At 45.2% G+C, this 89,159-nt stretch carries 77 protein-coding genes (1 of these 77 only partly in view); 41 read left to right on the forward strand and 36 right to left on the reverse strand.

Annotation, left to right across the window (positions count from 1 at the left end; translation table 11 throughout):
• Nucleotides 1–141: the beginning of a hypothetical protein gene (locus RJ41_RS05255; RefSeq protein ID WP_039217882.1), read on the reverse strand. Its footprint begins 504 nt before the window's first position; only the first 141 of its 645 coding nucleotides appear in the window; its start codon is at nucleotides 139–141; its stop codon lies beyond the left edge, outside the window.
• A gap of 106 nt (nucleotides 142–247) precedes the next feature.
• Between RJ41_RS05255 and RJ41_RS19035 the strand changes: the two genes are divergently transcribed.
• A complete protein-coding gene (locus tag RJ41_RS19035) occupies nucleotides 248–388 on the forward strand; it encodes a hypothetical protein (protein WP_156964758.1) in 141 nt (46 codons plus the stop codon).
• A 149-nt stretch (nucleotides 389–537) separates the two neighbouring features.
• Here RJ41_RS19035 and cspE read toward each other — a convergent pair whose 3' ends face one another.
• From cspE to prlC, 6 genes are all read right to left on the reverse strand, one after another.
• Nucleotides 538–747, reverse strand: coding sequence for a transcription antiterminator/RNA stability regulator CspE (gene cspE / locus RJ41_RS05260; protein ID WP_012519905.1), 210 nt, complete (start codon nucleotides 745–747; stop codon nucleotides 538–540).
• Nucleotides 748–1,040: 293 nt separating this feature from the next.
• On the reverse strand, nucleotides 1,041–2,669 hold the full coding sequence (gene ubiB / locus RJ41_RS05265) for a ubiquinone biosynthesis regulatory protein kinase UbiB (protein ID WP_039217892.1): 1,629 nt from the start codon (nucleotides 2,667–2,669) through the stop codon (nucleotides 1,041–1,043).
• Nucleotides 2,670–2,692: 23 nt separating this feature from the next.
• Nucleotides 2,693–3,328 (reverse strand): ubiquinone biosynthesis accessory factor UbiJ, encoded by a 636-nt coding sequence (locus tag RJ41_RS05270; protein ID WP_039217894.1) that lies wholly within the window; start codon nucleotides 3,326–3,328, stop codon nucleotides 2,693–2,695.
• On the reverse strand, nucleotides 3,328–4,125 hold the full coding sequence (ubiE, locus tag RJ41_RS05275; RefSeq protein ID WP_052235400.1) for a bifunctional demethylmenaquinone methyltransferase/2-methoxy-6-polyprenyl-1,4-benzoquinol methylase UbiE: 798 nt from the start codon (nucleotides 4,123–4,125) through the stop codon (nucleotides 3,328–3,330). Before ubiE ends, RJ41_RS05270 begins: the two co-directional genes overlap by 1 nt.
• A 172-nt stretch (nucleotides 4,126–4,297) precedes the next feature.
• Nucleotides 4,298–4,999, reverse strand: coding sequence for a DNA-3-methyladenine glycosylase I (locus RJ41_RS05280; protein WP_039217897.1), 702 nt, complete (start codon nucleotides 4,997–4,999; stop codon nucleotides 4,298–4,300).
• 6 nt (nucleotides 5,000–5,005) lie between these two features.
• Nucleotides 5,006–7,042, reverse strand: coding sequence for an oligopeptidase A (gene prlC / locus RJ41_RS05285; protein ID WP_039218060.1), 2,037 nt, complete (start codon nucleotides 7,040–7,042; stop codon nucleotides 5,006–5,008).
• Nucleotides 7,043–7,353: 311 nt separating this feature from the next.
• Between prlC and RJ41_RS05290 the strand changes: the two genes are divergently transcribed.
• The 5 genes from RJ41_RS05290 to gorA all read left to right on the forward strand — a co-directional run bounded on the left by RJ41_RS05290 (nucleotide 7,354) and on the right by gorA (nucleotide 13,417).
• On the forward strand, nucleotides 7,354–7,914 hold the full coding sequence (locus tag RJ41_RS05290) for a response regulator (protein ID WP_039217899.1): 561 nt from the start codon (nucleotides 7,354–7,356) through the stop codon (nucleotides 7,912–7,914).
• Between the two features lie 22 nt (nucleotides 7,915–7,936).
• Entirely contained in the window at nucleotides 7,937–8,761 is an 825-nt protein-coding gene (locus tag RJ41_RS05295) for a phosphate/phosphite/phosphonate ABC transporter substrate-binding protein (protein WP_039217902.1), read from the forward strand.
• A gap of 11 nt (nucleotides 8,762–8,772) precedes the next feature.
• Nucleotides 8,773–10,452, forward strand: coding sequence for a sensor histidine kinase (locus RJ41_RS05300; protein ID WP_039218062.1), 1,680 nt, complete (start codon nucleotides 8,773–8,775; stop codon nucleotides 10,450–10,452).
• A 66-nt stretch (nucleotides 10,453–10,518) separates the two neighbouring features.
• Nucleotides 10,519–11,823, forward strand: a complete 1,305-nt coding sequence (gene nosR, locus RJ41_RS05305; RefSeq protein ID WP_039217904.1) for a response regulator c-di-GMP phosphodiesterase, NosR family — start codon at nucleotides 10,519–10,521, stop codon at nucleotides 11,821–11,823.
• 244 nt (nucleotides 11,824–12,067) lie between these two features.
• Nucleotides 12,068–13,417: a glutathione-disulfide reductase gene (gene gorA, locus RJ41_RS05310; protein WP_039217907.1), complete on the forward strand. Its 1,350-nt coding sequence runs from the start codon at nucleotides 12,068–12,070 to the stop codon at nucleotides 13,415–13,417.
• Between the two features lie 76 nt (nucleotides 13,418–13,493).
• On the opposite strand, the gene RJ41_RS05315 is transcribed toward gorA, so the two are convergent.
• The 3 genes from RJ41_RS05315 to RJ41_RS05325 all read right to left on the reverse strand — a co-directional run bounded on the left by RJ41_RS05315 (nucleotide 13,494) and on the right by RJ41_RS05325 (nucleotide 19,223).
• Nucleotides 13,494–15,725 carry a molybdopterin oxidoreductase family protein gene (locus RJ41_RS05315; RefSeq protein ID WP_039217909.1) on the reverse strand — a complete coding sequence of 744 codons (2,232 nt, stop codon included), beginning with the start codon at nucleotides 15,723–15,725 and terminating at the stop codon, nucleotides 13,494–13,496.
• Nucleotides 15,726–15,855: 130 nt separating this feature from the next.
• Entirely contained in the window at nucleotides 15,856–17,973 is a 2,118-nt protein-coding gene (locus tag RJ41_RS05320) for a TonB-dependent receptor (RefSeq protein WP_039217910.1), read from the reverse strand.
• 179 nt (nucleotides 17,974–18,152) lie between these two features.
• Nucleotides 18,153–19,223, reverse strand: a complete 1,071-nt coding sequence (locus RJ41_RS05325; protein ID WP_039218065.1) for a PepSY-associated TM helix domain-containing protein — start codon at nucleotides 19,221–19,223, stop codon at nucleotides 18,153–18,155.
• Nucleotides 19,224–19,453: 230 nt separating this feature from the next.
• Between RJ41_RS05325 and RJ41_RS05330 the strand changes: the two genes are divergently transcribed.
• Nucleotides 19,454–22,789, forward strand: a complete 3,336-nt coding sequence (locus RJ41_RS05330) for an amidohydrolase family protein (protein ID WP_039217914.1) — start codon at nucleotides 19,454–19,456, stop codon at nucleotides 22,787–22,789.
• Between the two features lie 75 nt (nucleotides 22,790–22,864).
• Here the strand turns inward: RJ41_RS05330 and RJ41_RS05335 are convergent, their stop codons facing one another.
• The gene (locus RJ41_RS05335) at nucleotides 22,865–24,409 is read right to left on the reverse strand and encodes a hydroxymethylglutaryl-CoA reductase (RefSeq protein ID WP_039217916.1); all 1,545 of its coding nucleotides are present in this window, start codon (nucleotides 24,407–24,409) and stop codon (nucleotides 22,865–22,867) included.
• A gap of 434 nt (nucleotides 24,410–24,843) precedes the next feature.
• On the opposite strand from RJ41_RS05335, the gene RJ41_RS05340 reads away from it, so the two are divergent.
• The 6 genes from RJ41_RS05340 to RJ41_RS05370 all read left to right on the forward strand — a co-directional run bounded on the left by RJ41_RS05340 (nucleotide 24,844) and on the right by RJ41_RS05370 (nucleotide 30,989).
• A complete protein-coding gene (locus tag RJ41_RS05340; RefSeq protein ID WP_039217920.1) occupies nucleotides 24,844–26,097 on the forward strand; it encodes an HlyD family secretion protein in 1,254 nt (417 codons plus the stop codon).
• Between the two features lie 2 nt (nucleotides 26,098–26,099).
• On the forward strand, nucleotides 26,100–28,367 hold the full coding sequence (locus RJ41_RS05345) for a peptidase domain-containing ABC transporter (protein ID WP_039217923.1): 2,268 nt from the start codon (nucleotides 26,100–26,102) through the stop codon (nucleotides 28,365–28,367).
• On the forward strand, nucleotides 28,364–28,675 hold the full coding sequence (locus RJ41_RS05350; protein ID WP_039217926.1) for a helix-turn-helix domain-containing protein: 312 nt from the start codon (nucleotides 28,364–28,366) through the stop codon (nucleotides 28,673–28,675). The genes RJ41_RS05345 and RJ41_RS05350 overlap by 4 nt, the downstream gene beginning before the upstream one ends.
• A 47-nt stretch (nucleotides 28,676–28,722) precedes the next feature.
• On the forward strand, nucleotides 28,723–28,929 hold the full coding sequence (locus tag RJ41_RS05355) for a hypothetical protein (RefSeq protein WP_039217928.1): 207 nt from the start codon (nucleotides 28,723–28,725) through the stop codon (nucleotides 28,927–28,929).
• Between the two features lie 133 nt (nucleotides 28,930–29,062).
• Nucleotides 29,063–30,064: an ATP-grasp domain-containing protein gene (locus tag RJ41_RS05360; RefSeq protein ID WP_039217930.1), complete on the forward strand. Its 1,002-nt coding sequence runs from the start codon at nucleotides 29,063–29,065 to the stop codon at nucleotides 30,062–30,064.
• Nucleotides 30,065–30,545: 481 nt separating this feature from the next.
• Nucleotides 30,546–30,989, forward strand: coding sequence for a helix-turn-helix domain-containing protein (locus RJ41_RS05370; protein ID WP_039217933.1), 444 nt, complete (start codon nucleotides 30,546–30,548; stop codon nucleotides 30,987–30,989).
• Nucleotides 30,990–31,111: 122 nt separating this feature from the next.
• Here RJ41_RS05370 and hslU read toward each other — a convergent pair whose 3' ends face one another.
• The 5 genes from hslU to priA form a co-directional block, all read right to left on the reverse strand.
• Nucleotides 31,112–32,440 (reverse strand): HslU--HslV peptidase ATPase subunit, encoded by a 1,329-nt coding sequence (hslU, locus tag RJ41_RS05375; RefSeq protein ID WP_039217936.1) that lies wholly within the window; start codon nucleotides 32,438–32,440, stop codon nucleotides 31,112–31,114.
• An 82-nt stretch (nucleotides 32,441–32,522) separates the two neighbouring features.
• Nucleotides 32,523–33,047 carry an ATP-dependent protease subunit HslV gene (gene hslV, locus RJ41_RS05380; RefSeq protein WP_014950969.1) on the reverse strand — a complete coding sequence of 175 codons (525 nt, stop codon included), beginning with the start codon at nucleotides 33,045–33,047 and terminating at the stop codon, nucleotides 32,523–32,525.
• Between the two features lie 361 nt (nucleotides 33,048–33,408).
• Entirely contained in the window at nucleotides 33,409–34,149 is a 741-nt protein-coding gene (locus RJ41_RS05385; RefSeq protein ID WP_039217940.1) for a hypothetical protein, read from the reverse strand.
• Between the two features lie 85 nt (nucleotides 34,150–34,234).
• On the reverse strand, nucleotides 34,235–34,813 hold the full coding sequence (locus RJ41_RS05390) for an SPOR domain-containing protein (protein WP_039217942.1): 579 nt from the start codon (nucleotides 34,811–34,813) through the stop codon (nucleotides 34,235–34,237).
• Nucleotides 34,814–34,945: 132 nt separating this feature from the next.
• Nucleotides 34,946–37,135 carry a primosomal protein N' gene (priA, locus tag RJ41_RS05395; protein ID WP_039217945.1) on the reverse strand — a complete coding sequence of 730 codons (2,190 nt, stop codon included), beginning with the start codon at nucleotides 37,133–37,135 and terminating at the stop codon, nucleotides 34,946–34,948.
• A gap of 467 nt (nucleotides 37,136–37,602) precedes the next feature.
• On the opposite strand from priA, the gene rpmE reads away from it, so the two are divergent.
• On the forward strand, nucleotides 37,603–37,815 hold the full coding sequence (rpmE, locus tag RJ41_RS05400; RefSeq protein WP_014950975.1) for a 50S ribosomal protein L31: 213 nt from the start codon (nucleotides 37,603–37,605) through the stop codon (nucleotides 37,813–37,815).
• A 205-nt stretch (nucleotides 37,816–38,020) separates the two neighbouring features.
• Here rpmE and RJ41_RS05405 read toward each other — a convergent pair whose 3' ends face one another.
• Complete coding sequence (locus RJ41_RS05405; protein WP_039218068.1) at nucleotides 38,021–38,338, reverse strand: hypothetical protein; 318 nt, start codon at nucleotides 38,336–38,338, stop codon at nucleotides 38,021–38,023.
• A gap of 679 nt (nucleotides 38,339–39,017) precedes the next feature.
• Between RJ41_RS05405 and RJ41_RS05410 the strand changes: the two genes are divergently transcribed.
• A complete protein-coding gene (locus RJ41_RS05410; RefSeq protein ID WP_039217948.1) occupies nucleotides 39,018–40,253 on the forward strand; it encodes a malic enzyme-like NAD(P)-binding protein in 1,236 nt (411 codons plus the stop codon).
• 163 nt (nucleotides 40,254–40,416) lie between these two features.
• On the opposite strand, the gene metJ is transcribed toward RJ41_RS05410, so the two are convergent.
• Entirely contained in the window at nucleotides 40,417–40,749 is a 333-nt protein-coding gene (gene metJ, locus RJ41_RS05415; protein ID WP_014950979.1) for a met regulon transcriptional regulator MetJ, read from the reverse strand.
• A gap of 160 nt (nucleotides 40,750–40,909) precedes the next feature.
• Here metJ and metF point away from each other — a divergent pair, with 160 nt between their 5' ends.
• Both metF and RJ41_RS05425 read left to right on the forward strand, forming a co-directional pair.
• Complete coding sequence (gene metF / locus RJ41_RS05420; RefSeq protein ID WP_014950980.1) at nucleotides 40,910–41,797, forward strand: methylenetetrahydrofolate reductase; 888 nt, start codon at nucleotides 40,910–40,912, stop codon at nucleotides 41,795–41,797.
• A gap of 225 nt (nucleotides 41,798–42,022) precedes the next feature.
• Nucleotides 42,023–42,907 (forward strand): virulence factor BrkB family protein, encoded by an 885-nt coding sequence (locus RJ41_RS05425; protein WP_039217950.1) that lies wholly within the window; start codon nucleotides 42,023–42,025, stop codon nucleotides 42,905–42,907.
• Nucleotides 42,908–42,975: 68 nt separating this feature from the next.
• On the opposite strand, the gene RJ41_RS05430 is transcribed toward RJ41_RS05425, so the two are convergent.
• Both RJ41_RS05430 and RJ41_RS05435 read right to left on the reverse strand, forming a co-directional pair.
• Nucleotides 42,976–43,614, reverse strand: coding sequence for a DUF2959 domain-containing protein (locus RJ41_RS05430; protein WP_039217953.1), 639 nt, complete (start codon nucleotides 43,612–43,614; stop codon nucleotides 42,976–42,978).
• Complete coding sequence (locus RJ41_RS05435) at nucleotides 43,611–43,853, reverse strand: hypothetical protein (protein WP_039217956.1); 243 nt, start codon at nucleotides 43,851–43,853, stop codon at nucleotides 43,611–43,613. The genes RJ41_RS05430 and RJ41_RS05435 overlap by 4 nt, the downstream gene beginning before the upstream one ends.
• 188 nt (nucleotides 43,854–44,041) lie before the next feature.
• On the opposite strand from RJ41_RS05435, the gene pip reads away from it, so the two are divergent.
• The 3 genes from pip to RJ41_RS05450 all read left to right on the forward strand — a co-directional run bounded on the left by pip (nucleotide 44,042) and on the right by RJ41_RS05450 (nucleotide 46,484).
• Nucleotides 44,042–45,019 (forward strand): prolyl aminopeptidase, encoded by a 978-nt coding sequence (gene pip / locus RJ41_RS05440; RefSeq protein ID WP_039217959.1) that lies wholly within the window; start codon nucleotides 44,042–44,044, stop codon nucleotides 45,017–45,019.
• The gene (gene dtd, locus RJ41_RS05445) at nucleotides 45,016–45,453 is read left to right on the forward strand and encodes a D-aminoacyl-tRNA deacylase (RefSeq protein ID WP_039217962.1); all 438 of its coding nucleotides are present in this window, start codon (nucleotides 45,016–45,018) and stop codon (nucleotides 45,451–45,453) included. The genes pip and dtd overlap by 4 nt, the downstream gene beginning before the upstream one ends.
• A 116-nt stretch (nucleotides 45,454–45,569) precedes the next feature.
• Nucleotides 45,570–46,484: a bifunctional GNAT family N-acetyltransferase/hotdog fold thioesterase gene (locus RJ41_RS05450; RefSeq protein ID WP_039217964.1), complete on the forward strand. Its 915-nt coding sequence runs from the start codon at nucleotides 45,570–45,572 to the stop codon at nucleotides 46,482–46,484.
• Nucleotides 46,485–46,682: 198 nt separating this feature from the next.
• On the opposite strand, the gene rpoH is transcribed toward RJ41_RS05450, so the two are convergent.
• Complete coding sequence (gene rpoH / locus RJ41_RS05455) at nucleotides 46,683–47,537, reverse strand: RNA polymerase sigma factor RpoH (RefSeq protein WP_014950987.1); 855 nt, start codon at nucleotides 47,535–47,537, stop codon at nucleotides 46,683–46,685.
• A 627-nt stretch (nucleotides 47,538–48,164) separates the two neighbouring features.
• On the opposite strand from rpoH, the gene RJ41_RS05460 reads away from it, so the two are divergent.
• Together RJ41_RS05460 and RJ41_RS05465 are read left to right on the forward strand one after the other, a co-directional pair.
• On the forward strand, nucleotides 48,165–49,391 hold the full coding sequence (locus RJ41_RS05460) for an EAL and HDOD domain-containing protein (protein WP_039217970.1): 1,227 nt from the start codon (nucleotides 48,165–48,167) through the stop codon (nucleotides 49,389–49,391).
• Between the two features lie 154 nt (nucleotides 49,392–49,545).
• Entirely contained in the window at nucleotides 49,546–50,781 is a 1,236-nt protein-coding gene (locus RJ41_RS05465; protein WP_039217971.1) for an EAL and HDOD domain-containing protein, read from the forward strand.
• Nucleotides 50,782–50,820: 39 nt separating this feature from the next.
• Here RJ41_RS05465 and ftsX read toward each other — a convergent pair whose 3' ends face one another.
• Genes ftsX through ftsY form a run of 3 tightly spaced genes read right to left on the reverse strand, consistent with a single transcriptional unit; the run spans nucleotide 50,821 to nucleotide 54,217 of the window.
• Complete coding sequence (gene ftsX, locus RJ41_RS05470) at nucleotides 50,821–51,801, reverse strand: permease-like cell division protein FtsX (RefSeq protein ID WP_039217973.1); 981 nt, start codon at nucleotides 51,799–51,801, stop codon at nucleotides 50,821–50,823.
• On the reverse strand, nucleotides 51,798–52,511 hold the full coding sequence (gene ftsE, locus RJ41_RS05475) for a cell division ATP-binding protein FtsE (protein WP_039217976.1): 714 nt from the start codon (nucleotides 52,509–52,511) through the stop codon (nucleotides 51,798–51,800). The genes ftsX and ftsE overlap by 4 nt, the downstream gene beginning before the upstream one ends.
• Before the next feature lie 26 nt (nucleotides 52,512–52,537).
• Nucleotides 52,538–54,217, reverse strand: a complete 1,680-nt coding sequence (gene ftsY / locus RJ41_RS05480) for a signal recognition particle-docking protein FtsY (RefSeq protein WP_039217979.1) — start codon at nucleotides 54,215–54,217, stop codon at nucleotides 52,538–52,540.
• Between the two features lie 66 nt (nucleotides 54,218–54,283).
• On the opposite strand from ftsY, the gene rsmD reads away from it, so the two are divergent.
• Nucleotides 54,284–54,955: a 16S rRNA (guanine(966)-N(2))-methyltransferase RsmD gene (rsmD, locus tag RJ41_RS05485; RefSeq protein WP_084081762.1), complete on the forward strand. Its 672-nt coding sequence runs from the start codon at nucleotides 54,284–54,286 to the stop codon at nucleotides 54,953–54,955.
• Nucleotides 54,956–55,111: 156 nt separating this feature from the next.
• Here rsmD and RJ41_RS05490 read toward each other — a convergent pair whose 3' ends face one another.
• Nucleotides 55,112–55,693, reverse strand: coding sequence for a YjaG family protein (locus tag RJ41_RS05490; RefSeq protein WP_039217981.1), 582 nt, complete (start codon nucleotides 55,691–55,693; stop codon nucleotides 55,112–55,114).
• The gene (locus RJ41_RS05495; RefSeq protein WP_039217984.1) at nucleotides 55,694–56,296 is read right to left on the reverse strand and encodes a YhgN family NAAT transporter; all 603 of its coding nucleotides are present in this window, start codon (nucleotides 56,294–56,296) and stop codon (nucleotides 55,694–55,696) included. It lies immediately after the preceding gene.
• A 558-nt stretch (nucleotides 56,297–56,854) separates the two neighbouring features.
• Here RJ41_RS05495 and RJ41_RS05500 point away from each other — a divergent pair.
• Nucleotides 56,855–57,037, forward strand: a complete 183-nt coding sequence (locus RJ41_RS05500) for a hypothetical protein (RefSeq protein ID WP_014950994.1) — start codon at nucleotides 56,855–56,857, stop codon at nucleotides 57,035–57,037.
• A 198-nt stretch (nucleotides 57,038–57,235) separates the two neighbouring features.
• Here the strand turns inward: RJ41_RS05500 and pepB are convergent, their stop codons facing one another.
• Entirely contained in the window at nucleotides 57,236–58,519 is a 1,284-nt protein-coding gene (gene pepB, locus RJ41_RS05505) for an aminopeptidase PepB (RefSeq protein WP_039217987.1), read from the reverse strand.
• 224 nt (nucleotides 58,520–58,743) lie between these two features.
• Between pepB and sfsA the strand changes: the two genes are divergently transcribed.
• From sfsA to panC, 7 genes are all read left to right on the forward strand, one after another.
• Nucleotides 58,744–59,460, forward strand: a complete 717-nt coding sequence (gene sfsA / locus RJ41_RS05510; RefSeq protein WP_039217989.1) for a DNA/RNA nuclease SfsA — start codon at nucleotides 58,744–58,746, stop codon at nucleotides 59,458–59,460.
• Between the two features lie 240 nt (nucleotides 59,461–59,700).
• Nucleotides 59,701–60,150: an RNA polymerase-binding protein DksA gene (gene dksA / locus RJ41_RS05515; protein ID WP_014950997.1), complete on the forward strand. Its 450-nt coding sequence runs from the start codon at nucleotides 59,701–59,703 to the stop codon at nucleotides 60,148–60,150.
• 73 nt (nucleotides 60,151–60,223) lie between these two features.
• Nucleotides 60,224–61,147, forward strand: coding sequence for a tRNA glutamyl-Q(34) synthetase GluQRS (gene gluQRS / locus RJ41_RS05520; protein WP_039217993.1), 924 nt, complete (start codon nucleotides 60,224–60,226; stop codon nucleotides 61,145–61,147).
• Nucleotides 61,148–61,245: 98 nt separating this feature from the next.
• On the forward strand, nucleotides 61,246–62,565 hold the full coding sequence (gene pcnB / locus RJ41_RS05525) for a polynucleotide adenylyltransferase PcnB (protein ID WP_039217995.1): 1,320 nt from the start codon (nucleotides 61,246–61,248) through the stop codon (nucleotides 62,563–62,565).
• A complete protein-coding gene (gene folK, locus RJ41_RS05530; RefSeq protein WP_014951000.1) occupies nucleotides 62,558–63,055 on the forward strand; it encodes a 2-amino-4-hydroxy-6-hydroxymethyldihydropteridine diphosphokinase in 498 nt (165 codons plus the stop codon). Before pcnB ends, folK begins: the two co-directional genes overlap by 8 nt.
• A gap of 57 nt (nucleotides 63,056–63,112) precedes the next feature.
• Entirely contained in the window at nucleotides 63,113–63,907 is a 795-nt protein-coding gene (gene panB, locus RJ41_RS05535) for a 3-methyl-2-oxobutanoate hydroxymethyltransferase (protein WP_014977593.1), read from the forward strand.
• Nucleotides 63,908–63,918: 11 nt separating this feature from the next.
• Nucleotides 63,919–64,770: a pantoate--beta-alanine ligase gene (gene panC, locus RJ41_RS05540; RefSeq protein ID WP_039218000.1), complete on the forward strand. Its 852-nt coding sequence runs from the start codon at nucleotides 63,919–63,921 to the stop codon at nucleotides 64,768–64,770.
• A 115-nt stretch (nucleotides 64,771–64,885) separates the two neighbouring features.
• Here the strand turns inward: panC and panP are convergent, their stop codons facing one another.
• The gene (gene panP / locus RJ41_RS05545) at nucleotides 64,886–66,520 is read right to left on the reverse strand and encodes a pyridoxal-dependent aspartate 1-decarboxylase PanP (protein ID WP_039218004.1); all 1,635 of its coding nucleotides are present in this window, start codon (nucleotides 66,518–66,520) and stop codon (nucleotides 64,886–64,888) included.
• Between the two features lie 563 nt (nucleotides 66,521–67,083).
• Here panP and RJ41_RS05550 point away from each other — a divergent pair.
• On the forward strand, nucleotides 67,084–67,815 hold the full coding sequence (locus RJ41_RS05550; protein WP_039218006.1) for an EAL domain-containing protein: 732 nt from the start codon (nucleotides 67,084–67,086) through the stop codon (nucleotides 67,813–67,815).
• A 94-nt stretch (nucleotides 67,816–67,909) separates the two neighbouring features.
• Here the strand turns inward: RJ41_RS05550 and trmB are convergent, their stop codons facing one another.
• From trmB to RJ41_RS05565, 3 genes are read right to left on the reverse strand one after another with little or no spacing between them, the layout of a single operon-like run.
• The gene (trmB, locus tag RJ41_RS05555) at nucleotides 67,910–68,578 is read right to left on the reverse strand and encodes a tRNA (guanine(46)-N(7))-methyltransferase TrmB (protein ID WP_039218008.1); all 669 of its coding nucleotides are present in this window, start codon (nucleotides 68,576–68,578) and stop codon (nucleotides 67,910–67,912) included.
• Nucleotides 68,578–69,393 (reverse strand): ABC transporter permease, encoded by an 816-nt coding sequence (locus tag RJ41_RS05560; protein ID WP_205622702.1) that lies wholly within the window; start codon nucleotides 69,391–69,393, stop codon nucleotides 68,578–68,580. Before RJ41_RS05560 ends, trmB begins: the two co-directional genes overlap by 1 nt.
• Nucleotides 69,394–69,419: 26 nt before the next feature.
• The gene (locus RJ41_RS05565; protein WP_039218010.1) at nucleotides 69,420–70,352 is read right to left on the reverse strand and encodes an ABC transporter ATP-binding protein; all 933 of its coding nucleotides are present in this window, start codon (nucleotides 70,350–70,352) and stop codon (nucleotides 69,420–69,422) included.
• Between the two features lie 741 nt (nucleotides 70,353–71,093).
• On the opposite strand from RJ41_RS05565, the gene pdsR reads away from it, so the two are divergent.
• The 6 genes from pdsR to RJ41_RS05595 all read left to right on the forward strand — a co-directional run bounded on the left by pdsR (nucleotide 71,094) and on the right by RJ41_RS05595 (nucleotide 79,248).
• Nucleotides 71,094–71,783 carry a proteobacterial dedicated sortase system response regulator gene (gene pdsR / locus RJ41_RS05570; protein WP_014951008.1) on the forward strand — a complete coding sequence of 230 codons (690 nt, stop codon included), beginning with the start codon at nucleotides 71,094–71,096 and terminating at the stop codon, nucleotides 71,781–71,783.
• Nucleotides 71,784–71,844: 61 nt separating this feature from the next.
• The gene (gene pdsS, locus RJ41_RS05575; RefSeq protein ID WP_039218012.1) at nucleotides 71,845–74,031 is read left to right on the forward strand and encodes a proteobacterial dedicated sortase system histidine kinase; all 2,187 of its coding nucleotides are present in this window, start codon (nucleotides 71,845–71,847) and stop codon (nucleotides 74,029–74,031) included.
• 123 nt (nucleotides 74,032–74,154) lie between these two features.
• Nucleotides 74,155–76,461 (forward strand): TonB-dependent receptor, encoded by a 2,307-nt coding sequence (locus RJ41_RS05580; protein ID WP_039218015.1) that lies wholly within the window; start codon nucleotides 74,155–74,157, stop codon nucleotides 76,459–76,461.
• 71 nt (nucleotides 76,462–76,532) lie between these two features.
• The gene (locus RJ41_RS05585; RefSeq protein ID WP_039218018.1) at nucleotides 76,533–77,213 is read left to right on the forward strand and encodes a Fe2+-dependent dioxygenase; all 681 of its coding nucleotides are present in this window, start codon (nucleotides 76,533–76,535) and stop codon (nucleotides 77,211–77,213) included.
• 167 nt (nucleotides 77,214–77,380) lie between these two features.
• The gene (locus RJ41_RS05590; RefSeq protein ID WP_052235401.1) at nucleotides 77,381–78,037 is read left to right on the forward strand and encodes a methylamine utilization protein; all 657 of its coding nucleotides are present in this window, start codon (nucleotides 77,381–77,383) and stop codon (nucleotides 78,035–78,037) included.
• On the forward strand, nucleotides 78,037–79,248 hold the full coding sequence (locus RJ41_RS05595) for a hypothetical protein (RefSeq protein ID WP_039218020.1): 1,212 nt from the start codon (nucleotides 78,037–78,039) through the stop codon (nucleotides 79,246–79,248). The genes RJ41_RS05590 and RJ41_RS05595 overlap by 1 nt, the downstream gene beginning before the upstream one ends.
• A 135-nt stretch (nucleotides 79,249–79,383) precedes the next feature.
• Here the strand turns inward: RJ41_RS05595 and RJ41_RS05600 are convergent, their stop codons facing one another.
• From RJ41_RS05600 to RJ41_RS05615, 4 genes are all read right to left on the reverse strand, one after another.
• Nucleotides 79,384–80,568: an energy transducer TonB gene (locus RJ41_RS05600; protein WP_084081764.1), complete on the reverse strand. Its 1,185-nt coding sequence runs from the start codon at nucleotides 80,566–80,568 to the stop codon at nucleotides 79,384–79,386.
• 45 nt (nucleotides 80,569–80,613) lie between these two features.
• Nucleotides 80,614–81,696 carry a CNNM domain-containing protein gene (locus RJ41_RS05605; RefSeq protein WP_039218022.1) on the reverse strand — a complete coding sequence of 361 codons (1,083 nt, stop codon included), beginning with the start codon at nucleotides 81,694–81,696 and terminating at the stop codon, nucleotides 80,614–80,616.
• 147 nt (nucleotides 81,697–81,843) lie between these two features.
• Complete coding sequence (locus RJ41_RS05610) at nucleotides 81,844–83,010, reverse strand: SO_0444 family Cu/Zn efflux transporter (RefSeq protein ID WP_039218024.1); 1,167 nt, start codon at nucleotides 83,008–83,010, stop codon at nucleotides 81,844–81,846.
• 268 nt (nucleotides 83,011–83,278) lie between these two features.
• Nucleotides 83,279–84,955 carry a carbon starvation CstA family protein gene (locus RJ41_RS05615; RefSeq protein ID WP_039218032.1) on the reverse strand — a complete coding sequence of 559 codons (1,677 nt, stop codon included), beginning with the start codon at nucleotides 84,953–84,955 and terminating at the stop codon, nucleotides 83,279–83,281.
• A 313-nt stretch (nucleotides 84,956–85,268) separates the two neighbouring features.
• Between RJ41_RS05615 and RJ41_RS05620 the strand changes: the two genes are divergently transcribed.
• Nucleotides 85,269–85,787 (forward strand): membrane protein, encoded by a 519-nt coding sequence (locus tag RJ41_RS05620; protein WP_039218034.1) that lies wholly within the window; start codon nucleotides 85,269–85,271, stop codon nucleotides 85,785–85,787.
• A 117-nt stretch (nucleotides 85,788–85,904) separates the two neighbouring features.
• On the opposite strand, the gene RJ41_RS05625 is transcribed toward RJ41_RS05620, so the two are convergent.
• A complete protein-coding gene (locus tag RJ41_RS05625; protein ID WP_039218036.1) occupies nucleotides 85,905–86,924 on the reverse strand; it encodes an alpha/beta hydrolase in 1,020 nt (339 codons plus the stop codon).
• Nucleotides 86,925–87,246: 322 nt separating this feature from the next.
• On the opposite strand from RJ41_RS05625, the gene RJ41_RS05630 reads away from it, so the two are divergent.
• Both RJ41_RS05630 and RJ41_RS05635 read left to right on the forward strand, forming a co-directional pair.
• Nucleotides 87,247–88,134: a TraB/GumN family protein gene (locus RJ41_RS05630; RefSeq protein ID WP_039218038.1), complete on the forward strand. Its 888-nt coding sequence runs from the start codon at nucleotides 87,247–87,249 to the stop codon at nucleotides 88,132–88,134.
• Nucleotides 88,135–88,303: 169 nt separating this feature from the next.
• Complete coding sequence (locus tag RJ41_RS05635) at nucleotides 88,304–88,774, forward strand: prepilin-type N-terminal cleavage/methylation domain-containing protein (protein WP_039218040.1); 471 nt, start codon at nucleotides 88,304–88,306, stop codon at nucleotides 88,772–88,774.
• Nucleotides 88,775–89,159 lie beyond the last annotated feature (385 nt).

Below are 89,159 nucleotides of genomic sequence, written 5' to 3' on the forward strand. Positions count from 1 at the left end.
ACGGATTTCGGTATTAAGTACCATTGCTAAAACACTCTGATCATCGACTTGTCCATTTGCCTGAGCAGCATAAGCAAGGTTTGAACTTAGAATAAGTAGCGCGGTGGCCAATGAATATCGAATAGTTGATGTCATGCGCATTAAGCACTCCCTGTAGACGTATTTATCGCCGCGATTACGAACACTTTGAATCTCGCTTAGTGGGTAATTAACTGTGCGGACTGGTATTACCCAAATGGGCGTTGTAATGAGTAAAGCATTAAACGCTATGACTACGCAATACCGTGGCGTACGGATATTAGGAATATGCTGCGAGCTTCAAATTTATTGGGGTGAACGAGTGCTTATGTGGTGTAGCCGAGAGAGCATGGCGATAGCGACGCGGTAGACTAGCTATTGATGAAAGCGTTATTCGTTAAAAATGATATATACCAAAAGCGGTATGGACTAAAAGCTTTGTCGCGCGTTTAGCGCGAGTGTGGAAATGCAGACAATAGAAAGAAAAACGGCGGTCAAATGACCGCCGTTTTTGAATTCTTAGATAGCTTGCACGTTAGCAGCTTGAAGACCTTTTTGACCTTCTTCAACTTCAAATTCTACTCGCTGACCTTCTGGAAGCGTTTTGTAACCGTCAGAGATGATCGCACGGAAATGAACGAATACGTCCTTACCGCCGTTATCCTGAGTTAGAAAACCGTAACCTTTATCAGCGTTGAACCACTTAACTGTGCCTGTAACTTTAGACATGTCGTATAGACCTCAAATATCGTATTAAATTGCGCATAAGCGCGTGTAACTAAGTTCTTTAGAGTCTTTAAATTGGCGGAGTATTGGGTCTTACTTACGAATGGACAAACAACTTACAACAAATTACCGGGTAACTCGAGTGGTTTAACATATAGCAAATAATACAAAATCGCGTCTATTTAAAGACTTTGGCTTAGAGCCACAACCACTATAACACTCTTCGGGACGATTACTATACAAATTAATTGATAAACTACGGATTTCATAAATAATTCACCGCAGCGTAACAAAAATCAAAGCCCTTTTCGCCACGCCAAATACCAGCAAACTGCGCCAATTACGCCTGTACTTGCAGGGAAATACCAAGATAATTCGTACATTGGCAGTATTGCTGTCATTAACACAAAGGTGGCACCCACTACGCTTAAATGAGTGGTCTGAGTTGTTTTCTTTTGCTCTTGAAGCAGAGCCAAATGGGCCCTTTGTTGTTGTAGAGGCAAGCGCTTCATTTGCTGTAAACTGTCGTACAGCAGGTCTGGCATTTCAGGCAGTTTTTCAGACCAGAAAGGTAAATTGTCTTTTACCTTCCCCATCATGGCGGTAAAGCCAATCTGCTCTTTCATCCAGTTTTCAAGAAACGGCTTGGCGGTTTTCCATAAATCAAGCTGAGGATACAACTGACGGCCTAAGCCTTCGATATACAGCAATGTTTTTTGCAGTAGCACAAGCTGTGGCTGAACCACCATATTGAAACGTCGTGCTGTATTAAAAAGCTGTAGCAGCACGTTACCAAAGGAAATTTCTGCAAGTGGCTTTTGAAATATCGGTTCACATACCGTGCGAATGGCCATCTCAAATTCATCGATGTTGGTGTCTTGCGGCACCCAACCTGAGTCAGCGTGAAGCTGGGCGACTTTGCGATAGTCGCGGTTGAAGAAGGCAATAAAGTTCTCAGCCAGATAGCGTTTATCTTCACGATTGAGCGTACCCACAATGCCAAAATCGATGGCGATATATTTGGGGTTTTCAGGGTGTTCGGTAGAAACAAAGATATTGCCCGGGTGCATGTCTGCATGGAAAAAACTGTCGCGAAATACCTGAGTGAAGAAAACTTCCACACCGCGCTCGGCCAATTTTTTCATATTGGTATTTTGGGTAAGTAATGCGTCTATATTTGAGATTGGCAGACCGTAAATACGCTCCATAACCAACACATTACTGCGGCAATAGTCACTGTAAATTTTAGGTACATACAGCGCGTCAGAACCTTCAAAGTTACGCCCTAACTGAATGCCATTCGCAGATTCACGTAGTAAATCAAGCTCATCAACAATGGTCTTGCGATATTCAACAACCACTTCCACAGGACGCAGACGTTTGCCATCGGGAAGCCAGCGTTGAAGCACGTTAGCCAAGCTAAATAAAAGCTCCATGTCTGCCACGATGGTATCGCGAATATCTGGGCGCAACACCTTTACCACAACGTCTTCATTGTTATGCTTTAGCTTTGCCGCGTGAACTTGGGCGATAGAGGCAGACGCTAGCGGCGCTTTTTCAAATTCACTGAATAATTCGCTTAAATCAGAAAGCCCCAACGCTTGCTTGATAATGTCTTGTGCAACGTCTGATGAAAACGGCGGAACTTTGTCTTGTAAACGGGCAAGTTCGTTAGCAATGGCAGGGGGAAGCAAGTCTCGGCGGGTAGAGAGCATTTGGCCGAATTTAATAAAAACAGGCCCAAGGTTTTGTAGTGCAAGGGTAATACGCTCGCCGGCTGACTTGCCCTTGTGCTTGTTTCGCACCCAAAAAATGGTATGACGCATAGCCCGCGCATACCAGGGTAACCACTTTGCTGGAATAAGTTCGTCTAAGCCGTGTTCCAACAATACCTTGTTAATTCGGTATAACCTAACAATACGCATTTATGAGCCTGTTTCTCTCAATCTTACTTAAATTTTTCTTCTAGGCGGCGCAATCGCGCATCGGCACTTTCTGCTCGATCGCGAAGCGCATTAACTTCGTCACTAAAATGCATAACCGCCAGCTTGTGTGCAGCAAGCTGCTTTTCTTCTACTACGGCGTTTCCGAATACTTTCGCCATGGACGCTAGTGCTGACATCGACTTCTCATGCACAGTTTTCACCGTTTTCAAGGTCTGATGGGCAATAACATCGTTAGTCTTTTGTGCCAGTAACTCTTCAATGTCGATGTCGAGCTGCTGAAACAAGGCACTGACTTGCTGAGCAACATTTAGCTCCCCTTCCAAAAACAATGCTTTTTGTTGAATGAGGCGGGTAAGTTGACTGGTTTCTTTTAGCTCTGGCAAAGTCTGTAGCGATGTTTTAATACAACAGTCTTTCGGCCCAAGGGATGCAACGACATCGTCAAATGAACCTTGTTCGCTAAGTACGTCGACACGGTCGGAAAAAGACAGTGTAATACCGTAAGGAAGCGGCGAGACAAATGCAGTAAGCCTGGCGCCATTAAGCGCCTTTAGCCTTGCTTCGCTGTCTTCATCTAAAGACAGCAACTTATTTATAACCGATTCAACTGTTGCAGTAATCAGCGCAGAGGTAGGCATTAAAACTTGTAACCTCTATGCAGCGCAACAATACCGCCAGTTAGATTCTGGTAATCACATTGTTCAAAACCCGCTTGCTCAAACATGCCTTTTAATGTTTCTTGATCAGGGTGCATGCGAATACTTTCAGCAAGGTATTGGTAGCTTTCTGCATCGTTTGCCACCAGCTGCCCCATTTTCGGCAAAATGTGGAACGAATACATATCGTAAAGCTTACTTAGCTGCTCTGAGGTAGGTTTTGAAAACTCTAAAACAAGCAAGCGACCGCCCGGCTTAAGTACGCGATAAATAGAATTAAGCGCGTTTTGCTTTTCCGTTACGTTTCTAAGGCCAAATGCCATGGTCACCACATCGAAATGGTTGTCTGGGAACGGCAAGGCTTCTGCGTCCGCCTGTACATAGTCAATATTGCTAACCAACCCACGGTCGCGAAGCTTATCACGGCCTACTTTCAACATAGACAAGTTGATATCGGCAAGGGTTACGCGCCCTGTTGGGCCTACCAAGCGAGAGAACTTAGCGGTTAAATCGCCAGTACCACCGGCAATATCCAAGACTTTGTTGCCCGCGCGCACACCGCTGCAGTCAATTGTGAAACGCTTCCATAAACGATGCACTCCCATCGACATAAGGTCGTTCATTACGTCGTACTTTGCTGCAACAGAGTCGAAAACATTAGCAACCAAAGAGGCTTTTTGCCCTTTATCCACCTGTTTGAAACCAAAGTGCGTTGTATGCTCAGTAGCATTGTCGATTGCAGAGTCTGCTTGCGTAGCGGGAGTTTGATTGTCGCTCATGACAGTCCTGTAATTTGAATATTTTTATTAATGCCGAAGTGTATAGGATTGTGTGCTCAAGCAAAAGCTTTATGCCTAACTGTCTCCTGATGTAAATCAAGCCTTTGACCTTCACAAAAGCGGAGCCTGCAAGGCACAAGCTCCCTTGTTTAGAAGACTAGAGCAGCTCGCTCTACACTACCTGATTGTTTGTGCCCCAACTATAGGCAACAATGGCACTGATCTCTTGCAAAGAACGGCCGCTTTCCTCATGCCATTGCGCAAATGCGGCATTGGCCGCCGACAGCGACTTTTTCGAGGTTAAGCCACCGTCAATAATTTCATTCTTTCGCAAGTAATCTTCCACGTCACGAGAGAATAAAAACGTGTCTATGCCCAGTGCACGAAGCATGTAGGGGCCGGTGTTGCCACCTAATCGCGCACCGCGTTTTTTCAAAAACGCCCAAAGCTCAGTGATATTGTCTTTTTCAAAGCCTGCTACGAACTTACCAAAGCTGCCGTGCTCCAGGGCTACGTCTTTGATCATCATGGCATTGTCACGCACTGTCATCACTTTTTTATAGTTGCGAACAATGCGCTTATCTGACGCTTTTTGCTCTAGCATTTCATCGGGCATCAACAACACTTTATCAATGTCGAACCCGAAAAATACGGTTTCAAAGTCGGGCCACTTTTGCTCAATAACTCGCCACACGAAGCCTGACTGGAACACTTTTTTGGTCATCGCCGCTAAAAAACGGTCGTCAGGAATGGCTTCAATTTGCGCTTTAGAAAGTGGTGCTTGGAGCATAGCTTCAAGCACCCTTTCACCGCCTTTGCGCTCGCACGCTCGGCGGTAGATAGATTGAAAAGACTCTAGCTTAGACTCTTTCATGTGTGCCTAGCCTTTAATACCGCTGTGACGAAGCAAAGCGTCAACTTGCGGCTCGCGCCCCCTAAAAGCAACAAACAAGTCCATAGGAGGCTTACTGCCGCCCATTTCTAAAATGTTTTCTAAGAACGCTTTGCCCGTGTCACGGTTAAAAATGCCATCCTCTTCAAACTTGCTGTACGCGTCGGCAGAAAGCACCTCGGCCCACTTATAGCTGTAATAGCCCGCTGCGTATCCACCAGCAAATATGTGACCAAAGCCGTTTTGGAAACGGTTAAACGATGGAGGAATGACCACGGCCACCTCTTCACGTACTTTATCCAATGTGCCCTGTACGTCTACCTCACTGCCCTTTTCGCTATGCAGTAAGAAGTCGAAAAGACTGAATTCAAGCTGGCGTACCATCTGCATCGCTGACTGGTAATCCCGTGCAGCAAGCATACGCTCTAATAAATCAGCAGGAAGCGGTTCGCCAGTTTCATAGTGACCAGAGATAAAGTTAAGCGCGTCTTCTTCCCAGCACCAGTTTTCTAAAAATTGGCTTGGCAATTCAACCGCATCCCACGGTACACCGTTAATACCCGACACACCCGCTACGCGCATTTTAGTAAGCATGTGGTGAATACCATGGCCAAACTCATGGAACATGGTTACCACTTCATCGTGGGTAAATAGCGCTGGCTTATCCCCTACAGGTGCGTTGAAGTTACAGGTAAGGTACGCAACGGGTAGCTGTAATTCGCCATTCATTTTTTCACGACGTACGCGACATTCATCCATCCACGCGCCGCCACGCTTTTTAGCTCGTGCGTATAAGTCTAGGTAAAAGCTGCCGCGCATCACATCGGCATCGTCAGTAATGGTGAAGTACCGTACGTCCTTATGCCATGTGTCGATGCCTGGCTGCTCGATAATCTTTAAGCCATACAGGCGGTGCACCACCTCAAACAGGCCAGACAGTACTTTATCTTCTGGGAAATAAGGGCGCAGCATTTCATCAGAAATCGTGTACTTTTCCTGTTTCAGTTTCTCGCTGTAATACGGTAAATCCCATGCCGCTAGCTCGCTAACACCATGCTTGTCTTTCGCGTATGCTCGTACTTCTTCGAGTTCTTTTTCTGCCTGAGGCTTAGACTTAGCCGCTAAATCACGCAAGAACCCGATGACCTGATCGGTAGAGTCTGCCATTTTGGTTGCTAATGAACGCTCTGCATAGCTTGAAAAGCCTAGCAATTCAGCCAGTTCAGTACGCAGCGTTAAAGTCTCTTTGATTATATCGGTGTTATCCCACTTACCCGCATTAGGGCCTTGATCAGACGCTTTTGTGGCATAGGCGCGATACATTTCTTCGCGAAGTTCGCGATTATCCGCGTAAAGCATTACAGGTAAATAAGACGGAATGTCTAACGTAAACAACCAGCCTTGTAAGTCTTTTTGGTGCGCAGCTTGCGCCGCAGCTTCAAGGGCTGACTCTGGCATACCGGCAAGTTCAGCTTCATCGGTAATGTGTTTTGTCCAGCCCATAGTGGCGTCCATCACATTATTAGAAAAGGTTGACGATAGCTCGCTTAGCTTTGCCTGAATCTCTGCAAAACGCTTCTTTTTCTCTGCGGGAAGCGCTACACCTGACAATGTGAAATCGCGAACGGCGTTTTCAATCACTTTCTGCTGCTCTTCGCTTAAGGTCGCAAATTCGTCAGACGCTTTGAGGGAAGCATAAGCATTGTAAAGGCCTTCGTGCTGGCCTACCCAAGTTCCATATTCCGATAATAGTGGCAAACACGCATCGTGGGCTTCACGCAATTCATCGCTGCTCACCACGCTATTCATATGAGACACCGGCGAGAACATTTTGCTTAAACGGTCGTCCACCTCTTCAAGGCGAAGCACTAGATTCTGGTAAGAGTAATCTTTCGACGCCACGACCTCTTCTATTTCGTTTTTACATGCCGCAATGGCCTTTTCAATTGCAGGCTTAATAGAGGCTGGTTCAATAGCAGAAAAAATTGGTAGTCCATCTACCATTTCTATTGCAGGGGTTGTCATAATCTTTTTCACTCTTAACGCTTTGATAGAATAATGATGGGGCTTCGCTGACTAAAAACAAGTTATTGTTTACGCATCTGTTGACCTGTTTTGAAGTTACTTCTAGTTTAAGGCTATGGATCACGAAACTGCACCATAGATCGTTAAACTGAGCGCTCTTTTCCATGTAGGGGTAGTCGTCAGATTTGCCTAATCTCACATCACGGCGGCTCCAGGCATGTCGCAAATGTCGCATCTAATCCTTTTGTCTACTTTGTCTCCTAGTCGTATTACAGCTATAATTCTGATTAATAAATCTACAAGGTATTGATATGAAAACCTTAACATCAGGCGAAATAGCCTCGTACTGCGACGTAAACCTTCGCACTGTAATTCGATGGATTGAAAGCGGAAAGCTTAAGGGCTTCAAGCTTCCGGGACGTGGTAACAATCGTATTCTTGTTGAGGACTTTATTGAGTTCCTTGAACGCCATGATATGCCTATTCCTGATGCGCTCAGAGGGATTGCCTCACCATCCATCCTGATCGTAGACGACGAGATGCCGGTGGCCAAGTCGATACAGCGTGTGGCAAGACGCGCAGGCTTCGATTCGTACATAGCGACTGGGGGATTCCAAGCGGGAATCATGTTAAGCCAGTACGAGCCTAAAGTTATGACGCTGGACCTTAGTATGCCTGGCATGGATGGCTATAGTGTTATCGAATTCACCCGAGAACAAAGCAAATACAAAGATTTGAAAATTATCGTCATATCAGCCTTAGATGACATAAGTCTTGAGCGTGCGCTGGAAATCGGTGCTGATGCGACGCTTCAAAAGCCTTTCTCAAATCATGATCTTACCAATGTGCTAGAGCAATTCATGTCACTGTAGTTTGAATAAGAAGGAAATGACTATGTCTTGGCCAGCAACGTGCATTTTAATCGCTCTATGGTTTACTTTAGTCCCGCTTTCAGCTGAGGGAAAAGCGCTAACGTTTGGCGTTGTTCCTCAGCAATCTGCCAAGAAAATGACCGAAAAGTGGCAACCATTTATTGATTATGTGAGTAATTACACTGGTCTTAACGTTGAATTTAGAACGGCCAAAGACATTCCTACTTTCGAAGCTAACCTAACTGCCGGACTTTATGACTTGGCCTACATGAACCCTTATCATTTTGTGGTTTTTAACGACTCTGTGGGTTATCGCGCACTTGCTCATCAGGCAGACAAAAAAATACGTGGGCTGATTGTGGTCCACAAAGACAGTCCAATTCAAACGCTTTCAGATTTAAACGGGTCTGAAATTGCTTTTCCTGCGCCCGCCGCGTTTGCAGCGACTATTATCACTAGCGCTCACTTACGCAAAAATAACATCGTATTCATTCCTCGTTACGTGAAATCTCACGACTCGGTTTACTTATCAGTGCAGCGTAATTTTTTTAAAGCAGGTGGCGGAATTTTTCGCACGTTTAATATCTCTCCAGAAGCAATAAAAAATGACCTTCGTGTGCTGTGGCAAAGTGAGGGCTATACGCCCCACCCCATCGCGACGCACCCAAAAATGGCAGAAGACGATAGACAAGCTATTCTTAATGCATTGATTGCATTATCTAATGACAGCAGTAAGTCCTCAATTTTAAGTGACATTGGATTGGGCGGATTTATTGCCTCTAGAGACAGCGATTGGGACGACGTAAGAAACCTAGGAATTGCGTCACTTTCAAGACCGCACCTATGAGAAATGAACATATGAAGCTGTCGTTACGGTTTAAAACGATTACCGGAATTGCAAGTATCGCTGCACTTTTGCTGCTGGTGCTCCTTGTGACTGTGTTTCAATTGTTAAACGATCTTGTTGACAGCAACATCAAAAAATCTGCAGACACCACGGTTGCACTTTTTGTATCTACAACAAAGAATGCTTTTTTAAGCTATGACTTAGCTTCACTTGATGCCGATGTATCCGAAATATTAACCAACCCTAATATTTCATACGTGAGAGTAAAAGATAAAACAAACAATATATTCGTAGAGAAAGGTAGTGAAGCCGCGCTTAGTCGTCCCTTTGAAGCTGACTTGTCGGTGTCAGAAGCTGACGATGGTGTATATGACACCCGTGCTCCAATTATGGTAAACAATACCTTATACGGCTATGTTGAAATTGGCCTAAACATAGCCTCAGTTACTGAATCGGTCTCTAGGGTTAGAAGCTGGACGGTAACCCTCGCTCTGATGGAGTTCGTTCTAGTTGGTTTGTGTTCGTATTTACTCGGCTCCTTTTTAATGTCTCAGCTTCAGCAGCTTTTGCAGGGTGCTAAGCACTTAGGTGAGGCGGTAAGAAACAATAACTATAAAGAAGTTTTTGTTCCTGTTAGGGGGAAAGATGAATTAAGCGAGCTCGCTGAGGCATTTAATCAACTCGTTGAGCGGCTAAAGGAAGAGTACGAACAGCGCCAGCGTGCACAAGATGACCTTAAAGAGCTAAACACACTTCTCGAAGAAAAAGTGCAAGACCGGACAGCCTTACTTAACCAGAAAAACTATCAGCTAGAAGAAACGAACAAAGATTTAAAAGAGACCCAAGTACAACTTCTTCAGGCTGAAAAAATGGCATCAGTAGGGCAACTCGCAGCTGGTGTTGCCCACGAAATTAATAACCCTGTAGGTTTTGTTAGCAGCAACATTTCAACACTCAGTGAATACGTTGCGACTTATCAAATGATTTTTTCGCAGATTCAGGTTGTTTTAGACGAGAAGGATGAGCAAAAACGCGCGCTTGCTCTCAATAAACTAGAAAAAATGCTGGGCAATCAAGATATGGCTTTTATCAATGAAGATATTTCTGACTTGCTCGGTGACTCTCGCGAAGGCTTGCAGCGCGTTGCTGAGATAGTGAAAGGGCTTAAATTGTTTTCTCGCGTTGATAGCGATCAAATGCAAAAACACAACATTAATGATTGTGTGCGAACCACATTGGCCATGGTTAATAACCAACTAAAATACATATGTACAGTAGAAACGCATTTAGGAAGGATCCCTGACGTAGATATGAACGTTGGTAAAATATCTCAAGTGATAACTAACCTTCTCATTAACGCTGGTCAAGCTATTGAAGCTACTGGCAAAAACGGAAAAATTATTATCACAACGTGCACTGTTGGCGAGTTTGTTGAGTTACGAGTAGAAGATTCCGGCTGCGGAATACCGCCAAGCCACCTTGATAAGCTGTTTAATCCTTTTTTCACTACAAAACCGGAAGGACAAGGAACGGGTTTAGGACTTTCAATTTCATTTGGTATTGCGCAAGAACACGGTGGAACGCTATCTGCTTCTAGCACCGAAGGAGAAGGCAGTACATTTACGCTAGCGCTTCCAACCAACCCAGTTTCCAAAGACTCACAAAATAACGGTGAGACTAATAATGCATGAAGTTATAGTGTCAAATAATGCAATAGCATGTGATATTAGTTACGTCGCGTATAAGGATAATTTTTTATGACAGAGCCTACTGAACAAGCTTCAACCTATACCGTGCTATTTGTCGACGACGAACCTAATATTCTTCGTGCAATTAAACGCGCGCTCTTCACTATGGATATTACGCTACTGCTTGCTGACAGCGGTGCTAAAGCACTCGAACTGATGAGTAATCACGAGGTCCACGTTGTAATCTCAGACATGAAAATGCCTCAAATGTCAGGCGCTGAGCTTCTTGAGCAAGTTGCTATTAATTACCCCGATACATTTAGAGTTGTACTTACAGGATATGCCGATATCGAATCAACCATTAAAGCCGTTAACCAAGGTAAAATTCATCGATATCTTCAAAAGCCGTGGGATAACCAAGAATTAATATCTGTGGTTGAGGAAGGGCTAGAGCGGGTTAAATTGAAGGCCGAAAATACGCGTCTTCAAAAACTTACTCGCCTTCAAAACAGAAAGCTTAGAGACGTAAACGCTTCGCTGGAACAAGTGGTTCAAAAGCGCACGCGCCAGATAAAAGCAGCGCTAAATAAAATCGAAAAACACAACCTTGCAATGGAGCAGGTGCTGTTCAACGTGATAAGCATTAATCCAAACATCAACGGTAAGTTTGCTATTGAGGTGAGTGAGTTAGCGTCGAAACTTGCGCGTATTGCTCGTTTAGAGAAAGACGAAATAAAACAAGTGCGCTATGCCGGCCTTATTTGTGAGCTAGGCCTGCTAGGGCTTAAAACCGAAGATTTCAAAGCGCCATTTTCAAAGCTTAAATATCAACAGCAACAAAATTACTTGTCGCAAACCAAACAGGCGGCACTGATCCTCGCGCCGGCGCACGAGCTGCATCAAGTTTCAGATATCATCGAGTTTCAATTCGAGCACTACAATGGCTCTGGTTTGTATAACAAAGTTGCCAAAGAAATTCCCGCAGGCGCGCGTATTTTAGCGATTGCCCGAGATTATTGGCGCTTGGTAACCGGCAGAATGAGTGGTGTGGAAATGAGCCCTCGCGATGCCAAATTAGAAATGAAAAAGCACCGAAATACCCGCTATGACGGCGAGTTTTTGGACCTTTTACTCGAAGCTGAAGATGTGACAACGTCTAAACTGCTCTCGACATCATTGAAAGCCACGCAGCTTAAGGCGGGCATGGTCCTCGCCCAAAATTTGTATAACGATAGTCACATCCTTATCCTTCCCGAGGGACATGTGTTTAGTGATGCCACCATTCAAAAACTCGTGCACTTTGAAGAAGAGCGTGGAAAAGCGTTTAGTATTCAAATAGAACCAGAAGAGCTTTCTGCTACTATAAGTAAATAAGCTTTAAAGGTTTCGTGTTGAAAACAGGACGGGCGGTGCATGAATATGCCTCGCTTTACCTTAGCCTTTTTATTAGGCTGCACTGTCCCCATTGATAAACTAAATGAAATTCCCTAAAGCAAATCTCGGTCTTTTAATCACTCTTTATAACAAGACCGATAGAGAATGATTTGCTGTGCGAACCTACCGAAGGCATCTATGCTTATCGTTTATGTTCGCCTAACCGACAAAGAAGGCTTTTTGAATGACACATTTTGATTATATATGTATTGGCGGTGGCAGCGGTGGTATCGCATCTGCAAACCGTGCAGCTAAACATGGAAAGAAGGCCGCCATTATTGAAGCGAAAGATATTGGCGGTACTTGCGTGAACGTTGGCTGCGTGCCTAAAAAAGCCATGTGGTACGGAGCCCAAATTGCTGAAGCTATCCACCGCTACGCACCTGAATACGGGTTCGATTTGTCGGTAAATCACTTTAGCTGGGACAGCCTGATTGCCAGCCGCCAGGCTTATATTGAGCGTATTCATGCCTCTTACGACCGCGTGCTTACTGCAAACGACGTTACCTTAATTCGCGGATTTGCAAAGTTTATTGATAACAACACGGTAGAAGTCAACGGCGAAAAGTACACGGCTGACCATATTACGATTGCTGTAGGCGGCCGCCCAATCATCCCAGATATTGAAGGTGCTGAGTACGGTATTGATTCTGATGGTTTCTTTGCCCTAAAAGAGCAGCCTAAGCGCGCTGTCGTCGTTGGCGCAGGCTACATTGGCGTTGAACTGGCTGGCGTTCTTCACGCCCTTGGCACAGAATCGCATCTGGTAGTTCGCAAACACGCGCCGCTTAGAAATTTCGACCCGCTTATTCACGAAACTTTGGTTGATATGATCCACGCTGAAGGCTGCAAACTGCACGACCACGCGAGCGTTGAGAAAGTAGAAAAAGCTGACGACGGTGAGCTATCAGTACACTTAACCAATGGCGAAGTGCTAAAAACTGACTGCCTGATTTGGGCGATTGGCCGTAAACCCTCTACCGACAAAATTGATATTGAAAATACCGACGTTGAGTTAAGTGATGACGGTACAGTTAAAGTAGATAAGTATCAAAATACCACAGCCAAAAACGTGTACGCAGTTGGTGATATTACCGGTGAAGCAGAGCTTACTCCGGTAGCAGTTAAGGCTGGTCGTTTGCTTAGCGAACGTTTATTTAACGGCCAAAAAGACGCTCACATGGATTACTCGATGATTCCAACCGTAGTGTTTAGTCACCCACCCATTGGCACTATTGGCTTAACCGAGCCAGAAGCTGTCGAAGAATATGGCGAGGACAACATCAAGGTTTACACTTCGAGCTTTGCGTCTATGTACACCGCGGTAACCCGCCACCGTCAAATGACCAAGATGAAGCTGGTATGCGCGGGTAAAGACGAAAAAGTGGTAGGCCTTCACGGTATTGGGCACGGCATGGACGAAATTCTGCAAGGCTTCGCCGTTGCCATAAAAATGGGTGCGACCAAAGCTGACTTTGATGCGTGTGTAGCTATTCACCCTACCAGTGCAGAAGAGTTTGTTACTATGACCTAAGAATAGGTGCTTAATTGAGTACTTTCTCACAAAAACCGGCATTTACTAGCAAGTAAATGCCGGTTTTTTTGCGTGCTTAACTTACTTTTTCTAGCTCCACGGGCACGCCATTTAGCACCGCATTTCCCGATAATTCGTCTACCTGTAAATCGTCAGTAAGAATATTGGTGTTTACCCCAGGGTTCTGACTTGCCACAGACAGCTTTATGCCTTTTTTGTTGTGCCCCCATCCATGGGGAATAGATACCACGCCGGGCATAATTGCATCTGTGATTTCAGCCTCTATGGTTAGCCGGCCAACCCGCGATTTCACACTTACCTCATCGCCATCTGCAATGCCGTATTTTGCCCCGTCATCAGGGTGAAGCTGCAACGTACAGCGGTTATTACCTTTCACCATACGAGTGCTGTTATGCAGCCACGAGTTATTGGTTTTAATATGCCGGCGCCCTATCAAAACGACGGACTGATTTTGCGGCGTAGCATGTTTCGCTTTTCCAAAGAAATGCGTGTTAACCCTGTCTAAATCAGCCATGAAGTAATCAAAGTCTAAGTGGATCTTCTTATCTTCATGGAACAAAGCATGAGGCAAGGAAGGCTGTAGCGGCCCTAAATCAATTCCGTGCGGGTGTGCTTTAAGCATTTCAAGCGACAACCCTTCTAAGGGAATGTCGGGTGAAGTTTGATTTAAGTTAGGCTGAGCGTCTCTGCTTTCGTTTGCCCCTCGACCATACAGCCCAGCTTGTAATAAATCGTCAACCACACCTTTAGGCTGCTTATCCCAAAGTGCCGCATAGTGTGCGGTACCTTTGCCGTTTAGCGCGTCGAGTCTTTCAGCCAAAGATAGATAAATTTGCCAATCGGTAAGCTGATCTTCATCAATGTCTACCACCGCTTCAGAGTACTTAGCAAAATTTCGCACGGCAAAGTTGTGAAAAACAATATCGTAGTGGTCGCGCTCTAGCGCGGTTACCGGAGGAAGGATCACATCAGCATGACGGGAGGTTTCGGTAATGTAAAAGTCTACCGCAACCATAAAGTCGAGTTCATCAAATGCCTTATCAAGCTGCTCTGCATTTGGCGTAGTGACCACGGGATTACCTGCACCAATTACCATGGCTTTTATTTGCCCTTCTCCGGGGGTTAAGATTTCCTCTGCTAAACACGCTACCGGGTATTCACCCGCAAACGCCGGAAGTCCCCGTACGCGAGAGGTAAATCCGCCCATACTGCCCTTGCCTGATACAGGTAGTACGTCAGCGGCTGGCTGAGTGAACATCATGCCACCTCGCTTATCTAAGTTTCCGGTAAGCATGTTAAACAGCATGATGAGATACTGGGTGAGCGTACCAAACGCTTGTACGCTAGCCCCCATCCTTCCATAACAAACTGCAGACTCAGCATTGCAGAAGTCCAAAACAAGCTGAGTGATTTGTGAAGCCGAAATACCGGTAAACTCGCTCACCTTTTGTGGTGAATAATCGCGAACGTATTTTTCAACCGCTTTTATATCCTCGGCATAAGGTAAAATTTCATCCGCCTTGTGTAGCTGCTTTTCAAACAATACATGCAACATAGCCAGCAGTAATAGCGCGTCACTGCCTGGACGAATAAAGTGATGTTCACAGCTGATATCGGCAGTTTCGCTGCGTTTAGGGTCGATAACGACGACCTTCCCTCCACGTTTTTGAATGCTCTTTAAACGCTTTTTCACGTTTGGCACGGTCATAATGCTGCCATTAGAGGCCAGCGGATTACCGCCGATGATCATAAAGTGCTGCGTGTGATCAATATCAGGAATAGGAATTTGGGAAATATGACCAAACAGTCGTCGACTAACAATGTGATGTGGCAACTGGTCAACGGAGGTAGCGGAATAGCGGTTGTGCGACTTGAGGGCACGATAGAAATACGGCCCGAATAATATTGAGCCCATATTGTGCGCATTGGGATTACCTAAATACACACCAACCGCATTGTTACCGTGTGCCCGCTGGATGTGGTGTAACTTGCTTGCGACCAAATCAAAGGCTTCATCCCACCCTATCTCTTCCCATGCGCTGTCTTCCGATGCACTCGCCTCGCGGTCAAGTCTTACCCTTTTTACAGGGCGCTTCAAGCGGTCAGGATCATCGTACAAGTCTTTTAACGCACTCGCTTTCGGGCAAATATGGCCTTGGCTAAAGGGGTTATCTTTATCCCCTTTTATTGACAGTATCTGACGGCCTTTCGTCGCCACCTCAATACCACACATTGCTTCACAAAGCGTACAGGTAGAATAATGCAATTGTTGTTCAGCGTTGCTCACGGTAGTTCCTACACAATTCACTGTTAATGACTTGTTACGAAATTAGCGATTATTGCTGTAATAGACAAGCATCACTGAAAGTGATGGGAAGAAAAAGACACCTCGCCCGTATTAGGCGAGGTGGTATTGGTTAGAAAGAGTAAGTCACACCAAGGGTTGCTGTGGTGCCTAATCCTTTAATATTGTAGCCACCGTAGGTGTATGACTGAGCGCGCGCAGGATAGTAATCGCTGTTAAACAGGTTTTCTACGCCCATAAACGCGTTCCAGTTTTCAGCGAACTGGTACTGTCCACTTAGGTTAACAATATTATAGCTTGATATAGGTCCTTGATCGCCCACATAGTCGCCGTCAGCATTCGGCGAGAAGCGTTTACGATCACCCACATAAAGATAGCTAACTGTTAGCGATAAAGTGTCTGATGGCTTCCAATTTACGTTTGCTGTTGCTTTGGGTGGACTAATTTGGCGAGAGCCAAGGTACACATCAGCTTCGGTATTTTTCCCTTCAACGTAACTATATGTGGCTACCACGTTGAGCGTTTCTGAAATTCGATAGTCTACTAAGCCTTCATAACCCCAAATTTCCTGCGGTGCGCGAACAGGCTCATACACACCTGTCACCTCGTTGAACCTATTGGTCGTACCGAGTTCAGATGTACTTCTGTAAGCCGCAACTTCAAGGCGTACCTGGTCGAAAAGAGAGGTGAAGCCCACTTCGTAGTTATCGATGATAGAAGCTTCCGTTTGGATAAGACCAATATCATCTACCGTTGCAGCGCGCAGTAGGCGGCCAATGTCAGCGATGTCTGAACCTTGCGAGTAATTGAAGAACGGGCTAAAGCTGTCGCTCCAGTTGTACTTTATCGCGATGTTATAAGTAGTTGCGTCGTAATCTATAGTGTCACCCTTAACCTGAAGAGGAACAGAACATTGGGTTTCTGAGCGACACAGCTTCAGTGTTTCGTAGTCATCAACCGATAAGTCGATGCTTTCCCTTCTCACACCAGCCTTTACGATAACGTCGTCGCTAATTACCCATTTCGTTTGTAAAAAGCCAGCTAAGCTGTCCATTTCCATTTCAGGTACCCATACGCGCCCATCAACCAGCGGCTGTGAGGTAGTGTCTTTTAGCGCGTCGATACCATAGATAAACGTGGCTTCTACGCCATCGAAATCAATGGCAGTATTAAACGTTGCGCGAGCGCCGCGCTTTTCAGAGCGAATAATAGACTGGCCGCCGTCGTAGCCTTCATCGGGGTTAGCTAAGTTAGGTGAAAAGAAAAATACGTTCTCAATATCCTGTGTGTACACATCAAGCGTCATTTCGCTGTTTGCAAAGATATTGCTGTCTGTGTATTTCAGAGTGATGTTCTCATTACCGTCAGGTCCCTGAGGTTTACCGCGTTTTTGCAGAGCCTCAGGTACGTGAATAGCGTAGGTTTTAACACCTTCGTTGATGTCTCCGGGAACATCCGCCAAGTCAGTTTTTTGTTGAGAGCTGAAGTAGTTGTAGCTGAACTGAAGACGTTTTTCTTGGTCGAAGTCGTAACCTAATTTGGTAAAGTAATTCTGTGTTTCAGCATCTGACAAACCGTACTGCAAACCTAGAATATCGCCTTCAGCATCGCGCTGAACGCCGTTTTCCTCGTAGCTGGCGGTTACAAGGTAATCAAAATTCTCCACCTTGCCGTTAATCGCAGCTGAAATACGCGCACCGGCTGACTCTTCAAGTTTCACTGCGCTGAAACGTGAGGACAAACTCACTTGCCCCTCATGCGTGTCTTGCGCCGTTGCTTGTTTGGTAATGTAATTGATAATTCCGCCCGACGCCCCGTTACCATAAACAGACGTGGCGCCCTTAATTACCTCAATTCTAGCAAGCGCGCTAGGGTCAATCGTTTTCACACCTAACGAGCCATTTCTAAGCGGCGTGGACTGAGGCACACCGTCAATCATCACAAGCGGAGCTCGTCCGCGCAACGACTGGCCAGTATTGCTCGAACTACCTGTATCTGGAGCTAAGCCCGGCACCATCTGCGCTAACAAGCTCTGTAACTCGGGGTTTACCTTCAGGTGATCTTCAATCTGCTCTCTTGAAATAACGGTGATTGACGCTGGTACTTCATCAATACTTTCAATAACACGGCTTCCAGAAACGATAATACGTTCCATATCCTTTGGGGCATCATTAGCAAAAGAAGGCGCACTAACGGCTAAGGCAATGAGCGTAAGCGATGGTCTAAACATGAAAACTCTTTTAAGAAAATAGGTTACGAAAGGCGCGTTATACTAAAGGTGTAGATGCACAATGTAAAGCCAATGAAAATCATTCTCATTATCTTGGGTGATTTTAATAATAATAAGCGTTAGATAATGAAATCTAGATGAGATGAATTTGAAGCCCGTCGCTCAGCCATAAAAGCGCGTCATTTGTAATGGCGTTTATACCAAAAATAAAACCCTGTAATTGTAAAAAACGCTGGAAGTAATGCGATAAATAACCAGATGAATTCGAGCAATGGGCCTGCGAAATCGCCTATGTGAAATTTGTATTTGAAGTTCCAAACCTGCGTCGCTATGTTCGCTTTTGATGCATCGTAATAACCCGTTATTTCTCCATTTTGAGGGTTTGTCCAAACCCAGCTGTAGGCGTGAGACTCGCCGGGGTTTTGCATTCTGAAACCTATGTGTTCGCCTGAATTTTGTGGAAAGTAAATGCGAAATAGTGACGCATTGGGAAAAACTTCCATGGCATTTTGGTAGGCGTCATCAATCGCCACTGGTGTGATATTCGTGTCGTAAGTTAACGGCTCTGGAACTGGCCTAGTCTCGACCTCTGAAAAAGTAACAGCTTCCACCACCTGCTGCGTAGCGCCTTTCCAATTAAACGCCATACCGCTAAACGCGATAAGTATGAGCGGTATAGCTAAATAAACGCCCAGCACTGTATGAAGTTGATACATGAGAATTCGAAACTTAGCGCGGCGTTTAATCGCAAGGCGTTTTATTCTATTTTTTGGCTTGACCCAAAGGTAAAAACCCACAATTACTTCAAGAAGTAGAACTAAGGCACTAACAGACACCCAATTTCGAAGTGGCCTTTCGTTATCACCATCTTGATACAACAGCCATCGATGGATAGCCATGGTGAACCCATAAAACGTGCTGTAATAATCGTATATATGAAGTATTTCGGCAGAGTTGGGGTTTACGCTTACGTATTCGCCGTTGTTGAGCTTCGCTTGCCAAGCAAGTTCAGGGTTTGACTCGGGCATTAAGAGCTCAATTTTCTTACCCGTCTGGCTTTCTAACGAGTTCACAATACTGGAAAGCGGTAGCGGCGAGCCTTGAGGCTTTATGGTCCACTTTTCTGGCTGAACCAAGGTTTGGATATCTTTTGCATAAATGAGCAGCGCACCGGTGATACTAAGGCAAATAATAAATAACCCACACGCCAGCGCTAAAATAAGATGCAGTCGTCGTACCCAAAGTTTCAAAACAGCGCTCACATATTGCGAAATAAATGCGAATAGTAACGATTATCGAGAATAGTTCAATGAAAGTTAAACGCTAAAATCAGACTTACAATCGCATTAGGTAAATGAATCTCTCCCACTTTGAAGTAAGATTAACCTTAGCTTTACAATTCAAGAGTGCGTCATTTCAGGCTAACTCATGTACTCTGATGTAGACAGAAAATAAATAACAAGCACTTGGAAACACAATTATGATAAAGACAAAGAAAAGTTTACTGGCCATCACGCTAGTAAGTGCTTTGGGCTTAGGTGTAGTACCTACCACATTCGCCCAGAACGACAGTGAAGAAAAAACAGAATCTGACATTGAAAAGTGGGACGTGAATAACCCACCTTACGCCCTCAATGAAGTTACAATTAAAACCAGTGAAACGACGTGGTCTAGCTTAGATATTGCTCCAAACGGCGAGTTCATGGTTTTTGATATGCTGGGTGACTTGTACAAAGTTAGCATGAGTGGCGGCGATGCGACGCCGCTTACGCAAGACTTCGCATGGAATATTCACCCTTCAATTTCTCCAGACGGCAAGCAAATCGCATTCATCTCTGATAAAGATGGATTAAGCAACGTATGGGTTATGGACATTGACGGCAGTAATCTAAGTCAGGTAACCAAAGAGAAAAGCAATCTTATCCACTCTCCTAAGTGGAGCCCAGACGGCGAATACCTAGTGGTTACCAAGGGCATTATGTCTAGCCGTAGTATTCCGGCTGGCGAGATTTGGATGTACCACAAATCAGGTGGTGACGGCCTACAAATTAAAGCCCGCAACAGCGGAAAGCGCGACCAACAAAACATTGCCGACCCTGTATTCTCTCATGACGGCAAGTACATTTACTTTACCGAAAATACCGTTCCGGGTGCCCGCTTTGAATATAACCGCGACCCGTTAGAAGGCATTTTTGCTATCACTCGCTACGACCGCGAAACCGGCGAAGAGAGCCGCTATATTAGCGGTACGGGCGGCGCTGTAGTCCCTACACCTTCACCTGACGGTAAATACATCGCTTTTGTGCGTCGTGTTAAAGATAGAACCGCGCTTTTCATTAAAGACATTAAGACAGGCGTAGAAACACCACTGACGTTGGAACTAGAGCGAGACATGCAAGAAGGCTTTGGCTCGGAAGGTTACTTTGCCTACTTCGACTGGATGCCGGACAGCAGCAAAATCGTATATTGGACAGGTGGTAAATTCCACACCATAGACGTGAAAGATAAAACCACCAGCACAATGAACGTAACCGTTGAAGGCACGGTGAAATTCGCAGATGCGCTTCGCTTTGACGTTGATGTCGCACCTGATGAATTTGACGTTCGTATGATTCGCTGGTCTCAAATGTCGCCCGACGGTAAAACCGTTCTCTTCCAAGCGCTAGGTAAACTTTATGTGCGCGATGTGAAGTCAGGCAAAATTAAACGATTAACTAAACAAAACGATCACGACGAATACTATCCGCGTTTTTCTAACGATGGAAAGTCGATTGTTTATACGACTTGGAATGACCAAGACCTAGGTACCGTTCGCGTGGTTTCTGCTCGCGGTGGTAAAGGAAAAGTTATTACCCAGCAGCCAGGTCACTACATTGAGCCGTCGTTCTCTGCCGATGGCGAGAAAGTGGTTTTCCGCAAATTTACCGGCGGCTACTTACTAGACCCCAAATACTCGGTTGAGCCAGGTATTTACGTAGCGGACCTTGAAGAAGACACGGTAGAAAAAGTCTCTGAAGGCGGCTATAACGCGCATTTCGCAGGTAACGATGACCGGGTGTACTTCACCGAATCAGCGGGCGGCGAAGCTTACTACGAAACCCAGCTTTCAAGCGTTAACCTTAAAGGTAACGACAAGCGAACTCACCTTTACGGTGCAGATAAGGTAAGTGAGTACAAACTTTCACATGATAAGAAATGGGTTGCGTTTGTTTACCAGTTCAAAACGTATGTGGCGCCGTTTGTCGAAAATGGCAAGCGCATTACCATAGGCCCGAACATGACCTCACTGCCGGTAACGCAGCTTTCAAGCCGCGCGGGTGAATATTTAACGTGGTCGCCTGACAATAAAACCCTAAGCTGGTTTAACGGCCCTACGCTATTTAGCCGTTCACTTGATGAAGCCTTTGCCTTTGTTGATGGCGCTGCGGAAACCTTACCTGAGCCAGTAGCTGAAGGTATGGATTTGTCGTTCACCACTAAAGCTGATAAGCCATCTGGTTACAAAGCTTTGGTTGGCGGTAAAGTGGTAACCATGCGCGATGCCGACAACACCCAAGAGGTGATTGAAGATGGCGTTGTGCTGATTAAAGACAACCGCATTGAAGCAGTGGGTAAACGTGGTGATGTGACCATTCCTGATGATGCAATGCAAATAGACACAACGGGAAAAACCATTATCCCAGGGCTTGTTGATGCACACGCTCACGGCTCGCAGGGCCGCAATGAGATTATTCCTCAGCAAAACTGGAGTCAGTACTCGAATGTGTCATTCGGTGTTACGACCATTCATGACCCTTCAAACGACACGACAGAAATTTTTGCTGCGGCAGAATTACAGCGTAAAGGCGATATTGTTGCGCCGCGTATCTACTCCACCGGCACTATTTTATACGGTGCAGAAGGACTAGGTTATAAAGCGATTATCAACAATTATGAAGATGCCTATTTCCACGTAGAGCGCTTGAAAGAAGCCGGTGCTATTTCCGTGAAAAGCTACAACCAGCCCCGTCGTGACCAGCGTCAGCAAGTGCTGTGGGCAGCAAAAAATCAAGAGATGATGGTAGTGCCTGAAGGAGGCGGTAAGCTTCAGCAGAACCTGACTATGTTGGTAGATGGCCATACGGGTCTTGAGCACAGCATTCCTGTGGAAAAAGGCTACAGTGATGTTACTCAACTATGGAAAGCCACAGAGTTTGGCTATACGCCGACCTTTGTGGTGTCGTACGGCGGCATGATGGGTGAAGAGTACTGGTACGACAAAACCGAAGTGTGGAAGAACCCGCGTCTTCTTCGCTACACCCCGTCGACTATTCTAGATAGCCGTGCGATCCGCAGACCTACTGCGCCAGAAAACCAGTACAACCACCAAAACGTAGCAAGCTACGCCAAAGAGCTTCGAGATAATGGGGTCAGTGTACATATTGGCGCTCACGGCCAGCGTGAAGGCTTAGCGGCGCACTGGGAACTGTGGATCATGGAACAAGGTGGCTTCACGCCTTGGGAAGCGCTACGCGGCGGTACTATTGATGGCGCGAAACACCTAGGTATGGGCAAAGATCTTGGCAGTATCGAAAAAGGCAAACTTGCTGACCTAGTGGTGATTGATGGCGACGTATTAAGCGACATTAGAAAGAGTGAATTCGTAGAATACACTGTACTAAATGGACGCGTATATGAGTCGGCCACCATGAACGAAGTGGGCAGTAAGAAAAAACGCAAGCCGTTCTTCTTCGAACAAGACAATGCCACCTTTATGCCGCAACAAACGGCAGATGAAGTGGAAGCAAAAGCGCACCACTATCATTGGGAACATTAGTAAATTAACCGCTAAACAAAAGGGCTTCACATTATGTGAAGCCCTTTTTACTTTGTGCCAATAATTCTAGTCGTTCTAACGGTTTCGCCCGTACTGTTCGTGCGATGACACCCAGTCTGACGAACTTATCGCTGAGGCTAGCGATATCTCACCAGCCAGCACTACTGACGCCACGATTTCTGCAAATTTATACACGCAATCTCGACCATAACAGTCTAATAACTCTAAGCACTCTCGCTGTGTACCAATGCCAGTACCGCCGCCATAGGTAGCCACAATAAGCGATGGTATGGTGATAGACACGTATAAGTCGCCGTCGTCAGTTAGTTCCGAATACATCATGGCCGCCGACGATTCAGATACGTTTGCAACATCTTGTCCTGTGGCGATAAACATGGCAGTGATACCATTTGGCGAATGCAGACCCGTGTTATTCACACCAGACAAGAAAGAGCCTACACCAGCCACACGGCCGTGGTAGTCAATTTGTTTAGGGTCAACGCGCATTACTTCTAACAAATGCTCTCGTTTAATGGTGGCTTCAGCTGTCACTCGTTTACCACGGGTACGCATAATGTTTATCTGAGAGGCTTTCTTGTCGGTGGCAAAGTTAGATTCTAGATAGAAGTTCACTATCCCCTCGTAGTGATCGAGTATCCACCCGCATGCCGCAAACGTAGCGCGGCCCACCATGTTCTGGCCTGCGGCATCGCCGGTCTTAAAGTTAAAACGCAAAAACGCAAATTTGTTCGATAAGAAATGGTCGATATACGTCAGCTTAGCAATACTTGAGGTCGCTTCTGCTTCTTCTTTAATCTTCTCAAAGTTTGCTTTAATCCACTTAACGAAATCTCTGGCACCCCGTGCATTTTCAAAAATAAATACAGGGGCTCGCTGCATAGCATCGTCGACGACCGTTGCCGTTACGCCACCGCTCATATTAAGCAGCTTCATGCCTCGGTTATACGATGCCACCAGCGTACCTTCGGTTGTCGCTAACGGCACGACAAACTCCCCTTGTGCATGCTCTCCGTTTATCTTCAACGGCCCTGCAATACCGATAGGAACCTGCGCCACGCCAATAAAATGCTCAATATTCCCCTTAAGTGCTTGCGGATCGATTGAGTACTTACCTACGTGATCAATTTTCTTTCCGGTGGCGCTTTCGAAATATTCTTGGCGTGTTTTTATAATACTTTCGCCGTAGTCATCCATGTCGTCACGAGGAATAAAAGCGCTGCGTTGTCCTGGCGCAGTAATATTGTCTTCCACTTCGAATTTGAGTTTTCCAAATGGTGACGCAGAGAAGCAAATACCCAGTTTTCTTTTTTCAGGGCAAGGCGCTTCGTCGATATCCAAATGCACAGTAATGGTTTGACGTAAACCGAAGGGTTCCCCATCTGACTTGTTTAGTGCTTCTACAGAAATGCAGGAGTCGGCAGAGAGTTGAAGTGAAATCTTATGTTCTGGAATTTTTTCGCCATCTAGCGATATCCACTTTACTTCTTTAATGGTTGCGTCTTTCAATCTGTTTTTCAGAGAAAAAGATAAGCCTTTATCTGTCTTTGTAAGACTTGCGCGAGTATAGAGTTGCTTTAAAAGTATGCTAGGCACAAACATGAGGCTTCCTTCTGTGTGTTCTTACTGTGTTATTTTCATATTCCTTTGTTTTTTATAGCACATTCTTTATACAGTTCTATGACTTCTTTATATTTCCTTGCTAAATAATCGCGTCATTTTCACCTTCAATTTTGAGCCAACCGCTTTCAAAAATGCGCCAACCCCAATGAAATTGTGTGCTACAGAAATATAGACCTTAGCAGTAATCCATCAAGTTCCCAACCTGCCTACAGTGAACACCGTCACCGCAGTTATGTTGACCACAAGGTATCTGGTAGTAACAAAAAGGAGGCGTCAGGGACTGTGATGCCAAGGAGAAAAAGCCTAAACGGAAGCGGCAGCCAGGTACTTTTTATGTGATGTAGCACATTGAAAAGTGAAGTGGTTTTAACCCCATGATCTGAGTGCTGAGGGCAAGATAGAAAGGAATACGGATGAGAACAGGGCTGTTTAGAAAAGAAGTCATTAATGAACAATTAAATACTGCGGAAGGAAGCTTTTTAATGACGCCTAAACCGATCTACTCGGTGATTTCAGGCCTTCTTATTGCTTGGGTTGTGGCCGTTGCAGTGTATTTGAACACAGAAAGTTATGCGCGTAAGGCATCAGTCAGTGGATGGCTAGAGCCTAACCACGGTGTATTTAAACTTTACGCCAACGCAAGACGTGGAAAAGTACTTAATGTCTTAGTAAGCGAGGGGCAGCTAGTAAAACAAGGCGCCCCCCTTATAACGATAAGTTACAGCAACAGGGACGGTCTAGGGAATAAGGTTAGCACGCAGTTACTTGCAGAGCTTGAGGCGAAGCAGCGTCGGACATTACAAAGTATTCAGCGGCTTCGAGCATTGCATGTAGCCCAGCAACATGGCTTAGAAGAGCAACGCCTTCAAGCCCAGCAAGCCCTTGCGGCGCTAGATGCCATTGTTGAAATATCACAATCCCAATGGCTTTTAGCTACCAAGCAATGGGAGAAAGCTCAAAGCTTATTTGAGCAGGGTCATATTAGCCAAGCCGATTTTGAAAACCATACGCTACAACGTTTAACAACAGAGCAACAGCTTACGTTAGCCAAAAAGGATCTGAGAAGCGAACAAGCTAATATTGCAGCAATTAATCACGAAATTTCTACTTTGCCGCAACAGCAAGCCAATGAACTGGCGAATATAGAGAATGCATACAGCGACCTTAATCATCAAATTGTGAGTTATAAAAGCGACGCTGAAGAGACCGTGTATGCACCTCACACCGGTGTTGTGTCCGGCCTTCAAGTTAAAACAGGGTACACCGTTGATAGTTCTCGTCCGCTTCTAACACTGCTTCCCGAGAATGGCGACATACAAGCGCGTATAGCTGTTCCCGTTAGCTCGGCAGGATTTATTCGGGAAGGACAAGCTTTGCATATCCGATACGACGCATTTCCCTATCAAAAATTTGGCATCCAGTCTGGTGAAATCGTGAATATTTCCCCGTCGCTCGTTTTGCCCGGCGAGCTTAAAGATGTACCTATTTCAATTAACGAGCCAACCTACCTTGTTACTGCAAGCCTCAGCGCAAACGAAATATTGGCTTACGGAAATACTATTTCGTTAAAGGCTGGAATGACATTTTCTGCAGATGTTGATTTAAGTCAACGTAGCCTTTTGGAGTGGCTAATGGAACCGCTATACAGCATTACAGGGAAGCTTTAAAAATGTTGAGCATAACTCCCCCTCTTTCTACCCACATTTTCCATACAACAAAGCGGGTACCGGTTATATTGCAAAGTGAAGCTGCTGAATGTGGGCTGGCATGTGTAGCTATGATTGCACAGTATTATGGTGACAAGCGAGACCTCAACACCTTACGCCAAACCATGTCCGTTTCGCTACGCGGTACAACGTTGAAAGATGTAATGGGAATTGCCAGCGACTTGGGGTTTCAAACCCGCGCAATTAAAATAGAAATGGAGCACCTTAAGCAGCTTTCCTGCCCTGCCATATTACACTGGAATATGAATCACTTTGTGGTGCTGACCAAAGTAAAAGGGAAAACCCTTACTATTCATGATCCCGCTCTTGGGCGGCGAGAACTTCAGTTTGAAGAAGCATCAAAGCACATAACCGGTATTGCATTAGAAGTTTCACCTAGCGACACCTTCATTCCTAAGAGGTCAGCACCGCGCCTTGGTCTTGCTCAATTTTTCTCTCGTACAATTGGGTTTAAACGAAATTTACTTACTCTTTTCGCACTGTCAATTGTGTTGCAACTTTTCGCGCTTGCAGCGCCTTATTATATGCAAACAGTGGTAGACGACGTACTAATTTACAACAACGATGCCTTGCTAAAAGCGCTTGCTGTTGGTTTTGCCTTACTACTTGTTATGGAAACTTTTACTAGCGGAGTTAGAAAGTTAGTTATTTTATCGGTGTCCTCTCGTCTTCAACTTCAGATGTCAGCGTCAGTATTTAAGCACCTTCTTTCTCTTTCCTTAGATTACTTCGATAAGCGTCATATTGGTGATGTGGTATCCCGTTTCGGGTCGTTGGCAAGTATTCGCGAGTTTTTAACCACGGGCGTAGTTTCTGCAGTACTGGACGGAGTTATGGCCATGCTCACCTTGGCGGTAATGATTTTATATTCCTTTAAACTTACCCTTGTTGTGGTTGCGATCATGCTTATCTACCTTGCCTTTCGACTTGGCCTTTTACCGTTTATCAAAAGGCTAACTACTGAACGCATTGCCCTTGCCGCGTCTGAGCAAAGCCACTTTATGGAAAGCGTGCGCGCCATTTTGCCCATTCGCGTGTACGGACAAGAAGTACAGCGTCACGGTCAATGGCAAAACAAGCTTGTCGCTACTCTGAATAAAGACATCACACTGGGCAAAATTAATATAGGTAGTACGCTGACTAACCAATTCTTATTTGGCGCAGAAAACCTAGTGGTAGTCTACGTTGGTGCAAACTTAGTGATGGAAGGCGCACTCTCCATAGGTATGCTGCTCGCATTTATGGCATACAAGGCACGGTTTGTAAGTGCACTAGATGGGGTAATTAACAGGTTGATTGAGCTGAATATGCTAGGCGTCCACTTCAACCGTTTAAGCGATATTTTGCTTACGCCCGCACAGCAAAAGCCACGCTTGCAAAATAGCAGTGATAGCCCATTCAATGGGCAAGGTGCTCTCTGCGCTAATGTAGACCAGCCTACCTCTTTTACGTCCAACCCGCTTTCGCCTAACTTTTTAGCGCCTGATGCTAAAAGCACGGCGTCGTGCCAGCCTGCTGAACCACAATCAATAGCACTAAAAGCTACCGCGCTCAGCTATCGCTATAGTGAAACCAATGCTTGGGTGTTTAAAAACCTAACGCTGTGTGTAAATGCTGGCGAGATAGTAGCAATCATAGGTGGCAGTGGTTGTGGGAAAAGCACACTAATTAAATGCCTGATGGGACTTTATCCAATCTCAGAGGGCGTCATTGAGCACACAAGTAGTGTTAAACCCGTCATCGCATCAGTACTTCAGGAAGACGCCTGTTTAAGCGGCACCATCGCCCAAAACATCTGTTGTTTTGAAGAAGTACCAGACCTTAAGAAAATGGTTTACGTCGCACAGCTTGCCTGTATTCATCAAGACATCATGCACATGCCTATGCAATATCACTCTTTGGTAGGTGATATGGGCAGCAGTTTAAGTGGCGGTCAAAAACAACGTTTACTTCTGGCAAGAGCTCTCTACCAAGAGCCAGATATTTTGTTTTTAGACGAAGCAAGCAGCCACCTAGATATGGAGAACGAGGCCAAAATTAACCATCACCTCAAAGCGTTGAACATGACTCGAATTATTGTGGCGCATCGCCCTCAATCTATTGCTATGGCAGACAAAATTTATCGTTTGGCAGACGGCATACTACACACAAGCTCTCCCACTGAAGTAACAGGAAGCGCAACATCAGGTAAACACGGAGAAACACAATGAAAAACCATGAAATAAGAGAACCCGCAGTATTGATAACAGCAGCTGAACGTATGCAAATAGATGCAAGTGGACTGACAGCTAGCGATAGCGTCATTCCCATGGATTGCTTATCAAAACGTGAGCTACAGGTCGTACACAAAATAATGGAGGGCCGCTCTAACAAGGTGATCGCCTCTGAACTGTTTATTAGTGAGCGAACGGTGAAATTTCATTGCGCCAATATCTACAAAAAACTCAATATCAGTAGCCGCTCAGCACTTATCGCCTGCTGCTTTAGAACCCTTTACCGGGAAGTGGTTTCGCTATAAGCGCTTCCACTTCATCACTCAACACGCCACTACAAGGAGCGTACTTTATGAAACACCTTCAACTAAGTCACAACCAACCAACAACTAATGAACCCGTTGCTTTAGCCGAAGCTCAGCTGTTTGAGGTATCCGGAGGCCTTCGCGTTCGCTTAAGCGATACCGTGCCGGTAGTCGGCCCAACACCTAAAGAGCCGGTTTATATCACCATGGCTATTGGTGAGGGCGGCGGAAAGCTACCAGACATTTTGTCCTAGTTTTAAAGATTTAGCGTCAACATATAGATGGACACTAATTCTGTCATATCCATATGTTGCGCTTTTAACATCCAGATACTCTTATGCCAGTGAGCACAGATAATTACACATAACCCGCTAGCAAGGAATGCGAATGCACGTTGCACTTTTAGGAAGTGAGCAAGATCCACAAATTCAACACGTAGCAACAGCGCTCAGTCAAACAGCTACCCCTTTTTATATCGCTAATACGCAACAGTTCGGTTCAGCCTGGAGTATTAGCTATGACCCTGATTTTGATGACGGGTTAATTCATTTCAATTCGCCTTCACTTTGCGATCAACCTAGAGTTACGTTCTCTAATACCCAGGCCGCCTATTGGCATGAGTACCTACCTGGCATACCGCTGAAAGTCCCAAGTGATAATAGTAAAAACGATGCTAGTGCAGATGCTCAAACACAAGGTGATAGACCTCATAATCGTGAATCTAATTTGCTAGAAGCCGCAGGGTGGATTGAGCAAGAGCGAGCAAGTACGCTACTTTGCTGGTTCAGCTATAGCGACATTAAATGGGTCAACTCTATCGACGCTGTTCGAAGCCACCAGTGTAAACCTTATCAATCGCGTATAGCTGGCAAACTAGGAGCACATATCCCCTACACTTTTGTTGGTAATGCATCGGAAGTCGCTTCTCAGTTTTGCAACAACATGCGCGAAGTTATTTATAAGCCGGTACGCGGCGGGAGAACTGCACAATTTGTGAATAAACAACCTAATATGCGCCTGCTACTAAATACACTTTTAAGTGAGCGCCCTGTGACCTTCCAAAAATACATTGCTGGCGAAAATGTACGTAGCTATGTGCTTGGCGATGATGTGCTAAGCGTACAAATTGACTCAAGCGAACTAGATTATAGAAACGATGACAATGCCGGTGTGTCTGTGACTATTATCCCAAACGAGGTCCAGCGTCTGGCTATTAAAATATGCCAAGCGTTGGGCATGCACTGGTGTGCAATCGACTGGCGTAAGAGTGCGAAAGGAAAGTACTTTTTTCTAGAGGCAAATCCCAGCCCTTATTTCCTAAAAGTAGAGAACGACACCGGCCTGGATATCACAGAAAAGCTGGTGGCGCTGATGGTGAAGACTTCGTAGTAACAAGCAGGACTTTTAGAGGCTAATTGGGTTTCCACAACGAATTTGCGATTGTTTAGAAGCCTTTACGCAATCATTGACAACACCCCAACAACCTATCAATATGATAGGATGAATTTCAGAAGGCATTCATGGCTAATCACACTCCCCAAGGAACTAATGAATTCCCTCTTACAGAGGAAACTGCCAGAAAAATAATGAATGACCTCTCGGAAATTATACTCACCGGATTCGGTGGACTAAACATGTTAAACAGCGCATGCATGAGCGAGGAATCACTACAGGTCAGGTGATCACTTTATTAAAAAGTAAGCACTCAGTATTTAGAGAGGGGCCATATCTTGATATTTCTGGAGACTGGAAATTTAATCTGAAAGGTTAAGCAGCGGGAAAAGTCATTGAACTAACCATAGCACTGAGGAATCATCATGATAGTCCAACATCAGTTCTTGTCACTGTTTGGATAGTTTGAGAGGTTTATATGTACCATTACACTGAAAGTGGGTTGTCAAATGTGTTTCTGAAAAATGGTGTTACTGTTGAGATTGTCGACGGCGAAGAATATACAAGCATTGACGATATGAACGGTCTTCATAGCGCGATAGCACAGACAATTGTTAACACCAACAAGCCTCTTGCTCATGATGAGTTTAAATTCTTACGTATTGAACTAAATATTTCTCAGAAAATACTCGCGACTCGTTTTGGTGTCGATGAACAGACCATTGCACGTTACGAGAAGGGCCAAACGAAAATTCCAAGGACAACAGATGCAGCTTTACGGGCGCTGTACATGGAAAGCCAAGAAAAAAATAATCCTGTTAGTTACTTTCTCGATCTACTTGCCGATACTCAGGCTGAAGAAGCTGCAAGTATAATTCGTCTTGAAGAAATTGAAGATCACTGGGAAAAAGTGGCAGACTAACCCTTACTTCTTTCCAATAAAAAAGCCGACATCACTCATGAAGTCGGCTTTTTAATCTCTATTTGTGTAGAAGCGAAGACTCTCAACTCAGCTAAAGTAAGATGCCTCAACTTAGCGTCAAGTTAAAGAATGAAACGCGATAGGTCTTCGTTGTCCACCAAAGTCTCTAAGTGACTGTTAACGTAGTCTGCATCAATCACGAACGACTCACCGCTCTTTTCAGAGGCGTCAAACGAGATATCTTCCATTAGGCGTTCAAGAACCGTGTGCAAACGGCGGGCACCAATGTTTTCAGTGCGCTCATTCACCTGCCATGCCGCTTCAGCAATGCGCTGAATACCAGAATCATCGAACTTGATATCCACGCCTTCTGTCTTCATTAGTGCGATGTACTGGTGCGTTAATGACGCATTCGGCTCGGTAAGAATGCGTTTGAAGTCACCGACTTTAAGGGCAGACAGCTCAACGCGAATTGGAAGACGACCCTGAAGCTCTGGAATAAGGTCCGACGGCTTGCTCATTTGGAATGCGCCCGAAGCGATAAACAAGATATGGTCGGTTTTAACCATGCCGTGTTTTGTCGATACCGTTGAACCTTCTACAAGTGGAAGCAAGTCACGCTGAACACCTTCGCGAGATACATCAGCCGACGAGTTACCCTCGCGCTTACAAATTTTGTCAATTTCATCGATGAACACGATACCGTGCTGCTCAACCGACTCAATCGCCTTTTCCTTCAAATCTTCTTGATTCACAAGGCGCGCCGCCTCTTCTTCAATAAGCATTTTGAAGGCATCTTTAATTTTCAGCTTTTTCTTTTTCTTTTGCGAACCAGACAAGTTTTGGAACATGCCTTGAAGCTGGTTGGTCATTTCTTCCATACCTGGAGGCGCCATAATTTCCACGCCAACCTGCGGAAGTGCAACATCAATTTCAATTTCTTTGTCGTCTAAGTCACCCTGACGAAGCTTTTTACGAAACGCTTGGCGCGTACCGCGATCTTCAACGTTTTCCTTATTACCCCATGCATCTTCTGGTGGAGGAAGCAAAACGTCTAAAATGCGTTCTTCCGCTGCTTCTTCTGCGCGGAATTTCACCTTTTTCATTTCATTTTCTTTCGTCATCTTCACCGCAATGTCTGCAAGATCACGAATGATGGTTTCAACTTCTTTACCTACATAGCCCACTTCGGTGAATTTAGTCGCTTCAACTTTAATGAATGGCGCGTTAGCAAGTTTTGCTAAACGGCGGGCGATTTCTGTTTTACCCACACCCGTAGGGCCAATCATCAAGATATTTTTTGGCGTAACTTCTTGGCGCAGCTCAGGTTCAAGCTGCATACGACGCCAGCGATTTCGAAGTGCAATAGATACAGCGCGCTTGGCATCTTGTTGACCGATAATATGACGGTCCAACTCGTGAACAATTTCTCTTGGTGTCATTTCAGACATGAATAAACCCTTTTCTAACAGCGCTTGCTGTACTCAAATTCATACGAGCGACAGCAAGCCGATAACAGCTTTTAGCTATTACTTAGTAATCTAGTACATCAACCGTTTGGCTATGGTTAGTGAATACGCAAATATCACCCGCTATGGTCAACGCTTTTTCAGCGATTTCTTTTGCGCTTAGCTCTGTATTTTCAAGCAGTGCAGTAGCTGCGGCTTGCGCGTAGTTACCACCAGAGCCAATCGCGATAAGATCTTGCTCTGGCTGCACCACATCACCGTTACCGGTAATAATAAACGATGCGGTTTCGTCGGCTACGGCAAGCAATGCCTCTAGTTTGCGAAGCGCCCTGTCAGTCCGCCAGTCTTTGGCAAGCTCTACCGCCGCTTTAGTCAGATGGCCTTGGTGCGCTTCAAGCTTTGCTTCAAAGCGTTCAAACAGCGTAAATGCGTCGGCCGTACCACCAGCAAAGCCCGCTAAAATCTTGTCGTGGTATAAACGGCGCACTTTGCGCGCATTACCTTTCATTACGGTATTGCCCAGTGATACCTGCCCGTCACCGGCCATTACCACTTGATTCCCACGTCGTACAGATACAATCGTTGTCACGTTAATTCCCCGTTTAGCTGGGCGCTGCTGCGTTTTTCGTCTAGCAAAGGCAGCAGCGTTCAAATTCAATATCAAATAAGTGGGGGAAGGCTTTTTAATTTCAAGGGTAAGACAAAAGAATGTGCGCTCAGAGCTGCTTACTATATGAGCTTAGCGCATACGGCGCTTATTGAATACCCCATTTATCGAGTGCATACTCTCGCCAATGAAGCCCTATGGCCAGTTGAAATAATGCCTAATTGATAGAGCACAGATAAAGTAGCAAGCCTACATTTATGAAGGTTTATTGAGTAGTTAACCTTTTTTTGCTTGGGCTAATCGCATTTGAAGTGATTAATACGCAAGCATTTAAGATGGAAATTTAGCGAAATCTATACCCTTCAATGTCAAAACCAAAACTACTTTCGTAGCCCTTAACATACACCCATCCTTTATTCGGTAGGCGTTTGTGCTCGCTTTGATTTAAGCATAAGCGCCCATCAGACAGGGAGCCGTTCTCTTTTAGCAAAAGTGGATGTCGACAGTGCTTAGAGCCGCTTCCTTTTTCATAAGCAAATTTTCTTTCTATCTTTTGTTTATCGGAGGCTAAATGAAGCGTGTAAGGCAATGCCGTATCAACAAAACTAAAGCTTAAGAAAAAGGCTAATAGCGGCATACCAAATAACGTCATTTTTCCACGTAAATCTTTAGTCACAAACTGCGCGTGCCGCTTATCGATAAAAATGGCAAGGTAATAAAAGGCGCTATAGGCAAAAGTGAGAAGTACGATGGCCCAATTCGAATTGTCTAGCCATCCATTGATCACGATAAAATCGGTAAAAGCACTTACGAACATTGCGCCGATAAGTACTAAAAAGGTAATGTTCGATATGCGTGTGACCAAGTGTAGTTCAGACCATTTAGGTCGAGCAACATGTTCATCATGATGGGCGCCGTCCGCATCATTCTCAGGTGGCAGCGTTGCTCGTTTCGAAGCGAGCTCATTCTTTGCTGCCTGGTAGCGCTCCGGAAAGGCCTGCTTATCAATGTTTTCCAGAACGTCCTCGAGCTCTTCTATGCTATAAGCGGCATAATTTGGTTGTTCGGTGATGGCAATACTCATTGATACTTCCTTGTAAACGCATCCTTTCTCTACGCGTTATTTCAGCGCCCTATGCAACGTATTAAGTGTTACTTACAATTAACTGCTACAAGTTCCAGTACCAAATTTGGCATGTGGCAATGTTCACTTTACGCAGACTGTGCTTTGCTTTTTCTGCATCACGCTTAGACTCGTAAGGGCCTAAAATAACGCGAAACCAGTCGCCGTTGCTGCCGGTGCTGTGTCTTATAAGCGCCTCTAAACCTTGGAATGCAATTTTGGCTTTCATCTCTTCAGCCTGCGCGCGGGTTCTAAAAGAGGCGCACTGCATTAAATAGCGTTTGTCAGACTTTTCTTGCTCTTTGACCTCAACTTCCACTTCGTATCCTGGCAGGGTTTTGATGTACTCCCACTCTTCCTCAGGCAGTTCAGGTAAAGATTCTTCTGTAGGTGCAACAGGTCGTGAAGCTTGGGTATCTACGTCATCTTCTACATTGTCTTTTATCGACCACAAAAACACACCAAAGCCAATCACCAATGCAAAGATACCAATTAGGCGTACGATAGGAAGCTTGCCTGAAACTGGGGCGTTAGATTTCGCGTTTGCTGTTGGCTTTCTACCTTTACCAGCAGGCTTCTTTTGTTGAGGGGAGCGTCCACGAGAGACATAATCGCGTTGGGCCATAGGCGGCAATATTCCTACTTGTTATCGTTGTTTGTATGCGTAAGAAAACGTCATATACCAAATCTTTGTAAAGAAGCAGCTTTTCTGCATCTTCGATCCTGCCAAAATTTTAACGTATTGCTACCCAACAAGCTAACTGAAATCGGTAGGATCAATATCTATTGACCACCTTACCTTCATTGCCTGCGGCAACGCCTGTAAAAATGGCAGTGCCAAACGTAGCGCATTGTGAAGCGGTGCGCGCTTTTCATGACTACATACCAGCATAAACCGGAACCGGCCTTGCCGCTTTTCGATCAAACAAGGAAACGGGCCATTTAACTCAATGGCATGCTGCTGGAGAAAGACTTGCTTACTATCTTGTAAAAAGCGATAGGCCAAACTGCTGTCAGTCGCTTCAGCACGAATAACAAATTGACTAACAAAAGGGGGCAACCCTGCCGCTTTTCGCTCCATTAAAGCGTGTCTGGCGAAATGCCCATAGCCATTGTGCACTAAATCCTGAAGCAAAGGGTGATGGGGGTTGTGTGTTTGAAGCCACATTTCACCGGGTTTACTTGCGCGCCCTGCTCTTCCAGCAAGCTGTGTCACAAGCTGAGCGAGCTTTTCTGGTGCTCTAAAATCCGCACTAAAAAGAGCACCATCACAATCTAGCACTGCAACTAGGGTTACATGAGGGAAATGGTGTCCTTTTGATAGTATCTGGGTACCTACCAGAAGCTGGTACTCTTGGCGGTTTATTGCATCAAGCGTCTGGTGCAATTTATCTTTGCCCCGCACGGTGTCACTGTCTATTCGTACCTGTTTAACACCGGGAAATAAGCTTGCAAGCCCTTGCTCAACTTGCTCGGTCCCTGTGCCCGCCGTCACTAATTCATTGTGATGGCACGCTTCGCAGTTTGATGCCATTGAGCGCATACCGCCGCAGTGATGACACTGTAGTCGGTTCCGCGCTTTATGCACCGTATACGGACGGTCACAGCGCTTACACATTACGGTCTCACCACAGTGATGGCAGAGCAGCGCTGGCGCATAGCCTCTGCGATTCACAAACACCAATACCTGATTTCCAGCATTGATGTGCTGGCGCATTATCGTCAGCAAACCTTGCGAAATACCGTAGTGAATGGGTTGGTCGCGCGCATCTAAAACATGCTGATGCGTGCTTTTCGCCCCTCCGGCTCGCTTGGTAAGCTGCAAATGGGCATAGCGACCGCTTAACGCATTGTTAAGAGTCTCTAGCGCGGGCGTGGCGCTGCTTAATAAAAGAGGAATATTGTGCTGCTTAGCACGCATAGCTGCCAGGTCACGAGCGTGATAGCGGAGCCCATCTTGCTGCTTAAAAGACTCATCGTGCTCTTCATCCACAATCAGCATACCGGGGTTGTGCAGCGGAGTGAAAATAGCTGAACGGGTACCTATGATTATCCCGAGTTCACCGGCTTTTGCTCGCTGCCACACCTGTAGCCGTTCTTTATCAGAAAGCTGAGAATGTAAAACGCCCACTGCAATACCAAAGCGCTTTTCAAAGCGTGACACGGTTTGCGGCGTAAGCCCGATTTCTGGCACAAGGATAAGCACTTGCTTCCCTTCACGCAGTAAAGGTTCGATGGCTTGAAGATATACTTCCGTTTTACCGCTACCGGTAACCCCTTCAAGTAAACTTACCGCAAAGTTGCCTTGCTGACGGTTAAGCGCGGCAATAGCAACCAACTGTTCTGTGTCTGGAACCGGCTTTTCAGACACCGATAACGAGGCAAGCCAACTGCCTGACTTAAATTCAGGCACGACTTCTTCAATGCTTGCCAATGACTTTTCGACAAGCGCTTTGACCGCAGGTGCGCCATACTGCTTGCGCGCTTGGGACGCTAATAAGGCACCACCGGCCATTGCAGTAAAACAAGCTTGTTGTTTAGGCGCCCGCGATAACGTGTCTGCATCCCTTTGCCTACCTTCTTCGGTAAGCATTAGCATGTCTTGGGGTATTGGCGCTGCTGACTCGCCTTTGCGCAATAAAACAGGCAGCATGGCGTGTAGCACTTCACCCGGCGCATGATGATAGTACTGCCACAGCCATTGGGCCATTTTCAGTAGCACTTCATCTATAACAGGGCTATCGTCCAGTACCGACTCAATGGCTTTTAGCTTGTTGGAGTTTTCAATGTCGCTTTCAGGTCTGTGTAGGGTTTCAACGACTACGCCCACAAGTTTGCGCGGACCAAAAGGTACAACTACCCTCACACCTGCACTGAGTGCGTTATTGTGGGTATATGTGAAAAGTTGGCGCAGTGGCACTGGCACGGCAACTTGGATAAAGGCCATTGCGAACGTTCTACCTTATTTGACGATGGTTACAGCGCGTAATGCGCTTACTAAGCTTCTTATGTTGAAACTAATTATACTGAGGCTACTTGCAGACCTATAGGTTACGGCAGTTTGCGCTGCTAACAGCTAGCAACACATTTTGCTATTAGCGCATGATTTTGCTACTAGCGCAGTTGGCCTAGCCTTGAAAGACAAATATTTAAACATACTTTACAGGTAAGCATAAAAAGAATGTTTTTAGTTTGGCCTTTTTATACAGCTACCTTTTTATACGGCTACCTTGTCTAGCTCTCTTGTTTAGCATTTGGCCAAAAACCGCTTGATCAAGGCTTTGCCATCCTTTATTATGCGCCGCTCTTTTGCGATAGGCTGTTCTTTGAACGACTTATCATTTGAATTAAGTAACGTATGGTGTGCGACTTCGGGTTGTATAGCGATACGGCCTTATTATGTGAGGTAACCCAATGAAACAAGATATCCACCCAAAATACGAAGAAATCACAGCAACTTGCTCATGTGGTAACGTAATGAACATCCGTTCTACGCTTGGTAAAGACATCAACCTAGACGTATGTTCTTCATGTCACCCATTCTACACTGGTAAGCAACGTAACGTTGACACCGGTGGTCGTGTTGATCGCTTCAAGAAGCGTTTCGGTGCATTGGGCAAAAAGTAAGCCTGATATCGAGTTCGAAAAAAGCGCCTTCGTGGCGCTTTTTTATTGCTAAAAATTCACGCTTCACACAAACGAGATGTACCAAACAGCACTTTACTGCCGATATTCTACATAAAGCCTGTGCCTAGCCAATGTATCTAACTCTTTAACTCACCTTTCTGTATAACTTTTTAGCTAGCCTTGCAGCATTCGGCGTAACCTGAACTCAGTGAAGGTTTTTAATAGTAGATAAATGGCTATCCCAATTGCCGCCACTCACTTTCTTACATTGTTCTTCGCTATCAAAATAAATTCCAACAGGTGCTGACTTAATTGACGCCAAAGCAATATTCACTTGGCTTATGAAGTCTATATCCCAACCATTAGTTAACGCCCGCTGCTTTTCCGATTCTGTGTTAAATACGGCAATCACCTGCGGCGCTTTCCAATGCCCTAAATGAGTTAACCAAACAAACCCATTGTTGTCAGACTTTACGGTTTCACACACTTCGGTTAGCACGGTTATTAGTTTTCTTTCTGTCATATCCTCGCCTTCAGTGCGAATTTTTAGTGGGCTTTCATAGGATTTTATCAGAAATATTGGATGGAGAATGAACGAGGTACCTCCCTGCGTTCTATCTTCCTGAATTGGGTTTATGTCCAGCGCATTTATAAGAACGTAGCTCCTTTTGATACCTTTGTTTTCATCTACCACACAATAGACCTACAGAATGTTATAAGAAGGCAAAATAAATAGCATGAATGGCAATTATAGCCCCATTTTACTGGTCTAATTAGTATGCCTAACCTACATTGGTATATGAGAATTCTGATCAGATATGTACACAGTGATTGGCTGTGTTAGAGTTGCTATCGGCACTTTGATAGTGAGCATTAATCCTGTGAATAATGCGTTACTTTCAAGACTTATGGCGCTTTTTGGTACATAAACCTGAGGCCTTTATCCATTAAGGTATGTGAACAAAATCAGTAAAGGTTAACGCCTAGTCTGCTTTTTCACATGCCACCTTAGGGCCTATTGATGATTGCTGTACAACAAAGATCAACAAGTCCTAGTGCTAACAACTATTTATTATCACTTTTGTCATTACTTGGTTGTAACGCGCTTACGTTTATCTACCTATAACTATAACGACAATAAAATAGCTACAGAGCGTGAACGAAAACACCGATGAACCCTACATCTAAGGATACCTTTTTACATGTCAGATTTTAGACAACGCGCACTCGATTATCACGCCAAACCCACACCTGGAAAAATCCGCGTAGAGTTATCTAAGCCAGCCGATAGCGTCGATGACCTTGCTCTTGCCTATAGCCCAGGCGTTGCCGAACCGGTCAGAGAAATAGCCGAAGATGCAGATAACGCCTATAAGTACACGGGTAAAGGAAATCTAGTTGCCGTTATCAGTAACGGAACCGCGATTTTAGGATTGGGTAACCTAGGTCCACTGGCATCGAAACCTGTTATGGAAGGAAAAGCCCTTCTGTTTAAACGCTTTGCTGGCCTGGATGCTATTGACATTGAAGTGAAGCATCGTACAACAGAAGAGTTCATTAATACGGTAGCGAATATCGCCGACACATTTGGCGGCATTAACCTAGAAGATATTAAAGCGCCTGAATGCTTTGAGATTGAACAAGAGCTAATTAAGCGCTGTAAAATTCCTGTATTTCATGATGACCAGCACGGTACCGCAATTGTAACTGCAGCGGGTATGCTTAACGCTTTGGAGATTCAGGGCAAAAATATAGAGAACGCTAAAATCGTGTGTATGGGTGCCGGCGCAGCAGCGGTGGCTTGTATGGAACTGCTTATTAAGTGTGGTGCCCAGCGTGAGCGTATTTATATGCTAGATAGAAAAGGCGTTATCCATACTCGTCGCGAAGACTTAACTGAGCACAAAAAGCTATTTGCTAACAATACTGACAAGCGTACGCTTGAAGACGTAATGGAAGGTGCGGATATTTTTGTTGGTGTGTCTGGACCGGATGTTTTACCTCCAGAAACACTGGCCTTGATGGCTGAAAACCCAATTGTATTTGCATGTTCTAACCCAGACCCTGAGATAAAGCCTGAACTTGCTCACGAAGTACGTAAAGATCTTATTATGGCTACCGGACGTTCGGACTACCCTAACCAAGTTAATAACGTACTGTGTTTCCCGTTTATTTTCCGTGGAGCACTAGATGTTCGTGCAACAGCCATTAACGATGAAATGAAAGTAGCGGCAGTAGAAGCCCTTCGTGCTATCACGAAGGAGCCTGTACCAGAAGAAGTACTAGCTGCCAGTAAGAGTACTAATCTAACATTTGGCAAAGAGTACATTATTCCTAAACCTATGGACCCGCGTTTATGCGAGCGTATTGCTACCGCCGTGTCTAAGGCTGCTATTGAATCTGGTGTTGCACGCGTACCTGAAAGCCCAGAAGAATAAAATTCTGGCGCATAAGGCAAAAAAATGGAGGGGCTAGTGCTCAACCTTTATTTGCTAAAAAGTGCGCGTAGAGAATACATGTACATAAAAAACGGCGCCGTGTTGTAGGTTATCAACTAGCAATAACTTACAACAAAGCGCCGTTTCTCTTTAATACTAAATATCAGTCGTCTTCCGACACATCGTTTTCGAAGCTAGGGTCAATACCCATTTCTTCCATAATACGTCTTGCTTCAGCCGGCACGCGATTAGGATTGTCTTTACGCAAGTCATCATCGTTAGGCAAAGGTTGCCCGGTAAATGCGTGTAAAAACGCTTCGCACAGCAATTCCGAATTAGTGGCGTGACGCAAATTATTGATTTGGCGGCGGGTACGCTCATCAGTAAGTGCTTTAAGCACATTAATAGGTATAGAGACAGTGACTTTCTTTACCTGCTCGCTCTTTTTCCCGTGCTCTGCGTAGGGGTGAATATATTTACCGTTCCATTCTGCCATTGTACTAACTCGGTCTACTCTTTTTATATTATGAAGAGAAATTCTAAACAAGTTCACGAAAAGGTCAATTGAGCAGTGTAAACCTCTTGACGTCTAGACATATATTCTTTAATTTAGACGTCTAAACGTCTATAAGAATACATTTTTGAGAGAAAAAGCCATGGTTTCTTACGCACAAGGTATCGATGCATTAAACCAGTCCCTATCGGAACTGCGTGATATTGATGTATCTTTTGAATTTTTTCCGCCTAAAACGGAAGCCATGGAACAGACCCTGTGGAAGTCGGTTGAACGCCTTGCGCCACTAAAGCCAAGCTACATGTCGGTAACCTACGGCGCGAATAGCGGTGAACGTGACAGAACCCACGACGTAGTTAAGCGTATTCAACAGCAAACCGGTGTAGCAGCTGTTCCTCACTTGACCTGTGTTGATGCTAGCCGAGATGAACTTAAACAAATTGCTAAAGACTACTGGGATTCAGGCATTCGCCGTATTGTTGCGCTTCGTGGCGATTTACCGCCAGGGGTAGAGAAAACAGAGATGTACGCCTCTGATCTTGTTGCCTTGCTAAAAGACGTTGCCGATTTTGATATTTCTGTTGCCGCCTATCCAGAGAAGCACCCTGAAGCGCCAAATGCACAGTTTGATTTGCTAAACCTAAAGCGAAAGGCAGAAGCAGGCGCTACAGAAGCGATTACCCAATTCTTCTTCGATACCAGTGTTTACCTTCGATTTAGAGACCGTGCAGCTGCAGCTGGTGTCGACTTAGATATAGTTCCGGGTATTTTGCCGGTAACTAACTATCAAACATTAGTGAAATTTGCTGGGTTTACAAACGTGCATGTGCCGGGATGGTTGCACAAAATGTTCGACGGCCTTGATGCCGACGACCAAGCCACCCGTAACCTGATAGGTGCTAACATTGCCATGGACCAAGTAAAGGTATTGGCTAAAGAAGGGGTGAAACACTTCCATTTCTATACCTTAAACCGTAGTGAATTGAGTTACGCCATCTGCCACATGCTGGGCGTGCGTTCAGGCGCTTAATAAATAACAATTATCACAAGAGTGATGTCACTTTTGCATGATTCACTCCTCAAAAGGCGCAATCAATGCGCCTTTGTTGTCTTAAACCTGCATTAAACTTTGCCACCAAGGCCGCCCGCAGTTACCATCTGATATACATGTAATGAACTATCGATGCCTTATACCAGTGTGCATAGATAAGACCGCGCTATTCAACGTTGCCACTGTATCGTCAGGAGAAATTGAGTGGATTTAGACAAGGTTAAAGCCTTATATAACAATGTTACTCCTCAGGTTAGAGATCTCTTTAGCATCTTCATAAAGCGCTGTAGAGAAGACAATATTACTATATCTGCTGGGCACTTAGCCTATGTAACCTTGTTATCTTTGGTGCCATTTATCATGGTGACTTTCACCATAATGTCAGCCTTCCCTGCTTTCGCTTCGGTAAGAAACAAGCTAGAGCATTTTATATTTAGCAATTTTGTTCCTACCGCCAGTGATGTAGTGCATAAATACATGACCGATTTTGTGGGCAACGCCTCGCAAATGAGCGCTATTGGTATTTTGTCGCTTCTTGTCGTTGCGTTAATGCTCATATCAAACGTAGATAAAACCTTAAATAGAATTTGGCGCACGCAAAGTGACAGACCTATTGTGTATACCTTTGCTATTTACTGGATGGTAATCACGCTTGGCCCTATGTTGATTGGCTCTAGTGTAGTGGTCAGTTCTTATTTGACTGGATTAGCGGCATTCACTGAAGAATACACGCCAGGTCTTGGTACTTTCTTACTGAGCCTTGTACCCAGCGGTGCAGCCATGCTTGCATTCACCATTTTATACATGGTGGTGCCGAATAGACGGGTGTTTGCTCGTCATGCTTTCGTAGGTGCGATTGTAGCCACTATCGCTTTTGAAATAACGAAGTCAGGCTTTGCGCTATATGTAACAAACTTTCCTTCGTACGAACTTATATACGGCGCGCTTGCGGTGGTGCCCATCCTGTTTTTATGGGTGTACTTGTCGTGGATCATTGTGCTGTTTGGTGCTGAATTTACCTGCAGCCTAGGTGAAGCTTTTGAAAACCGAAAAGCAGAAAACGAACCGCGCAAAGTCCCTCAAGAATAATTAGCACTACAAGTTTACAATAAAAAAGGGAGCCGCTGGCTCCCTTTGTGTCTATCTCTGCCCAAAAGCTAGTTTTTCATTGAAGAAATAAACGCATCAGACTCAGCAATCGCCGAATTCATTTGTCTCATAAGCTGGGCAACGTTGTTTTCAATAGTAGAAAGTTCGCCCTGCAGTGCGCCAATAGCGCTTGCATTTAGATTGTGCTTTAAATACAGCACATTATCTTGAAGCGCGCTTAACACCGGCGGCATTTTGCTTTCCGCTTTGCGCATAGCCGTCATTAACGAAGTGTAACGACGCTTGGTTTCGCGAAGCTTTGCCGCACTATCACGCTTGAGCGTGGCGTTTTCGTACTTTTCGAGTTCTTCCGACCACTCATCAAACAAAGCTTCGGCAACGCTTTCCACTTTATCAATACGTGAACTCACTTCTTCTGAAGCGGCAACGCTGTCTTCGTACTGACCATTCAAGCGGTTGTAAACGTCTTCTAACTCTCCGCCATCGAACGCAACTGCTGCACTAAATGCCTCTAAGGCAGAATTAAACTGCTCCTGTGCGTCTTCCTGCGATTCTTTTGCGTTTTCAACCCGGTCTACTAGGATATCGCGCTTTTCAACGCCCACCTTTTCCCATGCTGCGTAATATGCAGACTGACACCCACTAAGGGCAAGCATAGCAACAAATGCTGATGCGATTAACTTCATGCGGTTACTCCACCTCTAAAACGTGCTGCGCTTATAATACAAATTAAATGCAGAAGGGCACCTAAAGGCCAAAAGACGATGGCAAGCACAACCGTAGCTGCTAAGGCATAACATACGCCCACGGTTACGAAAAAGAACAATGCACCTAAAATTCTACCTTGGACTAGGTGACCTAACCCAGGAATAAAGAAGTTACAAATTGCGGCGATTACGTTACCGCCCGATCCTTGACCTGCCATATCAACATCCTCGCATTTATGACTATAATATGATTAGCTAGCACGTAATGACACTTGTTCTATAGTATATACTTAAGATTTATCGCTTATTTTACAAGCATAAACAGCGTTGAAGCAGTCAGCACGCAACCGTTTGTATAACAATAAACTAAACTAAAACAGGCACTCACACAACGCGCAGAAACAAAATGAAACGACTTTACCCCGATGTGACCTACTATGAAAATGGATTTATCGAAGTGGGAAGTGGGCATTCGCTTTACTTCGAGCAAAGTGGTAATCCAAACGGTATCCCCGTGCTCTTTATCCACGGAGGCCCTGGGGCAGGCTTACCCCCTAATTACAAATGCTTTTTTGATAACAACAAATATCGAATAATAGGTTATGAGCAACGCGGCTGCGGCCGTTCTACCCCCGCTGCCGATACACTTAATAACGATACCTGGTCCAATGTTGAAGATATTGAAGCGCTTCGAACACATCTCTCAATACCTAAATTCCTATTATTCGGCGGTTCGTGGGGGTCAACACTCGCACTGCTTTACGCGTTAAAGTACACGCCGCGAGTGACAGGACTCATTCTACGTGGCGTATTTTTAGCCCGACAGGAAGACAGGGATTGGTTTTTATCGCCAAATGGCTGTGCAGCTCAGTTATTTCCCGAGTACTACCGTAAATTCACTAAGGATGTGCCAACACCAATCACTTCCAGCGCAGTCTGCCGTTTTTATAGCGCAATGGTACGTTCGAGCAACGATGTATTACGTCACGCAGCGTTAAAGCGCTGGTACCAGTGGGAAGAGCGGTTATCGCGTGTTAGTTTACCGCCAGGCGTGGGAGACTCTACAGCTAATTACCCTATGCAACTGGTCACTTGCCTTGCAACTCTAGAGTGCCATTTCCTATCTAACCAATGCTTTTTAGATGAAAACTATATTCTTGATAACATTGGAAAAATAAGCCATATTCCGGGGACTATCATCCATGGTCGCTACGATATGATTTGTAAAACTGAAGCCGCTGAAACCCTTCACAAAGCATGGCCTCAGAGTCAGTTACAAATTATACCCGATGCTGGGCATAGTACATCTGAACCCAGCATAGGTTACGCACTTTGCCGTGCCACTCGCGACATGTCACGTTTTATTCAGGAGTCATCTAAGTGATAGGACTTATCCAACGAGTATCAGAAGCCAATGTCACCGTTGACGGCAATATTATTGGCGAAATTGGTCAAGGCATGCTTGTACTTTTGGGTGTTGAGAAAAAAGACAGCGAAGCGGAAATAGAAAAACTGGCGAATAAACTCTGTCGGTATCGTATGTTTAGCGATAAAGATGGAAAAATGAATTTAAATATTGAACAAGTCGATGGAGAGATATTGGTGGTTTCCCAGTTCACTCTAGTCGCAGATACCCAAAAAGGTAATCGCCCCGGATTTTCTCGCGGCGCATCGCCAGAACATGGCCAAGCTATTTATGAAAAGTTTGTGCAAGCGCTTAAAAATAAAGGCATGAAAGTAGCCACAGGTGAGTTCGGTGCCGACATGCAAGTTGGCCTAATCAATGACGGCCCCGTTACCTTTCAATTTAGTGTTTAGCGGGGGGAAATCGTACGCTCAGTCAGCATTCCAAACTTGCTTACATAATTAAGCTTGTGCCTTATGTGTTCTTACGTTTAAATACTTATTCATTCATTTAAGAAGGCTGGTTTATTGTGTACAAGGTAGTTACGCCAAAAAGCGATGCCGAGTTTGAAGCCTATTTTCATTTTCGGTGGGAACACTTACGCCAGCCATGGAATTTCCCTCCAGGCTCTGAAAAAGACGAATATGAGCAAGTCGCAGAGCACCGTATTATTACTAACAGAAATGGCGAAATTGTAGCTTGTGGCCGTGTGCATTTAAACACCGCGGAAGAAGCACAAATTCGGCATATTGCCGTGCATCCAGGGCACCAGCGTAAAGGTTTAGGCCAAATGATTATGGCTGCACTTGAAAACGTAGCCAAAGACTTGGGTGCCGAGCGCGCCGTAACTAACAGTCGCGAAATATCTATCGACTTTTTTAGCGCATGTGGCTTTGAAGTTGAGCGTGAAGCCCCCAACGAGCTTGGTATGCTCAAGCGTCAGCAAATGGTTAAGAAGTTTACTGATAGCAACACCTTAGTGCTACACCCTAAATGGTGCAAATCGCTACAGGAAACGTGGTCTGAGACCATTCCCATCACCGAGCATATGGGAATAAAGCTTTACCAATACACAGGGCGCACACTAGAAACACGTGCTTCTTTGAATAAGAATATTAATATTCACGGCACTATGTTTGCGGGCAGTATTTTCTCTTTAGCCACATTAACAGGCTGGGGCATGATTTACCTTCAGCTAAAAGAGCGTGGATTAGACGGTGACATTGTATTGGGCGATGGCGATATTCATTATCATAAGCCCATCACGATGAAGCCGAGGGCAATCTGCAATATTGAGACCTTGTCTGGTAAATTTAAACCGCTAGAAAACGACAACAAAGCGCGTTTTGAATTAAGCGTAGCAATTTTGGATGGCGACACTCCAGTTGCAGAATTTGAAGGTGTATTCTACGTGCTTCCCCCTTCTAAAAACGAAGAAGAGTAGCGTTATGGTTTAACGCCTCACCTCAAATGTGCATGGTCCTGTATTCTGATAAGCACATGACCGTTTCGTCGATGAATTAAGCCCAAGCATCACTATTTCGTACACGCCGTCACCAAAAGCAAAAAACAATCATAAAAAAAGCGCCATTAAGGCGCTTTTAGTAAAATTGAGCTAGTTGTAAGCTATATACTGGGTGCACTAAGCGACCATAGCTGCTTGAAGCTTTTTCATCGCGTTCTTTTCAATTTGACGAACTCGCTCTGCAGAAACCTGATATTTATCAGCTAGGTCTTGCAAAGTAATCTTGTTGTCTGCTAACCAACGGGTTTCGATGATATCTTGGCTACGCTCATCTAGCGTTTTAATCGCTGAGTATAAGCGCTTGCTAGCAGCGGTATCCCAGTCATTATTAATTACGTCAGTTTCAACGTCTGAAGATTTATCTTCTAAATACTGAACTGGCGCGAAATTACCCGTTTCATCTTCGTCAGCCGTTAAGTCGAACGCTTGGTCTTGAGAGCTCATACGCGCTTCCATTTGAAGCACTTCTTTTGTACTCACGCCCAGTTCGTTCGCTACAGTTTGTACTTCGTCGTGCGTGAACCAACCAAGACGCTTTTTCGCCTTACGAAGGTTAAAGAACAGTTTGCGCTGCGCTTTGGTTGTCGCAACTTTCACTATTCGCCAGTTTTTGAGTACAAACTCATGAATTTCTGCTTTGATCCAATGTACCGCGAAAGAAACCAAACGCACGCCCACGGTTGGGTCGAAACGCTTAACGGCTTTCATCAGACCAATGTTACCTTCTTGAATTAAGTCGGCTTGTGGTAAGCCATAACCTGAGTAAGATTTTGCAATGTGCACTACAAAACGAAGGTGTGACATTACTAGCTTACGAGCGGCTTGTAAGTCTTCGTCTTCGCGAAGGCGCACTGCCAACTCGCGCTCTTCCTCAGCGCTAAGCATATCAATGCTGCTTACAGCTTGGATGTAGCCTTCAATGCTACCGCTGTGTGGCACTGACAGGGCCATAGATTGCAAATTGTTGCTCATTGTTCACCTCATTTATTGCCGCTTCATATTAGCAAAGTAACCGAAGCTGCGCGAGACCTAATTAAGATATGAAGTCTAACCGATATGTAGGTATAGTGACTATTTCTATAATATCAAGACCTAAATTAAGAAAAAAAGTTCAACTTTACTAATTCAGCGTCGTTTACGTATGCTAGGTGATGTATTGGGCCAGCCAAATCGAATGTTTGTGCTTTGCGCTTCACCTACCAATCCGCTATACATCTTTATAGACTGACAGCCTTTACAAGCTTTCGATCAGTCATTCAACCACGAAAGTATTATACTTTAATTACATGCCTGAGTGGGAAAGCTAATCTCACTGATATGAATTTAAACGAATATCGATTGTTCGCTACCATTCAATAATGGATGGTTAGTACCTTCCCAATTTCAACGTAATTTGAAACCTCAACAGCTATTAACGGCTCGAAGAACACATGATTATATTATACCTTGCTTTTCTCTCTGGAAATTGAAAATATTAGATTGAATTAATCGATTTTGCACTACGACCGCTGCATAGCATTTTCCAGACAAGAACAATTAAAGACTGGAAGGGAAATTCTTAAGGAAAGGAGTAAGGCAAGTAAAGCAGAGAGGAACTCCATGTTTGCTTACGTCGCTAGACAGCCCATATTTGATGTAAGCCGAGAAGTTTACGCTTACGAGTTACTTTTTCGCGTTGGCGAGGAGAACTGCTTCCCTAATATCCCTCCCGATGAAGCAACCTCGAAAATACTGACATCTACTCACCTAAGCTTGGGTATCGAGGAAATTACTGGCGATAAAAAAGCTTTTATCAATTTTCATCGTGATACCCTGATGTTCCGCTTTCCTACTTCACTAGATGCTGACAAAGTGGTTATTGAGATTGTTGAAACGGTTGATGTAGATGACGCTCTAGTCGCAGCGTGTAAGCATATTCGCGGCCTTGGATACCCAATAGCGCTAGACGACTATGACATGAAAGGGAAATGGGAAGCTTTTATCCCTTTTACCAGCGTAGTAAAAATTGATATTACCGAAATTCCTCACGATAAGATCCCTGCTTTAGTTGAGCGATTTAAATCATATAAAATTAAGCTGGTTGCTGAAAAAATTGAAACCTATGATGAATTTAATAAATTCAAAAATATGGGCTTCGACTACTTCCAAGGTTACTTCCTTGCTAAACCGGAAATTGTAAGGCATAGGAAATTAGGCCCAAGCAGCTTAACCATGATGGAACTGCTCACTTTAAGTAGCCAAGCAAAACTGAATTTCGATGAGGTCAACAGAATCATTGAAAGAGACCCTTCGCTAACCTATTTACTGCTGCGCTTTATTAATAACCCTATGGTTAATAAGCGCCATAAGATAACGTCACTAAAACATGCTTTAACCTTTATGGGTGAAGTAGAGGTGAAGAAATTTATTTCTCTACTCGCTCTTGCCAACCTAAGCGATGGTCAGCCTAGTGAGCTCATGCAAATGGCGCTGGTTCGTGCAAAGTTTTGTGAATTGGTATTTACTCAACTTAAAGACTCAGATAACCCGCTAAAAGGCTTTCTTACTGGGCTACTGTCTCTGCTCGATGCAATGATGGAGCAGCGCATTGACGATTTGGTGAGTAAAGTGCCTATCAGTGATGATGTAAAGAACGCGCTTTGTGGCACACCGGGCATTTTGCGTAATTGTCTAACGCTAGTTCAATATTTTGAGCGAGCAAAATGGGCGGGTATTCAACAGTTTGCTAATAAATACGATATAAAGCAAAGCATATTGCACAGCTATTACAACGAAGCTATTAAGTGGGCAAAACACATTCATAGCTCGGCATTGAAAGATGAATAGCCAATGCATCCACACTGCATCTTGGTAAATTTATCATTGAATTCTTGTTAGGGAACGCCTACCTATCATAGACTAGGGTTTAGGCTTACAATTACCTAAGCCCATCAAATACCAATAAAAACGTCGTTCAACCATGTTGCCTTAGGAATAGATTATGTTCGCGTTCATAGCTCGTCAGCCTATTTTAGACAAAAGCAAAAGTGTATTTGCCTATGAACTATTATTTCGAGACGGTAAGTCTGGCGCCTACCCAGAGCACAGTGAAGAAAAAGCGAAATATATTTCTGAACATTTTCATCCATTAGGATTAGATGATATCAGCGGGGAGAAAACATCGTTTATTACGTTTTCTTCCGACACAATTATTTCTCGTTTCCCAACGTCACTTAACCCTGAATCGATTGTTGTTGAACTAGCTGACCCAACCGATAATATAAGCGGTCTATTCGAAGCTTGTCAGCACATAAAACAACTTGGGTTTAAGCTCGCTATTGACGACCCTATGATGGTGGGTTCAAAACACGATATATTCCCGCTTATCGATATCGTAAAAGTAGACGTCACCAAAACACGCTTTGAAACAATCGAAAAACATATTCCTCGCTATCACGATGCAAATGTTCAGCTAGTTGCCGAACAGGTTGATACGCAAGACAGCTTCACTACTTGTGTAGACCTGGGCTTTGACTTTTTCCAGGGTTATTTCTTTTCTCAGCCTGAAGTACGAATACTGAAGCAGCTTCCTGCCTCTAAAATGAATATTGTAGATTTGATGGGTGAAAGTTCTAGTAGTAATTTTAACATTGAGCGCATTAGCCAAATTATCGAACGCGATGCTACGCTGAGCTTCTTGTTATTAAAATTCATAAACAACCCCACAATCAATAAACGCTACAAGATCACGTCACTTAAGCACGCACTCAATTACATGGGTGAAGTTGAGATTAAGAAATTTATCGCGTTGCTAAGTTTAACCAACTTAGGCGACGAGAAGCCTCTTGAAATCATTCATATGTCGCTTGTGCGCGCCAAGTTCTTTGACTTACTTGCCGAGCGAAGAGGCATCAAAAACAACCCGCCAATATCATTTTTAGTGGGTCTATTCTCGTTACTTGAGGGATTGCTTGACCAGTCTATGACTGACATAGTGAAACAACTGCCGCTGTCTGATGAAGTCAACGACGCATTATTAGGTAAAAACCTCGAAATGAACAACTATATGACCCTTGTCCGCGCATTCGAAAGTGCACTGTGGATGAACGTGATAAAACAAGCCAAGATGCTAGATATTGACCAAAAGCAACTGCATATGCTGTATAACCAAGCGATTATATGGGGTAACGGCGTACGCAGCGCTATTTCATCACACTACCCGCGTGCTATCGCTTAACCGCTGGCACGCGTAATGCGAGCTTTGGGCTTGCGATACTTATTGAGGCTCTATCTCTCTCACGTGACGCTGCACAGAGATAAGTGAGCCCAGTAAACCAAGCAGCACAGATAGTCCCAGCATTGTCAGCAATGCAGAACCGGTTAATCCGGTAATGTTGAAATCCTTCTGATACATAGCGGCAAACGTAGTGATGCTGCTATCCATCCACCATAGTATGATAATAACGGCAAACCACGCCATTAGTCCGCCCAATAGGCCATACCAGAACCCTGTATATAAAAACGGGCGATGGATAAACGCATCGGTTGCGCCAACCAGCTTCATCACTACGATTTCGTCGTACTTGTTCAAAATATTCAAACGAATGGTGTTACCAATAATTAATACAACGGCGATGAAAAGTAGCAACCCTATTAGCGTAACCAAGTCTCTTGCAATATCGATAACGGCATATAAACGCTCTAACCATTCGATATCAAGTTTACCTATATCAACTTCACGCTGCTGTCGCAGTTTATCTAGCAGTGCTTTGGCTGCCGTCGGCGACGCGTGTTTTTCGTTTGGCGTTACTAGCACTACATCAGGCAGTGGGTTTTTCTCTAGATAGGCGATGGCATCGCCCAATCCTGACAAGTGCTGAAATTCTTTAAGCGCATCATCCGCTGGAATATAAACAACGCTGTCTATTTCAGACCAGCTATTTAATCGTGCCACCAGCTGTTGCGAACTTGCCGCGTTGATATCTGGCTTTAAAAACAGAGATATTTCTGACGCCTGATCCCAGCCTGCTGTAATTTTCTCAGTATTTTTCACCATGATATAAAGCGTACTAGGTAGCGTAATACTCAGGCCTAGTACCCCAATAGTCATTAAAGATGCCAGCGGCTGACGCCACAGCTCTCCAAGACTTGCCAGCGCTTGGCGCACATGGCTGACAAAGAACATCACAATAGATTGGATAAAGCCCACTTTGGCAGAAGACGCCCCTTCTGCACGCCCTTTAAACAACATACTCATGACCAGGCTCCTTCACTGCTGGCTGAACTTGTGCCATCAAGATCATCAGTAAGGCCATCGGTGATCATTTGACCATTTTTGAGCGTCAGCGTGCGATACCGCATACGAGCAATCAGCCCTAAATCATGGGTTGCAATAAGTACTGACACGCCCGCTTGATTGAAGTCTTCAAACAAGCGAATGATTTCCATGGAAAGCTTGGGGTCGAGGTTACCGGTCGGTTCGTCTGCCAGCAGTAACGGGGGTTTATTTACTACTGCTCGCGCGATCCCCACTCGCTGCTGCTCACCACCAGACAACGTAATAGGCAGGCAACGTGCTTTGTCTCTTAGCCCTACCATTTCAAGCGCAGCTTCTACGCGCTTGCGGATTTCTTTGTGGGTGTAACCCTCAATAACTAGCGGTAACGCCACGTTGTCAAAAACCGACTTGTCCATCAGCAGCTGGTGACTTTGGAAGATCATGCCGATATCGCGGCGTATATAGGCAATATCTCGACGGGTAATAGTGTTAAGGTCGTGTCCATTAATAAGAACCCGCCCCACGGTTGGGCGCTCCATAATACTGATAAGTTTAAGCAGGGTACTTTTCCCTGCGCCAGAATGCCCTGTTAAAAAGGCCATTTCACCCGGCGCAATATGAAAATTCACCTTGCTTAGCGCACGTTGTCCGCCCGGATAGGTTTTGCTTACCTGCTCAAACTTTATCATTATTTTTCCCTACCGCTTTGCTGGTTTTAGCTTTCAGGTGTGTCCATTTCGCTAAACAACGCATCAATAAATTCTTGTCCGTCAAACTGGCGTAAATCATCAATGCTTTCGCCAACACCTATATACCTTATAGGAATTTTGAACTTATCAGCAATAGAGAATATAACACCGCCTTTCGCTGTGCCGTCTAACTTGGTTAGTGTGATGCCTGTTAAGCCCACGGCTTCATTAAACAATTTGGCTTGGCTAATGGCGTTTTGACCTGTACCTGCATCCAATGTAAGCATAACTTCGTGAGGCGCATTCGGATTAATTTTCTTCATTACGCGAACCACTTTCTTAAGCTCTTCCATCAAGTTGTTCTTATTTTGCAAGCGCCCTGCCGTGTCGGCAATAAGGATATCTGTGCCGCGCGACTTCGCTGCTTCTAGTGCATCGTAAAGTACAGACGCACTGTCAGCGCCGGTGTGCTGTGCAATTACAGGAATATCGTTGCGTTCGCCCCATACTTGAAGCTGTTCAACCGCCGCCGCTCTAAAGGTATCACCCGCAGCAAGCATCACTTTCTTACCTTCTTGCTGGAACTGCTTAGCTAGCTTACCAATAGTCGTGGTTTTACCTACGCCATTTACGCCAACCATTAAGATAACGAACGGACCTTCACTTGAATCATGGGCCTGCATCACTTCTGACAGAGGCTGATTCACTTGAGACAACATTCCCGACATTTGCTGCTTCATGATCTCCAGCAAGGCTTCGGCATCTTTTAAATCTTTTCGAGAAGCACTATCGGTTAGGTGATCGATGATTTTTTGCGTAGTGTCCATACCCACGTCGGCGACTAACAGCTGCGTTTCAAGGTCTTCATAGAGCTCATCATCAATGGTTTTGCCTTTAAACAGGCTTACTATGCCGCTACCTAAGTTCTCTTTTGTACGAGATAGGCTTTCTTTTAAACGTGCGAATAACGACTTTTTCTCTTTCGGCTTTTCTTCGGCTTTGGCTTTCGCCTGCGCTTCAGCTTCTGCCTTAGCGCGCGCTTCATCTTCCGCTTGCGCCTTCGCCTGTGCTTCAGCCACTGCCTTTGCGCGGGCCTCTTCTTCCGCTTGGGCTTTCGCCTGCGCTTCAGCTTCTGCCTTGGCGCGCGCTTCTGCTTCCGCTTGCGCCTTCGCCTGTGCTTCAGCCTCTGCCTTTGCGCGGGCCTCTTCTTCCGCTTGGGCTTTCGCCTGCGCTTCAGCTTCTGCCTTGGCGCGCGCTTCTGCTTCCGCTTGCGCTTTTGCCTGTGCTTCAGCCTCTGCCTTGGCGCGAGCTTCTTCTTCCGCTTGCGCTTTTGCCTGTGCTTCAGCCTCTGCCTTAGCACGAGCTTCTGCTTCCGCTTGCGCTTTTGCCTGTGCTTCAGCCTCTGCCTTAGCGCGCGCTTCTTCTTCCGCTTGGGCTTTCGCCTGTGCTTCAGCCTCTGCCTTTAGGCGGGCTTCTTCTTCCGCTTTAGCTTTTGCCTGTGCTTCAGCTTCTGCCTTAGCGCGCGCTTCTTCTTCCGCTTGCGCCTTCGCCTGCGCTTCAGCCTCCGCCTTTACGCGGGCCTCTTCTTCCGCTTGGGCTTTCGCCTGCGCTTCAGCTTCTGCCTTTAAGCGAGCTTCTTCTTCCGCTTGGGCTTTTTGTTTCTCTGCTTTCTTGTTCTTACTGAACCAGCCAAAAAGTTTCGACATCGTTAGGACAAATCCTTATAAATTCTTAGCAATTTCGGCTACACTTGCCGCCTAATGTATGAACGCATGATACCATTGTCAGCCACTATGAAGCGAGTTTCTCGCCCTACTCGGGCACCATCTTCTGCAAAAAAACGTCTTTCACCAAAAAATGGGAAAATAAAGGGCGCAAATAGCCCTGGGCAAATACGCATTATTGGTGGTCAATGGCGTGGTAGAAAGTTACCCGTACTTAATGCAGAAGGGTTGCGGCCAACCACAGATAGAAATAAAGAAACCTTATTTAACTGGTTGATGCCTTTTATCAACGATGCACGCTGCTTAGATGTATTTGCGGGTTCTGGTGGTTTGGGCTTAGAAGCATTGTCTCGCTATGCCGCACATTGCGATTTTATAGAACTCGATAAACAAGCGGCAAGTCAACTCAACAGCAATCTTACGTTGCTAAAAGCAAACGACCAGGCATCGGCTGCTGTCCATCAAGGTGATGCACTCGGTATTTTAAGCGGTATTAGCACAACACCTTACGACATTGTTTTTGTCGACCCGCCATTTGCAAAATCATTAGTCGCGCCTACGCTTGCAGCGTTAGAGGACAACAAACTTGTTCAAAGCGGTAGCGTGGTGTATTTAGAGCACGAAAGTGCGTTAACAACACCCGCTCTTCCCGCCCATTGGCAGATTATTAAAGACAAGCAAACGAGTGCGCTTCGCTATATGTTAATTGAGGTAAGCTGATTGACGTAGCGCAGTTGAGCTTGAATTCGCTGTGAGTTTTGGCTAAACACTCGGCATGCAAAACAAAAGGCGCTAGAGAAAAAGGCGCATGAACTACACATGTACATGCACGAAGCCTAGCAATAGTTTTAGCTAGGCTAATCTCACATCGTTAATTTATTGAAGTTCGAGACCAATATTTGAGATACCAGCTTCCAAGGCAAGGGCTTTCATCTCATCTGCCGCTTTCGCTGGGTACTTAGCTTGCTCAACATAATCAAGCAGTTCGTTTTGTACCTCAACTTCAAACGCCATCAACGGATGCTCTTTTACGGTCTCGTCGTCCGCCTCTTCACTTTCTAGTAAATAGGCTTCAACACTGCCTTGAGACAATTTACTGATCACCACCGCACCTTGTGGATCGTCTCCCGCCATCAAGTTAAGAAGCCCGGCTAACCCAATCGCCGCATCAATGGCCGGATAAACTCCGTAATTGTCGTGTTCGCTGGTGTCGGGCGTAGCAACTTCCACTTTCTCTAGCTGTACAGCAATATTAAATTTACTTTTAGGAGACTTCAGCGTTTCCCACACTAAGTTTAAACAGTTGCGCAGTGCGCTTGCATCACCACTTTCCGTTAACTCACAAAAAAGCGTGTAGTTGGGTAGCATACGCTCAAGTAATGCAGCACCGAATGCAACGGCTTTCCAGCCTTCCAAGGCGCGAACGCGCCCAAAGGTATTAAGTTTTTGCTTTGCCATTTAAAGTGCTCCAGTGGCATGCATGAAATATTGGGTAACGCCATCCAGCAACATTTGGATAGCAATCATAACTAGGATCATACCCATTAATCGCTCCATCGCAACTAGGCCACGCTCTCCTAAAATTTTATGAAATACATTTGAGAATAATAAGATCACTGCGCTAATTGACCACGATGCAGCAAGCGCAATTGACCAGTCAACCATCCTGTCTGGCGCTTGATTAGCTAGCAGAATTAATGCTGCTAGTGTTGAAGGACCAGCAATCATAGGAATAGCAAGAGGCACTAAAAAAGGTTCTTCCCCCACCGCGAGTCCACTTGGATTACCAGAAGATGGAAAAATCATCTTCAGCGCAATAAGAAATAAAATTATCCCCCCAGCAATACTCACAGTTTCCTGCTCAACATTTAAAAAGTTGAGTACCGACTGGCCACTAAATAGGAATAAAAATAAGATAGCAAGTGCAAATAACAACTCTCGGATAAGGATAAACTGACGTCGTTTCGGCTCAATCGATTTAAGCACCGACATGAAAACCGGCAGGTTACCGAGAGGATCCATGATCAGAAAGAGCATAACGGCAGCGGACCAAGTATCCATTTATTTTCTGTCTCCAATGAAGAGCGTGAACTCAGTTTAAGCATAAACCCAAGAGTATAACTCAAGATGCATGCTGAAAGATGGTTTTGGCGCGCAATGGTAAACCAAGCGATGAGAGTTAAAAACACCTTTTAACATTCTGTGGCTATTCTTTATCGCGGTTATACCAGTCCGTATAGGTAGTTACCCACTTAGCGTGACTTTAAATATTTACGATTGCGGCGTGTTACCGCAGCTATAGTGGCGCTATATCTAGATGACATAACAAAAGAATCGCTAAAAATACTCGAAAAAAAGAAAAAATAAGCTTAACTAAAACAATAGAGAGCAGCATTAGGTAGTTGCAGGAAATAGCAACATCCGCGATGTTTCTTGTAGACGTTACACCAGGCGCAACAATCTATCTTAACCAGTTGCTTGGAATTTTGTTCGCCTTTTAGGTAATGTCATAGGAACAGCGCTTCTGATGTAATGATAAAAGATGTTCAGCTTTGTCCAAAGCAGAGGCCTTGTTAATACAAAACAATAACTATAACAATCAGAATAGGAAAAATTGCAATGAGTTTGATGACAGTTAAAGAAGTGGCTGCATTTTTAGGGGTTCAAGAGGTACGCGTAGAGCGTCTTGAGCGCGAAAGTCTTTTGGTTTCGAAAGATAAAGACACCGACGGTAATCCACTTTTCGATAGCGGCGATGTTGAACGCTATAAAACCTTGGCCGAGCGCTTAGGCGGCATCTAATTTACATAAGAAAGGCGTGATTTTTTGCAAAATCACGCCTTTTTATCCTTAGCGCAGAACTATGTGAGTTCGAGTAACGCTACTCGCTTTTAAGCTGCGCAATCACACTGTATAAAACGCGAGTTGGGAATGTCGTAAAAGTTGAAGTCAAAAACAAGCAGCGTTCGACGGCCATTCACACCGCCGAGAGCTGATTTTTTATGCACTAAAGTCTTTTAGCATTCTCGCGATTGAGCGAATGCCTTTAGCTGTAGCCCCTACCGGCATTTCTGATGTTGCCCCGCCATGGTAAGCCGCAGCTAAATCTAAATGTACCCAGCCTTCAGGCTTAACAAAGCGAGACAAGAAGCCCGCTGCGTTTGATGCGCCGCCTCCACCGCCACCTTTCATCGGGCGGCTGTTTGCGGTATCAGCAAACGCCGATGGACAGCGCTCTGCGTGGAAATCTTCAAGGGGGAGTGGCCAAAAACGTTCGTTTTCTGCTTTTGCTGCTTTGAGCATTTGTTCGCGGGCATTGTCATCTAACGAGAATACGCCGTGATAATCAGAACCCAAAGCAACCACTGCTGCACCGGTTAGCGTTGCCGCATCAATAATTAACGGCGCGCCCGTCTCAGTTGCTGCCATTAAGCCGTCAGCTAACACCAAACGTCCCTCTGCATCGGTGTTAACCACTTCAACGGTTACCCCATTTTTGTAAGTAAGCACATCACCCAACTTATAAGCGTGACCGCTAATAAGGTTTTCTGCACAGCACAAAATAAGCTGAATACGCTTTTCACTGCCTTGAGTAATAGATAGCCCTAATGCCCCTGTTACCGTCGCTGCGCCGCCCATGTCACATTTCATATCTAACATGCCTTCGCTTGATTTAATGCTGTAGCCACCGCTGTCGAACGTGATGCCTTTTCCAACTAGCACGGCATCAACCGGCGCACCCGTATTACCTGTTGGGTTGTAATCAAGTACCAGCATTGCAGGCGGACGTTCACTACCGCGGCCCACATTATAAATGCCAATCCAGCCCTGCTCTTTAAGATCTTCACCTACCGTCATTGAGTAAGTAACCTTGTCACCACCCAGTGACTTAAGCCACTGTGCTGCTCGGGTTGCTAAGGTTTCAGGGCTTAAATCTTCAGGTGTTTCGTTTACCAGCTGACGGGTAAATAGTAACGCCGCATATTCTTGCTCTAGCGCTTCTTTGTCAGCCGTTTCGGCCCATTTTATTGTTGCTGGTTTGCGGGCACGCGTGAAGCTAAGTGCAAAAGCCCACTGCTGCTCTTTGTGCCAATCGCCGCTTAGCGTAACTGCTGGCAAGCTTAAGCCATCTAGCTTTCTTGCCGCTTGCTGAATTAAACGCTCGTTAAGCTTGTCGTCGGGCAGGTGAATAACTGCACCTGATTCAGTGAAAGAAAGCTTAGCACTCTCGCCCCACACTGCTTCAGCACTGTTTCTAGAAAGGCTAACGGTAAACTCTGCCATCGCGTTTTATTCCTTATTACATCGTTATATTATTGCAAAGCGCTTTTTGCGCTTGCATAAATGTTTGTTACTCTTTGGCGCCTTGTTGACTGCGCTTGTTGTTCGCTCACCGCATACGCTTTGTTCGCTAAGCGCATACGCTATACGTGCTCGTTCAAAAACACACATATCAATTAGCGAAACACACTAACGTGTTTTCACCTACATTCTAAAAAAGGCGACACATGAAGTTTTCACCTTCCTTATTACGCGGCACCCTTATAAAAAGGTACAAGCGATTTCTTGCCGATGTTGAGTTAGACGACGGCACTATTGTAACTGCACATTGTCCAAATACTGGCGCTATGACTGGCTGTGCTGTTCCTGGATACACTGTCTTTTTAAGTGAGTCCACCAACCCTAATCGAAAACTTAAGTATACATGGGAGCTAGCCCAAACATTTGATGGCCACTTCATCGGCATTAATACGCACAATGCTAATAAACTGGTGGCGGAAGCGCTAGATAACAAGGTGCTAAGCGAATTTTCAGACATCACGGATTGGAAAGCAGAAGTAACACCGCCAACCGCCAATAGTCGGTTCGACTTTGCATTAAGTCGAAAAAATGCCGAACATCAGAGTGTTACTGAGTATATGGAAGTTAAGTCCGTCACCTTAGCAGATGAAAACAAAGGGTTCTTCCCCGACGCAGTCACTCAACGCGGCGCGAAGCACTGTTTAGAACTTGCTCGTTTATCTGACAGTGGCATAAAAACCAATCTATTATTCTGCGTACAACACACCGCCATCGAAAGTGTACAAGTGGCCGAGCATATTGATCCAACTTATGCAGAAAGCGTAAAGATTGCCGCTGACGCTGGTGTAACGGTTTTAGCGGCAAGCTGTATAATAGACGAACAAAAAATCCTATTAAATCAAACACTCCCTTTGATTTTATAAAAAATAGGTTGATTTTTTTCATTTCGGCTTCATATTTGCGCCTTGTTTTAGTGGGAGAACGCACTAATGCGTTTGCTGGTAGCCAGCTGGTTAAATGAAAAACACCTGGCTAATTTATGAAAGCAATACACCAGCATAATAATTACATAGACACGATTGATTGCCTGAAGTTGTCGAGTCTGATATAGATATCGGTCCAATCAGGACAAGATGGATGTCGTAGTGTAGGAGATGTGGCAGATGCCAACAGGAAAAGAAACAAAATCCCTAGGACTATTAGCGCTGGCAGGTTTACAGCCGTACGAGCCAAAAGCTGACGAAGAGTACATGGGCGAGCCCCAAATGGAGCACTTCCGTCTATTGCTTAAAGCATGGCGCAACCAACTTCGTGAAGAAGTTGACCGTACGGTAACACACATGAAGGATGAAGCAGCAAACTTCCCTGATCCTGTAGACCGTGCAGCTCAAGAAGAAGAGTTTAGCCTTGAGTTACGTACACGTGACCGTGAGCGTAAGCTAATAAAGAAAATTGAAAAAACGCTTAAGCGAATTGAAGAAGACGATTTCGGCTTCTGTGACCAGTGTGGTATCGAAATTGGTATTCGTCGCTTAGAAGCGCGTCCTACAGCAGATTTATGTATCGACTGTAAGACCATGGCTGAAATTAAAGAAAAACAACTTCAAGGTTAAGTTACTAGCCTCGATTACGTTGATATAGAAAGCCTCATCCCGAAAAGATGGGGCTTTTTGTTAAGCCTTTATTATGCATAACCACTATGTAGGGCGCTTTGCTCCCTCTCCATCCGGCCAACTTCACTTCGGTTCGTTAGTTACCGCTGTTGCCAGCTACCTAGATGCTAAAAGTCATAGCGGAAAATGGCTGCTACGCATGGAAGATATAGACGAGCCTCGCTGTATTAAAGGTGTCGATAAAGACATACTCACTACCCTAGAAGCACACGGCCTGTATTGGGACGGCGACGTCATCTATCAAAGCCAACAACATGCCCGCTACCAAGCGGTTCTCGATGACTTACTTACACAAGAAAAAGCCTATTTTTGTACCTGCACACGTAAGCAAATTAAAGCTATGGGCGGTGTTTATAACGGCCACTGTCGAACTGAGCCAGTACACTCCACCACACAGGACTGTGCAGTTCGTTTAAAAGTAGATACGCAACTTGAAGCCTTTGATGACGTGCTTATGGGCAAAGTTATGCCTTCTAATTCAAGCACTGATTTAATAGCGGAAGACGTAGTGCTGAAACGACGAGATGGCTTATTTTCGTATAACCTTGTCGTGATTTTAGATGACGTATTTCAACAAGTTAACCATGTCATTAGAGGGTGTGATTTAATTGATGTCACGCCTTTGCAGCGCGCCGTGTACCACACGCTGGGCTACTCTGCTCCCGAATACGGTCACGTCCCGGTAGCTGCCGTGGCACCAGGCAGAAAACTAAGTAAACAAAACCGCGCAGCGCCGGTTAAAAACGAAACAGCCTTAGATAATTTCGTGCGTGTGATGCACTTTTTGGGTTTTTCATTCCCAAATGCGTCGGAATTTGGTGATATTGATTCAGCGATTAAGACGGCTATTTCAATGTGGGATAGGAAAAAAGTAGTGAAAACACCCGAAATTATTGTTCCACAGCATGAATCCACTTATTATAGCGAACCTTTATAGTCTGCGGAGATACCATCATCATTCATCGTGTTTTTAAATCTGTTAAGCGCGCTTTTTCAAAAGAGAGTTCGTCTCCTAACGCTTTGAAGCCAAGGACTATGACCCGTGGAGAGCACGGTATATCTCGCGAAGATATAAGCGCAAATGCATTGAAAGTAATGTATCGCCTTAATGGAGCTGGCTTCGAATCCTATTTGGTAGGGGGCTGTGTACGCGACATTTTGATGGGTCACGAACCAAAAGATTTCGACGTGGTGACGAATGCCACACCCGAACAAATTAAAGGCTTGTTCAGAAACTGTCGCCTTATAGGTAGGCGCTTTCGCTTGGCCCACATTGTTTTTGGTCGAGAAATCATTGAAGTTGCTACGTTCCGCGGCCATCACCAAGAGTCAGACGAAGACGAAAACCTTCCTAAAGGCAAAGCTATTGCAAAGCGTGACGCTCACGGGCAATTAGTTCGCGACAATGTATTTGGCACCATTGAAGAAGATGCTGAGCGCCGTGACTTTACCTTTAACGCCATGTATTACAGTGTGGCCGACTTTACGGTAAAAGACTTCGCTAATGGCCTAGCCGCTATAGAAAAACGAGAAGTTGAGTTAATTGGCGACCCAGAAACACGCTACCGTGAAGATCCGGTACGCATGCTGCGTGCCGTGCGCTTTGCGGTTAAGCTTGGTATGCGTATTGAAGCGAAAACCGCTGCACCGATTAAGTCTCTAGCCAACCTTTTACAGAACATTCCACCTGCGCGCTTGTTTGAAGAAACCCTTAAACTGTTTTTATCGGGTAAGGGAGAAGAAACCTTCTTAATGCTGCACGAATACGGCTTAATCGAGCCTTTGTTCCCTCAGCTAACGCCGTTTTTGAAAGATGAAAGCAGCCGTGAAATGCAGTTTGTACGTCGCGTACTTGCTAATACCGATGAGCGTATTAATAACGATCAGCGAGTTACGCCAGCGTTCCTTTACGCCGCACTACTGTGGTATCCGGTTGAGGAAGAGTCACAACGCTTACAAAGCGAGTCTGGCTTAAATGCTCATGACGCATTTAATATTGCATCAGGCGAGGTTATCTCACGTCAAACACAACGTATTATGATCCCTAAACGCTTCTCTACCGTGGTTCGGGACATCTGGATTTTACAGCAACGTCTACCTAAGCGCTTTGGCCGTCGCGCTTTCCAATTGCTCACGCACCCTAAATTTAGAGCGGGCTATGACTTTTTACTTGCCCGCGGCCAAATTGAAGGTGGCGATCTATTAGAGCTAGCTCAGTGGTGGACGCACTTCCAGCACGCTGACAACGGTAAGCAGAAAGGCATGCTTAACGCCCTTCGCAAAAGCGAGGGCGGCGCAAAAGGTGCCCCGCGTAAGCGCAAGCGTAAACCAGCGAAGCGAGGTCCTGATGCATAAAGAGCACGTTTACATTGGTGTAGGTAGCAACCTCGGCGATAGCCAAGGAAAAGCCCAGCGCGCGTTTGATGCGATAGGTCAAATAGAAGACACCCGCGTACTTAAAACCTCTTCACTTTATTCCAGTAAACCGATGGGGCCGCAAGACCAACCTGACTATATTAACGCGGTGTGCTTAATTGAGACCTCGTTAAAGCCGCACGGCTTATTGAAGCAGCTGCAACGCATTGAGCTAGAAGAAGGCCGTGAGCGCAAAGGTGAGCGCTGGGGACCACGCACGTTGGATTTGGATATTTTGTTGTACGGCAGCGAAACTATCGACACCGCAGACTTAATCATTCCCCATTACGGCATGGCAGAGCGCGAGTTCGTTATGGTGCCGCTGTTTGAAATTGCGCCCAATATGGTTATGCACGATGGCAAACCCATCTCGGCATGGGTCGCTAACTGCTCGCTGGATGGACTTCGTCGCCTGCGCTCTTCCAATTAGCGGCAAAATCCGTATAGTTCGCCACACGATACCAACAATATCAATCTGAGACATGTCATGAAGAAAGTAACTGTATCGGGCTTGCTTAAGAAAAAGCAGGCCGGGGAAAAGATCACCTCTTTAACCGCTTACGACGCCAGCTTCGCCAAAATGTTCGACGAACAAGGCGTTGACGCCCTTCTTATTGGCGACTCTTTAGGCATGGTCCTTCAAGGTGAAGACGACACCCTACCGGTAACCATCGATGACATTGCCTACCACACGAAAAGTGTGCGTCGCGGCACTGAACGCGCCTTCGTATTAGCCGATATGCCGTTTATGTCTTACGCCACTCCTGAGCAAACCTACGCCAATGCAGCAAAGCTTATGGCTGCAGGTGCAAGTATGGTTAAGATGGAAGGTGGAAGCTGGTTGTGCGACACCATCAAAGGCTTAAACCTGCGCGGCGTCCCTGTGTGTGGCCATTTAGGCTTAACGCCTCAGTCAGTGCACGTATTCGGTGGTTTTAAAGTACAAGGCCGCGAAGCGAGCCAGGCTGAAAAACTGCTTAGCGAAGCGAAAGCGTTGGAAGAAGCCGGTATTCAGTTATTAGTGCTTGAGTGCGTGCCTTCATCGCTAGGCAAAGCGGTTAGCGAAGCCCTAACCATACCGGTAATCGGTATAGGCGCAGGCAAAGATACCGACGGTCAAATTCTGGTGATGCACGACATGTTTGGCATCAGCGCAAACTATATGCCGAAGTTCTCAAAGAACTACCTTGTAGAAACCGGCGATATGCGCAAAGCCGTATCAAAATATATTGAAGATGTGCAAAGCGGTGCGTTCCCATCGGCTGAACACAGCTTCGAGTAACGAGGTAAATTATGAAGGTGGTTGATAGTATTTCAGCATTACGCAGCACGGTGAACGCATGGCGACGTAATGGTGAAACCGTAGGTTTTGTACCCACTATGGGCAACCTGCACGATGGTCATCTCAAACTAGTTAAAAAAGCGAAAGCGCACAACGACAAAGTGGTGGTTAGCATTTTTGTTAACCCCATGCAATTTGGTGCGAACGAAGATTTAGACGCGTATCCACGCACTATCGAAGAAGATAAAGCTAAGCTTATTTCTGTGGGTGCAGACGCGGTGTTTTTACCTAGCGTAGCGGAAATGTATCCGGCAGGTCTGGATGCGCAGACGTTCGTTGAAGTGCCCGGTATTTCAGACTCGCACTGTGGCGCCAGTCGCCCTGGCCATTTTCGCGGCGTAGCTACCGTGGTGACCAAGCTTTTCAACATGGTACAGCCCGACGATGCGTTTTTTGGTGAAAAAGACTTCCAGCAGCTACAAGTTATTCGCGCGTTAGCTCGCGATTTATCAATGGCAGTGAAGGTTCACGGGGTGCCTACTGAGCGCGAAACGTCAGGCTTGGCAATGAGCTCTAGAAATGGCTACCTGACGGACACTGAAAAAGCGACGGCGAGTGCTATTTTTGCAGAAATGCAGCGCTTAAAAGCGGGCATAGAAAGTGGTAACACCAACTTTGCTCAGCTTGAAAATGCCATGGTCAGTAACCTTGAAGCAAAAGGCTTTAAGAAAGACTACTGTCAGGTAGTTAACGCCGCCACCTTTGAACCTGCTAGCGATAGCGACAAAGAATTAGTTCTGCTTGTTGCTATGTTTATGGGCAAGACACGCTTAATTGATAATATGCAAATTACGCGAGATTAAGCGTAATACCAATCCTCGCGGATAATCTCGAACTACAAAAGAAAACGCCCGATGCATGACTCCTAAACAGAGCCTGTATCGGGCGTTTTTTGTGTGTTGCTGCTAAAGTCGGCGGTTAAGACGCAACGGTTTCTGTTTCGCGAACGAAATCCATTAGCTCTTTCCAAGCCTGTGTCTCTTTCGCAATTAAGTGTTGCTCAGCCAAAATTGCGGCCAAGTCGTTATGGCTAGTAAGCGGATTCGCTAACACTACGCGAAACACGGTAATACACTGGGAAGGGTAATCAGGCGCTTCCAGGCGAGTACGAGACACAAAAGACTTACCTGCTTCACGCTGCTGCTTTTGTACCGCAACAACAAGGGCGTCAACCTTCTCATTAATAGCGTTGCGGGTTTTAGCATTCACATGCTTCAGCTTTTCCTGCACTTCAGCGGGACAAACGCGATAGGTCAACAGTGATAGAATAGGTGTGGTCGTCAATTCAAAGTCTTGGGCTTTATCAATCATCTGCGCAAAGTCTTTGGCTTTATCAATGCTGCGATCAATAAGTAGCTCGTACCCTTTGCGACCGAATATATGCAGCGCCGAGTACACCATCATGGCCATACCGTTTCGGGAGCCTTCCAGCGTGGTAGCACCTAAGTCTTTAGAGCCTGCACGCAAAATATATTGCGCGTGATGTCTTACCGCATTGGCATTTTGTGGGTCTTTGAAAAGCGCCATTCCCGCGCCCATAGGCACGTACATTTGCTTATGTGCATCAATAGTCACTGAGTCAGCGCGTTCAATACCCTTTAGTCTGTCGCGGTAGCGCGCTGAGAATAGCGTAGCGCCGCCCCAGGCTGCGTCGACATGGAACCAGCAACCTAACTCTGTGGCTACGTCAGCAAGTTCGTCTAGCGGGTCTACGTGCCCCGTTTCAGTAGTTCCGCCTACCCCTACAATCGCCAGAAGCTTATTGCCTTCCTCTTGATAACGCTTACCGATGCGAAGGGCTTTCGCTGGGTCGAGGGTTTGTTTCGGCGCGGGCACAGTTAACAACTGCTCGCGTCCTAATCCCAGTACATCCACAGCCTTTGAGAGCGAATAATGGCCGCGCTTGCTGCACATCACGCCTAAATTATTAATATCGTAGTGGCGATAGGCTGCGGCAAGACCTGCTTTAGCCACACCTGAAAACCCTTTTTGGGGGCCAAGTAATTTGTTGCGAGCCACCCATAAGGCAGTGATGTTGGCAATGGTTCCGCCAGAGCAAAAAGCGCCTAAAGAATGCGCGGCACTGTGTAAGTGCTCATCATAAAAGTCCTGAGGCTGGTCGTACACAAGGTTGTGCATCATACCCAGTACTTGACGTTCAAGCGGCGTAAAGGCTTTAGAAGTTTCTATCTTAACCAGGTTCTGATTAAGCCCTACCATTAACTTAGAAAGCGGCAGATGAAAATAAGGCAGCGCTGAGGTCATGTGACCGATAAAGGTAGGGGAATAAGTATTAACAGAATGCGCAACGAGCTTGTCTAGCAAGCTTTCAGCATGAGTAGACACGAACTCAGGTGATTCAGGCACCTTAGAGTCTGAAAAGTCTTTTTCAATTTCTTCTAACGACGTCTTCTTTGTCACTACGTGCTGCGACAAAAAATCTAAGATATTGTCAGATAAATGCTGCTCTATTTGAGCCAGCTTTGAGTCTTTGTGTTCAGGTTTGGTAAAGACCCTAAACAGGTGCTCTAAACTAACTTGCGCTTCACCCACTCAACACACCTCATACTTAAAACAATCACACATTTCGCTTACATTCATTGGGCGAAATCAACAGGCGGTTTTGTAGGACACCGGCCTGACACTTACTTTTCCTTTTAGCCAACTAGCTTGCGACACAATTATTTTGCGACTGGTGCAGCTACTTAACCAATATATCCCTTAACGGTACATCGGTAGGGCTAATGCGCGTTGACGCGGTCCATTCGTTGCCAAACCTGAAAACTTATCACAATACTTTCAGGGTGTCGCACTTTACATCAGATTGCAATGCTCGCCAAGGGGCAGACACCGCCAATTCGTTGTCATATGTGAAACATTCAGACTAGTTAGTCAATTTTTTTAATTTATGAGTTTGTGCACGAACCCAATTGGCTCAACTTCGCAAGGCTAAGCCTAACGCCAGACTTCTTTCAAATTAGTACCGCAAAACTTTGCACTCTCAGCTATATTTAATTTATGAATAGTATCAATGTGTGACCTTCAATACCCGTTAAGAGTAGGTGTAAAAAGCGTGTCGGTCATTAATAGATACACAAATGCAAGGAGGTCGGTTTATGCCTATACGCGAAATATCCGAGGATTTCTCCATAGAAGATATTGTTCCTTACTTTCAGCCCATTGTTGATTTAAACAGCCACGGTGTGTGGCGGTATGAGTGCCTGGCACGTCTCATTACCCGAGGCGATAAAACGTTTCTTCCCAGCGAGTTTCTTTATCTTATTGAACGAGAGCAACATGTAAACACGCTTGCGGCGAGTATGTTTGTGCAATGTGCTAGCTATTTTCACGACGTCAATATACCTTGGAACATCAATATAACTGCCAATGATCTCCAAAACCAAGAACTTACCAATACCCTTATCACCCATTTAGCTAGCTATCCCACGCCCGAGCGCGTAAGCATTGAAGTGAGCGCTTCTACTGCCCTATCCAATCCGAAAAACCTCACTGCGTTTATCGAAAAAAGTATGCATGTGGGACTGGGCGTTTTCATCGACAACGTTGGGTCGTGTCCGGGCAATATACGTGCGCTAATGAACTTGCCGGTTCGAGGGATTAAGCTCGCTGGCGGGCTAATTAAACACTATGACGAACAAGAGGCAGTGAGGGAATATGTAGACTATCTGCTGTCGCTATGTGAACGCCATGGAGTAAGCACTATTGCCGAGCACGTAGAAGATGAGGTGCATCTAGAACGCGTAAAACGCCTGCCCATTCGTTATGCACAGGGGTATGTGTTTAGCCCGCCTATGGCAAACGTGCGTCGTGCCACTGCGCGCCATTAACGGGCCTCTACGCCAGAACTAAAGCACACGGGGCGAGATGTTCATTTCGCCCCGCTATTATCAATTTCCCGCAGTCCATGCTGCTATAGAAAGCTCAGCTTTCTTCACTACGGCAGTTTAGCTGCCAGCACGATTGACCGCTACCTCGGTACTTTCGCTCAAACGGCGTCATATGGTTCTCGCCGGTGACTTCAGATAAATCAGACACCATGCCGTAATGCTTAGCCGCTTGCGCAAACTCCATCAGATAGATAAGCCAATTGCTGCGCACCTCAATATTAGGAGTAATTGCCATTAAATCGACCATAGCTGCACTTCCATGCCAGCGCTTTTGAACCTGCGTCTTTTTTGGATAGGGGTTGGGATACAGCAAAAAGTGCTGAGTCACGTTCCAACTAGACTGCTTTACTAAACGCCAAAAGTCGTTCACATCCGCACGAATAACCCGATAGTTGTCTTGCTGTGCGCTGTAATGCTCGTGTTTATCCACCCGCAGCGCCGACTTATCAATACCGATAACACGCGCATTGGGGTTAGCTCTTGCAATATTCGCCGTGCTTTCGCCAACGCCGCAGCAAGAATCTAAAATGATCTCGCCGCTAAAGCCATCAAGCCACGCGCTGACATCATCAAACGCGGCTTGTGTATGGTCGCTAATAGGTCGCTTATTTTCACTCGCTTGGTACTTTTTCACTAAGTCGTCTAACTTATCGTGAATACCTACCTGCGATGTTGTGATTTCTCTAGAATTACCGCTGGCCATTAGCTACGAATACCTTTACCCGTTTTAAGTAGGTAGTACGCCACACCAAATAGCAGTGCATTAAAGCCCACTAACAAGACAAGCGACAAGGTTACATTTACGTCAGAGACCCCTAAGAACCCATAACGAAACCCGTTGACCATATACACAACAGGGTTCGCCTTACTCACCCACTGCCAGAATTCAGGTAAAAGCGACAACGAATAGAATACGCCACCCAAGTAGGTTAAAGGCGTTAGTACGAACGTGGGAACCACGCTAATATCATCAAAGGTCTTCGCAAATACTGCATTAATTAAACCTGCCGTTGCGAACAAGGTAGAGGTAAGCAGCAAAGTGAGCGCAATAATACCCAAGTTGTGTATTTGCACATCAACGAAAAACAGTGACACCAATGTAACGATAATACCTATAAGTATGGCGCGGGCCACGCCGCCGCCCACATACCCAAGAATGATGACCGAGGTGGGTACTGGTGACACCAACAGCTCTTCAATGTTGCGCTGAAACTTAGCACTAAAAAATGAAGAGGACACGTTGGCGTAGGAGTTTGTGATCACCGACATCATAATAAGGCCAGGCACAATGAACTCCATATAAGTAAAGCCGCCCATCTCACCAATTCGGTTACCAATAAGGCTACCGAATATCACGAAGTACAAACTCATTGTAATAGCTGGCGGCACAAGGGTTTGTACCCATATGCGCAAAAAGCGCGTACATTCTTTTATCCAAATAGTGGTTAGCGCCACATAGTTTTGCTTAAACCAACCCACGTTTTCTTCTGTGTTCATTTGTGTACTTTCAGTTTTCATGTTTTTCACCTTTACCTATTGTGGGTTTAGCCAGCTTGCTTCGCTGATTCAACTAAACGCACAAATAGCTCTTCAAGGCGATTTGATTTATTGCGCATGCTCATCACTTGAATACCCTTTTCACTTAGCTGGGTGAAAACCGGGTTCAATCCTTCCGTTTTCTCAACATCAACTTCAAGGGTATGGTCGTCAATCAAACGGTGTTCAAAGCCCGTTAGTAGGTTGTCCGTATTCGACACACCATCTGGAATTTTGATATCCAACACAAAGGTTTCTAGGCTTAGTTTAGACAATAAAGCTTTCATGCTGGTGTTCTCGACAATGGTGCCCTTGTTAATAATGGCGATATTGCGGCACAGCATTTCTGCTTCTTCAAGATAGTGAGTAGTGAGGATGATGGTAATCCCCTGACGGTTAATCTCTTCTAAGAAACCCCACATAGAGCGACGAATTTCAATATCTACGCCCGCGGTTGGCTCATCTAAAATAAGCAATTTCGGCTCATGCATGAGTGCTCGAGCAATCATCAGTCTTCGCTTCATACCACCCGATAGCTCACGCGCGCGGGCATCGCGTTTTTCCCACAGGTCGAGCTGAGCAAGGTATTTTTTAGCACGCTCTTTCGCAATACTGCGCGGCACACCGTAGTAACCTGCCTGATTCAATACAATTTGCAGTACAGTTTCAAACTGGTTGAAGTTGAACTCTTGTGGCACCAGTCCAATGCAGGCTTTAGCCTGCTCTTTTTGCGTTGTGAGGTCATAACCAAACACCGACACATTGCCATTGGTTTGGTTTACAAGTGAACTGATAATACCAATAGTGGTAGATTTACCCGCCCCATTTGGGCCAAGTAATGCGAAGAAATCTCCTTCTTGTACTGTAAGGTCGACGCCTTTTAGTGCCTGTACGCCACCTTTGTAGGTTTTGGTTAACCCTTTAATGTCCAACGCTTTCATGATTTGCCCGTAGTGAGAGTGTGATCACTAAGACGTATTGACCTTTGATGCAAACCAAAGGTCAGCACGCCCTAATTAACTTAAGTGAGATGCAGTTATCTGTCGCTAAAAACTTACAACCAACGAAGTGTAACCTAGTTCATGCTATTAAATGAATACACTCGCGTTTAGTGGTTGCTTTAAACAGTTTAAGCTTTCGTCTTCTAAATGAGAGCGAAAACGCCTTTTTTCAACCCCAATAAAAAAGCGCCGCGTACCGTTGGGGTAGTACGCAGCGCAAAGGGTAGCTTAATACCAGTCTGAATAGATAATTAAGACTTTTACGTAGAAGTTCAGCCTTACCGCTTCCACGGCACTGTTTCCCCTCTCCTAGTCTTTGAAGAGGCTTCTACAGTGCAATCCGTCTATCTTGCTTGGCACTTAAAAAAAGCAGTGCACTAAACTCGACGGACAAATACTATTAAACTCGTTATTCATGGCAAAAAAAGCGCGTAATTGTGGAAATGTGGTGGTGATTTAGCTTTCCTATAGATTTAGCACGTGAAGCTGCACGCCAAGCGTTTCATTAATCCGCGCTTCGAGACGTTGTGTGGGGCTGCCGCCAAAGATAAAGTTCACGATAAGCCCCTCAAATATGGCGTAAATGAGGCAGGCTTGAGGATTTTATGCCGAACTTAGGCAACAGCTGTCATTCATAGGTATAGTGTGCGCTCTATCAGAATTATATTTGCGGGTTAATGTATGCCAAAGACAATTGCATTAGTGGAAGATGACGCGGCCATTCGCGAAAACTACATTATGGCGCTGAAAGCCCAGGGTTATAGCGTAAATGCCTATGAGGACAGACCGTCAGCTGCTGAAGCGTTCAACCACACCTTACCCGACTTAGCCATTATCGATATTGGTTTGAAAGACGAAATAGAAGGTGGCTTTATGCTGTGCCAGCAACTGCGAGGCCTATCGCAAACCCTACCTATCATCTTTTTTACTGCACGAGATAACGACGTAGATACTATCAGCGGCCTTAGAATGGGCGCGGACGATTACCTGACTAAAGATATCAGCATGGCTCACCTGCTAGCACGCATTGCAGCCTTGTTCAGGCGTACGGATTTACTTGCTGCCCCAACAGAGCAAAAAGATGAACTAAAAGTGGGCGACTTAAAAGTAGACGTGTCGAGAATGACGGTAAGCTGGCAAAACCAGCCCGTTTTGTTGACGGTGACAGAGTTTTGGATGCTGCATGCGCTTATTAAGCGCCCTGGCCATGTGAAAAGCCGCCAACAGCTAATGGATGAGTCCAGAATGGTGGTAGATGATACCACTATTACTTCGCATATCAAACGTATGCGTAAAAAGTTTGTGCAGCTTGATCCAAACTTCGATCATATCGACACCGTGTACGGCATGGGGTATCGCTGGCAGCTGTAGCGGGCTTTCGACTAAGACCGCGTTTCGTCTTATTAAAAGATAAGGGCAACCGACTAAAAACATGGGATTTCGCTTTTCAATACGCCTTCAGCTTATGGTGCTGTCGCTGTTCTTATTCACCATACCCTACTTAGGTTATAACTATGTGTGGGAGCTTGAGCAGTATCTGCGAAACGGTCAAGAACAAACCATGATTGGTACGGCGCGAGCTGTTGCCACTGCACTACACGAGCGTCCCGCTTTATTTGATAGCCAATCGGCGTATCTTCAAGACGTGCGCCCTGGCACAGATCTTTACGCGCCACCTATCCCGTCCCCCATTCGACTGGATGGTGAACTCAATGACTGGCAACAAGTCAGTGAGTTAATGAGTGAGTATGGCAGTGGCGAAGTTATTGAGTACTACAATGGCTATGCGGGTGAACCCACCAGCTTGTCGTTTAAACATATGGTGGGGCGCTACGGTCAGTTTCTTTATGCCATGTTTGAAGTCAGTGATGACGTACTGCTCTGGCGGCAACCCAACAGTTTAAGCGTCGAAACAGGCGACCACCTGCTTGTGGGTATGGAAACCCCACAAGGAGAATTAGCAAGGTATGTCGTTGCTCCTTATGAAAGTGGCTGGGTAAATGCGTACAGGCTCGCAGATAACACAAAGACCACACGGGCAATAGAGAACGCGCTCTCTATTCAAGGTCGCTGGCAAGAGACAGCCACAGGCTACAACATTGAACTGCGCTTTCCGCTATCTATGACCACAGGCGGCTTGGCATTTACACTTGTCGATGTAGACAACAATGAAAGTCGATTGAAGCAGTACGCGTTAGGCACGGCGAATACCAAAGAGCTCGCTGAATTAGGTACTGTCATCACGCCGTCCCCTGAAATTGAGCGCATTCTAGCAGGTTTAAAATATGCCGATTCACGGGTGTGGGTCGTAGATAAACACAAACGAGTACTTGCTCGGGCCGGTGATATTCAATCGGCCACGGGCATTGAAGTAGATGAAAAAGAAACCTCTACAAATGCAGTTTGGCATTGGATAGAAAGTGAGTGGTTACTTCCACTTTATTATCAGATTCTTACGCGGCCACCTGCCGACTTTATTGACGAGCTAGACGATGCTTATGCATTGGTAGGGCAGGATTTAGGCACTGCGCTAAATGGCCAACCCGATTCACTATGGCGTTTGTCACCCGATAACAAAGCCATAGTACTTTCCGCTGCCTACCCTATTTTTATTGAAGGCAATGTAATGGGTGCGGTTATTGTAGAGCAAACCACTAACGGTATTCGTACGTTGCGGAACCGGGCGTTAGAACAACTCTTTCACGTGATTTTAGCAGTGATGACCATAGGTACATTAGGGTTACTGCTGTTCGCTACGCGAATTTCAAACCGCATTCGCTCTCTTCGCGATAACACCGAAGCCGTGATAGATGATAATGGCAAAATCATTGGAACCCTGCCGGTATCCAATCAGCGTGATGAAATTGGTGACTTATCCCGCTCATTTGCTGATGTACTTTCACGGTTGCAGCAATACAACTCCTATTTAGAAAACATGGCGTCCCGCTTGTCTCACGAGCTTAGAACACCTATTGCCGTGGTAAAGTCGTCGCTGGATATGCTGACTCAGGTCAATGACGCCGACCAACAAGCCGTTTTTGTTGAAAGGGCGCAATCAGGGGTGAACCGCCTAAGCACAATATTAAACAGTATGAGCGAAGCCACGCGATTAGAGCAGGCAATTGAACAAGAAGACTTAGTCACCTTCAATCTAGTGAAAGTCATTGAAGGATGTGTCGAGGGCTATCAGCACACTTACGCGCTAAGAAAGTGGACATTCATATCAACGGACAATAGTTTACTGATTGATGGCGCTCCTGAACTCGTTGCCCAACTGTTTGATAAAATTGTGTCAAACGCCGTCGACTTTAGCAAAGACAATGATGAAATAACCATTAAGCTGGAAAAGCATGACAAATCAGTAGCATTGTCCGTAAGTAATCCAGGGCCGTTGCTTCCTAAAGGGATGAAGAGCCAGCTTACCCAGTCAATGGTGTCGGTAAGAAAAGAAAACGACGTGCAAAACACTGCACAATCTCCACATTTAGGTCTAGGGCTATACATTGCCAATATTATCGCCCAGTTCCACAAAGGGCGAATATCGCTAAACGATAGAGAAGATGCATCTGGTGTGGTTGTGCTGGTTACATTTCCCATATCTCCCAACATAAAGCATTAAGCATTAAGCAATTCTTAAAACACTTTAAAAACAAATCAAATGAGAATGTTTATCATTTATGTTTACATATCTATTTTTATTAAATAGACTTCGTCCTCCTTACACACACTCAAGGGAAACAGGATGAAAAACACTAAATTAACTATGGGCGCCCAGACCATTGCCGCAGCTTTGGCATTTGGTAGTGGCGCGGTAATGGCACAGGAAGAAATAGAAACGTGTAGCGATGCAACGTCTGCTGAATGTGAAGCCGTATCTGATGAAGCAATAGAACTGATTAAAATTCACGGCGTACAGCAATCTATCTACCGCTACAATAAATCTGGCGATCCTCGTCGCCTAGCAGATCTTGTTGACACACCACAAACCATTAGCGTTCTTACCCAAGACCAAATCCAAGAAAGTGGTAGAACAGATCTTAAAGACATTCTACAGGCGCAAGCTGGTGTGACTTTAGGTACGGGCGAGAATGGTAATGCTTTTGGTGACCGCTATATTATTCGTGGCCACGAAGCGCGCAGTGATGTATTCGTTGATGGTCTTCGCGACCCAGGTATGACAACCCGTGAAAGCTTCGCAACCGAACGCGTTGAAATTACCAAAGGTCCTAGCTCAACCTTTGCCGGTCGTGGCTCTTCAGGTGGTGCGGTTAACTCTATCACCAAAAAAGCGTCTACCGCTTACAACTTTGGCCGTGTTGATGCCGCTGTAGGTACAGACGAGCATAAGCGTGTAACCGTGGATTTGAACAAAACCCTCACAGAAACCAGCGCGGTGCGCTTAAACGGCCTGTATTCATCAGAAGATAAGCCAGGTCGTGAAGGTATTGAGCGTGACCGTGAAGGGGTTCAGCTTTCTTATGTCAATCAACCTACCGATCGCTTGTCATTTACCGGGGATATTTATTACCTAAACGCTGAAGACATTCCTGACTTAGGTAGCTATTACGACAGGGATGCAGGCTACCCGCTTGAAGATATTCCTGTGTATGCACAAGACGAAGACTTTCAGAACTCGGAAGTGACTACATTCACTTTACGTACTGAGTACGATATCAGTGACAACGTGCGTTTTTATAACGCAACCCGCGTAGGTAAAACGGAAAACGAATACATTACAACAGGTATGCGTGGTACAAACCGTGATGCGACAGACCCTACTGCCCCAGGCGCATACACACTGTCGTTAAGCAACCACCAAGGTTGGCAGGAAGTTGACTATGTAACTACCCAGTTTAACCTATTCTGGGATACGGCTTTTGCAGGTATCGATCACCGTTTCGTGTTCGGTGTTGAATACACCGACGAGTCAGTAGATAACGGCGTGTTCAATATGGATTACACTAATCCATCAAACTGCTTAACCGGCGGCCGTCGCGGTGTATCTGAAAGTTACTGCCTATTAGATGGCAGCGGCAATGAAGTTGATAACATTAGTTCGTTGATGGGCAAAGCCTTCACCCGTGGCGACGTAGATGCACTATTCGACATTGAAACTTACTCACTATACGTTATGGACACCTTTGAGCTGACCGATAACTTAAATGTTTTCGCAGGCTTGCGTGTAGATAGCTACGACTATACTAATGCGACGTCGGGCCGTGGTGGTGAGCAACTGTATGCTTTCGAGGATGAACTGTACAACGGTCATTTAGGCTTAGTTTACGACGTCACTGAAAACGGTAACATCTACGCTTCGTATAGCACGGCAACCAACATAAACGGCGGTGAATCAGACCTTGGTGCTAACTGTGGTTATGGCGGTATTTGCGGTACGCCAGAGCAAGCGTCTCAAGCTGACCCTGAGCAAGTAGAAAATATTGAGCTTGGTACTAAGTGGTCGCTGTTTGACGAAAAACTTGTAGCAAATGCAGCGCTATTCCGCATCACTAAGAGCGATGTACACGAGAGTGTAGGTGATGCTTACTCAACGCTTGGTACATTAAATACCGGTGAAAACCGTGTAGAAGGTATTGAGTTTGGCTTAAGCGGTGATATTACCGATAAGCTTAGCATTCAGGCGTCTGCTGCATTTATGGATTCTGAAATCCTTGAGTCTTACAGCGAAGATAATATCGGTCTTGCGCTAAGTAACTTCGCAGACGAAAGCTTCTACATTCAAATGCGCTATCAGCCTAATGAGAAGTTTGCCTTTGGTGGAGACTACAGCTATCAGTCAGAAATGTACGGCGGCCAACCAGATACTGCGGCTGGCTATAGCGCTGAGACCGGTGAGTACTCCATCGTAGTTCCTGATTATCAAGTGGTTAACCTATTCGCTAACTACTATCACTCAGAGTCACTTACTTTCCGTGTTAACATTGGGAACTTGTTTGACGAAGAATATTGGACGGCAGCCTATCGTTCTGGCGCCTTCATGTATATCGGTGATGGTCGCAACATTACAGGTACCGTTAGCTACGAATTTTAATACTAGCATAACCTAGGCGGGCAACCGCCTAGGCCTTTTTTATAGAAACCACTCTAAAAAGCGTTGAAAAAATGATTATTATTGATGACTTATTGACGAAAAGCGACGTTGCTCAGTTTCGTCAGCAACTGTCTAGTGTTCCCTTTGTTGACGGCAAGAATACGGCAATGGGAATGGCTGCAGGTGTCAAAAATAACGGTCAGGCGGATGCCCAAGACTCGCGTGTTCAACAGCTTGCTAACCTCTTGTTGAGTAAGTTAGGTAACCACCCTAAAGTTATATCCGCTGCCCTGCCTCAACGTATATTTCCACCGTGCTTTAATCGCTACAGCGAATCACAGACCTATGGCTATCACGTAGACGCTGCAATTATGCGTATTCCAAATACGCCCGATGTTTTACGTAGCGACATGTCGATGACGATTTTCCTTACCGATAAAGACGAGTACGAAGGGGGTGAACTTGTTATTCAAACAGGTTTTGGCGAGCAAAAAGTTAAATGCGATGCGGGAAGCGCCATACTCTACCCATCATCAAGTCTCCATAAAGTCACGCCAGTCACTAAAGGCGAGCGTATTGCCGCTATCACCTGGCTGCAAAGTATGGTGAGCGACCAACAAATGCGTGAAACTCTTTTCCAGCTTGACCAAAGTATTCAGTCGCTAGTTAACGCCGGTACCGCAGAGCGAGAGCAGCTTGATGGACTTCATCATGTTTACCATAACTTGGTAAGAAAGTTTTCTCAGGTTTAACCGCTGTCAAACACAAGCACTAGCGCGAAAGTTTTCTTAAAAGCGAAATAAAGTCGAAGTCAATAAGGTCTTATACTAAAGGTGTAACGCAGTTGTATATTACTGGGTTTATTCTATGGTTAAGTCAACAGACGTCTTCTTTGAATACTTTGTGCCATGGTACTTGGATGAAACACAAAACAGTTTTTAGCGCCCTTCTTATTATGGCTTGTTCAAGTATGGCATTAGGGCAAGATGAGCGCACCGCAAGTTTTTCTATAACGCTGAATAATAGCGATGGTAGCCCCGTCGACAACGGCGTGTTTCTTTTTGAGCCTCAGTTTGAGGTCGAGGCGCATCAGATGCCGCATCAAGAACCTGCCGTAATGAATCAAATAGACAAACAGTTTGTTCCTCACGTGCTTGTAGTAAAAGCGGGTACTGAAGTGACCTTTCCTAATGCAGATAACTTGTTTCATCATGTCTATTCATTTTCTTCGACAAAGCAATTCGAACTAAAGCTTTATAAAGAATTTACCGCAGAGCCTTTACGCTTTGAAAATGCTGGTATTGTCGATATTGGCTGTAATATTCACGATTGGATGCTCGGCTACATTGTTGTTACGGACACGCCTTATTATGGAAAGACCGATATACAGGGGCAAGGTTTAGTTTCGCTACCTCATGGTGAATACACCGTACGTTTTTGGCACCCACAAGTAGAAGGTGAAAAGGCTTTCCCTCCACAGTCCATTTCTGTGTCTGCCGATACTCAAGTAACCTGGATGCTTAATACAAACATAATCAGAGATGACGGATTCGATTCTGGTTTCGGCGACTATTGATGCGGTTTGGTACTCAACTATTAACGCTATTGTCACTAGCGTTTTCGTTAGCGAGTTACGCAGAAACAGATTTTTTATTGCGTGGAACGTGGGCGCTAAAAGAAAATACGCAAAGCTTCCAAGACTTTGGCCAAAACCACCAGCGATTCGAAGATGATGGCTTACACCTCTCTCAAGCCGTTATCTCAACCAACCTGCGTTTGTTTGATGATTGGACATTATCTGGTGTTTTAAATGCTTACAGCGACGGCGAAGAGCGGTTCAACTTTTCTCAGCTATATCTCAAGTATCGGCCACCTAGTGCTTCCTCGATAAAACCTGAAGTAAAAGTGGGTGCCTTTTACCCTGCTATATCTGCTGAAAACACAGATTTTGGCTGGCTATCTCCTCACTTCCTCACTAACTCAGCCATAAACAGCTGGATCGGTGAAGAACTCAGAACCGGAGGCATTGAAGTTAGCTTTAGGCAAAATGGCCGACAAGTACGAAGCAGCTGGTCGTGGAAAGTTTTGGGCAGTGTATTTAAAGGTAACGATACTACAGGTACGCTACTTTCTTGGCGGGGCTTTGCGCTTCACGACAGACAATCGCTCTACAATGATAAGGTGAATTTTCTGCCTATACCGGGTGTTATCGATGAGGATGGATTGGGTGCTCCTGCATGGACCGAACCCTTTAGAGAAATAGATAACCGCTTCGGCTACTATTTTGGCGCGCATGTGGCGTACAAGCGTATGGCTGAAATGCGCTACTACTATTACGATAACAACGCAGATGCCAATGTGGTCGAGTCTGACCGCATCTACGCATGGCATACACGCTTTCATTCGTTAACGCTTCGCTACATGTATAACCCTAACTTTACGGTATTTTCTCAGTTGCTGGTGGGCGACACGCTAATGGGCAAAAGTATTGTAGATAACGATTTTAAAAGTGGCTTTGTTGCTGCGGTATACAGCATAACTCCATACACGCTTGCTACACGTGCCGACTGGTATCGAGTAAGTGATAATGACAATTACGCGCTTGACCCCAATGGCAGCGCGGGGCGTGCGTTTACCATCAGCGCTGGGCGTAACATTAGCGAAAACTTCTCAATAACCGCCGAATGGCAGGTAAACTCAGGCAATCAACAAAACCTTCGCTTTTTCCAAGACAACGAACACTTTACCGAGCATTTGTTCCAGTTGGCATTTACGGCCACTTTCTAATTGCGCGATTTTTCTATTTCGGAATTAGAACTCTGTTGCTGTGAAACACCCTACTCAACTTGCGCTGTGGCTTTCTGGCAGCAAAGAAACATGAGGTAAATTCCCTTTATTCAGCTTGAGCTTGTCTGAACGAAACTATGAACTCTCAGCAACTTCAATAAGATCGAATGTAGTGGCTTCGTCACCTTTTACCATCACCTGACATTGACCCCAGCTTTGTGGAATATGCCAAACGTGAGCCTCGGCCACGGTAAACTTTTCTCGGTGAGAGTCACAGCGAACTTCTACAGTATCAAGCTCGCCCTGTATGTTATTAAAAGCAAACTTATTTCTCACCAGCGTATGGAACCAACGACCGTTGTCTCCCATGCTTACGGGTACTTGAAGATTTTTCTCAGACGCAATAGATGTTTCAATCTGATTGACTATTGCGGCAATTTCGTCAATACGCGGTTGTTGCTCATCCATTTCTTGAAGCCTGCTGTACGATTTTAGGGCGTCGGCGTAATATCCACGCTGCGCATCAAGAAGTATTTTCCTCTGAAGTATGTAAGCCACATAATCGTCATCAAAAACGGCATTGTTAAAACGCTTTTGTCCATTACTGGAAAGTAATCGCGTCAGGCTTTTCGCTTCTCTTTCAATGTCGCTTTGTTCTCTTGCAATCCGTGACTCCAAATTGAGCAACCACGCATTCTCGTACCGATTTAACGTGTCCCAACTCAATAGCTCTTTAAGAGCCTCGTCTGCCGCCTCAACATTACCTGCTTTGAATATTTCATCTGCGTTTTTATAAGCTTTAATAAATTTGCGGGTGGCCCCCGTTTTTCCACCGATAGTGAAATCCAATTGAACAGCTTGGTGGCATTGCTGAGTGGGTTCACCGTCTTTTATTGCTGGGTCATACTGCCACTTTTTAACGGCTGATAGGGCACTTCGCTTGAAAGAAGGGCTTCCGAAAAAATCCTCTACCACAGGGTCTTTTACTCTGCCTTCTTCATCAATAACGTAACTTAGTCTAACCCAGCCTTCACGGCCTCTTCTCACTGCAAGAGAAGGATATCTCGGGTTAACGCGCTCTAACGGAGTCGCGGGTTTAAATGCACTTATGCGCACAACTTCATTGGCTTTCGCTTCAGCTAGGGCTTTTTCTTCAACCTCATCGCAGGGAATGCTTAATTCTTGCGCCACTGCGATACTTGTGTAAGCAGTGGTCAGTAATATGAATAACGCTAATGACAGTGTTTTTTGCTTAGCTTGTTGCCCGTGTACTTTTTGGACACTATTCCGTTTCGCTTTATTCGATGTTGTTTTTATCATCACTATCATCCTTAATAAAATTTCAAACTATCGCAGCGATATAAACTATTTTTTCCGTGAGGAAGTTTCAAGTGAGGCATCAGGAACATTTTTGATCATCATTTGCTCCTTGCGCTTGGTCATCATTTTAGCCAGCCGGCGCATACTCACTGTTGTATCCTTTTCGTCTACAATATCGACACCCAACAAGCGTTCCAGCAAATCTTCTAAAGTTAAAACGCCTTCTAAACCACCGTACTCGTCGACTACCAGCAACATATGTACGTGCTTAGTTATAAAGTGCTCGAAGGTGACTGACAGCGGCATTGTGTTTAACACAGTAACCATGTCTTTGGCGTATTCTGAAAGTGGCTTATCCGTATTTCCTCTGGCTTGTGCCACCAATAAATCAGAACGCATAACAAATCCAGTAATGTTTTCTGAGTCGCTGTCTTCAAATACGGGGATACGGGAGAATTCGATATTGGCGTGCTTGTGGAAAAAGCCTTCTACCGTCATCGACTCAGATACTTTAAACAGCGCCGTGCGGTGGGTAATTGCGTCTTTCACTTTCAGCTCGTGCAAGCTTAACAAGCTTTGTAGAAACGCCGCTTCGTGGTTAGCTAGTTGACCTTCCTGCCCCGATAACTCTGCCATGGCGTGTAGCTCACTACGGCTTAACCCGCGAAGTGGGCTGTCTTCTTTAAAGCCTTTCGTCATTAGCTCAGACATTTTAACGAACGGCATAAGTACAATTGAAAGGTATTTAAGAAAATATGCGGTTACTGGCGCTAGTGTTCGCCAATAGGTTGCGCCAAGTGTTTTAGGGATAATTTCAGAAAAAATAAGAATAAGGAGTGTAAGGACTGCTGAAATAACGCCTAGATAGGCATCACCAAATACTGCGGCCGCTTGCGCACCTGCGCCTGCTGCACCCATAGTATGAGCGATAGTGTTCAGCGTTAATATTGCAGATAAAGGCGTATTTATATTATCGGTTTGCTTACGTAGTAGCGCACCACTGGCTTTGCCCTCTTTCTCTAACACAGAGATATAAGCAGACGAAACACTCAGAATCACAGCCTCTGCAATGGAGCACAAAAAAGAAAAGCCCAGTGCAATGAAGACGTACACAATAAGTAAAAGCATGTAGTTATTCCAAGCGTCCTTGTAGGTTTAAACGCGTTTTAATTTTAATAAGTTGAACGACTATTATGGATAATAAAGCGGGATATACAAGCGCTCTATGGATATCATTTGAGCGCTTAATTATGAAAGGCATCCGCTGGGCTACTGTTAGCCGCAGCACGCCGAATGTTGTTCTTGGTTATGACGGTGTTGCTGCAGCTTTTTCAGACCCAGCCTCAACATTAACCCCGCCAATAAAATCGCGCATAGCCAATAAATCACCTGAACGTCTGCACCGTGCTCATGAACATGGCTTTGCGTTTTGAGCATAGAGGCTAAAGAAAACGAAGATACTAGGTAGTTCAGTGCGTAACCAAAGCCAATACTCGCAGAGATAACACTGAACAAGTAAAGCGCTAATGTTCGCGTGCCCATTTCTTGTTTGATCATGCCCATGGTTGATACGTTAGTGGCAGGCCCTGCCATTAAAAACACTAAAACAGCGCCGGGCGATAACCCAGCCGCAAGAAACCCCACCGCAAGTGGCGTTGACGCTGTGGCACATATGTACATAGGAATGCCGATTAGCGCCATCACTAGCATGGCGACTACGCCATCACCCCATTGCGTTAGAAAGTCGGTGGGTACCCACGTTTTAATTGCCGCGGCAAGTGCTAAACCAATTAATAACCATATCACTATGTCTTCAAGTAACTTGCCACTGGCATATGAAAGCACGCTTGTGATTTTCGAAGGCGAAGACTCGTGTTTAGGCTTGTCTGTGCTTTCATGGTTATGAGCATGTGTTTTTTCGCTTGCACAACAGGAAGTGCTGGCCTGTATTTGCGGTTCTAGTTTAGGTGCTTGCTTTGACCCACAGCACGATGACTCTGTCACCTTAGACTGTCGTTGTTGATTTTCTTCTTCTGCGAAAAAACGTACCATCAAACCAGCATAAATGGCGCTTGTAATGGCCGCGATGGGTCTAACAATGGCATAAAGAGGTCCGAGCAATGCGTAAGACACAGAGACACTGTCTACGCCAGTTTCGGGCGTAGACACCAAAAAAGATATCGTTGAAGACTTAGAAGCACCACTTCGGCGCAAACCAAGCGCAGCAGGAATAACGCCACATGAACAAAGTGGCAAAGGCGCGCCGATAATAGCTGCTTTGCTGATAGAGCCAAATGATGCGCTACCCATGTGCTTTTCAAGAAAAGAAACAGGCACTAGCTCGTGCATCACTCCTGCGACCAGTAAACCCAATAGCAGCCATGGCGCTGATTCCATGAACAACGCTAGAAAATTTTGTCCTAGTAAAATGATATCTGACACATAGCCTCTCTTGTAACCCTGACATAGCTGCCTTACTTGCAGACATACATTACTCGTGTACAAAGTCACGTAGCCTTAACCACTATAAATAGTAACAGATATAAAGTGCGACAGAAAATCAACAAAACTGATTAGGTCAATTGCAGAAGCATAAAAATGGCCAGCACAAATGTACTGGCCGAATGTTGACTATCTCGAGAGTGTGCTTTTTAAACTCAGAGGTCAACCATGAAACATCGAATCAGTGCTCAATTAGCCATTAAGCTGCTTATTCTTGTGTTGCGTTTCCTTTTTTAAGCTTAGACACTACAGAGAAAGCTTCGAGCATAACGAGTACCGAAACAACCAGCACGACTGCATCTAAGAACACCAGCAAGTAATTTCCTTCTACGTAGTACTCTTTAAGCTTTATCAGGCCAGCAAAGAAAGCCATGATCAATACAAATACCATAGGTATTAGCGTATACCTTGCGGGGCGGCCCAGCTTGATCAACATAACCGATATAACTAGTAGGGTAAGACTAGCTAGGATTTGGTTAGTCGAACCAAATAAGGGCCATATGATCATACCGCCGCTACCTGACGCACCGCCTGCACCAAATGCAAGTAATAAACAGCAGCCAACCGCCACAAGGGTCGCTATAACGCCGTTTTTCAGTGCACCAATAGAATAGATATCGCCCCACTCTTGTATGATGTAGCGTTGTAAGCGTACACCTGAATCCATCGTAGTACCTGCAAACAGAACAACCATTACAGCAAGGATCGTTGAAGAAAAATCTACTGGCAATCCCCAGCCTTGCTGAATAAGGTTTGCTCCACCAGTGATAAACGCGCCAACACTGCCAGCGCCTAGGTGACTGTATACTTCATGCCACTCTTCAGGTGATGCAGCAAACGCGACGCCACTTACTGCGACTATGGTAATAAGCGCAAGTGAACCTTCACCGATAGCGCCCAAGTAACCAACAAAGCGCGCATCAGTCTCTTTGTCTAGCTGCTTAGAGCTAGTGCCTGAAGATACAATGCCGTGGAAACCAGAAACCGCACCACACGCAATGGTAACGAACAGCAATGGAATGAGACTTGGTGAATCTACCGCAGTTTGCGTGTTAAATGCTGGCGCAGTGATATCTGGCATGGCAAAGAATACCGCACCGTAAAGCAAGAATAAGCCAACAAGCAGCTGCATACCGTTAATGAAGTCACGTGGCTGTAGCAACATCCAAACTGGCAGTAGGGAGGCAATAGCAGCGTAAACAAAGAGAATTATGATCCAATTTGCTTTGTCGGCTAGACCAAACATAGTTTCTGGCAAACTTAGTGGGATATAGCTACCTGCATATACCGAAGCGTAGAGCACAATAATGCCAACAATACACAAAGGAATAAGGCTGAAGTTACGCTTTAATAACTGACCGATAATCAAGGCAACTGCAATCGCCATCCACGCAGGGAAAACCGCATTGGGCTGAGAAACAAAAGAATTAGCGATAACAACACCGAACACAGCGTTAACCATAAGCAGGACTAGGAATATTACTATCATGAAAAGCGCACGGGAGCGTTTACCGATAACGCTCTCAGAGAGCGCTCCCATGGATTTGCCTTTGTGACGAGCGCTTGCCCATAGCGCGCCCATATCGTGGACGCCGGCAAACAAGATCGTGCCGAAGACAACCCAAAGTACGGCAGGAACCCAGCCCCAGTAAACTGCGATTGCAGGCCCTACTATGGGTGCTGCGCCTGCTACTGAGGTAAAATGATGGCCCCATAACACTACTTTATTGGTAGGAACAAAGTCGACACCATCTTGCATGGTATGGGCTGGGGTTACAAAACTATCATCCAATTTGAATATGCGGCTCGCAATAAATTTTGAATAGACGAACCAACCGAGCAACATTCCAATGATGCCCAGTATCACTATGGCAATAGACTGCATTTTATTATCCTAATATTGTTTTTCTAAGGCCTTTGAAGTTTTAGCATGTATCAAAGCTTAAAAGGCCCAAGTCTGTCTTTTAACATTAAACCATTTGTCGCCATGGTTTAACGCCATTGTAAGACTAAAGTCTAATTCTGACGTAGTTTTTTCCAACTCTTCATACCACTTGGTTAATTTTTTACGACTCGCATTCGCACAAGCTTGAGTCAAAACGGTTACTTAACGTAAATTTTGGTCAAATAAGAAATCAGTACTTTAAATAAGATGTATTCTCGTTTATAACTACGCCTTTTTTGGGGCGGATAAAAATATGGCATCACCTAAATTTCACATGGCTTTTCGCAAATACCACCGTTGGCTTGGTTTTTTTCTCGCAGGCATAATGGGTGTATACGCTATCAGCGGCATTCTTTTAATTTTTCGCCCTACCGATATATTAAAGTACGAACAAGTCCAGACTAAGCAATTCGAAGCAAACCTATCAGGTGAAGAATTGCTGCCTTTGCTCAAAATGAGAGGCAGTAAAGTCACCAGTGAAAATGTAGACGAAGTCGTACTTAATGTGGGCCAGTACAATAAAGCTACGGGTGAAGCCACTATCACCAAAAAAGACTATCCTATCGTTCTGTCTAAAATGGTGAAACTGCACAAAGCAACAAATAATAGCCCTCTCTTTTGGCTTAATATTAGCTTTGGCATAGGCCTGCTGTTTTTTGTGATTTCCGCGTTTTTGATGTTTGTTCCCAAACTCCCCATGTACAAGAACGGGCTTAAAATTGCCGGTATTGGAGCTATCGTTACCGTAATAACAGTAATCTTTGGTTCGTAAATTTTGCTTTGTAGTGTTTATTTCGTAGTGGTGGCTCCGAAATATTCGTTTAGTTAAGCCTGTGTAATGGCCCGCTTGGTACGCATACTGAAAGGTATGCGTACTGGCTAATTAGAATCAGTTGGCAGAAAGAAAAAACGATTTCATCGTTCTATAAGTCGTTTCAGACTCGGGTGTTTTATAGAAAATCAAATATTCGGCATGAGATAGCCCTTCAAAAATTTCTATTTGCGCAACACCTCCGCTATCACGTATTGCACGACTCACCCTTACCGTATCGCTTAGAAACATGTCTCGCGTCCCAGTCACTAGCAATGTTGGTGGGAAGGCTTCAAACGAACCGTAAAGTGGAGATATAGCCGAGTCTGTTAGTGCTATTTTGCCAGCATATAGTTTGGCGGCAGCTTCAAGTGTTCCATCGTAGGTCACTAACACACCGTCTATACCCTCATTTATATAAAGACTGTCGCTGGTTTTGGTAAGGTCGGCCCATGGCGTTCCTGCATATACAGCTTTAGGTAGAGGACTTTTACTGGTGATAAGAGACTGAACTAGTGAAAGGACCAGACTACCTCCCGCAGATGTTCCACCCACAAATACATTTCCCTTACCAGCTTGGTCGAGTAAAGCATTGTAGACTGCAACTACGTCATTCAGTGCGGCTGGAAAAGGAAACGTTGGTGGCATCCTATAGTCAACGCTGTACACCACAATGCCTAACCTTTCAGCGACAAGCAGCCCTTCTTCAATGCTCGGTAAACCACCAAAAAGGACAAACGCCCCACCATGAATATCTAAATAAACTTTATCTTCAAATTCAGGCGTAATCATTTTAGGTGTCAACTTGCGCACTACAACATCATTTATATTCATAAGCTCAACATCTACGTTAAGCTCTTTCTTCATCTTTTTGATTTTTTTCTTCTGCTCGCTATTTCTAGCGTGAACATAGTTTCTCCACTCTTCATTATTACGAGGCGTACTCGCTATTACTTCTTCTTTGGTGAAGTGGGGAAATGCTGAGATGCTTTCTATCAGCGCCTTGCTGGCTGCTTGGGGTAGTGGGGGCTTATTATTTTGCATAGGTCTTGTAGTAGCTAATGTAGTAGGAGTAAACAAGAATATAAGTACGTACATCAGTAGGTCTATAATTTTATAATGAATAAACGCCTGACATTGATAAGTAGCTTTCTATAAGAATAACGTTACGTGAACAGAGATGAATACCAATCCGCATAGATAGTTTCCCACGCGGACGGGCAAGTTTAAAACCTAGATGCGTATTTCCTGATTGCTTAAAAAAACCGGACCAAGTACAGGTTATATCTAGATTGCATTTTGCTACGCTAGATTATAATTTAGTCACCACTATTCAAAGTATTACGATTTTTTCAAAAGCGAAGGGATATAAAATCGCACGCTTTAACCAATTATTAAGTACATAACCTTAGGGATGAAGATGAAAAGCTTTTCTATACACAAACTCCTGTTCTCATTAGGGCTCGCTGTATCTACGGTGACTTCTGCTATAGCCGACAATGAAAGCCAAACGACCGTCTGGAAAGTGTCTAATGGTGAAGATGCCGTATATGTAGGTGGCACTATTCATATTTTACCCATTTCTGAATTCCCACTGCCAAGTGAATTCACCGATGTCTATGAGCAAGCAGACACACTAGTGTTCGAAGTCAAAATGCCAGATCCGACAGATATTGAAGGCCAAAAGAAAATGATGGCAGGGCTCGCGTATGAAGAAGGCAAGTCCCTTAAAGATGATGTTTCAGAACAAACTTATCAAGCGCTTAATAGTTACCTTAATAACTTTGGCGCTACTGCGGATCAGTTAGCTCAATTCAAGCCAGGCATGGTGGCATCAATGCTAGTTGCTATGGAAGCACAACGCTCTCAGATGGCTGGGCAAGGAGTGGATGCTTACTTCATGCAGTTAGCGGCACGTGACGGTAAAGCAAGCGAATACTTAGAATCACTAGATTTTCAAATCAACATGCTGGCCAACATGGGCGCAGGCGAGGAAGACCGCCTTATCTCTGAAACATTGGAAACCTTACCAGAGCTAAAAGAAATGCTACAAAGCACCATTAAGGCATGGAGACACGGTGACACTGAACAAATTGATGAGTTAGTAGTAGATACATTCAAACGTGAATCTCCTACTTCTTATGATGATGTGTTCACTAAACGTAACCAAAACTGGCTACCTCAAATCGAAGCTATGTTCGGCGATGAAGATCAAGAGTTCGTTTTAGTGGGTGCTGGACATTTAGTGGGCGATGACAGCGTAATTGCTCTACTAGAAGCTAAAGGTTACAAAATAGAGCAAATGTAGATCAGGATAAGCCTATAACCTTCACCATTAAGCTAGGCATTATCCTAGCTTTTTATACCTAAGTTCCCTCAAAATAGACCTTAGCTAAAGTCTATTTTAAAACGCTTTTTCAATGATATACAATTTGGTTGTACACTTAACGAGTTAGGGCAAGATAGGACTAGAAGGTATGCAGAGTAAAACGAAAGGTTTCACTCTCATAGAGTTAATTATAGTAATTGTCATTATTGGCATACTTGCTGTCACCGCTGCGCCTAAACTTTTAAATATTCAAAAAGACGCGCAGGCAGGCGTACTCAAAGGCTTAAAGTCAGCTTTAGTCGCTTCTTCAGATCTTGTCTATGCTAAATCACTCCTTGAGGGGGTTGAAGGCAGCGCTGATACCACCCTATCTTCAGGTATTCGTGTACGCTATGGCTATCCTTACGCAACACAAACGAATTTAAAGCTTGTAGCAGACTTCACCGAAGACGATTGGAAACTTACAGGCTCGGCCCCTGAAGTCATTTTTACCCTAGAAAGACAAACTAGCGGCTTTAGCAATGATGAGATTGAAGAAGACGAAGTATGCAAGCTTACTTATCGTCACCCTAACCGAGGTGAGAAGCCCACTATCACGGTCAATAACTGTAATGCATAACGCAACCTTCCCGCAGTAACAATAGAACCGTCTCGCGCATTTCTACAGTCCTCACAAGCTTAATAGTTACGAAAGTGGAGTACTTGTTCAATCTAGAACTTTTGGCTGCACGGAAGCAGGTGCTCAGACCCCAATATAAAAGCGACGGTGGGTCAACAACCTGTTACTTCTTCTCCCCTTCAAACTTTTTGATATGGTTTAAGCTGCGAGTGATTGTTGTGCCCTCTGAAACCCTACACCGCAGGGACGCGGTGTCGGAGCTCTTACGTAAAAACAAGGATGGGTTTACGGCGTGTTTCAGAGGGCATACGCTCACGCACTTTCCAAAAGGCATAAAAAAAGCGCACCTAAGTGCGCTTTTTTGGCTTGTGTTGCTAAGTCTAGA

It is taken from the genome of Alteromonas marina (genome assembly GCF_000808575.1).
Taxonomy (GTDB): Bacteria; Pseudomonadota; Gammaproteobacteria; order Enterobacterales; family Alteromonadaceae; genus Alteromonas; species Alteromonas marina_A.

Coding starts and splice junctions, on each gene's coding strand:
- RJ41_RS19035 (WP_156964758.1), top strand. CDS start 248: ATGAGTAAAGCATTAAACGCTATGACTACGCAATACCGTGGCGTACGG.
- cspE (WP_012519905.1), bottom strand. CDS start 747: ATGTCTAAAGTTACAGGCACAGTTAAGTGGTTCAACGCTGATAAAGGT.
- ubiB (WP_039217892.1), bottom strand. CDS start 2,669: ATGCGTATTGTTAGGTTATACCGAATTAACAAGGTATTGTTGGAACAC.
- RJ41_RS05270 (WP_039217894.1), bottom strand. CDS start 3,328: ATGCCTACCTCTGCGCTGATTACTGCAACAGTTGAATCGGTTATAAAT.
- ubiE (WP_052235400.1), bottom strand. CDS start 4,125: ATGAGCGACAATCAAACTCCCGCTACGCAAGCAGACTCTGCAATCGAC.
- RJ41_RS05280 (WP_039217897.1), bottom strand. CDS start 4,999: ATGAAAGAGTCTAAGCTAGAGTCTTTTCAATCTATCTACCGCCGAGCG.
- prlC (WP_039218060.1), bottom strand. CDS start 7,042: ATGACAACCCCTGCAATAGAAATGGTAGATGGACTACCAATTTTTTCT.
- RJ41_RS05290 (WP_039217899.1), top strand. CDS start 7,354: ATGAAAACCTTAACATCAGGCGAAATAGCCTCGTACTGCGACGTAAAC.
- RJ41_RS05295 (WP_039217902.1), top strand. CDS start 7,937: ATGTCTTGGCCAGCAACGTGCATTTTAATCGCTCTATGGTTTACTTTA.
- RJ41_RS05300 (WP_039218062.1), top strand. CDS start 8,773: ATGAAGCTGTCGTTACGGTTTAAAACGATTACCGGAATTGCAAGTATC.
- nosR (WP_039217904.1), top strand. CDS start 10,519: ATGACAGAGCCTACTGAACAAGCTTCAACCTATACCGTGCTATTTGTC.
- gorA (WP_039217907.1), top strand. CDS start 12,068: ATGACACATTTTGATTATATATGTATTGGCGGTGGCAGCGGTGGTATC.
- RJ41_RS05320 (WP_039217910.1), bottom strand. CDS start 17,973: ATGTTTAGACCATCGCTTACGCTCATTGCCTTAGCCGTTAGTGCGCCT.
- RJ41_RS05330 (WP_039217914.1), top strand. CDS start 19,454: ATGATAAAGACAAAGAAAAGTTTACTGGCCATCACGCTAGTAAGTGCT.
- RJ41_RS05335 (WP_039217916.1), bottom strand. CDS start 24,409: ATGTTTGTGCCTAGCATACTTTTAAAGCAACTCTATACTCGCGCAAGT.
- RJ41_RS05340 (WP_039217920.1), top strand. CDS start 24,844: ATGAGAACAGGGCTGTTTAGAAAAGAAGTCATTAATGAACAATTAAAT.
- RJ41_RS05345 (WP_039217923.1), top strand. CDS start 26,100: ATGTTGAGCATAACTCCCCCTCTTTCTACCCACATTTTCCATACAACA.
- RJ41_RS05350 (WP_039217926.1), top strand. CDS start 28,364: ATGAAAAACCATGAAATAAGAGAACCCGCAGTATTGATAACAGCAGCT.
- RJ41_RS05355 (WP_039217928.1), top strand. CDS start 28,723: ATGAAACACCTTCAACTAAGTCACAACCAACCAACAACTAATGAACCC.
- RJ41_RS05360 (WP_039217930.1), top strand. CDS start 29,063: ATGCACGTTGCACTTTTAGGAAGTGAGCAAGATCCACAAATTCAACAC.
- RJ41_RS05370 (WP_039217933.1), top strand. CDS start 30,546: ATGTACCATTACACTGAAAGTGGGTTGTCAAATGTGTTTCTGAAAAAT.
- hslU (WP_039217936.1), bottom strand. CDS start 32,440: ATGTCTGAAATGACACCAAGAGAAATTGTTCACGAGTTGGACCGTCAT.
- RJ41_RS05385 (WP_039217940.1), bottom strand. CDS start 34,149: ATGAGTATTGCCATCACCGAACAACCAAATTATGCCGCTTATAGCATA.
- RJ41_RS05390 (WP_039217942.1), bottom strand. CDS start 34,813: ATGGCCCAACGCGATTATGTCTCTCGTGGACGCTCCCCTCAACAAAAG.
- priA (WP_039217945.1), bottom strand. CDS start 37,135: ATGGCCTTTATCCAAGTTGCCGTGCCAGTGCCACTGCGCCAACTTTTC.
- rpmE (WP_014950975.1), top strand. CDS start 37,603: ATGAAACAAGATATCCACCCAAAATACGAAGAAATCACAGCAACTTGC.
- RJ41_RS05405 (WP_039218068.1), bottom strand. CDS start 38,338: ATGACAGAAAGAAAACTAATAACCGTGCTAACCGAAGTGTGTGAAACC.
- RJ41_RS05410 (WP_039217948.1), top strand. CDS start 39,018: ATGTCAGATTTTAGACAACGCGCACTCGATTATCACGCCAAACCCACA.
- metJ (WP_014950979.1), bottom strand. CDS start 40,749: ATGGCAGAATGGAACGGTAAATATATTCACCCCTACGCAGAGCACGGG.
- metF (WP_014950980.1), top strand. CDS start 40,910: ATGGTTTCTTACGCACAAGGTATCGATGCATTAAACCAGTCCCTATCG.
- RJ41_RS05430 (WP_039217953.1), bottom strand. CDS start 43,614: ATGAAGTTAATCGCATCAGCATTTGTTGCTATGCTTGCCCTTAGTGGG.
- RJ41_RS05435 (WP_039217956.1), bottom strand. CDS start 43,853: ATGGCAGGTCAAGGATCGGGCGGTAACGTAATCGCCGCAATTTGTAAC.
- pip (WP_039217959.1), top strand. CDS start 44,042: ATGAAACGACTTTACCCCGATGTGACCTACTATGAAAATGGATTTATC.
- rpoH (WP_014950987.1), bottom strand. CDS start 47,537: ATGAGCAACAATTTGCAATCTATGGCCCTGTCAGTGCCACACAGCGGT.
- RJ41_RS05460 (WP_039217970.1), top strand. CDS start 48,165: ATGTTTGCTTACGTCGCTAGACAGCCCATATTTGATGTAAGCCGAGAA.
- RJ41_RS05465 (WP_039217971.1), top strand. CDS start 49,546: ATGTTCGCGTTCATAGCTCGTCAGCCTATTTTAGACAAAAGCAAAAGT.
- ftsX (WP_039217973.1), bottom strand. CDS start 51,801: ATGAGTATGTTGTTTAAAGGGCGTGCAGAAGGGGCGTCTTCTGCCAAA.
- ftsE (WP_039217976.1), bottom strand. CDS start 52,511: ATGATAAAGTTTGAGCAGGTAAGCAAAACCTATCCGGGCGGACAACGT.
- ftsY (WP_039217979.1), bottom strand. CDS start 54,217: ATGTCGAAACTTTTTGGCTGGTTCAGTAAGAACAAGAAAGCAGAGAAA.
- rsmD (WP_084081762.1), top strand. CDS start 54,284: ATGATACCATTGTCAGCCACTATGAAGCGAGTTTCTCGCCCTACTCGG.
- RJ41_RS05490 (WP_039217981.1), bottom strand. CDS start 55,693: ATGGCAAAGCAAAAACTTAATACCTTTGGGCGCGTTCGCGCCTTGGAA.
- RJ41_RS05495 (WP_039217984.1), bottom strand. CDS start 56,296: ATGGATACTTGGTCCGCTGCCGTTATGCTCTTTCTGATCATGGATCCT.
- RJ41_RS05500 (WP_014950994.1), top strand. CDS start 56,855: ATGAGTTTGATGACAGTTAAAGAAGTGGCTGCATTTTTAGGGGTTCAA.
- pepB (WP_039217987.1), bottom strand. CDS start 58,519: ATGGCAGAGTTTACCGTTAGCCTTTCTAGAAACAGTGCTGAAGCAGTG.
- sfsA (WP_039217989.1), top strand. CDS start 58,744: ATGAAGTTTTCACCTTCCTTATTACGCGGCACCCTTATAAAAAGGTAC.
- dksA (WP_014950997.1), top strand. CDS start 59,701: ATGCCAACAGGAAAAGAAACAAAATCCCTAGGACTATTAGCGCTGGCA.
- gluQRS (WP_039217993.1), top strand. CDS start 60,224: ATGCATAACCACTATGTAGGGCGCTTTGCTCCCTCTCCATCCGGCCAA.
- pcnB (WP_039217995.1), top strand. CDS start 61,246: ATGACCCGTGGAGAGCACGGTATATCTCGCGAAGATATAAGCGCAAAT.
- folK (WP_014951000.1), top strand. CDS start 62,558: ATGCATAAAGAGCACGTTTACATTGGTGTAGGTAGCAACCTCGGCGAT.
- panB (WP_014977593.1), top strand. CDS start 63,113: ATGAAGAAAGTAACTGTATCGGGCTTGCTTAAGAAAAAGCAGGCCGGG.
- panC (WP_039218000.1), top strand. CDS start 63,919: ATGAAGGTGGTTGATAGTATTTCAGCATTACGCAGCACGGTGAACGCA.
- RJ41_RS05550 (WP_039218006.1), top strand. CDS start 67,084: ATGCCTATACGCGAAATATCCGAGGATTTCTCCATAGAAGATATTGTT.
- trmB (WP_039218008.1), bottom strand. CDS start 68,578: ATGGCCAGCGGTAATTCTAGAGAAATCACAACATCGCAGGTAGGTATT.
- RJ41_RS05560 (WP_205622702.1), bottom strand. CDS start 69,393: ATGAAAACTGAAAGTACACAAATGAACACAGAAGAAAACGTGGGTTGG.
- RJ41_RS05565 (WP_039218010.1), bottom strand. CDS start 70,352: ATGAAAGCGTTGGACATTAAAGGGTTAACCAAAACCTACAAAGGTGGC.
- pdsR (WP_014951008.1), top strand. CDS start 71,094: ATGCCAAAGACAATTGCATTAGTGGAAGATGACGCGGCCATTCGCGAA.
- pdsS (WP_039218012.1), top strand. CDS start 71,845: ATGGGATTTCGCTTTTCAATACGCCTTCAGCTTATGGTGCTGTCGCTG.
- RJ41_RS05580 (WP_039218015.1), top strand. CDS start 74,155: ATGAAAAACACTAAATTAACTATGGGCGCCCAGACCATTGCCGCAGCT.
- RJ41_RS05585 (WP_039218018.1), top strand. CDS start 76,533: ATGATTATTATTGATGACTTATTGACGAAAAGCGACGTTGCTCAGTTT.
- RJ41_RS05590 (WP_052235401.1), top strand. CDS start 77,381: ATGAAACACAAAACAGTTTTTAGCGCCCTTCTTATTATGGCTTGTTCA.
- RJ41_RS05595 (WP_039218020.1), top strand. CDS start 78,037: ATGCGGTTTGGTACTCAACTATTAACGCTATTGTCACTAGCGTTTTCG.
- RJ41_RS05600 (WP_084081764.1), bottom strand. CDS start 80,568: ATGATAAAAACAACATCGAATAAAGCGAAACGGAATAGTGTCCAAAAA.
- RJ41_RS05605 (WP_039218022.1), bottom strand. CDS start 81,696: ATGCTTTTACTTATTGTGTACGTCTTCATTGCACTGGGCTTTTCTTTT.
- RJ41_RS05615 (WP_039218032.1), bottom strand. CDS start 84,955: ATGCAGTCTATTGCCATAGTGATACTGGGCATCATTGGAATGTTGCTC.
- RJ41_RS05620 (WP_039218034.1), top strand. CDS start 85,269: ATGGCATCACCTAAATTTCACATGGCTTTTCGCAAATACCACCGTTGG.
- RJ41_RS05625 (WP_039218036.1), bottom strand. CDS start 86,924: ATGTACGTACTTATATTCTTGTTTACTCCTACTACATTAGCTACTACA.
- RJ41_RS05630 (WP_039218038.1), top strand. CDS start 87,247: ATGAAAAGCTTTTCTATACACAAACTCCTGTTCTCATTAGGGCTCGCT.
- RJ41_RS05635 (WP_039218040.1), top strand. CDS start 88,304: ATGCAGAGTAAAACGAAAGGTTTCACTCTCATAGAGTTAATTATAGTA.